The 114,070-nt window shown below is 71.5% G+C and carries 100 protein-coding genes, 1 tRNA gene, 1 pseudogene and 1 riboswitch (2 of these 103 only partly in view); of the genes and pseudogenes, 43 read left to right on the forward strand and 59 right to left on the reverse strand.

The window, feature by feature from the left end:
* Nucleotides 1–1,668: the 5' portion of a phosphoketolase family protein gene (locus IG90_RS0102265; protein ID WP_030576603.1), read on the reverse strand. Its footprint begins 726 nt before the window's first position; the window shows 1,668 of its 2,394 coding nt (coding positions 1–1,668); the start codon lies at nt 1,666–1,668; its stop codon lies beyond the left edge, outside the window.
* A gap of 360 nt (nt 1,669–2,028) precedes the next feature.
* On the opposite strand from IG90_RS0102265, the gene IG90_RS0102270 reads away from it, so the two are divergent.
* Nucleotides 2,029–2,661 (forward strand): DUF305 domain-containing protein, encoded by a 633-nt coding sequence (locus tag IG90_RS0102270; protein ID WP_030576605.1) that lies wholly within the window; start codon nt 2,029–2,031, stop codon nt 2,659–2,661.
* Nucleotides 2,662–2,822: 161 nt separating this feature from the next.
* On the opposite strand, the gene IG90_RS46825 is transcribed toward IG90_RS0102270, so the two are convergent.
* The 8 genes and pseudogenes from IG90_RS46825 to IG90_RS0102305 all read right to left on the reverse strand — a co-directional run bounded on the left by IG90_RS46825 (nt 2,823) and on the right by IG90_RS0102305 (nt 8,588).
* Complete coding sequence (locus tag IG90_RS46825; protein ID WP_324604255.1) at nt 2,823–3,512, reverse strand: sensor histidine kinase; 690 nt, start codon at nt 3,510–3,512, stop codon at nt 2,823–2,825.
* On the reverse strand, nt 3,509–4,534 hold the full coding sequence (locus IG90_RS46830) for a GAF domain-containing protein (protein ID WP_324604256.1): 1,026 nt from the start codon (nt 4,532–4,534) through the stop codon (nt 3,509–3,511). Before IG90_RS46830 ends, IG90_RS46825 begins: the two co-directional genes overlap by 4 nt.
* A gap of 266 nt (nt 4,535–4,800) precedes the next feature.
* Nucleotides 4,801–5,049: a hypothetical protein gene (locus IG90_RS0102280; RefSeq protein WP_030576607.1), complete on the reverse strand. Its 249-nt coding sequence runs from the start codon at nt 5,047–5,049 to the stop codon at nt 4,801–4,803.
* Nucleotides 5,046–5,909, reverse strand: a pseudogene (lgt, locus tag IG90_RS39065) (prolipoprotein diacylglyceryl transferase). Before lgt ends, IG90_RS0102280 begins: the two are co-directional and overlap by 4 nt.
* Nucleotides 5,910–5,928: 19 nt before the next feature.
* Nucleotides 5,929–7,503 carry an apolipoprotein N-acyltransferase gene (gene lnt / locus IG90_RS0102290; protein ID WP_051859923.1) on the reverse strand — a complete coding sequence of 525 codons (1,575 nt, stop codon included), beginning with the start codon at nt 7,501–7,503 and terminating at the stop codon, nt 5,929–5,931.
* A gap of 17 nt (nt 7,504–7,520) precedes the next feature.
* A complete protein-coding gene (locus IG90_RS0102295; protein WP_030576611.1) occupies nt 7,521–7,976 on the reverse strand; it encodes a hypothetical protein in 456 nt (151 codons plus the stop codon).
* A 131-nt stretch (nt 7,977–8,107) separates the two neighbouring features.
* Nucleotides 8,108–8,335: a hypothetical protein gene (locus IG90_RS0102300; RefSeq protein ID WP_233435880.1), complete on the reverse strand. Its 228-nt coding sequence runs from the start codon at nt 8,333–8,335 to the stop codon at nt 8,108–8,110.
* 46 nt (nt 8,336–8,381) lie between these two features.
* Complete coding sequence (locus IG90_RS0102305; protein WP_030576615.1) at nt 8,382–8,588, reverse strand: DUF2933 domain-containing protein; 207 nt, start codon at nt 8,586–8,588, stop codon at nt 8,382–8,384.
* Between the two features lie 478 nt (nt 8,589–9,066).
* On the opposite strand from IG90_RS0102305, the gene IG90_RS0102310 reads away from it, so the two are divergent.
* Nucleotides 9,067–10,266, forward strand: coding sequence for a DegT/DnrJ/EryC1/StrS family aminotransferase (locus IG90_RS0102310; protein ID WP_033893527.1), 1,200 nt, complete (start codon nt 9,067–9,069; stop codon nt 10,264–10,266).
* 168 nt (nt 10,267–10,434) lie between these two features.
* Here IG90_RS0102310 and IG90_RS0102315 read toward each other — a convergent pair whose 3' ends face one another.
* Nucleotides 10,435–11,136 (reverse strand): aggregation-promoting factor C-terminal-like domain-containing protein, encoded by a 702-nt coding sequence (locus IG90_RS0102315; RefSeq protein ID WP_411572607.1) that lies wholly within the window; start codon nt 11,134–11,136, stop codon nt 10,435–10,437.
* A 683-nt stretch (nt 11,137–11,819) separates the two neighbouring features.
* On the opposite strand from IG90_RS0102315, the gene IG90_RS41345 reads away from it, so the two are divergent.
* Nucleotides 11,820–11,978, forward strand: coding sequence for a DUF305 domain-containing protein (locus tag IG90_RS41345; protein ID WP_324604259.1), 159 nt, complete (start codon nt 11,820–11,822; stop codon nt 11,976–11,978).
* A 17-nt stretch (nt 11,979–11,995) separates the two neighbouring features.
* Nucleotides 11,996–12,766: a TVP38/TMEM64 family protein gene (locus IG90_RS0102325; RefSeq protein ID WP_078585155.1), complete on the forward strand. Its 771-nt coding sequence runs from the start codon at nt 11,996–11,998 to the stop codon at nt 12,764–12,766.
* Nucleotides 12,767–13,092: 326 nt separating this feature from the next.
* Here the strand turns inward: IG90_RS0102325 and IG90_RS0102330 are convergent, their stop codons facing one another.
* The 3 genes from IG90_RS0102330 to IG90_RS0102340 all read right to left on the reverse strand — a co-directional run bounded on the left by IG90_RS0102330 (nt 13,093) and on the right by IG90_RS0102340 (nt 14,753).
* A complete protein-coding gene (locus tag IG90_RS0102330; RefSeq protein ID WP_030576626.1) occupies nt 13,093–13,296 on the reverse strand; it encodes a hypothetical protein in 204 nt (67 codons plus the stop codon).
* A 234-nt stretch (nt 13,297–13,530) separates the two neighbouring features.
* Nucleotides 13,531–14,304 (reverse strand): cytochrome c biogenesis CcdA family protein, encoded by a 774-nt coding sequence (locus IG90_RS0102335; protein ID WP_030576629.1) that lies wholly within the window; start codon nt 14,302–14,304, stop codon nt 13,531–13,533.
* Complete coding sequence (locus IG90_RS0102340) at nt 14,301–14,753, reverse strand: TlpA family protein disulfide reductase (RefSeq protein ID WP_233435881.1); 453 nt, start codon at nt 14,751–14,753, stop codon at nt 14,301–14,303. Before IG90_RS0102340 ends, IG90_RS0102335 begins: the two co-directional genes overlap by 4 nt.
* Nucleotides 14,754–15,376: 623 nt before the next feature.
* On the opposite strand from IG90_RS0102340, the gene IG90_RS0102345 reads away from it, so the two are divergent.
* Nucleotides 15,377–17,743 carry a hypothetical protein gene (locus tag IG90_RS0102345; protein ID WP_030576636.1) on the forward strand — a complete coding sequence of 789 codons (2,367 nt, stop codon included), beginning with the start codon at nt 15,377–15,379 and terminating at the stop codon, nt 17,741–17,743.
* Nucleotides 17,744–17,935: 192 nt separating this feature from the next.
* Here the strand turns inward: IG90_RS0102345 and IG90_RS45115 are convergent, their stop codons facing one another.
* Nucleotides 17,936–19,795, reverse strand: a complete 1,860-nt coding sequence (locus IG90_RS45115; protein ID WP_030576639.1) for a PA domain-containing protein — start codon at nt 19,793–19,795, stop codon at nt 17,936–17,938.
* Between the two features lie 272 nt (nt 19,796–20,067).
* Between IG90_RS45115 and IG90_RS0102355 the strand changes: the two genes are divergently transcribed.
* Nucleotides 20,068–20,385 (forward strand): metal-sensitive transcriptional regulator, encoded by a 318-nt coding sequence (locus IG90_RS0102355; RefSeq protein WP_030576641.1) that lies wholly within the window; start codon nt 20,068–20,070, stop codon nt 20,383–20,385.
* Nucleotides 20,386–20,710: 325 nt separating this feature from the next.
* Here IG90_RS0102355 and IG90_RS0102360 read toward each other — a convergent pair whose 3' ends face one another.
* A complete protein-coding gene (locus tag IG90_RS0102360; protein ID WP_030576644.1) occupies nt 20,711–22,993 on the reverse strand; it encodes a heavy metal translocating P-type ATPase in 2,283 nt (760 codons plus the stop codon).
* Nucleotides 22,994–23,105: 112 nt separating this feature from the next.
* A complete protein-coding gene (locus tag IG90_RS0102365) occupies nt 23,106–23,393 on the reverse strand; it encodes a heavy-metal-associated domain-containing protein (RefSeq protein ID WP_030576647.1) in 288 nt (95 codons plus the stop codon).
* 149 nt (nt 23,394–23,542) lie between these two features.
* Nucleotides 23,543–23,697: riboswitch (cobalamin riboswitch) on the forward strand.
* Nucleotides 23,698–23,728: 31 nt separating this feature from the next.
* Between IG90_RS0102365 and IG90_RS0102370 the strand changes: the two genes are divergently transcribed.
* Nucleotides 23,729–23,965 (forward strand): CbtB-domain containing protein, encoded by a 237-nt coding sequence (locus tag IG90_RS0102370; RefSeq protein ID WP_030576658.1) that lies wholly within the window; start codon nt 23,729–23,731, stop codon nt 23,963–23,965.
* An 11-nt stretch (nt 23,966–23,976) separates the two neighbouring features.
* Nucleotides 23,977–24,744: a CbtA family protein gene (locus tag IG90_RS0102375; RefSeq protein WP_063739465.1), complete on the forward strand. Its 768-nt coding sequence runs from the start codon at nt 23,977–23,979 to the stop codon at nt 24,742–24,744.
* A 335-nt stretch (nt 24,745–25,079) separates the two neighbouring features.
* On the opposite strand, the gene pspAB is transcribed toward IG90_RS0102375, so the two are convergent.
* From pspAB to IG90_RS0102395, 4 genes are all read right to left on the reverse strand, one after another.
* A complete protein-coding gene (gene pspAB / locus IG90_RS0102380) occupies nt 25,080–25,658 on the reverse strand; it encodes a PspA-associated protein PspAB (protein ID WP_030576664.1) in 579 nt (192 codons plus the stop codon).
* Between the two features lie 77 nt (nt 25,659–25,735).
* Entirely contained in the window at nt 25,736–26,638 is a 903-nt protein-coding gene (gene htpX / locus IG90_RS0102385) for a zinc metalloprotease HtpX (RefSeq protein ID WP_030576667.1), read from the reverse strand.
* A gap of 5 nt (nt 26,639–26,643) precedes the next feature.
* Nucleotides 26,644–26,922: a PspA-associated protein PspAA gene (pspAA, locus tag IG90_RS0102390; RefSeq protein ID WP_030576670.1), complete on the reverse strand. Its 279-nt coding sequence runs from the start codon at nt 26,920–26,922 to the stop codon at nt 26,644–26,646.
* The gene (locus tag IG90_RS0102395) at nt 26,919–27,695 is read right to left on the reverse strand and encodes a PspA/IM30 family protein (protein ID WP_030576673.1); all 777 of its coding nucleotides are present in this window, start codon (nt 27,693–27,695) and stop codon (nt 26,919–26,921) included. Before IG90_RS0102395 ends, pspAA begins: the two co-directional genes overlap by 4 nt.
* Nucleotides 27,696–28,148: 453 nt before the next feature.
* On the opposite strand from IG90_RS0102395, the gene IG90_RS0102400 reads away from it, so the two are divergent.
* Nucleotides 28,149–28,637 carry a YflT domain-containing protein gene (locus tag IG90_RS0102400; RefSeq protein ID WP_033893531.1) on the forward strand — a complete coding sequence of 163 codons (489 nt, stop codon included), beginning with the start codon at nt 28,149–28,151 and terminating at the stop codon, nt 28,635–28,637.
* 168 nt (nt 28,638–28,805) lie between these two features.
* On the opposite strand, the gene IG90_RS0102405 is transcribed toward IG90_RS0102400, so the two are convergent.
* Entirely contained in the window at nt 28,806–29,186 is a 381-nt protein-coding gene (locus tag IG90_RS0102405; protein ID WP_233435882.1) for an ArsR/SmtB family transcription factor, read from the reverse strand.
* Nucleotides 29,187–29,309: 123 nt separating this feature from the next.
* Here IG90_RS0102405 and merA point away from each other — a divergent pair, with 123 nt between their 5' ends.
* Nucleotides 29,310–30,743 carry a mercury(II) reductase gene (gene merA / locus IG90_RS0102410; RefSeq protein ID WP_030576682.1) on the forward strand — a complete coding sequence of 478 codons (1,434 nt, stop codon included), beginning with the start codon at nt 29,310–29,312 and terminating at the stop codon, nt 30,741–30,743.
* Nucleotides 30,744–30,773: 30 nt separating this feature from the next.
* Here merA and IG90_RS0102415 read toward each other — a convergent pair whose 3' ends face one another.
* Nucleotides 30,774–31,649 carry a universal stress protein gene (locus IG90_RS0102415; protein WP_030576685.1) on the reverse strand — a complete coding sequence of 292 codons (876 nt, stop codon included), beginning with the start codon at nt 31,647–31,649 and terminating at the stop codon, nt 30,774–30,776.
* 403 nt (nt 31,650–32,052) lie between these two features.
* Here IG90_RS0102415 and IG90_RS0102420 point away from each other — a divergent pair, with 403 nt between their 5' ends.
* From IG90_RS0102420 to IG90_RS0102430, 3 genes are all read left to right on the forward strand, one after another.
* Nucleotides 32,053–33,519, forward strand: coding sequence for a glycosyltransferase (locus IG90_RS0102420; RefSeq protein ID WP_030576688.1), 1,467 nt, complete (start codon nt 32,053–32,055; stop codon nt 33,517–33,519).
* Nucleotides 33,520–33,556: 37 nt separating this feature from the next.
* Nucleotides 33,557–34,645, forward strand: a complete 1,089-nt coding sequence (locus IG90_RS0102425; RefSeq protein WP_051859931.1) for a galactose-1-phosphate uridylyltransferase — start codon at nt 33,557–33,559, stop codon at nt 34,643–34,645.
* Nucleotides 34,646–35,079: 434 nt separating this feature from the next.
* Nucleotides 35,080–36,099 carry a hypothetical protein gene (locus IG90_RS0102430; protein ID WP_030576694.1) on the forward strand — a complete coding sequence of 340 codons (1,020 nt, stop codon included), beginning with the start codon at nt 35,080–35,082 and terminating at the stop codon, nt 36,097–36,099.
* 395 nt (nt 36,100–36,494) lie between these two features.
* On the opposite strand, the gene IG90_RS0102435 is transcribed toward IG90_RS0102430, so the two are convergent.
* The 7 genes from IG90_RS0102435 to IG90_RS0102465 all read right to left on the reverse strand — a co-directional run bounded on the left by IG90_RS0102435 (nt 36,495) and on the right by IG90_RS0102465 (nt 45,782).
* The gene (locus tag IG90_RS0102435; protein ID WP_030576698.1) at nt 36,495–36,779 is read right to left on the reverse strand and encodes a hypothetical protein; all 285 of its coding nucleotides are present in this window, start codon (nt 36,777–36,779) and stop codon (nt 36,495–36,497) included.
* Between the two features lie 215 nt (nt 36,780–36,994).
* Nucleotides 36,995–38,143 (reverse strand): lysylphosphatidylglycerol synthase transmembrane domain-containing protein, encoded by a 1,149-nt coding sequence (locus IG90_RS0102440; protein WP_078585167.1) that lies wholly within the window; start codon nt 38,141–38,143, stop codon nt 36,995–36,997.
* A 33-nt stretch (nt 38,144–38,176) separates the two neighbouring features.
* On the reverse strand, nt 38,177–38,797 hold the full coding sequence (locus IG90_RS0102445) for a class I SAM-dependent methyltransferase (protein WP_030576705.1): 621 nt from the start codon (nt 38,795–38,797) through the stop codon (nt 38,177–38,179).
* A 76-nt stretch (nt 38,798–38,873) separates the two neighbouring features.
* Complete coding sequence (locus IG90_RS0102450; RefSeq protein WP_030576708.1) at nt 38,874–39,197, reverse strand: metal-sensitive transcriptional regulator; 324 nt, start codon at nt 39,195–39,197, stop codon at nt 38,874–38,876.
* Nucleotides 39,194–40,858: an MFS transporter gene (locus IG90_RS0102455; RefSeq protein WP_209443538.1), complete on the reverse strand. Its 1,665-nt coding sequence runs from the start codon at nt 40,856–40,858 to the stop codon at nt 39,194–39,196. The genes IG90_RS0102450 and IG90_RS0102455 overlap by 4 nt, the downstream gene beginning before the upstream one ends.
* Complete coding sequence (ftsH, locus tag IG90_RS0102460; RefSeq protein ID WP_078585157.1) at nt 40,855–42,903, reverse strand: ATP-dependent zinc metalloprotease FtsH; 2,049 nt, start codon at nt 42,901–42,903, stop codon at nt 40,855–40,857. Before ftsH ends, IG90_RS0102455 begins: the two co-directional genes overlap by 4 nt.
* 77 nt (nt 42,904–42,980) lie before the next feature.
* Nucleotides 42,981–45,782 carry a heavy metal translocating P-type ATPase gene (locus tag IG90_RS0102465; protein WP_030576717.1) on the reverse strand — a complete coding sequence of 934 codons (2,802 nt, stop codon included), beginning with the start codon at nt 45,780–45,782 and terminating at the stop codon, nt 42,981–42,983.
* A gap of 208 nt (nt 45,783–45,990) precedes the next feature.
* On the opposite strand from IG90_RS0102465, the gene IG90_RS0102470 reads away from it, so the two are divergent.
* The 13 genes from IG90_RS0102470 to IG90_RS45120 all read left to right on the forward strand — a co-directional run bounded on the left by IG90_RS0102470 (nt 45,991) and on the right by IG90_RS45120 (nt 57,481).
* Complete coding sequence (locus IG90_RS0102470) at nt 45,991–46,284, forward strand: SHOCT domain-containing protein (protein ID WP_030576720.1); 294 nt, start codon at nt 45,991–45,993, stop codon at nt 46,282–46,284.
* A 443-nt stretch (nt 46,285–46,727) separates the two neighbouring features.
* Nucleotides 46,728–47,324 carry a hypothetical protein gene (locus IG90_RS0102480; RefSeq protein ID WP_030576728.1) on the forward strand — a complete coding sequence of 199 codons (597 nt, stop codon included), beginning with the start codon at nt 46,728–46,730 and terminating at the stop codon, nt 47,322–47,324.
* Nucleotides 47,321–48,421 (forward strand): cytochrome b, encoded by a 1,101-nt coding sequence (locus tag IG90_RS0102485; protein ID WP_078585158.1) that lies wholly within the window; start codon nt 47,321–47,323, stop codon nt 48,419–48,421. The genes IG90_RS0102480 and IG90_RS0102485 overlap by 4 nt, the downstream gene beginning before the upstream one ends.
* Nucleotides 48,394–48,804 (forward strand): hypothetical protein, encoded by a 411-nt coding sequence (locus tag IG90_RS0102490; protein WP_169779580.1) that lies wholly within the window; start codon nt 48,394–48,396, stop codon nt 48,802–48,804. The genes IG90_RS0102485 and IG90_RS0102490 overlap by 28 nt, the downstream gene beginning before the upstream one ends.
* A 303-nt stretch (nt 48,805–49,107) precedes the next feature.
* Nucleotides 49,108–50,088 (forward strand): YVTN family beta-propeller repeat protein, encoded by a 981-nt coding sequence (locus IG90_RS0102495; RefSeq protein ID WP_209443539.1) that lies wholly within the window; start codon nt 49,108–49,110, stop codon nt 50,086–50,088.
* 221 nt (nt 50,089–50,309) lie between these two features.
* Nucleotides 50,310–52,826: a heavy metal translocating P-type ATPase gene (locus IG90_RS0102500; RefSeq protein WP_030576739.1), complete on the forward strand. Its 2,517-nt coding sequence runs from the start codon at nt 50,310–50,312 to the stop codon at nt 52,824–52,826.
* Nucleotides 52,827–53,125: 299 nt separating this feature from the next.
* The gene (locus tag IG90_RS0102505) at nt 53,126–53,377 is read left to right on the forward strand and encodes a DUF2933 domain-containing protein (protein ID WP_051859932.1); all 252 of its coding nucleotides are present in this window, start codon (nt 53,126–53,128) and stop codon (nt 53,375–53,377) included.
* A gap of 41 nt (nt 53,378–53,418) precedes the next feature.
* A complete protein-coding gene (locus IG90_RS0102510) occupies nt 53,419–53,682 on the forward strand; it encodes a hypothetical protein (protein WP_233435883.1) in 264 nt (87 codons plus the stop codon).
* Nucleotides 53,675–54,376, forward strand: a complete 702-nt coding sequence (locus IG90_RS0102515) for a methyltransferase family protein (RefSeq protein WP_033893537.1) — start codon at nt 53,675–53,677, stop codon at nt 54,374–54,376. The genes IG90_RS0102510 and IG90_RS0102515 overlap by 8 nt, the downstream gene beginning before the upstream one ends.
* A gap of 6 nt (nt 54,377–54,382) precedes the next feature.
* Nucleotides 54,383–54,697, forward strand: a complete 315-nt coding sequence (locus tag IG90_RS0102520) for a hypothetical protein (RefSeq protein WP_030576751.1) — start codon at nt 54,383–54,385, stop codon at nt 54,695–54,697.
* A 24-nt stretch (nt 54,698–54,721) separates the two neighbouring features.
* Nucleotides 54,722–55,408: an ATP-binding cassette domain-containing protein gene (locus IG90_RS0102525; protein ID WP_030576754.1), complete on the forward strand. Its 687-nt coding sequence runs from the start codon at nt 54,722–54,724 to the stop codon at nt 55,406–55,408.
* Nucleotides 55,405–57,009 carry an ABC transporter permease gene (locus tag IG90_RS0102530; protein ID WP_063739466.1) on the forward strand — a complete coding sequence of 535 codons (1,605 nt, stop codon included), beginning with the start codon at nt 55,405–55,407 and terminating at the stop codon, nt 57,007–57,009. Before IG90_RS0102525 ends, IG90_RS0102530 begins: the two co-directional genes overlap by 4 nt.
* Before the next feature lie 238 nt (nt 57,010–57,247).
* The gene (locus IG90_RS45120) at nt 57,248–57,481 is read left to right on the forward strand and encodes a hypothetical protein (RefSeq protein ID WP_209443540.1); all 234 of its coding nucleotides are present in this window, start codon (nt 57,248–57,250) and stop codon (nt 57,479–57,481) included.
* A 142-nt stretch (nt 57,482–57,623) separates the two neighbouring features.
* Here the strand turns inward: IG90_RS45120 and IG90_RS0102540 are convergent, their stop codons facing one another.
* Nucleotides 57,624–57,974, reverse strand: a complete 351-nt coding sequence (locus IG90_RS0102540; protein ID WP_030576761.1) for a DMT family transporter — start codon at nt 57,972–57,974, stop codon at nt 57,624–57,626.
* Between the two features lie 395 nt (nt 57,975–58,369).
* Here IG90_RS0102540 and IG90_RS0102545 point away from each other — a divergent pair, with 395 nt between their 5' ends.
* Nucleotides 58,370–59,995 (forward strand): peptide chain release factor 3, encoded by a 1,626-nt coding sequence (locus tag IG90_RS0102545; RefSeq protein WP_233435884.1) that lies wholly within the window; start codon nt 58,370–58,372, stop codon nt 59,993–59,995.
* A gap of 146 nt (nt 59,996–60,141) precedes the next feature.
* Here the strand turns inward: IG90_RS0102545 and IG90_RS0102550 are convergent, their stop codons facing one another.
* Nucleotides 60,142–60,609 carry a hypothetical protein gene (locus tag IG90_RS0102550; protein WP_157846277.1) on the reverse strand — a complete coding sequence of 156 codons (468 nt, stop codon included), beginning with the start codon at nt 60,607–60,609 and terminating at the stop codon, nt 60,142–60,144.
* Nucleotides 60,610–60,697: 88 nt separating this feature from the next.
* Nucleotides 60,698–61,021, reverse strand: coding sequence for a helix-turn-helix domain-containing protein (locus tag IG90_RS0102555; RefSeq protein ID WP_051859938.1), 324 nt, complete (start codon nt 61,019–61,021; stop codon nt 60,698–60,700).
* A gap of 517 nt (nt 61,022–61,538) precedes the next feature.
* Between IG90_RS0102555 and IG90_RS0102560 the strand changes: the two genes are divergently transcribed.
* The 5 genes from IG90_RS0102560 to IG90_RS0102580 all read left to right on the forward strand — a co-directional run bounded on the left by IG90_RS0102560 (nt 61,539) and on the right by IG90_RS0102580 (nt 66,246).
* Nucleotides 61,539–62,039 carry a hypothetical protein gene (locus tag IG90_RS0102560; protein WP_030576774.1) on the forward strand — a complete coding sequence of 167 codons (501 nt, stop codon included), beginning with the start codon at nt 61,539–61,541 and terminating at the stop codon, nt 62,037–62,039.
* A 190-nt stretch (nt 62,040–62,229) separates the two neighbouring features.
* Nucleotides 62,230–63,075 (forward strand): hypothetical protein, encoded by an 846-nt coding sequence (locus IG90_RS0102565; RefSeq protein ID WP_157846278.1) that lies wholly within the window; start codon nt 62,230–62,232, stop codon nt 63,073–63,075.
* 437 nt (nt 63,076–63,512) lie between these two features.
* Complete coding sequence (locus IG90_RS0102570; protein ID WP_051859940.1) at nt 63,513–64,469, forward strand: hypothetical protein; 957 nt, start codon at nt 63,513–63,515, stop codon at nt 64,467–64,469.
* Nucleotides 64,462–66,027, forward strand: coding sequence for a hypothetical protein (locus tag IG90_RS0102575; protein WP_030576794.1), 1,566 nt, complete (start codon nt 64,462–64,464; stop codon nt 66,025–66,027). The genes IG90_RS0102570 and IG90_RS0102575 overlap by 8 nt, the downstream gene beginning before the upstream one ends.
* Nucleotides 66,028–66,173: 146 nt before the next feature.
* Nucleotides 66,174–66,246: transfer RNA gene (locus IG90_RS0102580), tRNA-Arg, on the forward strand.
* 298 nt (nt 66,247–66,544) lie between these two features.
* Here IG90_RS0102580 and IG90_RS0102585 read toward each other — a convergent pair.
* Nucleotides 66,545–68,224, reverse strand: a complete 1,680-nt coding sequence (locus tag IG90_RS0102585) for a DUF262 domain-containing protein (protein WP_030576797.1) — start codon at nt 68,222–68,224, stop codon at nt 66,545–66,547.
* Between the two features lie 113 nt (nt 68,225–68,337).
* Entirely contained in the window at nt 68,338–69,216 is an 879-nt protein-coding gene (locus IG90_RS0102590; RefSeq protein ID WP_030576800.1) for an aminoglycoside phosphotransferase family protein, read from the reverse strand.
* Nucleotides 69,217–69,352: 136 nt separating this feature from the next.
* On the opposite strand from IG90_RS0102590, the gene IG90_RS0102595 reads away from it, so the two are divergent.
* A complete protein-coding gene (locus IG90_RS0102595; protein WP_030576803.1) occupies nt 69,353–70,204 on the forward strand; it encodes an ATP-grasp domain-containing protein in 852 nt (283 codons plus the stop codon).
* Nucleotides 70,205–70,322: 118 nt separating this feature from the next.
* On the opposite strand, the gene IG90_RS0102600 is transcribed toward IG90_RS0102595, so the two are convergent.
* The 3 genes from IG90_RS0102600 to IG90_RS0102610 form a co-directional block, all read right to left on the reverse strand.
* Entirely contained in the window at nt 70,323–71,225 is a 903-nt protein-coding gene (locus tag IG90_RS0102600; RefSeq protein WP_051859942.1) for a hypothetical protein, read from the reverse strand.
* A 186-nt stretch (nt 71,226–71,411) separates the two neighbouring features.
* Nucleotides 71,412–73,370 carry an MFS transporter gene (locus IG90_RS0102605; RefSeq protein WP_030576808.1) on the reverse strand — a complete coding sequence of 653 codons (1,959 nt, stop codon included), beginning with the start codon at nt 73,368–73,370 and terminating at the stop codon, nt 71,412–71,414.
* Between the two features lie 161 nt (nt 73,371–73,531).
* Nucleotides 73,532–76,078 carry a serine hydrolase gene (locus IG90_RS0102610; RefSeq protein ID WP_030576812.1) on the reverse strand — a complete coding sequence of 849 codons (2,547 nt, stop codon included), beginning with the start codon at nt 76,076–76,078 and terminating at the stop codon, nt 73,532–73,534.
* A gap of 192 nt (nt 76,079–76,270) precedes the next feature.
* Here IG90_RS0102610 and IG90_RS0102615 point away from each other — a divergent pair, with 192 nt between their 5' ends.
* The 3 genes from IG90_RS0102615 (at nt 76,271) to IG90_RS0102625 (ending at nt 78,557) form a co-directional block, all read left to right on the forward strand.
* Complete coding sequence (locus IG90_RS0102615; RefSeq protein ID WP_030576815.1) at nt 76,271–76,990, forward strand: GOLPH3/VPS74 family protein; 720 nt, start codon at nt 76,271–76,273, stop codon at nt 76,988–76,990.
* Between the two features lie 273 nt (nt 76,991–77,263).
* The gene (locus IG90_RS0102620) at nt 77,264–78,121 is read left to right on the forward strand and encodes a helix-turn-helix domain-containing protein (RefSeq protein ID WP_033893538.1); all 858 of its coding nucleotides are present in this window, start codon (nt 77,264–77,266) and stop codon (nt 78,119–78,121) included.
* A 229-nt stretch (nt 78,122–78,350) separates the two neighbouring features.
* Entirely contained in the window at nt 78,351–78,557 is a 207-nt protein-coding gene (locus IG90_RS0102625; RefSeq protein ID WP_030576821.1) for a DUF397 domain-containing protein, read from the forward strand.
* Between the two features lie 154 nt (nt 78,558–78,711).
* Here IG90_RS0102625 and IG90_RS0102630 read toward each other — a convergent pair whose 3' ends face one another.
* Nucleotides 78,712–79,554: a hypothetical protein gene (locus IG90_RS0102630; RefSeq protein WP_030576823.1), complete on the reverse strand. Its 843-nt coding sequence runs from the start codon at nt 79,552–79,554 to the stop codon at nt 78,712–78,714.
* 85 nt (nt 79,555–79,639) lie between these two features.
* Between IG90_RS0102630 and IG90_RS0102635 the strand changes: the two genes are divergently transcribed.
* Nucleotides 79,640–80,422: an SDR family oxidoreductase gene (locus IG90_RS0102635; protein WP_030576826.1), complete on the forward strand. Its 783-nt coding sequence runs from the start codon at nt 79,640–79,642 to the stop codon at nt 80,420–80,422.
* 204 nt (nt 80,423–80,626) lie between these two features.
* Here IG90_RS0102635 and IG90_RS0102640 read toward each other — a convergent pair whose 3' ends face one another.
* The 7 genes from IG90_RS0102640 to IG90_RS0102675 all read right to left on the reverse strand — a co-directional run bounded on the left by IG90_RS0102640 (nt 80,627) and on the right by IG90_RS0102675 (nt 88,284).
* Nucleotides 80,627–81,742, reverse strand: coding sequence for an ADP-ribosylglycohydrolase family protein (locus IG90_RS0102640; RefSeq protein ID WP_030576829.1), 1,116 nt, complete (start codon nt 81,740–81,742; stop codon nt 80,627–80,629).
* Between the two features lie 177 nt (nt 81,743–81,919).
* Entirely contained in the window at nt 81,920–82,357 is a 438-nt protein-coding gene (locus IG90_RS0102645; protein WP_030576832.1) for a type II toxin-antitoxin system VapC family toxin, read from the reverse strand.
* A complete protein-coding gene (locus IG90_RS0102650; RefSeq protein ID WP_030576835.1) occupies nt 82,354–82,623 on the reverse strand; it encodes a ribbon-helix-helix domain-containing protein in 270 nt (89 codons plus the stop codon). Before IG90_RS0102650 ends, IG90_RS0102645 begins: the two co-directional genes overlap by 4 nt.
* Nucleotides 82,624–82,666: 43 nt before the next feature.
* Nucleotides 82,667–85,060, reverse strand: a complete 2,394-nt coding sequence (locus IG90_RS0102655; protein ID WP_030576838.1) for a tetratricopeptide repeat protein — start codon at nt 85,058–85,060, stop codon at nt 82,667–82,669.
* A 61-nt stretch (nt 85,061–85,121) separates the two neighbouring features.
* Nucleotides 85,122–85,283: a hypothetical protein gene (locus IG90_RS44190; protein WP_157846279.1), complete on the reverse strand. Its 162-nt coding sequence runs from the start codon at nt 85,281–85,283 to the stop codon at nt 85,122–85,124.
* 201 nt (nt 85,284–85,484) lie between these two features.
* Nucleotides 85,485–86,867: an MFS transporter gene (locus IG90_RS0102670; protein ID WP_030576841.1), complete on the reverse strand. Its 1,383-nt coding sequence runs from the start codon at nt 86,865–86,867 to the stop codon at nt 85,485–85,487.
* A 31-nt stretch (nt 86,868–86,898) separates the two neighbouring features.
* Complete coding sequence (locus IG90_RS0102675) at nt 86,899–88,284, reverse strand: FAD-binding oxidoreductase (protein ID WP_233435885.1); 1,386 nt, start codon at nt 88,282–88,284, stop codon at nt 86,899–86,901.
* 124 nt (nt 88,285–88,408) lie between these two features.
* Between IG90_RS0102675 and IG90_RS0102680 the strand changes: the two genes are divergently transcribed.
* Both IG90_RS0102680 and IG90_RS0102685 read left to right on the forward strand, forming a co-directional pair.
* Nucleotides 88,409–89,539, forward strand: coding sequence for a helix-turn-helix domain-containing protein (locus tag IG90_RS0102680; protein WP_030576847.1), 1,131 nt, complete (start codon nt 88,409–88,411; stop codon nt 89,537–89,539).
* A 603-nt stretch (nt 89,540–90,142) separates the two neighbouring features.
* A complete protein-coding gene (locus tag IG90_RS0102685) occupies nt 90,143–90,676 on the forward strand; it encodes a GNAT family N-acetyltransferase (RefSeq protein WP_030576850.1) in 534 nt (177 codons plus the stop codon).
* A gap of 430 nt (nt 90,677–91,106) precedes the next feature.
* Here the strand turns inward: IG90_RS0102685 and IG90_RS0102690 are convergent, their stop codons facing one another.
* Both IG90_RS0102690 and IG90_RS0102695 read right to left on the reverse strand, forming a co-directional pair.
* On the reverse strand, nt 91,107–91,928 hold the full coding sequence (locus IG90_RS0102690) for an NPP1 family protein (protein ID WP_030576853.1): 822 nt from the start codon (nt 91,926–91,928) through the stop codon (nt 91,107–91,109).
* Nucleotides 91,929–92,164: 236 nt separating this feature from the next.
* Nucleotides 92,165–92,734: a TetR/AcrR family transcriptional regulator gene (locus IG90_RS0102695; protein ID WP_030576856.1), complete on the reverse strand. Its 570-nt coding sequence runs from the start codon at nt 92,732–92,734 to the stop codon at nt 92,165–92,167.
* 88 nt (nt 92,735–92,822) lie between these two features.
* Here IG90_RS0102695 and IG90_RS0102700 point away from each other — a divergent pair, with 88 nt between their 5' ends.
* Nucleotides 92,823–93,284: a nuclear transport factor 2 family protein gene (locus tag IG90_RS0102700; protein WP_030576859.1), complete on the forward strand. Its 462-nt coding sequence runs from the start codon at nt 92,823–92,825 to the stop codon at nt 93,282–93,284.
* A 14-nt stretch (nt 93,285–93,298) separates the two neighbouring features.
* Here IG90_RS0102700 and IG90_RS0102705 read toward each other — a convergent pair whose 3' ends face one another.
* On the reverse strand, nt 93,299–93,973 hold the full coding sequence (locus IG90_RS0102705) for a class I SAM-dependent DNA methyltransferase (RefSeq protein WP_030576862.1): 675 nt from the start codon (nt 93,971–93,973) through the stop codon (nt 93,299–93,301).
* A gap of 128 nt (nt 93,974–94,101) precedes the next feature.
* Entirely contained in the window at nt 94,102–96,684 is a 2,583-nt protein-coding gene (locus IG90_RS0102710) for a bifunctional FO biosynthesis protein CofGH (protein ID WP_030576865.1), read from the reverse strand.
* 314 nt (nt 96,685–96,998) lie between these two features.
* Between IG90_RS0102710 and IG90_RS0102715 the strand changes: the two genes are divergently transcribed.
* Nucleotides 96,999–97,718: an HAD family hydrolase gene (locus IG90_RS0102715; RefSeq protein WP_030576868.1), complete on the forward strand. Its 720-nt coding sequence runs from the start codon at nt 96,999–97,001 to the stop codon at nt 97,716–97,718.
* Nucleotides 97,719–97,815: 97 nt separating this feature from the next.
* On the opposite strand, the gene IG90_RS0102720 is transcribed toward IG90_RS0102715, so the two are convergent.
* Together IG90_RS0102720 and IG90_RS0102725 are read right to left on the reverse strand one after the other, a co-directional pair.
* Nucleotides 97,816–99,300, reverse strand: a complete 1,485-nt coding sequence (locus IG90_RS0102720; RefSeq protein WP_030576870.1) for a peptidoglycan D,D-transpeptidase FtsI family protein — start codon at nt 99,298–99,300, stop codon at nt 97,816–97,818.
* A gap of 159 nt (nt 99,301–99,459) precedes the next feature.
* A complete protein-coding gene (locus tag IG90_RS0102725) occupies nt 99,460–100,305 on the reverse strand; it encodes an LLM class F420-dependent oxidoreductase (protein ID WP_030576872.1) in 846 nt (281 codons plus the stop codon).
* Between the two features lie 446 nt (nt 100,306–100,751).
* Here IG90_RS0102725 and IG90_RS0102730 point away from each other — a divergent pair, with 446 nt between their 5' ends.
* A complete protein-coding gene (locus IG90_RS0102730; RefSeq protein ID WP_030576874.1) occupies nt 100,752–101,258 on the forward strand; it encodes an SEL1-like repeat protein in 507 nt (168 codons plus the stop codon).
* 82 nt (nt 101,259–101,340) lie between these two features.
* Here the strand turns inward: IG90_RS0102730 and IG90_RS0102735 are convergent, their stop codons facing one another.
* From IG90_RS0102735 to IG90_RS0102760, 6 genes are all read right to left on the reverse strand, one after another.
* Nucleotides 101,341–102,912 carry an APC family permease gene (locus IG90_RS0102735; RefSeq protein WP_030576876.1) on the reverse strand — a complete coding sequence of 524 codons (1,572 nt, stop codon included), beginning with the start codon at nt 102,910–102,912 and terminating at the stop codon, nt 101,341–101,343.
* 227 nt (nt 102,913–103,139) lie between these two features.
* On the reverse strand, nt 103,140–104,615 hold the full coding sequence (locus IG90_RS0102740; protein ID WP_030576878.1) for an aldehyde dehydrogenase family protein: 1,476 nt from the start codon (nt 104,613–104,615) through the stop codon (nt 103,140–103,142).
* A complete protein-coding gene (locus tag IG90_RS0102745; RefSeq protein ID WP_030576880.1) occupies nt 104,612–106,351 on the reverse strand; it encodes an N-acyl-D-amino-acid deacylase family protein in 1,740 nt (579 codons plus the stop codon). The genes IG90_RS0102740 and IG90_RS0102745 overlap by 4 nt, the downstream gene beginning before the upstream one ends.
* Before the next feature lie 206 nt (nt 106,352–106,557).
* Nucleotides 106,558–107,679, reverse strand: coding sequence for an LLM class flavin-dependent oxidoreductase (locus tag IG90_RS0102750; RefSeq protein ID WP_030576882.1), 1,122 nt, complete (start codon nt 107,677–107,679; stop codon nt 106,558–106,560).
* 132 nt (nt 107,680–107,811) lie between these two features.
* Nucleotides 107,812–108,597 (reverse strand): SDR family NAD(P)-dependent oxidoreductase, encoded by a 786-nt coding sequence (locus tag IG90_RS0102755; RefSeq protein ID WP_030576884.1) that lies wholly within the window; start codon nt 108,595–108,597, stop codon nt 107,812–107,814.
* 11 nt (nt 108,598–108,608) lie between these two features.
* Nucleotides 108,609–109,553, reverse strand: a complete 945-nt coding sequence (locus IG90_RS0102760) for a TIGR03619 family F420-dependent LLM class oxidoreductase (RefSeq protein ID WP_030576886.1) — start codon at nt 109,551–109,553, stop codon at nt 108,609–108,611.
* Between the two features lie 582 nt (nt 109,554–110,135).
* On the opposite strand from IG90_RS0102760, the gene IG90_RS0102765 reads away from it, so the two are divergent.
* The gene (locus IG90_RS0102765; protein ID WP_030576890.1) at nt 110,136–111,701 is read left to right on the forward strand and encodes a pectate lyase family protein; all 1,566 of its coding nucleotides are present in this window, start codon (nt 110,136–110,138) and stop codon (nt 111,699–111,701) included.
* 160 nt (nt 111,702–111,861) lie between these two features.
* On the opposite strand, the gene IG90_RS0102770 is transcribed toward IG90_RS0102765, so the two are convergent.
* Both IG90_RS0102770 and IG90_RS0102775 read right to left on the reverse strand, forming a co-directional pair.
* A complete protein-coding gene (locus IG90_RS0102770; RefSeq protein WP_030576893.1) occupies nt 111,862–112,965 on the reverse strand; it encodes a pectinesterase family protein in 1,104 nt (367 codons plus the stop codon).
* Between the two features lie 170 nt (nt 112,966–113,135).
* Nucleotides 113,136–114,070, reverse strand: the 3' portion of a protein-coding gene (locus tag IG90_RS0102775; protein WP_030576896.1) for a pectate lyase family protein. Its footprint extends 406 nt past the window's final position; 935 of the gene's 1,341 nt are visible here — the last part of the coding sequence; the start codon falls outside the window, past its right edge; it ends in the stop codon at nt 113,136–113,138.

Consider the following 114,070-nt stretch of genomic DNA (forward strand, 5'->3'; position numbering starts at 1 on the left):
CTTGTTGAGGATGTGGTCGATGAACCCGGGGTCCTGGTGCGAGAAGCCGTTGTGGTCCTGCCGCCACACGTGCGAGGTGAGCAGGTAGTTCAGGGAGGCGATGGGGCGGCGCCAGGGCAGGCGGCGGGTGGTGCGCAGCCACTTGATGTGCTGGTTGACCATGGAGTCGACGAGGTGGACGAACGCCTCGTAGCAGGAGAACAGCCCGTGCCGGCCGGTGAGCAGATAGCCCTCCAGCCAGCCCTGGCAGGTGTGCTCGGACAGGATCTCCATCACCCGGCCGTGGCGGGACAGATGCTCGTCGGTGACCAGGGTCTGGGCCTGCCACGCCTTGCCGGTCGCATCGTAGAGGGCCTGCAGCCGGTTCGAGGCGGTCTCGTCCGGGCCGACCACGCGGAAGTCACGCCGGCCGGCGGTCGCCTCCATCACCTCCTGAAGCAGATCACCCAGGACGCGCGTGGGCTCATGCAGCGTCGCACCGGGTGTGTCCACCGGGACGGCGTACCGCTCCAGGGGCGGGATGGGCAGATCGCGCAGCAGCAGGCCCCCGTTGGCCCGCGGGGCGGCGCCGAGGCAGCGCTGCCCTTCAGGTACGCAGGCGAGGACCTGCGGCACCGGCCGTCCGCGGTCGTCAAACAACTCCTCGGGCCGGTAGGAGCGCAGCCACGCCTCCAGCAGGCGCAGATGCTCCGGGTTCTCGCGCACCGCGGCCAACGGCACCTGATGGGAGCGCCATGTGCCCTCGACGGGCAGGCCGTCGACCTCGGCGGGGCCCGTCCAGCCCTTCGGCGTGCGCAGCACGATCACCGGCCAGCGCGGCCGCTCGGTGACACCTTCCTCGCGGGCGCTGCGCTGCATCAGTGCGATGCGGTCCAGTGCGGTGTCCAGGGCGGCCGCCATGATGCGGTGGACGGTCATCGGGTCATCGCCACTCACGTGGATCGGCTCGTGGCCCAAGCCCCGCAGCAGGTCGTCCAGTTCGGGCTCGGGGAGCCGGGCCAGCACCGCCGGATTGGCGATCTTGTAGCCGTTCAGGTGCAGGATCGGCAGGACTGCGCCGTCATGGACCGGGTCGAGGAACTTGTTCGAATGCCAGGAGGCGGCCAGCGGCCCCGTCTCGGCCTCACCGTCGCCGATCACACATGCGACCAGCAGATCCGGGCTGTCCAGCGCGGCGCCGTAGGCGTGCGACAGACAGTAGCCGAGCTCGCCGCCCTCGTGGATCGAGCCGGGGGTCTCGGGGGCGACGTGGCTGGGCACTCCGCCCGGGAAGGAGAACTGACTAAACAGCCGCGCCATGCCGTCCGCGTCGCGGCCGACGTCCGGGTAGATCTCGCTGTAACTGCCCTCCAGCCACGAGCCCGCGAGGACGGCGGGCCCGCCGTGGCCAGGGCCCCAGATGCAGATCGCCTCCTGATCGCGCTCCTTGATGACCCGGCTCAGGTGCGTGTAGACGAGGTTCAGCCCTGGTGAGGTGCCCCAGTGGCCGAGCAGCCGCGGTTTGATGTGCTCCGGGCGCAGAGGCTCGGACAGCAGGGGGTTGCCCATCAGGTAGATCTGGCCGACGGCCAGGTAGTTCGCGGCACGCCAGTGCGCGTGAAGGGCCTGCAGCTCCTCATCCGTGGGACCGGCAGAGCCGACGGGCGCGTGTGCCCGGACCTCGCGCATGGGTTCCTCCGAAACACCATCGATGGACGTGCACGTTCCACTCGATCACGCTCCACGGCCGAACAGCCGCACCGTCACCAGCTGGGCCGTCGCCCGGCGTGGCATACCAGGGCCGTACGGAGTAGCGAGCAAGCAGTGGGAAGACCAGGACCGTGCGGCCTCGTGCGAACACACGACCGGCTCGCAGCGTGGAGCCTTCTCGCCCCGGCGAGACCGCGGAAGGACGCGTCCGTCCGAACCCCACCTCTTACGGATCCAGGAAAACGCCTCCGCGGCGCGGCGTCCTTAAGGCACGCCCCCTCGCCGCGTACAGGTATGTCCTGTCCTGATCCGCTTCGATCCCAGGAGTTCCTCCGCACCATGAACACGACCCGTTCCCTGCCCCGCCGAACGGCCCTGGCCGCCGCCGCCACGGTCGCCGCGCTCGTGCTGGCCGCCTGCGGCGGCAACGGCGACACCGGCACAGCCGACACCTCTCCCGGCACCACCACGTCCGCCTCCATCCCGGCAGGCGAGCACAACCAGGCCGACGTGACCTTTGCCCAGGGCATGATCCCGCACCACCGCCAGGCCATCCTCATGGCCAACATGGCCGAGACCCGGGCCTCCTCCAGCGACGTCAAAGCCCTCGCCTCGCAGATCAAAAAGGCGCAGGACCCGGAGATCGAAACCATGTCCGGCTGGCTGAGGGCCTGGGGCGAGAAGGTCCCTCAAGGCATGGACGGAATGGACGGCATGGATCACGGTGATGCCTCGTCCATGCCCGGCATGATGAACAACCAGCAGATGGACGACATGCGAGACGCGTCCGGCAAGGCATTCGACACCATGTTCCTGACCATGATGATCGAGCACCACGAAGGCGCCGTCGAGATGGCCCAGACCGAGAAGACGCAGGGCGCCTACGGCCCTGCCAAGACGCTCGCCGACGACATCATCACCGCCCAGACCGCGGAAATCACCCAGATGCGGAAGATGCTCGACGCGAGCTGATCCCCGCACCCGGACCGCCGTACACCAGCCGAGGGCGGCAACCGGAGCAGCCGCTGCAGCACCGGCACGCGCCCCTGCACGGAACGGCGCCGCCCCGCGGCCCCGCAACCGGATCGCCACCGGGAGCAGGAACCCCGTCCATCGGCGCGCCCGGAAGCCTCTCACTCATCGGCGGCAAGGGGTGCGGTCCATTCCAGGATGGTGCCGGTGGGCTGGTTGGGGGTGAGGGTGCAGGTGCCTGCGAGCTGGGCGGCGCGCTGCTGGAGGTTGGCCAGGACGCTGCGGCTGGTCACGTCCTGGGCGATGCTGCGGCCGTTGTCGGCCACCCGCAGCCGCAGTTCGCTGTCGGTGACCTCTGCGGTGACCTCGACGGCGGTGGCGTGGGCGTGCCGGGCGGCATTGGCCAGGGCCTCGCGCAGCACGGCGAGGAGGTGGTCGGCATGGCCGGCGGGAACGGCGGTGTCCAGCAGTCCGGTCATCCGCAGAGCGGGCGTGCAGCCGAGGCTTGCGGCGGCCCGGTCGGTCTCCGCGAGCAGCTTCGCGCGCAGACCGGCCCCGCCGGGGCTCTCGCGCTCCCGCAGGGCGTAAACGGTGGAGCGGACCATCTTGATGGTGCCGTCGAGGTCGTCCACCACGCCCTGGACCCGGCTCGCCACCTCCGGCCGGTCGGCCAGCCGTGCGAGGACCGCCTGAAGGGACAGGCCATTGGCGAACAGCCGCTGAATGGTCACGTCGTGCAGGTCGCGGGCGATCCGGTCGCGGTCGTTAAGGACGAGGACCTCCTCGGCGTCGTGGCGGCGGTCGGCGATCTCCAGGGCGACGGCGGCCTGGTCGGCGAAGGAGCCGATCATGGCCACAGCCGCGTCGGGGAAGTCCGGGCCACCGGGGCGGTTGGCAACCTGCAGTACCCCACATGCTCGCGGGTGCCCAACGGGATCAGAAACCCGCTCCCCAGGGCCACCCGTGAGGCGCCGCCGTCCTCGGCGCGCGGATCGCTGGACAGGGCCTCGCTGATGATGGTCTCGCCGCAGTGGTAGACCTTCGCCGCCAGGCTCGTGCCCGCCAGGGCCAGGCCCTGCACCTGCTCCGCGCCGATGCCGTCGGCGGCCTCGACCACCAGGCCGCCGCCGTTGACCGGGACCGCCAGGGTGACCAGGTCGGCGCCGGCCAGTTCGCGCACCGTGGCGGTGACCGATCGCAGTACCTCGGCCCCGGCAGCACCCGACAGCAGGGCGCGGGTCAGGTCGCTGCTCGCCGCCAGCCAGTGTTCCCGGCGGCAGGCGTCGTCGTACCGGCGGGCGTTGTCGATCGCCACCCCGGCCGCGGCGGCCAGCGTGCGCAGCACCGCCTCGTCATCGTCGTCGAACTGAGCGCCGCCGCGCTTGTCGGTCAGGTACAGGTTGCCGAAGACCCGCTCGCGCACCCGCACCGGGGCGCCGAGGAAGGTGGTCATCGGCGGATGGCCCCTCGGGAAGCCCACCGAGTCGGGATGCCCGCCCAGGTCCGCCAGCCGCAGCGACTCCGGCTCACGGATCAGCAGCCCCAGAATGCCCCGGCCTTCGGGATAGTGACCAATGACGGTGGTCGTGTCCTCGTCCATGCCGACCGGGATGAACTGCCGGATCCGCCCCTCCTCGCCCAGCACCCCCAGCGCGCCGTACTCGGCGTCGACCAGGGTCACCGCTGACTCGGTGATCCTGCCCAGCACCGCATCCAGGTCCAGGTCGCTGCCGACGGCAAGCACCGCATCCAGCAGCGTGTGTATCTGGTCCCGGGTGGCGCGCACCCGCGCCACCTGCGCCTGCAGGCCATCCAGCTGAAGCTGGGGGGTCGCCGGCGTGTCGTGGGGCCGTTTCGCCGCGCCGTCCGCCATTGCGGGCTCCCTCCGATGGAGCGCACCTGCCCCTCAGCATGCCCCGAACAGCCCTTCCCGGTCACGCACGCGCATGCTAACGGGGCGTGTCAATCGCGCATCCCCCAAGGAACGCCGCCACCGGGAACACGGCCGACCAGTCTCCGTAGGAGGTGGCGTTGACCTGCAGGATCCGTGCCCATTACCGGACATCTTCCTGGGCAGTGGTTACCCTTCTCGTCCACGAACAGCCCGCCGTGGCCCCACAGACGGGCCGCGCCTTCCGGCTATGGCTTGGCGTCCATCACGCCGGCCCGCCAGAGTCCGATGACGGCCGCCACGGCGCCACCTGCCAGGTAGAAGACGGAGTGGCCGCCGGGGAGCACCTCCAGCTCGCTGAACTCCTCGATCCAGTTCAGCACGACGACCACCAGGCTCGCCCAGAACAGGGACCATCCGAAGATCCTGTTCGGCACGGACCGGGTATGCACCCTCCCGATCCTGAGTTTGTTGTGCTTGATGCTGTTGCCGGTCATGTGCTCGCCTTCTCCGCTTCGGGGGCGTCCGCCCCGGTGTCGCTCTGCGCGATGTCCTCCACGCCCGGGCGCCGCCGGGCCGAGATCACCAGGTAGGCGACCGCGCCGGCGAACACCACGACCGAGGTCCAGTCGTTCAGCCGCAGGCCCAGGAACTGGTGCGCCTCGTCGATCCGCAGGTACTCGATCCAGAACCGGCCCGCGGTGTACGCGGCCACGTAGAGCGCGAAGGTCCGCCCGTGGCCCAGGGCGAAGCGCGCGCCCGCCCAGATCACCAGTACCGCGACGCCGACGTCCCACAGGGATTCGTAGAGGAAGGTGGGATGGAACGTGGCCACGTCCGCCTAGCCTTCGGGCCGCTTGCCCGGAGAGATCTCCAGGCCCCACGGGAGGGAGGTGGGGCGGCCGAAGAGCTCCTGGTTGAACCAGTTGCCCCACCGCCCGATGGCCTGCGCGAGGGCGATGCCGGGCGCGACTGCGTCCGCGTACGCGGGGAACGGAACCCCGTGCCGGCGGCACCCGATCCACGCGCCCAGGCCGCCCAGCGCGATGGCGCCCCAGATGCCGAGGCCGCCCTCCCAGATGTACAAGGCCTTGATGGGCTCGCCGCCCTCCCCGAAGTACGCATCCGGGCTGGTGATCACGTGGTAGAGACGGCTGCCGACGAGCCCGAAGGGCACCGCCCAGATGGCGATGTCCGCGATCGTCTCCTTCTTGCCGCCGCGCGCCACCCAGCGGCGCGAGCCGAGCCAGACGGCGACGAAGGCGCCCAGGATGATGCAGAAGGCGTAGGCCCTCAGTGGGACCGGGCCCAGGTACAGGACTCCGGTCGAGGGGCTGGGCAGTGCGGCGAGTTCCATACCTGTCACTATAAGAGATTCAGCTAAGTAGCTTAGTAAATGGTTGGTCATGCTCGGGCATGGGAGCAGGTGCTTGAGCTGCGGCTGTGGTGCGCCGCGAGCGACGCAGCGAGAGCGCCAGGCCGACGATAACGGGTGCCCCCAGCAGTACCTCGGGCCATACGCCGAGCCACTGGGAGAGGGTGAGCCGCGAAGCGAGCGGTACCCGCTCCACCAGGTGGCCGGCACGCCAGGTCCCCAGCCGGTCCATGACCTGTCCGTCCGGGGCGACGATGGCGCTCACCCCGCTCGTCGAGGCGAGGGCGACCGCCCGTCCGTACTCGATCGCGCGGATGCGGGCCATCGCGAGCTGCTGCTCGGACTGCCCGGCCTGGATGCCGCGCTCGTAGGTCGCGTTGTTCGTCTGGACGACGAGGAGGTTGGCGCCCGCCCGCACGGTGTCGCGGACCCGGTCGTCGTACGCGATCTCGTAGCAGATCACGTCACCGAGCCGCACCTTCCCCGCGTCCAGGGGGTCCGTCGAGGTGCCCGGCAGGAGGTCGCGGGGGATGAGCTGGAGCGCGCCGAGGCCGCCGAGGAGTGAGCGGGCCGGGATGTACTCGCCGAAGGGGACGAGCTGGCGCTTGGCGTACCAGGAGGCCGGGCCCTGGCCGGGCAGCCACAGCTGGCCGGCGTTGTAGGCCCGGTCGTCGGGGGCTTCCAGCAGGGCGCCGATGAGGAGCGGGCTGCCCAGTTCCCGGACCGTGTCGGCGACGAGGGAGCCGAGCTCCGGATTGCGTGCCGGATCGCCGTCGAGGGAGTTCTCCGGCCACAGGACGATGTCCGGCCGTGGGACCTCGCCCTGGCGTGCGGCGTCGGCCAGGGCCTTGGTCTCGCGGGCGTGGTTCTGTGCGACGTTGCGCACCCGGGCCTGCTCCTCCAGGGTGCGTTCGCGTTCGACGTTGCCCTGGACGACGGCGACCACGGCGCTCGGCCCGGATGTCCCCGGGGCGGGGAGGGCGAGCGGTGTCGTGATCAGGACGGCCACGCCGAGGCATACGGCCGCGCTGGCCTGCCGACGGCCGCCACGCCACGCCGTCACGCCGTACACCAGCAGCGACCCCAGGAACGCGACGGCGAAGGAGAGGGCTGGGCCGCCGCCGACAGCGGCCCAGCCGGCATAGGGGGCATCCGCCTGCCCGAAGGCCAGCCGGCCCCAGGGGAAGCCGCCGAACGGAGCCCGGCCGCGTACCGCCTCCAGGGCCACCCACCACGCGGCGGTGTACAGCGGCCAGCCGGGCTGGGAGATCAAGCGGGGCAGCGGCATCGCGGCGAGTGCGAAGACCAGGGCCTGGACCGCCGTGAGGGCGAGCCACGGGACCAGACCCAGGTTCGCCAGCCAGACGATCAGCGGGGCGAGGAAGGCAAGGCCGAAGATCCCGCCCGCGGCGAAGGCGGACCGGGCGCGCCGCCCGCGCACCGCAATGATCAGCAGAGCCGGACCGAGCGGGGCAAGGAACCACCATCCGACCGGCGGGAACGAGGCATAGAGGAGCAGCCCACCGGCGGAGGCGGCTGCCCAGGAACGGAGCGTGGCCGCACTGGGGCGGGTCACGCGCGGTGGACCGGACCTCACGAAGGCACTGCGCAGACGTTCGCGGTGCGCAGCCGCCGGACCAGCGCATGGACGAGCAGGGCCACCGACGCCACGGCGAGCACCGGCTGCACCGGCGCGAAGTACGACAGGGCGCCGCTGACACCGATGGCCAGCACCACGAGCTTGTTGCAGATCGGACAGCCGACCGCGAAGGCCGACAGCAGTCCCGCGCCGAGGGCGCGAACGGTACGGGGACGCTCGGGCGGCCCGGCCGCGGGGACGTCGGCCGGGCCGATGCGGACGTACGTGGCCACCAGGAGCCCCTCCAGCACGGAGCTGATCAGCCACACCGGGTAGTTCCACCAGAGCACCGGAGTCATCCGCGTGTAGAAGGGAGTCGGCACCACGCCCGTCGGGACGCCGATGACGAGTGCGGCGATCACTGTGACCGCAGCTGCCACGACCCATCTGCGGGCGGGCCAGGTGCGCATGGAGTTACTCCTCGGGATCGGGCCGCCGACCGGAGGGCCCGGCGAACGGGGGGCGCCTCGAGACGTCTCCGGTCGGCGTCTGGCAGCCATGCTAAGTCACTAATTGAATTAGTAGCAATGAGGGGTTTCGGTCAGCGGTGACGGCGAGGTTCGACGACGCGTCGGCCGTGAGCGAGGCCGCTCATGCGTCGCTGGTAGGAGCGTGTGCCGATCCGTCCGTGCAGCAGCAGGCCGGTGCACCACCGCTCCTCGCCCTCGAGCGCTGCTCGCCTGCCCCTGGCGCGGGCCAGGGGAGGGCGCCGGCTCTGGTGTGTGCTGACCAGGCGGGCGATGTCGTAGTAGATCGCGGCAAGAAGCAAGCCGCCGATCAATATCGCTATCGCGGCCATGGGATCACGACTCAGTTCACAAAGTTTGGCGTGTGTCCTTCTGTGCGGCGCGCAGCCTGGCGACTTCCCCGCGCAGCGCGTCCAGCTCGGAGCGCACCGCGGGCGAGTCGATCGAGCCGCTTCGCCGTGATGAGTGCAGCCCCCCGCGCATCATGAACCACATCATCAGGCCCATGCCGATGGGACAGGCCAGGAGGAGCAGTGGATACAGGAACTGAGGCACGGGGGCCTCCCGGTGGACTGCCGACGCTCATCGAACTCGCTGCATGAACTACTAAGAAGTTTAGATAGTTGGCAAAGCCGGCGCCAGTCCGAGACTCTCGGTCCCCCTGCGTGACGGTCTGGTTACCAGGCGTCTCCCTGGGTGGGGCGGGGCCGGCCGGGTGCGGTGCGGCCGGCGAAGTTGCCGACGGGGCGTTCGCGTGCGGACCGGAGATGTAATACGCTTGCCCGAATCTACTAATACACTTAGTGTCTTCTTTGGTGGCCGACACTCGGTCTCCAGTGGCCGCCTTCCTCCCGCCCGCTGTGCTCTCGCCCTCAAAGGGCGCCACCAGTCACTGCCGGCGAGCTGGTCACCCGGCACGGTTCTCCATGCCTCCGGAAGTTTCGGGTGACCGCGTCACATGGAAGGGGGAGCTGTGCGATCAGGAGAGTCGTCGCATCCGTCGACGTCGGTCGGCAGTGCCCTCGAGGATCTGATGCGCGAGCGGCTCGGCCGTGAATGCGTGTATGTCCCGTCGTGCAGACTGGCGCTGTACCTGGCAATGCGCCACTGGTGCGCTCCCGGCGCACGGGTGTTGATGTCGCCGGTCAACGACGACGTGATCCTGTTCGTCGTGCTGGCGGCGGGGCTGCGCCCCGTTCTCGCGCCGGTGTCCCCGCGGGACGGGAACATCGAGATCCGCGCGGTGCCCGAATCGACCTGGCGCAGCGTGGACGCGGTGCTGACGACCAATCTCTACGGGATGCCGGACGACGCGGTTGAGCTCCGCGCTCGGTGCGACCGCATGGGCATCCCTCTGCTGGAGGACGCGGCGCATGCGATCGGTGCCACGGTGGGGGACCGCCCGGTCGGCACGTTCGGAACGGCTTCGGCTTTCAGTCTGGGCAAGCACGCGGGCGCAACGGGTGGCGGCTTCCTGGCGCTGGAAGATCCAGGGGACCGCAAGGCGTTGGAACATCGGCGTGATGAGCTGCTGGCGGGTCGACAGCTGCATCGGGACCTGGCGGACGCGCTGCGCCCTGTGGCGCGTGCCGCGGTGCAGCGGCTCCATCTGGTCCGGCCCGTGTGGCGGACCATGCGGGCCCTGGGACTGCTGGAACGCGAACACTTCCGTATGGAGCTGCGCGAACGGCACTTGCGGGAGGCGACGGGCGCCAGTCCCGGCCTGGGAGTCTTCGACCGCTGGGTGCGAGTCGATCTGCACGGATACCGCAGAGAACATGGACGCGTTCTGCACCGTGCGCTGCGGCGGCGGATGAGTGGCCTTGACGCGGACCTGGCGCGGCGACGAGAGGGCACGAGACTGCTGGGCGGCACGGTCTGGGCTGCCACGGGTGTGCGGGATGCGGTCGCGGAGGGCGTTGAGGATCGCCACGTGCCACCGTTGTTCCGCGTGCCCCTGATGGTGCGCGACCGGGACAGGCTGGTGGCGCGTCTGGAGCGGTGCGGTGTGGTGACCGGGTATCTGTACGACCCTCCCCTGGACGACTTCGCCGGACCGGAGTTCGTGGAGCCTTCGCCGGCACCTGAAGCGGCCCGCTGGTTCGCGGCACACGCGCTGCCGGTGGACCCTCTTCTGGCGCGGAGGATGATGCGGCTGTTGCAGCGGGAGGCTCCGCAGCCGGCGGATCCGCTGCCCGCCCCGACGTTCCGTGGTCGGGAGCCGCGGGTTTGACCTCCGGCACCAGCTTCCGCTCGGTCTCTGTCAGTCGGCACGGCTGATCCGACGTCTGCGAGACGCCGCTCGCGCCGTGGGCTGCGCAGGAGCCACCCGGTACGGACGCGCGGAGCCCCGGCCGGTTGAGGCCGGGGGCTCGGGGAGTTCATGGAAGGCCGGGCTGGTCTAGTACCAGTTGTTGGCCTGCCAGAACTGCCAGGCGCCGCAGGGGCTGTCGTAGCGGCTGTTCATGTAGTTCAGCCCCCACTTGATCTGGGTGGCCGGGTTGGTCGCCCAGTCGGCGCCGGCGGAGGACATCTTGGAGCCGGGCAGCGCCTGCATGAGACCGTAGGCGTCGGACGTGGGGTTGTCCGCCCGGTAGTTCCAGCTGGACTCGCGCTCCACGATGTCGCTGAAGCACTGCCACTGGTCGGCGGGCACCATCTGACGCGCCATCGCCTGCACCTCTGCGGCGGTGTACGCGCTCTGGACCGGGAAGGAGGAGGAGTCACGCGTTGAGCGGCTGACGGCCTCCTGCTGGGCTTCCTCCCGCTCCTTGGCGAGTTTCTCCGCCTCGGCCTTCTTCTGCGCAGCGTCCTTCTTGGCCGCCGCATCCTTGGCCGCCTGCTTGCGCGCCGCTTCTTCCGCGGACTTCTTCGTCGCGGTGTCCGCCGCGATGGCCTGGGCGTCGGCCTGCTGAGCCAGCGAGCTGCCCTGGACCTGGGCCTGCTGGCCCGCGGGTATGTCCGCGAGGAGGGTCGTGTCGGCCGCGGTCGCATCGAAGTCGTTCGATGACTGGGCGGTGTTGCCCGGGGCAACTCCTACGACGGCGCCGACGGTAGTGACCGCGGTGGCGGAGGCCACTGCGAATCCCCGGATCCGGCTCACACGGTTTCCTTCCGGCATCGCCCGCTCTGGGTCGGGTGACCTCGCGGACGCGGTGGTGCCCCTGACGCCGGCCTCCGTTGCTGACAGGTCGCGGGAGGCGTGGGCCCGTTGCGCAACTCCCTTGCGAGGAGTGCCGCGTGGTGCTTTCGGGCAACATGCGGTGCTCTTTAGTAGTTTAGTAGTTCTGGGTTCTCGTGTTGTCACGGTTACTGCTGTGCCGCATGCGGGGCCTGACGAAGCTCAGACTCTGCCGGACCGGGACGCCGTGAGGCAATCCTGAGTCGCATGGGAAACCTCACATCCCTTTTGCCCCGCCTGGCCATCATCGTGACGCGGGGCAGCGCCGACGACTCCGCGATGCTCGGCCACCGGCAGCGTCGCGAACCACAAGACAGCCATCGCCGGGACATCGCCTCGGGGACGGCCGTCCGCGAAGGGCCGCAGCCTCTCGCGGCGCGCCCCGACCGATGGCCGGGGCGGGAGGTCCTCGGCGGGACAAGGGCGATGGCAGGGCGCCGGGCCGGACGCCGCAGGAATCCGCCGTCAGCGCGACCCTGCCGCCCGGTAAGCCTCCGAGCCCCGCGCCTACGACCAGCCTCCCGAACTCGACCGGCAGCGCGAGGAATTCCGTATCTCCGACGCTGAGCATCCCTGGAAGCGGAGAACCATGACCGCAGGGAGGCCTGGGTGAAAGCGGCGAGCAGCACAACGGTGCGATCGAGATGGCGAAGGACGAGCAGAAGAACGGCCGTAATGTTGTTGCCAAGAAGCTCGCCGACAATGTGGTGAAGAATCAGTCTGCCGAGGTCAAGCAGATGCGGGGCATTCTCGACCGGCTCTGATCCCCTCGGTCACCCCAATGGCGCTCCGGGCCTTCCGAGTGGAGGCCGACAACGGCCGCTATGGCCCCGTCACCGCGTGCCGTGCTCACCTGCACCGGACAAGGAAGATGAAGAAGATGCGGAAGCTGCCGCCGCAAGCTCGCCTCGCGCTGCTCGTCGCGCTGCTCGTGGCTGCTGCCTGTTCCCTATTGGTGTGGAGCCCGGAGCGGCTGCTCTCCCAAGGCTTCACATCCGTGATACCCGGGATCTGGGCCGGACCGGCCTTCGCCGTGGTTTTCGCGCTGAGCACCCTCGCCTTCTTCCCCAAGCCGGTGCTCAACGTTGCCGCCGGGGCCGTTTTCGGTATCCCCGAGGGACTGGCGCTGGCTGTGATCGGGACCACCCTCGGGGCGGTGCTGGCCTTCAGGCTCGGCCGCAGCCTCGGCCGGGAGGCGCTCCAGCCGCTGTTGAAGAGGAAGGTTCTCGCCGCTCTCGACCGCCGACTCACCGATCAGGGCTTCGGTAGCGTGCTGCTGCTCCGCATCGTGCCCGGCGTGCCGTTCCAGGGAGTCAACTTCGCCGCTGCTTTCTCCGGAGTGCGCCCTTGGTCCTTTACGACCGCCACTGCGCTCGGTGTGCTGCCCGGCACCGCCGCGTACGTGATCGCCGGAGCCACGGCCTCGTCCCCCGCCTCGCCGGCCTTTCTTCTCTCGATCGCTGCCATCGTCACCATGATGGTGTTCACCCTCGCCATCGTGCGGCGGGCGCGGCCCAAGGCCACTCCGCCGAACGCTGTCGAGCCGGTGTGACCAGGGGCGGGACAGGTCGGTGGTCCCGTTTGGGGACGCCTGGAAACCGTCTTCGCCCCCCGTGCCGCGGGCGTGGGGTGCCCGACCACCAGCGCAGCGCAGATGGGCGCGTGCGAGGTGATGACGGCTCCGGCATTGGCCCTCTGGCGCGGTCACAGGCCGCCGAGCTTGTTGGGAGCGCCACGCGCCGTCCGCGGAGTCCAGTCAGCGGAGGCCGACGACTCTGGCGGGGCGTGAGCAGTCGGGTCGTGTCATAGAGCACGTCGGCGAACAGCAGTGTGGCGATCAGCATTGCCGCCACGGCTATGAGGCTGTCGGTCCTGGGCTCAGCTCCGGGCCCGGTGGTCGGCGTCCTTCTGTGCGGCGTGCAGCGCGGCGATCTCCCGGCGCAGCTCGTCCACCTGGAGCCGGCCTGCGGCGGAATCGTTTCGGCGCGTCGAGTGCGAGCCTCCGCGCACCATGAACCACATCATCAGGCCCATGCCGAGAGGGCAGGCCAGGAGGAGTAGCGGATACAGCGACTGAGGCACGGTGACCTCCTGGTGGGTGGCGGGTGGATGTCCGGCCCATTGATAGGCAATCTACTAAGTGGGTTAGATATTACGGCATGGGGAGAGCTCGGGGAGAGCGGGTCGCGTGGTGAGGAGTGATGCGTCCTTCGTGCCGCAGGGCCCGCTCACCGTCGCCGTTGACACGCAGCGCGCCGGTGAGCCCGGCGGACGGTGCGGGAGAGCATGCGGGTCAGCGGAGCCGACCGGGTGAGTTCACAGGGGAAGCTGGAAGCCGCTGATGAGCGTCTGGAGCTGGGCGATCAGTCGTCCCCACCAGCCGGTCACCTGCATGACGCCCACCGCCACCAGCAGGACGCCGCCGACGCGCATCACAGCCCGTGCGTGCCGCCGTGCCCAGGTGAACCGCCGCATCGCACCGTCGAACGACGCCGCCGCGAGCAGGAAGGGGATGCCGAGGCCGAGGCTGTAGGTGAAGGAGAGGACGGCCCCGCGTCCCGCGCTCGCGCTGTCGGCCGCCAGGGACAGGACGGCCGCGAGGGTGGGTCCGATGCACGGTGTCCAGCCGATCGCGAAGAGGGCTCCGAGCAGCGGCGCCCCCGCGAGGCCCGCGCCGGGCCGGAAGGAGGGCCGCCAGCTGAACCCGGCCCACGGCAGCTTGTCGAGGAGCCCCGCGAAGACCAGGCCAAGGACGATGGTCAGCGAGCCCAGCACGATGCCGAGCGTGCGCTGCTGCGCCAGCAGCACGGCGCCCGCACCACCGAACAGCGCGCCGTAGCTGGTGAAGACGGCGCCGAAACCGACCACGAAGAGCAGGCACCCGACCAGGACCCGCCAGCGTGCCGCCCGCCCCGCCGCTTCGGCGGCACCCGCGCCGGACATTCCGGCGACGTACGAGAGGTAGCCCGGGACCAGTGGAAGGCAGCAGGGCGAGAAGAAGGACAGCGTGCCGGCGGCGAGGGCCAGGAGGAGGGCGAGGACGAGTGGGCCCACCAGGACCGTTTCGCCGACACCGGCGGCGAGCGTCACTTGGCCGCACCTCCGCCGTTCTTCCCCGCCTTCTCCGCGGCGAGGTCTTTCACCAGCTCGCTCAGCGTCGTGTAGGTGGTCGCGCCGATGACGCGGGCGGCGATACGCCCGTCGCGGCCGATCAACACGGTGCTGGGGACCGCCGACAGCGGGATACGGCCGTTGAAGCCAAGGAGCAGCTTGCCGTCGGGGTCCCGGAAACTGGGATACGTGATGCCGTAGTTCCGCTCGAAGGCCCGCGCCGCCGCGTCGTTGTCGCGCGTGTCGATGCCGACGAACCGCACACCGAGCTCGTACGTCACCTCGGACACCTTCTTCAGCGCGGGCGCCTCGGCCCGGCACGGCGCGCACCACGAGCCCCACACGTTGAGCACGATGACCTTGCCGCGCAGATCGGCAAGGTCCAGCTGGTCATTGTTAATTGTTGCGCCGCTGAGCTTGGGGGTCATGGGGCGTTTGCCTGCCGAGTACCGGGTGAGGGCCTGCCGGGTGTCGGAGCCAGCCGCTTGCCTGGTGTCCGGCGAACCGGATGTCGTACTCGTCCCGCATGCAGCGAGCAGCAGAGCGGCCGCGACCACGCCCGCGGCCTGCCGCCGGGTTCGACAACGTGCCCCTGCCGGGCTGGTGCCGCTGTCCATCGGTGATGTCCTGGGAGCGGACCGCGTGGGGGGTGCCGTTGGGGCCACGGCTGTCTCTCCTTCACCGAGGTACATCCAGAAACTGCTAAGTAGGTTAGGGGTGCTCGTCCGGCTTCCTTCAGCCGGGGTGCCAGGGGTGGCCGAGGCCGTGATCCGCGCGCGCGTGGCGAGCGTGTCGCCGGTCGACGCGTGCTCGGAGAGCGGGTGGCTGGTGTGCGTGGGCGGGGACGAGGCCGCCGGCCACCGTCGACATACGGCCGCACAGAGGGCCCGGCGGCGAGGACGGGTCCGCACGTCCGGTGCGGCGGAAGTAGCTCAGCGGGGTCTGCGCCATCCCCGGGGGCCCTGCCGCACCCGGCACTGCCGCTCGTATATTCGCCACAGCGGATCGCCGAGTGGCTTGATCCCGACGGTAGAGGGCGGGGCAGGTCGCGGTGGTCGGCTATCTGGTGTTCATGGTCTGCTCAGGTCTGGTCGTCGTACTGGCGAATGCCTTGGCGGACTGGCGGGACCGGCCGCTGTGGCCCGGTCCGGGCCACGCGGGAGCGCTGGGCATACGGGCCAGGCTGGCGGGCGACGGGAAGTCCTGGCCGGCCCGGCCGGTCAAGGGTGACCTGTGGGTGCCGGACGGGGACGGTCCGCTCCACTTCGTCGACGGGGTGCACAGTCCGCTCCCCGTGGCCCGTGGCGGGCGGGTGCTGGACACGGTCCCCCTCCGGGGATTCCCTCACGAAGGGCCGCTCGTCGTGCGTCAGGTGACCGTACTCTACGAGCCGCCGGACGGGGCCGCCGTGCTGCGCCTGCGCGTTCCGGAATCGGCGGTGCCGTTTCTGGCGGGCGCGCTCACCGGGCCGGCGGGTCCGGCCGCCGGATCGGCGGCCAGGCCGCCGCACGAGGCGTTCCGCCTCTCCGCGCGGCGGGTGCTGAGAGTGCCCCGTCCGGCCGCGCTGGCGTTGATGGCGGCACTGCTGCTCGGTCTCTTCGGCCTGCACACCTTCGTCCTCGGCCAGTCTGTCACCGCGGAGGTCACCGCCAAGCGCGACGGCGTGTGCTCGGTGCGCTGGCAGGACCCCTGGAACGGCGGCACGCGCACGGCGGGCGTCGACTGTTACGGCGGTGAACGGGCCGGTGATCCGCTGCGGATATCCGCCCGGCCGTGGCCCGTGCGCGGTGAGGCAGCCGACCTCGAGGACTCGCCGTTCATGCTGATGCTCGGCCTGGTGGTGACCGGCACGGGTGGGCTCGTCGGCACCGCGGCCGCCTCGCTCGGTGACGTCGCCCGGCTGCGGGCGCTGCGCCGGTATCTGCGCGACGGCCCGGCGGGCCGGGAGTCGTCCGCCCTTCGGCGGGCCGCCGCCATGGTCCCGTGGTGGAGCGTCGCGGCCGGGGTGCTTGGGCTGGCCGGCGCGGGTGTGCTGCTCTGCGCGTACGGCTTCGGCACGACCGTACGGGCCACGGTCACCGCCACCGAGGAGTACGTCTGCCGGGTCAGCTGGCCGGATCCCTGGGACGGGACCCGGCAGAGCGCCGAGGTCGACTGCGACGACCGTGCGGTCGAGGCCAGTCAGTCCCTGGAGATCACCGCACCCGCCGGGCCGCTGCGCGGCGAGGCCTTCGACCGTGGGATCACTCCATGGGTACTCGGCGGCGGCACAGCGGTCTTCCTGGGCCTCGCGGCGGCGGGCATCGCGTTCCGGGTCCGCGCGGCGGGCGGGCGGTCCGGTGTCCCGTCCCGATCGGGGCCAGGGGCCCGGGATACCGACCGGGACGCGCCGGTGCCCCTGGGCAAGCCGGTCCCGGCACCCGCTGGTGCCGAGGCCCGCACGGAGGACGTACTGGACCGTGCCCATCTCGCCGCCGTCTCCCGCTGGCTCGCCTCACGCCTGAGCGGGTCTGCCGCCGCCCGTCCGGGACCGCGCGAGCCCGACATCCGTAGCACGGGGTGGTGGCGCTCGCCGCGGCTGCGGCGGCAGGCGCTGGCGTCCGGGGTCTCCTGGGGCGCCCTGCTCGTCCTCGCGGTCACGGCGGGTCTCTCGGGCTGGTGGTGGGTGACGGCGCTGCGGCTGTGGGGTTCCGAGACGGCGACCGCGCGGGCCGCCGTGACCCTGCGCTACGACGACGGCTTCCCGCTCTCCCCGTGGCTGGTGCCCGGTGACGCCGAGGTCACCTTCCGTACGGCGGACGGCCGTAAGGTCACCACGGACCTCGCCTATAGGGACGAACCCGCCCCGGGCGAAGGCGATCGGCTCACCGTCGAGTACGCCGTGCAGTCCCCGTCCGCCGTTCGCGTCCCCGGCGATCCGGGACTCGATCGCGGGCTGTGGATCAGTGGCGGGGGCGTGGCGGCCGCGCTGATCCGCGTGGCGTGGTGCGGTGTGTTTACCGCGAGGGTCATGCGCCTCGTGCTGGCGGCCGCCCGTGGCGCCGAGACCAGGACAGCCGGCTATCTGCTGCTGCCCGATCCCGAGGACCCTGCCAAGGCGCCGCCGCAGTTGGTGTTCTTCGCCGAGGGTGAGAACCGCCCCTTCGCCCTGCTGGAAGCCGTCCCGGGCACGGCCCGCTCTCGCCTGGTCGACTGGCTGCCTTTGGAGGGCACGGCCGAACTGCGCTCCGTGCCCGGGGAGTCCGAAACGGTCGTGCCGTGGGTCGGCGGGTGCCCGGTCTGGCCGCTCAGCCCGCTCTTCGATCTTTCGGATCCGGAGGAGGAGCGGGACTTCCGGGAGTACGTGGAGGATCTGGCGCCGCCGTGGATCGCGCTGCCGCGGTCGCAGGGACTCCGTGAGGATGAGGGGACCCCGTGACGGTGAGGGCCCCGTCTGAGGCGCTCATCGTGAGCCGCGCGTAACTGAACGGGTAGCGCCCCCAACAGGCGTCCATACTTCTCTGTTGGGGGCGCTTCACCGTGTCTGGGTGAGCGCACCTAGCCACTCGCGGTAACGGCCGGGACCCCAGCCGTGGCGCTGATGGAGTGTGGGACCCGCGTTCAGACCAGCTCAGTGACCGGTGTACTCGAAGATGTAGAGCCCGAAGTCGCGGTCGGAGGCCGCGACGTACTCCTTCCCGAAGGAGTTGAAGGTCTGCACGCCCCAGAAGTTGTTGCCGCCCTCGTCGATGAAGCGGCCGACCTCCACGAGCTTGTCGTTCTTGATCTTCGTGACCCGGAATCCGCCCGCGTAGTAGGCGAAGTACGCCAGGTCGGGCCGGACGCCGGAGGTCGCCACCTCGTGGACGCTCAGGTCGCCGAAGCCGGAGGCGTACGCGGGGTCCTGGCTCTCCGGGATGGCGTACGTGTCCAGCTCGGTCATTTTGCCGCCCTTGTTGCGGTAGAGGTGGGCGTAGCCCCAGCCGTCGAAGTACGACGAGAAGGTGAGCCGGTCGCCCTTCGTACCGATGTCCACCGGCAGGGTGGCGGGACCGGTGCCGGCGAGGCAGTCCTCGTTGCTGTAGGGCCGGTCGAAGACGGCGAAGCCCTGGCCGCGCGGTGCGACGCCGAACGTCGGCAGGGTGCCCTCGACGCTCATGCCGCTCTGCGCGTCGCAGGCGTCCGAGCCGGTGCGGTTGAAGACGAGCACGGCGTCGTAGCCGCCCGCCGCCTCGACGTTGGCGGCCTTCTCGGTGAAGGTGCAGACGCCTCGTTCCACGACGGCGATGTCCACCGCGGCCGGGTCGCCCGCGGGGACGGCGGGGCTGTCGTTGCAGCCCAGGCCGGCGTATACCGTGTCACCGGTGATGGTCTTGCCCGCCTCCAGCGGGATGCCCTGCCCGGCGGTGACGGCGGTGCCGTCGTCCAGGTTGCGCGCCGACAGCGCGTACGGGCCGAAGTCCTCGTCGGCGCCCATCACATACCGGTTGCCGAGGGTGAACTCCGCCTGGTGGCCGTTGCCTTCCGGCGCCACCTCTCGCCCCGCCGCGGTGCCTTCGGGATCGGGGTCGGTGAAGTCCGTGTCGCCAATGTACTTGAGGTTCTTCGGGTCGGTCGCGTCGAGCGCCACGTAACCCGCGTCCCAGTAGGAGGCCAGCAGGACCTGGCGGCCGCGGATGTTCTTGACGACCATGTCGTGCAGGAAGACCTCGGTCAGGTTCTCCGGGGCGGCCTGCAGGATCTGCGGGAAGGTCTCGTCGAGGTCGTACTCGGCGATGAGCTGCGGCTTGGCCGGATCGGTGATGTCCATGATGTCGACGTCGGTGCCCTCTTCGTTGTCGACGATCACGGCGTACGCCTTGCGGCCCGCGTCCCATGCGAACACGCTGTGGATCTGACGGGCGGTCTCCGTCGTCTCGCCCTCGAGGGTGAAGTCGCCGACGCCCTCGGCGAGCGTCTTCGGCTTGGTGGGGTCGGTGACGTCGTAGATGTTCATGCCGCCGGAGCCGGTCTCGCCGCAGATCTCGTTGTTGCTGACGAGGACGTCACCGCTGAAGGACGGTGTGGACAGGTGCACCGTCTGGATGCCCTCGCCGGGGGCGCTGCCCGCCGGGGCGGGGATGAAGCCGACCTCCTTGGGTTTGCTGGGCTTGCGGATGTCGACCACGTGCACGCCGGTGTTGTCGCAGCCGACGCCGCCCCAGGAGGCGAGGTAGGCGTAGCCCTTGTGGACGCCGACGTCGGCGATCTTTCCCTCGACGACGTTGCTCAGCTTGAGTTTGCTGACCAGGCGGACGTTCTTCTGGGTGGCCGGCAGGTGTCCGTCGCTGCCGCCGTGCTGGTCATGGCCGTGTGTGGCCGCCGCGTTGTCGATGGCGCCGTCGGATGCCGAGACGCCGTCATGTGCCTGTGCGGAACCGGCGAGAGCGGTCGTGGCGAAGAGTATCGCCGCGAGGACGCCCACGCCGGTCCGTCTGTGGGCCTTGCGCATGCTTGACCTCCACTCGTGCGGCCGGGGTTGCCGGCCCATAACGAGGTGATGCCGGCCAACTGACCGGCGTCGCGAAGGTACTTAGTGCAGTGCTCCATCGAAAGGTCTTTAACGAGATCGTATTTTTCCGGGACTTGAGGGAGCACGGCACGCGGTGAAGTCATCGGCCGCGCGAAGAGGGCCCCGTATCCGCAGGTCCGGTGCGACGGATGCGGGGGCACAGTTCACGTCCGCCTTCTGTCCGACTCCGCCAGGTAATACTGTTTCGGGGTATGGACCAGCTGGAACAGGCCGAGGCCGGGCAGGCGTCGCCGGGCTATCACGATGACAAGGACGCCGTCCTCAAGCGGCTCCGCCGCATCGAGGGACAGGTTCGAGGCCTGCAGCGCCTGGTGGAGCAGGACCAGTACTGCATCGACGTCCTCACCCAGGTCGCGGCCACCACCAAGGCCCTCCAGGCGGTGGCGATGCAACTCCTGGAAGACCACCTCGGGCACTGCGTCCAGGACGCCGTTGCCGCCGGGGCGGACGAGACTGGGGACAAGGTCGCGGAGGCTACGCGGGCCATCGCCCGGTTGCTGCGCACCTGAGGCTGGCGGTTCACCCTGAAGTAGCCACACAAGCCGCGCGCACGGGCGGAGGACGCCACACATCCCCCGTTTGCCTCTGTCTGGGCGCGCACTCTCCGGCAAGGGAGATGACGATGTCGGCCCTCCCGCCCCCGCGCGCCGTGCCGTACGCGCACGACTCCGTCAGGTCCGCATCTCCCGGATGGCGGGACACCGACTGGGCGGCCCGAGAGGGGCTTCTGGCACGCTCGGGGACTGAGCCGACGAGCCCGACGGACCGGCTCGACACTGAGGCGCCCGGCCTCATCGGACCGGGCGCCTCAGCCGAAGGGGCAATGCCTTGCAGTCACTTGAAGGACCGCAGCCTCAGGCTGTTGGTGACGACGAAGACCGACGAGAAGGCCATCGCGGCCCCGGCGATCATCGGGTTGAGCATGCCGAGGGCGGCGAGCGGCAGGGCCGCGACGTTGTAGCCGAAGGCCCAGAAGAGGTTGCCCTTGATGGTGGCCAGCGTCTTGCGGGAGAGGCGGATCGCGTCGGCCGCCACCCGGAGGTCGCCCCGGACGAGGGTGAGGTCGCCCGCTTCGATCGCGGCGTCCGTGCCGGTGCCCATGGCCAGGCCGAGGTCGGCGGTGGCGAGGGCGGCAGCGTCGTTGACGCCGTCGCCGACCATCGCGACCGAACGGCCCTCGTTCTGCAGTCGCTTGACCACATCGACCTTGTCCTGGGGCAGGACTTCGGCGATCACCTCGTCGATGCCGACGGCCCGGGCGACCGACTCGGCGACGAGCTGGTTGTCGCCGGTCAGCAGGACGGGCTTCAGGCCCAGTGCGCGCAGCTCGGCCACCGCTTCCGCGCTGGTCTCCTTGATCGCGTCGGCGACGGTGAGGACCCCGCGCGCCTCGCCGTCCCAGGCGACGGCGACCGCCGTACGCCCCTCGGCCTCTGCCGCGACCTTGGCCTCGGCCAGCTCGCGGGGGAGCTCGATGACCCACTCCTTCAGGAGTTTCTCGCGCCCGACGACCACCGCGTGCCCGTCGACGACGCCCTGGACGCCGAGGCCGGCGACATTCTCGAAGTTCTCCGGCACTGGCAGGCTTCCCACCCGATCGGCGGCTCCGGCGGCGATGGCCTGGGCCATCGGGTGCTCCGAGGCGTGCTCCAACGCGCCTGCCAGCCGCAGCAATTCGTCCTTGTCCACGTCCGGCGCGGTGAAGACGTCCTGCAGCTGCATGCGTCCGGTGGTCACCGTGCCGGTCTTGTCCAGGACGATCGTGTCAACGCGGCGGGTGGACTCGAGGACTTCGGGGCCCTTGATGAGGATGCCGAGTTGGGCGCCGCGGCCGGTGCCGACCATGAGGGCGGTCGGCGTGGCCAGACCGAGGGCGCACGGGCAGGCGATGATCAGCACGGCGATGGCGGCCGTGAACGCGGTCACGGTGTCTCCCGTGGCCCCGAACCACACCCCGAAGGTGGCGATCGCGATGAAGATGACCACCGGCACGAAGATCCCGGAGATCCGGTCGGCGAGGCGCTGCACCTCGGCCTTACCGTTCTGCGCGTCCTCGACCAGCCTCGCCATCCGTGCGAGCTGGGTGTCCGCACCGATTCGGGTGGCCTCGACAACCAGCCGGCCCCCGGCGTTCACGGTCGCGCCGGTCACGGCGTCGCCGACCGTCACGTCCACCGGCACCGACTCGCCGGTCAGCATGGAGGCGTCCACCGCCGAGGCGCCCTCGACGACGGTCCCGTCGGTGGCGACCTTCTCCCCGGGCCGTACGACGAAACGGTCACCGACAGCCAACTGTGCGACGGGGATGCGTACTTCCTTGCCCCCGCGCAGGACCGCGACGTCCTTGGCGCCCAGTTCCATGAGCGCTCGCAGTGCCGCACCCGCCTTGCGCTTGGACTTCGCCTCCAGGTAGCGCCCGGCGAGGATGAACGTCGTCACGCCGGCCGCGGCCTCCAGATAGATGGAGGAGGAGCCGTCCCCGCGGGAGATGGTGAACTCGAAGCCGTGCCGCATGCCCGGCATCCCGGCGTGCCCGAAGAACAGCGCCCACACCGACCAGCCGAGCGCGGCGAGCGTGCCGATCGACACCAGCGTGTCCATCGTCGCGGCACCGTGCCGGGCGTTCGTCCAGGCGGCTTTGTGGAAGGTGAAGGCGCCCCAGACCACGACCGGAGCTGCCAGCGTCAACGACAGCCACTGCCAGTTGTCGAACTGCAGCGTCGGCACCATCGCCATCAGGACGACGGGCACGGTGAGCACCAGCGACACGTACAACCGCTGCCGCAGTGACAGGAGCTCACCGTCCGCCGCCGGCGCGGCCTCGCCCTCGGTCTCACCGGCGGTGGCGGACGCGGGCGGAGGCGGCTCCTCGGCGGTGTAGCCGGTTTTCTCCACGGTGGCGATGAGGTCGGTGAGCTCGATGCCGTCCGCGTAGGAGACCTTCGCCTTCTCGGTGGCGTAGTTGACGGTCGCCGTGACGCCGTCCATGCGGTTGAGCTTCTTCTCGATACGGGCCGCGCACGAGGCGCAGGTCATGCCGCCGATGGAGAGCTCGACCGCATGGGCGGGCGCGGGTGCTGTGTCGGGGACTGCCTGCTCGGGAGCCGTGCTGGTCATGTGCGTATCTCCAGGGGGAGGCCAGGACGCACAGCGTCCGTATCAGCGGAGCGATACGTCCCGGCGCGGGGAGGAATTCGCGTGTCCGGGGCCGTCGGCCCCGGCTGAGGCGTCAGGCGCGGCCGACGAGCTCGTAGCCCGCCTCGTCGACGGCCGCGCGGACGGCCTCCTCGTCGAGCGGGGCGGCGGAGGTGACGGTCACCTCGCCGGTCGTGGCGACGGCCTGGACCGCGGTGACGCCGTCCAGCGCGGAGATCTCCTTGGAGACCGCGCCCTCGCAGTGGCCGCAGGTCATGCCGGACACCTTGTAGACGGTGGTGACGCCGACGCCCTGGACGTCGACCGTGGTGCCGGAGCCGCAGGAGCCACAGCAGGAGCTGGTGTTCGTCTCGGTGGTCATGGCTTCTTCCTCGGGGTCTGGATGCGTGGGTCATTTCCGGGAGGGGCGCCGCTTCCCTGCCTCTCCCGGCCGATGGGGACACTATACCCCCTAGGGGTATTCAGCTACCTGTGATGCTGCCCACGCGATCTGTTTGAAACGGGCCCCGATCGCTAATTTACTTAGTAGGCCGTCGCGACCTGCGACGACAACTTCACATCGAGGCGACGGTGAGCAGGAACCCGGTGAGAATCCGGGACGGTCCCGCCACTGTGACCGGGGTTGCACCCGGGAGTCAGACACTGACCCGTCGTCCTCCTGAACGGCGGGGCGTGTGCACCCCGCGAGGAGGTTCCATGAGTGCTTCGGCGGCTCCACAGGCACGGCCGGCCGCCGGCCTGGTCGTCCACCCGCTGCGAGACGGGCTGATCGCTGCCGCGGCGGTGATCCTCGCGCTGGTCGCGCTGGACGCGGTCTTCCTGGACCAGGGCGCGCTGCTGTCGCCGGCGCTGGGCAAGGTCGCGGCATCGGCCAACTACGTCCATGAGTTCGCCCACGACGGTCGGCACCTTCTTGCCGGCCCCTGCCACTGAGAGGGGCACTCGTGACATCACTTCTGTCCCTGCTCGGGCGCGGTGCGCTCGCAGGCGGAGCCGCCGGCGTGGTCAACGGAGGGTTCTCGTGGCTGCTCGCCGAGCCGGTGCTGGACGAGGCGGTGCGACTGGAGGCGGCCCGTGAGGAGGCGAGCGGCGCCGGATCGGCCGCGGCCGAGGTCTTCTCCCGTTCCACGCAGCACGCGGGCCTGCTGGTGGCCGCCGTCCTCACCGGGGCGGCGATCGGGGTCCTCTTCGCCGTCGTGTACGCCGTCCTGCACCGCCGGGATCCGGACGGTGCTCCCTGGCGGAGGTCGCTGACGCTGGCGGGCGCCGGATTCACCGGGGTCTGGCTGCTGCCCTTCCTCCGCTACCCGGCCAATCCGCCGGGCGTGGGCGATCCGGGAACGATCGACACCCGCGTCAACGCGTGGCTCGCCGCCATCGGCATCGGCGTGATCGCCGTCGCCCTGGCCTGGCGTGTCCACGGGTGGCTGGCGGAGCGCCGTCGTTCCGCACCGCAGCGTCAACTGACCGTGACCGCCATCATGCTGGCCGCACTGGCGGCGCTGTTCGCACTGCCGGACAACCCTGACGCTGTCTCCGCCCCCGCCACGCTGGTGTGGGACTTCCGAGTGCTCTCGGCCGCGTCCATGGGCCTGCTCTGGGGCGGGCTGGCTGTGGGCTTCGGGCTGCTCGGCTTCCGGGCGGCCCGCGCCGGGGCAGCGCCGAGTCGTAGGGGTATGGAGCGTTCGGAGCTGGGGCCGTCCGTCGTCTGAAGGCCGATGCCACGCAGGGAAGTTGACACAGGTCGGCCGGTCTGGGCGACCTCGCCACATCCCTGCGAAGCATGACCTCGTGGCCGGGCGGCACGTGTCGATTGCGTGCCGTCCGGCCAGGAGGACGTCCATCTCGGGGTTTCTCGTCAGCCGCCGACTCGGCCGACGATGCAGGCAGCGCAGCACCCAACGTCACGCCGAGTCAACGTGAACACGCTGTCCCGGCGCTGACGGGGCATCAGGTTGGCCTGTCTGATGGCTGATGTCCTGGACCGCGGGTGGCAGGCCACCGGGCCGTTGTGGATGAGACGCCGACCGTTGACTGGGATCGGCAGTCACAGGCCGGGGGCACCCCAGAGGGGAAACCAGCGAGTCAGGTCCTGCTCGATGCGCAGGTCGTCCCTGACGATGACCTTGACCTGCAGTTCGAGCGGGTTGTCGCGCTTCTCACCGTGCAGGGGCGCAAAGGGGTAGAAGGTGCCGCGTTTGTAGAGGTAGACCAGGGCGAGGGGGCGGAGCTCGGCGTCGCGGAAGGCGACGAAGGAGCAGAGCAGCTGGGGACCGAAGCCGTTGTCCTGCAGGGCGGTGTTCACCGCGTGCAGGTCGTTGACGAGGGCGGGCAGGTCGTCCGGGTCGCGGCGGGAGAGCAACCACGAGTAGCCGTAGTCGTCGCGGCTGAACTCCACGGGTATGCCGCTGCGTTCGGGGTCCGCGTCCAGCAGGGCCCGTACGTCCTGTTGGACTTGGGCGAACGCGCCGCCTTCGATGCTGGCGAAGCAGACCGAGCCCGCTCCGGTCGGGGTGAATCCGATGGCCGCCTGAAGGGTGATCGCCGCCGAGGGCAGGCCGAACAGCTGGTCGAGGTCGGGCTTGACCGGCTTGCTCCGCCCGAACAGGACATCCAGGAAACCCACGGCCGCTCAGCTCCTTCCTGCCGGTCCCGGTTCAGACACTGCACGCCAGGCGGGGCCGGGACGGCAGTGGGCGGCGGTCATGTCGTCTCGCCCAGCTCTGCGGAGATCTCCGCGAGTGCCTCCAGGCGGCGTTCCAGGCTGGGGTGGGTGGAGAACATGTTGGCCACCGGAGTGCCGGGCCCCAGGGCGGGGGTGAAGAAGAAGGCATTGAACGCCTGGGCGGTGCGCAGATCCTGGGTGGGGATACGGGCGACGTCGCCGGTGACCTTGGTGAGCGCCGAGGCCAGGGCGGAGGGCTTCGCGGTGAGCATGGCTCCGGCACGGTCGGCGGCCAGTTCGCGGTAGCGCGACAGCGCCCGGATCAGCAGGAAGCTGATCGCGTAGACCAGGGCGGAGACCGCCATGACGATCGCGAGCAGGGCGGCGGTGTTCTGGTCGCGGTTGCGGCCGCCGAACAGCTGGGAGTAGAAGGCGAAGCGGACGATGAGCCCGGCGATCACGCCCAGGAACGAGGCGATGGTGATCACCGCGACATCGCGGTGCGCGACATGGGAGAGCTCGTGGGCGAGGACACCTTCGAGTTCCTCGGGCTCCAGGCGCCGCATCAGTCCGGTGGTGACGCAGACCACGGCGTGATCGGCGTTGCGGCCGGTGGCAAACGCGTTGGGCAGGTCCATCTGGGAGATGGCCACCCGGGGCTTGGGCATGTCCGCGGCGGCGCACAGCCGGTCGATGACCCCGTGCAGCTGAGGCGCCTCCTCCCGGGTGACGAGGCGGCCGTGCATGGCGTACAGGGCGATCCGGTCGGAGTACCAGTACTGCGCGCCGAGCAGGGCGGCGGCGATGACGACCACCAGGACCACGGACTTGAGCAGCACGATCAGCGCGGCGATGAACGCCACGTACACCAGCCCGAGCAGGAACATCGTGACCGCCATGCGGGCGGTCAGCTGCCGGTCGGGTTCAAAGCGGCTGCGCATCGTCATCACCCCGGGATCAGGCCCTCGTCGGAGAGCAGTTCGCGCACCTGTGTGAGGCTGGTGTCCGCATCGGGCAGTACCAGGTCTGAGGGTGTGATCGTCTCGTCCGGCAGTGGTGTGCCGAGGCTGCGCACGGCGTCGAGCAGGGCCGACAGGGCGGCGGTGAACGCGGTCTCGTCGCCCGCGTCGGCGGCCGACTGCAGCGCCGCGTCCAGCTCGTTGAGCCGGTCGATGTGCGTGTCGGCGATCTCGTACTGGCCCTCGCCGAGAATCCGCATGATCATGACGTCTCCTCCTGGTCCGGCGGTGCCTGCCTGGGCCCGCCGCCCTCCACGGCCGGCGGGGTGGAAGACGCCGGGAGCTGGGCCTTCATCCGGGCCAGTTCCTGGTCCACGTCGCTGCCCGCGGTGACGCGCTCGAGTTCGGCCTCGATGTCGTCACGGCCGGCCGGCAGGGTGGCGTCCTCCAGCGCGCCGGAGGCGAGCAGTTCGTCCAGCGCACCGGCGCGCGCCTGCAGTTGCTCGGTCTTGTCCTGGGCCCGCTGCATGGCCAGACCGACATCACCCATCTCCTCACCGATGCCGGTGACGGCCTCGGTGATACGGGTCTGCGCCTCGGCCGCGGTGTAGGTGGCCTTGATGGTCTCCTTGCGGGTACGGAACGCATCCACCTTCGCCTGCAGGCGCTGCGAGGCGAGGGTGAGCTTCTCCTCCTGGTCCTGCAGCGACTCCTGCTGGGTCTGCAGGTCGGTGACCTGCGAGGCCACGGCGGTGCGCCGGGTCAGGGCTTCGCGGGCGAGGTCCTCGCGTCCGGCGGCGAGCGCCTGCTGGGCCTGTCCCTCCAGCTTGCCGCCGGACTGCTGCAGCTGGCTGATCTGCAGGTCGACGCGTTTGCGGCTGGTGGCCACATCGGCCACGCCGCGCCGCACCTTCTGCAGCATCTCCTGCTGCTGGGCGTAGGAGTAGTCCAGGACCTCGCGCGGGTCCTCGGCCTTGTCCAGCGCCTTGTTCGCCTTGATCCGGAACAGGGCGGCGATGCGGTGAGCGATGCTGCTCATAACGGCCGCCTCCTCTCAGTGGGGTGAGGAATCAGCCGGGCCATGCATGCCATGTCGGCGGACACCTTCAAGGCTCCGGCCCGGTGATCTGGGCCGCAACCTCGGCCCTGGCGTACCCGGCCCTTCCCTGCGGGCCAGTGACGGCACGCTCGGCCTGGGACCATCCTCGCCCCGCGATACCCAGCGGGGGTAGGGACCAGCGGCCCACACCCGGGGGCCACTCGGGCCCTGTGCCGGTCCGCGCCCGCGGAGCAGGCTCGACGAAGCGACGGGTACCGCGGGGCAGAGTCCGAGGCTCGGCGACCAGCCGCCCGCCCGGGCCCGCGTTCCGCGGCCATCCTCGACATCGCCAGCCCTGCTCTTCCGTTCCACGTGGCGCTCGCCCACCGCGGTGTCCGCTGGCACTGGACGTGGCGCGGGCGCAGGCTGCTCTATGACGAAGGGAGTCCTTCGATGACCCAGCACCCGCCTACCGCAGAGGTCGACCGTCCGCTCGTCGGCTCGTACCCGACCTACTCCGGCGCCCAGCGCGCGGTCGATTTTCTGTCCGACAGTAAGTTCCCGGTGGAACGTACCGCGATTATCGGTACGGACCTGCGCATGGTCGAGACCGTGCTCGGCCGGCTCACCCGCGGCCGGGCCGCCCTGGCAGGGGCGGGCACCGGCGCCTGGTTCGGGCTGCTGATCGGGCTGCTGCTGTCGGTGTTCGCCGCCGGCAACCACCACGTCCTGGTCCTGATGCTGAGCGGGCTGGCCTACGGCGCCGTGTTCGGCGCGGTCTTCGGCTTCGCCGGTCATGCCCTCAGCCGCGGCCACCGCGACTTCTCTTCCCGCAGCCAGATCGTGGCCGCCCGCTACGACGTGGTCGCCGACGCCGAGGTTGCCGACGAGGCCAAGAACCTGCTGATCAAACTCGGCTGGCGCGAAGACGGGGTGCATTGAGCAGCGCACATCGATCAACACTGAGAATGATCTTGGGGTCCGGTCAGGGCGCACCCAGGAGCGGCCGCTCCCGACGCCTGCGCAGCGACCGCAGACCGGTACGGGTCAGTGATCGGCCTGGCGCGGGGGCCGGGCGGGGGGTGGCGGGAAGGGGCAGGTCCTTGTGGGTCAGTCTCGGTCGGCCGACGCGATGCGGGTGCAGCAGGCCAGCGCGGCGGCGTTGTCGGCGGCCAGGGACCGGGCGAACATGACCAGGTCGGCCACGCGCGGGTCGCCGACGGAGTAGCGCAGCTTCTTGCCGTCCCGGCGGGCGATCACGTAGCCGCAGTCGACGAGGCAGGACAGGTGCACCGACACGCGCGGCTGGGAGATCCCGGCATGCTCCACGCAGTCGGCGGAGGTGCGCTCGCCGCCGAGGACGAACTCCAGCAGTCTCAAGCGGGTGGGGTCGCCCAGGGCGCGGAAGAACTTCGCCACCGTGTCGCTGTGCGAGCAGCCGGCGGTCTCAGCCTCCGGGAGGCCGGGCGTCGGGCCAGGCACCGGATTCACAGGCAGTCCTCTCCTCATTCACCTATTCGCCTACCCGCATAGTATCGTGGCACTGTTATTCGGGAAAGCGCATAGAAGTGTTGGTCCGGCTCCCGGCCGGCCGCGATGGGAGGCGAGGCAGCCGTGAGAAGTGCGAAGGCCGGGTACGACCTGGCGGTCGTCGGTTCGGGCGGGGCGGCGTTCGCCGCCGCGATCGCAGCCCGCACCAAGGGCGCGAGCGTGGTGATGGTCGAGCGCGGCACTACCGGCGGCACGTGCGTGAACACGGGCTGCGTGCCGTCCAAGGCGCTGCTGGCCGCGGCCGGGGCCCGCCATGTCGCCCTCGCGCAGCCGTTCCCCGGCATCCGTACCGAGGCCGGGCCGGTGGACTTCCCCGCCCTGATCGGCGGCAAGACCGCTCTGGTGGAAGAGATGCGGGCGGACAAGTACGTGCACCTGGCGGCCGAGTACGGCTGGGAGATCGTGCGCGGCACCGCATCCTTCACCGGGAACACCGACGGCCCGGCCCTGCACGTCGATCCCGACGACGGCGGCGCCGTGACGATCGAGGCCGCGCACTACCTGGTCGCTACCGGCTCGGCGCCGTGGGCGCCGCCGATCGACGGGCTGGAGCAGGCCGGCTACCTCACCTCCGCCACGGCCATGGAACTCGATCACCTGCCGGAGTCGCTGATCGTGGTGGGCGGCAACTACATCGGCCTGGAGCAGGGCCAGCTCTTCGCCCGCCTCGGGGTCAAGGTCAGCGTCGTCGAGGCGCTGGACCGGCTCGCCCCGTTCGAAGAACCCGAGATCGGTGCCGTCATCGAGGACGTCTTCCGGGACGAGGGCATCGGCGTGCACACCGCGGCCACCATCACCGCCGTGCGCCGCGACAACGACGGCTACGTTCTCACCGCGGCCCGGGGCGGCGAGATGCTCCAGCTGCGCGCCGAGCAGCTGCTGGTGGCCACCGGCCGCCGCCCGGTCACCGACGGCCTTGGCCTGGAGACGGTCGGGGTGAAGACCGGGGAGCGGGCCGAGATCGTCGTGGACAAGCACCTGCGCACCCACAACCCCAGGGTCTGGGCGGCCGGGGATGTCACCGGGCACCCGCAGTTCGTCTACGTCGCCGGCGCCCACGGCACGCTGGCCGCCGACAACGCCCTGGACGGGGCGGAGCGCGCGCTGGACTACCACCACCTGCCCCGCGTCACCTTCACGACCCCGGCCATCGCCGCCGCGGGACTCACCGACGCCCAGGCCGTCGCCCAGGGCTACGCGTGCGACTGCCGCGTCCTGCCGCTCCAGTACGTGCCCCGCGCCCTGGTCAACCGCGACACACGCGGCCTGATCAAGCTCGTCGCCGAAGCCGGTACAGGCCGCCTGCTCGGCGCGCACGTCATCGCCGACGGCGCGGGCGATGTGATCGCCACCGCCGTCTACGCGCTGGCCAACCAGATGACCGTGCAGCAGATGGCCGACCTGTGGTGCCCCTACCTGACCATGGCCGAGGGCCTGAAGCTGGCCGCCCGGACCTACACCCGCGACGTGGCCAAGCTGTCCTGCTGCGCCTCCTGATCACCACGAGAAGTAAGGGCATTCACTGGATCAGTCGTGAGCGATGACAGCGACCGGGCACAGTGCGTGGTGGATGGCGGCGTGGGCCACCGGGCCGATGCCCGGTGCCAGGGCGGGGCGGTCCCGCCGACGGCCCACGACCAGGAGCGCGGATCCGTGCGCCACGTGCGCCACGGCCCGTGCAGGGCTGTCGAACAGGACTTCATCGATGACCCGCACCCCGGGAAACCTCTCCTGCCACGGGCGCAGGACCGCGCACAGTTCCTGTCCCGCCGCACGCGCGACGGCTTCGGCGGCCTCGGGGCTCGCATACCACAACGCGGAGGCCGGGACCGGCAGACTCCTGCAGTGGACGGCACGCAGTACGGTGCCGCGCAGGGCAGCGGCACCGAAGGCGAACTCAAGCACCTCCTCGCACCGTCGGCGCAGGTCCAGTCCCACGACCACACTGGCGGCCTCGGCGCAGGGTGCCTCCTCGTCGCGCTGCTCGCCGGCGCGGACCAGGACGACGGGCCGATCGGCTCGTGCCACCACATGCAGACCGATGTCGCCGAGGAAGAATCCCCTGACCGGGCCGATGCCTCGCGAGCCGAGCACCAGCATCTCGCCGGCTGCCCCGGCAGTGAGCAGCGCGGCGGTGGCTTCCTCCGGGACCAGGTCCGTGGTGACGGGCAGGCCCGGGTGGAGCTCGCGCAGTTCGCTCTGCGTGTCGCGCAGGAGAAGCTGCGCCCAGTGGCTCTGCGTGTCCTGCGGGACCGGGATGTCCGCCGCCGTGGGCGGGGGCGGGGCCCACGCGTGGACCAGGCGCAGCGACAGCCCGCGCCGCACCGCCTCGTCTGCCGCCCACCGCGCAGCGGACCCACTCTCCGGGGAACCGTCCAGGCCCGCGGTGACGACTGGTTCCATGGCCGCTACCTCCGCCGCACACGGCATGGGGCCTGGGAGACTTTCAGCCCCGCCCCTGGCCTCTTCAGCCTCGGCCTGAGGCCGCAGGGCCCGCGCGGGACGTGGGTCCTGGCCGGCGTCCGTAACGTTCCTGCGGACCAGCATCCGCCGTCCGAGGTGTTGTCGCATCCCGGCCGGCGCGTCCTGCAGTCCGGCAGGCTCCAGATGCCGTCCGGCGGGCGGCAGCAGGCCGGGCAGGCACCGGACGCCCCCGAGCAGGCACCTGCGGCCGTCGCGTGCGAGGACCGGCCCGGGATGCACCCCGCCCAGCTGGGCGGAAGGATGGGAACCGTCGCCGCCTCGGCTGTGCCTGCACCGCCGAGGCGGTGTGGCTGCCCGCCGCATGATGCACGAGGAGTCGAGCATGCTGCAGACCGTGGATGTCGGCCGCCAGCGGCTGGACGCCTACCGGGCGTGCTGCGGGGATGCGGAGATCGATGAGGTGCGGGCACTGGCCGTGCCGCTGGAGGGGGCGCGGGTGCTGCAGGTCAATGCCACCTCCTACGGTGGCGGGGTGGCGGAGATCCTGCGCTCCCAGGTGCCGCTGATGCGGGATCTGGGGCTGGTCGCCGACTGGAAGACCATCACCGGCTCACCGGAGTTCTTCACCGTCACCAAAGCCATCCACAACGGTCTGCAGGGAGACCCGCGGGGCGTGGAGGAGGCCGCATGGCGGGTGTACGAGAAGATCTCCGCCGAGTTCTCGGCCCAGCTGGAGGAGTCCTACGACGTGGTCGTGGTGCACGATCCGCAGCCGCTGGCGCTGCCGCATCTGCGGGGCCGGGGCGACGCCACGTGGATGTGGCGCTGTCACATCGACAGCTCCCAGCCGAATCCGGCGGTGTGGGCCAGGCTGCGGCCGCTGCTGGCCGACTACGACGCGGCGGTCTTCACCCTGGGCGCGTTCGCGCCGCCGGACCTGCCCACCGGCCGGGTGGAGATCATCCCGCCCGCAATCGACCCGCTGAGCCCGAAGAACATGGACCTGGAGGCGGGCTTCGCGGCCCGGGTGCTGGGCTGGATCGGCGTGGACACCACCCGGCCGCTGCTCACCCAGGTGTCGCGGTTCGACCCGTGGAAGGACCCCCTCGGCGTGATCGCCGCCTACCGGCTGGTCAAGCGGCAGACGTCTGATCTCCAGCTGGCCCTGGTCGGGGCAATGGCGCTGGACGACCCCGAGGGCTGGCAGGTGTACCGGCAGATCAGCGAGGCCGTGGCCGACGACCCGGACATCTACCTGCTCACCAACCTCACCGGGATCGGAAACATCGAGGTCAACGCCTTCCAGCGGCACGCCGACGTGGTGATCCAGAAATCGCTGCGGGAGGGCTTCGGGCTGGTGGTCTCCGAAGCCGTCTGGAAGGGCACGCCGGTGGTCGCCGGGCGGGCCGGCGGCATCCCCCTTCAGCTGCCCGACGGCGCCGGCGGACACCTGGTCGCCTCGGTGGAGGAATGCGCCGAGGCAGTGCTCGCCCTGCTCGCCGACCCGGCAAAAGCACGCCGGATGGCCGCCGCCGGGCGGGAGGTGGTACGCCGCCGCTTCCTGCTGCCCCGCCTGATCGCGGACGAACTACGGCTCATCGCCAGCCTCCTCGACACCCCTGAACCTGCCACCCGCGTGCTCCCCTCCGTGGGCGTGGCCGGAGAGGACCGCGACCCCGTCTGCGGCATGCGCGTCAACGCCGATGCCGCCTACCACACCCGCCACGACGGGACGCTGTTCCGGTTCTGCTCGGCCTCCTGCCAGCGCCAGTTCGCCCTCTCCCCGCAGCTCTACCTGCGTGCCGTCTTCGGGACGCTCGGGAGGAGCCAGGCGCGCCGGGACGGCTGACACACGCACAGCGGGACGAGAGCGAAAGAGGCCGGTGATGTCCGAGCTGCGGCGGGACCCGTTCACCCGGACCTGGGTCGTCATCGCCCCTGGCCGCAGCTCGCGCCCCCGCCAGATACCCGCCGCGGCGCCCACCCCACCCGCTGCGCGGGCGCGCTGCCCGTTCTGCCCCGGCCACGAGCAGGAGACGCCCGAGGAACTGTGGCGCCTGCCCGCCCCCGATGCCACTTGGGCCGTACGAGTGGTGCGCAACCGCTACCCCCTCCTGACTCCGCGTGCGCAGACCACCGCCCATCGTGCAGGGGTCCGCCCCGGCGAAGGCCTGTTCATCCGCGCGGACGGCGTCGGCAGCCACGAGGTCGTCATCGAGTCCCCGCACCATGACTGGGACCTGCCCGACGGCGACGATACGGCGGTGGCCAACGTGCTGCGGGCCTACCGCGCCCGCTGCGCGGCACTGCGCGCGAAACGCCCAGGCCTGGTGCTGCCGTTCCGCAACCACGGCGCCGCCGCCGGCAGCTCCCTGCCCCACCCGCATTCCCAGATCATGGCCACGCCGATCGTGCCGCTGCGCCATCGGCACCTGTTCGACGTCGCCCGCGCCCACTACGACGACACCGGCCGCTGCCTGTACACCGACGTCCGCGACGCCGAACTCGCCGACGGCGCCCGGATCATCGCCGCCAGTGAACACGCCGTCGTGCTCGCCCCTTTCGCCCCGCGCGCCCCGTACGAGACCTGGCTGATGCCCCGCGTCCACCACGCCTCCTTCGCCGACACCCCGGACGCGGTCCTGGCCGGCACCGCCGCGCTGCTACGGCGGCTGCTCGCCGCACTGCGCCACCTGCTCGGCGACATCGCGTACAACTACCTGCTGCTCAGCGCCCCCAACGGCGAAGAAGGCACCGACTACTTCCTGTGGCACCTGCAGCTGCTGCCCCACCTGACCGAGACCGCCGGCTTCGAACTGGGCAGCGGCATGGCGGTCATCACCGTGCCGCCCGAGCAGGCCGCCGCCGACCTGCGCAACGCCCTGGCGCAGCTTTCCTCGGGCAGCCGCAGCCCCGGTCACGGGGCGGCGGTCCAGAAGAGAACTGAGGGACCTGGCCAGGCAGCGGTGCGCTGATGTCCCGTCCCGCTTCACGTTCCTTCCCGGACACACCGCTGACCAGGCCGGCCAGCGGGCCGGGGAGGTCCAACACCCGTTGTAGCGCAGCGTGATCGGTTCACCTAGCATCGTCTGACATGAGCGGGGAGGGAGAACCTGCTGTGTGGGCCGATGGCCGGCGGCCGTCGGGCTCCTCTGCAGATGGGAAATGGGGTGGGCGTGGGCGGCCGTTCGTACGTACGCACGGCGCTGGGCTGGCCCGTACCGCCGTGCCGTCTGCGGCCTGCGACCGCCGGAGCCGTCGTGTGACGGGGCGTGCCTCGGCTGTCCGGATCCCATCCCAGGTGCCGTGCCCAGCGGGCCGTTGCCGTGGGCCCGTCCTCGAGCGGTAGCCCCTGGGATGCGCCGAACGTCCTGACCACCACCGCGCCTGACCACCGGATGGAACCCTCATGAGTTTCACTCTCTTCCGTGAGCCGGATTATCCCTACGAGGAACTGGTGGACCTGGCCACCGGGCAGTACCGCGACACCGAGGAACTGTCCGCGATCACCGCCGCGATCGCGCGGCCGGGAGAGTGTCTGTGGCTCTCCGAGCCCGCCGCCACGGTCTTCCATCTGCGGCGCAGGGGTCGGGGCAAGAGGACGTTCTGGGCCCTGGACCAGTGGGACGCTCTTGAGGCCGAAGCGTGGATCCGCAAGAAGCTGTCCGAGACGGTCCTGGAGCGGCTGAACAGGCCGGGGCGGTGCAGGACATACGCCCTCGCGCCCGGGATCGAGGAAGGTGACCTGGACGCGCTGGAGGAGCTGGACCGGATCTGGCTGTCGGGGATGCGCGGCAAGCCAGAGTGGTGGTTCCAACTGGCAGGCGTGGACGGCCCGGCCGGGATCGACGCCTGCATACGGGACCGGATGGCCGTCGTCAAGGCCGAGCTGGCCCGGCTGAAGGCGCTGCGCGCCCGGCACCTGGAAGGAAGCTACGGCGACGGTGAGGACGCCGTCGCGTGCACCGCCGCCGCCCTCGGCTGTGATCTGCGCGAGGCCCGCGAGGCCCTGGCAGCCGGCGAGAAATACCGCAAGTGGATCCGCGACGGCGCGGCCCATGCCCGGAAGACGATCCCGGTCCACAGACCCGCCGCACCGACCGGCCTGTCCGACGACCGGGCGGCGATGCTGATGACGGCGGCATGCGATGGCGAATCCGTCGTGCCCGACCGCGCCCACCCGCAGCCCCTGCCGCCCGAGCTGGCTCCCTGGTACGTCTACACCGAGGAACTCGGGCACTGCATCGCCGTCGCGGTCGCGGGGATGTACAAGCCGGAGGGGGATCCATGGCAGTACATGACCGTGGCCCCGGTCAGCATGGTGCTGCGCGTCGAATGGACCAGGCAGGACCTGATCATCGTGGCCCCCGTGCCGTACAGAACCGACATCGGCTGCGTCATCTTCGATGACGCCGAGTGCGAGTTCTGAGACCGGGCCTGACAGCCCCTGGTCTCTGGCTCAGCGGAATTGGGACAACGGTTTCCGCGCATAGCCACCCTTCGTAGGTGCTCACGCGCGTACGGTGATCATCCGTACCTCGGTGGGCACTTTCCGAGGTTCGCCCACACAGGACAAGCGCAGGCGAGCGACAAAACGCCCTGGGACGCCGAGCCCTGGCGGACGCAGTACGCGACAACATCCCCGTGACGAACGGCGAACCAGACAAGTTCAACCGGGACAACGACAAAACGCCAAGGGAAGGGACGGGACAGCTGACCTTGGCGCGGAGCTGCGGCTGCCGCGCACGTACGGCGCGGGCGGTCCCGCCGAGTGCCGGGCACTGGTCCGGGGACGAGACGGCGATCGCGGGTGGACAACCTGGTCTACCGATCCAGGTACTCCTTGGCGAGGGCGCGGACCCGGGCGGTCTTCGCCCGCAGCTGCCGACGCTCGCGGTACCAGCGCAGGCGGGCTCGCGGCCGCCGCCACGAGGGGCGGCGCAGCCGCCAGTCCGCCTCGGCGATCCGGGCACAGGCGTCCTCGATCACGAGCAGCATGACGTCCGGCAGCCGAAGCGCCACATCGACGGGGACAGTGCGTCCGGCGGACGCCAGGGACAGCGTCCCGGCGGGTGGCTGGACACTGCGTTGCTTGCGGATTGCTCGCATGACGGCCTCCGGGGGTCTCGCCGGCGAAGCGGGGTGCGTGCGGCCAGGGACTTCAGACTGGCGCAGGATCGGGCGGGCGGCGTAGAGGCCGACCGGCCCTGGTGGGGACCATCCGCCCCTGAGGGAATCGGCCCGTCCCCTGGCTGGGGTCGGTTCGCAGCCGGTGCGGGGCGCGTCGCCAACTGCCCGTCGGGACTGGCGGACTTACCCACCGGTCAGTGCGGGGTGTCCGGGTCTTGGTCCGGCCCGCCCGTGCGGTCCGGTGCGGGCCGTCGGGCGCGGAAGGTCAGTGCGATCCAGGTGGCCCAGCCGATCGGCTGCAGCACCCAGTAACTGGCGATCCGGTACAGCAGGGTGGCGGCGATGGCCTGGTCCGGGCGCAGGCCGTAGACGGTGAGGAGGGTCGCCAGGCTCGCCTCGACGATGCCGATGCTGCCCGGGGTCAGACGCAGACTGCCCGGGATCTGGGTGAGTGCGTACGCGAGCAGCAGGCCGCGCCAGGGTATGCCGATGCCCAGCGCCCATATGGCGGCGGCCAGGCATGCGATGTCGAACGCCCAGTTGAGCAGAGCGAGGCCGAACGGCCGCAGCCAGGGCCTCAATCCGGGCTGCACGCTGCGGGCCTGGGCGACCAGGCGCATGAGCGCGTCCTCGATCTGCCGGACGCGCCGGTAGCGCTCGCCCGCCCGCGTCCACGCCCGCCCGGCCGCAGCGCGGAAACCCGGGAGGCGGAAGAGTGCCAGGGCGACCAGGCCGACGCTCAGCGCCAGGCCCGCCACGCCCAGGGCGGGGCGCAGCACCGCGCCGCCGGGGCCGCCCAGGCCCGCGGTGAGCGCCCCGGCCACCAGCAGGATGAACAGGCTGAGTGCCGACAGGGTCCCGGCGACCACCAGTACCGCCGCCGCGAGGACTTGGCCCACGTGGCGTCGGCGCAGCTGCCGGTAGAGCCAGGCGGCGGAGAAGGCCGCGCCGCCGGGCAGCGCCCCGGCCACGGCGTTCGCGGCCACGGCCAGCGCCGTCATGCTCTTCAGGCTCAGACGCGCCCCGCCGGCGTGCAGCAGCCAGCGCTGCACCGCGGCGAAGCACACGAGGGACGCCGCCTCGGCGGCCAGCGCGACCGTGAGCTTGGGCGGGCTCACCTGGGTGAGGAGCTGGGCCGCTCCGGCCAGTTCATGGCTGTGGTTGGTGGCGAGCAGGAGCGCGGCCGCCAGGAGGACGGCGGCGCCCAGCCACCACGCCCAGCCGGGGCGTGTGGGTGAGCGTGCCTGCGCGGCCGTCGGCGGCCGTCTGGGAAGGCGGTGCGGTGATCGGCCGTGCCGGCGGCCGAGGCGGGCCCGCGACTCGGCGGGATGGCTGCGGGGCATGACCGTCTCCGGGACGCCGTCGGGATGCATCGCTCAGGTTTGCCGGGGCCGGTAGGCGGCGGCGCCGATCAGGTAGTGGCCGGCGCGCCAGGTCCGGTGGTGGCCGTCGACCACGAGGCCGCGCCGGTCGAGTTCGGTGAGGAAGTCGGTGGGGGTGAACCGGTCGTCGCGGGGGTGGTCGAACAGCAGGCGGTAGGTGCGGGTGGCCAGGGCGAGCGCGGTGACCTCGTCGAAGTAGAAGGTCCCGCCGGGGCGCAGGACGCGGGCGATCTCGTCGAGGGCCGAGCGCCAGTCGGGGATGTGGTGGATGATCGCGAAGTCGAAGACCGCGTCGTAGGTGTGGTCCTCGGCGCCCAGCGCCGCGCGCAGGTCGGTGGCGCTGCCGGTGGCCAGCCGGACGCGGTCGGCGAGCGGCGCCAGGCGGCGGCGTGCCCGGGCGGTCATCGCCGGGTCGAGGTCGACGGCGTCGACGTGGGCCGCTCCCATGTCGCGCAGGAGCAGCTGGGTGCCGTAGCCGGGGCCGCAGCCGATCTCCAGGACATGGGCGCCGGGCGGCAGCGGGCCGCCCAGGCGCCGCAGCGCGGGCACCTCGTAGAAGCGCTGCAGCCAGCGCCGGGGCGGGGAGTTGACCAGGACGGTCTCCATCCGGTTCATCAGCACGGCTCTTCCTCCTTCGTGGGCGCGCGGCGGATCGCACCGGCGTGCTCGGCGCGGCTGGTCGGCCCGCGGTTCACAGCCGCAGGGCGCGGCGCATTGCGACGGTGATCTCCTCGAACTTGGCGTCTGCGGCGGCGGGTTCCGTCTTGGCCGCGTCCAGTACGCAGTGCCGTACGTGGTCGTCGAGCAGGCCGAGGGCGACCTCGTGCAGGGCGTGGGTGACGGCGCTGATCTGGGTGAGGACGTCGATGCAGTACCGGTCGTCGTCGACCATGCGGGTGATCCCGCGTACCTGTCCCTCCACCCGGTGCAGGCGGGCGAGGTGGTCGGTCTTGTGGCCGTGGTACCCGGGCGGTGCCGGGTGCTGGGCGTGGTCGCTGCCGGTGGTGGCGGTCATCGCCGCTCAACTCCCTCCTGTCGCTGGGCGGCCGGGGCCGCCGCGCGATCGTCATGCGGTGTTCGTGTGGTGCGCAGGGTGGTGATGGCCAGGATGGCCGCGGCGGCGGCGATGGCCGCGTTGATCAGCAGGCCGTCGGCGATCCCGTCGGTGAAGGTGGTGCCGGTGGGGCGGGTGCGGGTCAGGTCGCCGGGCCACTGGGCGGCGACGATGGCGCCCATGACGGCGATGCCGAGGGACAGTCCGATCATGCGGAAGGCGTTGAGGGTGGCGCTGGCGATGCCGGTGTGGCGATCCGGGATGTGTTCGAGGGTGGCGGTGGTGATGGCTGTGGTGGACAGCCCGATGCCCAGGCCCGTCACCAGCAGTCCCGGTTGCAGCTGGCCGGCTCCCCAGCCAGGGCTGATGCCGGCCAGCAGCACGAGTCCGGCGGCGGTGAGCGCCATGCCCGCGCCGATGAGGGTGCGGGCGCCGAGGCGGGGGACCAGCCAGCCCGCCGCGGGCGCGACGACCGCGCCGAGCAGGGTCAGTGGCAGCAGGGCCAGGCCGGCTTGCAGGGCGGTGTCCCCGGCGGCGAGCTGCAGGTAGAGGGAGAGGAAGAAGAACACGCTGCACATGACGGCGAGGCTGGCCATGCCCAGCAGGTTTCCGGGCAGGAAGCCCGGCCGGCGCAGCAGGGACAGCTCCAGCAGCGGTGCCGCGGCCCGGCGCTCGATGCGGATGAAGAGCGCGAGGGCGGCCACGGCGGTGGCGAGCAGGGCCCACAGCGTCGCCGAGGCCGCGCCGTAGGCGTTGGCCTGCGTCAGCGCGTAGATCAGGGCCGTGAGGCCGACGGCCGAGGCGAGTCCGCCGGCGAAGTCGATTCGCCCGGGGCGGGGCACGGGCGGCGGGGCGGGCAGGGTGCGGCGGGCGACGGCCCAGACGGCGACACCGAGCGGGGCGTTGATCCAGAAGATGGACCGCCAGCCGAGGCCGCTGGTCAGCAGGGCGCCCACCAGCGGGCCGCCGGCCAGGGCGGCGGCGCCGACACCGGACCACACCCCCAGGGCCAGTGGGCGGGAGCGGCCGGGGAACGAGGTGAGCAGCAGGGCGAGGGAGGCCGGACCCATCAGCGCCGCCCCGGCGCCCTGGGCGGCGCGCAGCCCGATCAGCGCGCCGCCGTCCGGCGACAGCCCGGCGGTCAGTGAGGAGACGGTGAACACCGCCAGCCCGGCCAGGAAGACGGGCCGGGAGCCGAACCGGTCGGCGAGCATGCCGCCCCACAGGGTGAGCACCGCGAAGGTGAGGGTGTAGAGGTTGATCACCCACTCCAGCCCGGCCAGCCCCAGCCCGAGCTCGCGCCCGAGCGGCGGCAGCGCGACGACGACCGCGGTGTCGTCGATCAGCACCAGGAACCATGCCACGGAGACGACCGCCAGCACCCACCCTCGCCGGGTCGGGCCCGGTGAACCGGCGGTCGCGGGTTCCCCGTTGGGTCCGGCGGTCTGCCAGGGGAAGGCCGAGGTCTGTTCCGCGTCACGGGGAAGTCCGGTGGGGCTGCCTTCTCGCCAGGAACGGCCTCCCCCGCTCCCGTGCGGGGATCGGACGTCCCGGTGCGTCAGAAACGACATCGCCTGGCGGACCTTGGTGAAGAGCGCGGCACCGCGCCGGGTGGTGCTCATCGCGGGTCCCTGGGCTTCGTCGCCGTCCGGCCGGTCACGCCGCGAGGTGCGCCGTCTGATCCGGTCGCGGGCTGCTCTGGCGCGGCTGCGGGGCCGCTGTGGTGGGTGGCGGGCTGTTTGGTGACGGTGACGCGGCGGGGCGCCACCGTCGTGCCGGGGGTGTGCTCGGTGGGGGGCTGGGTGCCCAGCAGGCGGTAGACGGCGGTGCCGTCGACGGTCTCCTGCTCCAGCAACAGCTCGACCAGGCCCTGCAGCTCGTCGCGGTGGGCTTCCAGCAACGTGGTGGCGCTGTCTTCGGCGTCGCGGAGCAGGCGGGCGACCTCGGTGTCGATGGCGGCCTGGGTGGCCTCGGCGAAGGGCCGGCTGGAGAGGGCGGAGCCGCCGCTGCCGAGGAAGACCGAGCCGCCCTGGGGGTATCCGACCGGGCCGAGCGAGGTGGACAGGCCGAACTCGCGGACCATTTTGGTGGCCAGTTCGGTGGCCCCGGCCAGGTCGTTGGCGGCGCCGGTGGAGCCCTGGCCGAGTGCGACGAGTTCGGCCGCGCGCCCGCCGAGGCGGACGGCGAGCGTCTGGGTGAGGTAGTCCTCGCCGTACAGGTGGCGCTCGATCAAGGGCAGTTGCTCGGTGACGCCGAGGGTCTGGCCTGCGGGCAGGATGGTGACCTTGGCGACCGGGTCCGCGCTGGGGCTGAGCGCGGCGACCAGGGCGTGGCCGGACTCGTGGACGGCGACCGCGTGCTTCTCGGCGGGCAGCAGGACGTTGGAGCCCTCGCGGCGGCCGAGCAGGATCCGGTCGCGGGCTTGTGCGAAGTCGTCGGCGGTCAGGACGTCCCGGCCGTCGCGTACGGCGACGATGGCGGCCTCGTTGGCCAGGTTGGCCAGGTCGGCGCCGGAGAAGCCCGGCGTGCCGCGGGCCACCACGTCCAGGTCGACGCCGGCATCGAGGCGCTTGCTGTGGCAGTGCACGGTGAGGATGGCGGCCCGTTCGGCGAGGGTGGGCAGCGGGACGGTGACCTGCCGGTCGAAGCGGCCCGGGCGCAGCAGGGCGGGGTCGAGGACCTCGGGCCGGTTGGTGGCGGCGAGCACCACGATGCCCTCGGCTCCTTCGAAGCCGTCCATCTCCGACAGGAGTTGGTTGAGGGTCTGTTCGCGTTCGTCGTTGGACACCACCGCTCCGGCGCCCCTGCGCCCGCCCAGGGCGTCGATCTCGTCGACGAAGACGATCGCGGGGGCGCGTTTGCGGGCCTCGGCGAACAGGTCCCGTACTCGGGCGGCGCCGACACCGACGTACATCTCGACGAAGCTGGAGCCGGCCACCGACAGGAACGGCACGTCCGCCTCCCCGGCGACCGCGCGGGCGAGCAGGGTCTTGCCGGTGCCGGGCGGACCGACCATGAGCACGCCCCGCGGTGCGGTGGCGCCGGCCTTGTGGTAGCGCTCGGGCCGGCGCAGGAAGTCGACCACCTCGGCGATCTCCGCCTTGGCGCCCTCGTAGCCCGCGACATCGGCGAAGCCGGTCTTGGGGCGTTCGGCGTCGAACACCTTGGCCTTGGACTTGCCGACGCCGCCGAGGGCGCCGTGCATCTGGGCCATGGCGCCCTTCGACATCCGGTACCAGAGCCAGCCGATGATCAGGAACGGGGCGAGGATCAGCGTCCAGGACAGGAACTGGGAGCCGAAGGACGGCGTGGGCGAGGACGCGGTGATCGTCACCTTCTTGTCCTGCAGCCGGTCCAGCAGCTGCTCCCCGGCGAGGTCGACGGGGATGGTGACCGTGTAGCGGTGGCCGTTGGTGAGGGTTCCGCCTGCCTTCCCGTCGGTCTTGAGGGTGACCGTCTTGACCTTGCCCGTGTCGACCTGCTGGACGAACTGTGAGTAGTTCAGGTCCATCTTCTCCGGGCCCTGCACGTTGGGCAGGGTGGCCCACAGCAGGACGGCGGCCAGGGCGGCGATCGGCCACAGCCAGTGCCGCCAGCGAGGGGGAGGCGGCGGCGCCGTGGGCGTGGGCCGGTCGCCCTCCGGGGGCGGGGTTGCCTGCTTGGTCATGGCTGCCTTCCCATCCTTGTGGGCCGCTGCGGCGCCCGGCCCGGCGCGCCCCCGAGAGGCCGGGCACCGTCGTCGGCTCAGGGCGTGTCGCCGTGGTGGGCGTGGACGATGTAGCGGTGCGGGTCGGCGCGGAAGGTCGCGGCGCACTGGGCGGAGCAGAAGTAGTACGTCACGTCGTGCACCGTCTCGCTGTCGGCGGCGGCTTCCGGGCTGATGGGCATCCTGCATACCGGGTCGGTGACGGTGGCGGCCGCCTCGTGGTGCTGGTGGTGGTTGTGGCGCCGGATGCTCATGTCGTCCTCCGGTGTCGTGACGGAGTGTGCGGTCGTGGCGGGTTCGGGTTGCGGTTGCTGCTCGGCCGGGACCTCCACCCGCGGCTCGACCGCGGCCGGGGCGGCGGCGGGCAGCGGGGCGGGGTGGTGGCGGCGCAGCCGGTTGGCGTTGGTGACCACCGACAGCGAGGACAGGGCCATGGCGGCGGCGGCCAGGATCGGGCTGAGCCGGATGCCCAGCCACGGGTAGAGGACACCGGCCGCGATCGGGATGCCGGTGGCGTTGTAGGCGAGGGCGAAGAACAGGTTCTGCCGGATGTTGCGCATGGTCGCGCGCGACAGCCGGATCGCGGTGACGACCCCGGCCAGGGAGCCGGAGATGAGGGTGATGTCGGAGGCCTCGATGGCCACGTCGGTGCCGGTGCCGATCGCGAAGCCCACGTCGGCCTGGGCAAGCGCGGGGGCGTCGTTGATGCCGTCGCCGACCATGCCGACCCGGCGGCCCTCGCCCTGCAGTCGGCGGATCGCGTCGGCCTTGTGCTCCGGCAGCACCTCCGCCAGCGCCCGCTCCACTCCGACCTGCGCGGCGATGGCGGCGGCGGTGCGCCGGTTGTCGCCGGTGAGCATGACGACGTCCACGCCGAGCCCGCGCAGGGCGGTGATGGCGGCGGCGGAGTCCTCCTTGACGGTGTCCGCGACGCCCAGGACCCCGGCAGGAGCACCGTCCACGGCAGCGAGGACAGGTGTCTTGCCCTGGGCGGACAACTCGGTCGCGAGTGGGGTGAGGGCGGCGGTGTCGATCCCTGCGTCGGACAGCAGGCGGGCGGCGCCGACCAGGACCGCGTGCCCGTCCACGGTGGCTTGCACGCCCTTGCCGGTGACCGAGTCGAAGCCGCCCACCGGGGGCACCTCAAGGCCCCGCTCCCGGGCGCCGGCGACGAGGGCGGCGGCCAGCGGATGCTCGCTGTCGCGCTCGGCCCCGGCCACCAGGGCCAGCAGCCCCGACTCGTCGATCCCGGCCAAGGGCCGTACGTCGGTGAGCACCGGCTTGCCCGCGGTGATGGTGCCGGTCTTGTCCAGGACCACGGTGTCCAGCTTGTGGGCGGTCTCCAGCGCCTCGGCCGAGCGGATCAGGATGCCCGCCTGGGCTCCCTTGCCGGTGGCGACCATGATGGACATCGGGGTGGCCAGGCCCAGCGCGCACGGGCAGGCGATGATCAGTACGGCGACCGCCGAGACCAGGGCCAGGGTCAGCGCGGGGGCCGGGCCGACGGTGAACCAGACGGCGAAAGTGACCACCGCGAGCGCGATGACGGCCGGTACGAAGTACGCCGACGTGGCGTCCGCCAGGCGCTGGATGGGGGCCTTGGAGGCCTGGGCCTGCTGCACCAGCCGGATGATCTGGGCGAGCACCGTGTCCGCGCCGACCTTGGCCGCCCGCACCCGCAGCGATCCCGTGCCGTTGACGGTGGCGCCGATCACGGTGTCCCCGGTCCGCTTGGTCACCGGCATCGGCTCCCCGGTCACCATGGACTCGTCCACCGCGGAGGCTCCGGACAGCACGCTCGCGTCGACCGGGATCTTCTCGCCGGGCCGGATGACCACCTCGTCACCGACGACGACGTCCTCCACCGGGATCTCACTCTCGGCTCCGCCGCGTATCACCCGGGCCGTGCGGGCCTGCAGGCCCAGCAGGGCGCGGATCGCCTCGCCGGTGCCGGCCTTGGCCTTCGCCTCCAGCAGCCGGCCGAGCAGGATCAGGGTGAGGATCACCCCGACCGCCTCGAAGTACACCTCGCGTACGTCCTCGGGCAGCACGCCGGGGGCGAGGGTGACCAGCAGGCTGTAGCCGTAGGCTGCCACCGTGCCCAGCGTGATCAGGGAGTTCATGTCCGCGGCCCGGTGGGCCAGGGTCAGCCAGCCGGTGCGGTGGATCGGCCAGCCGGTGTAGAACATCACCGGCGTGATCAGCGCCAGCTGCAGCCAGTCGTTGAGCAGGATGCCCGGCACCCAGTCGGCACCGAAGAGTTCGTGTGCCATCACCGCGAAGAGCACCGGCAGCGTCAGCACCGTGCCGAAGGCCACCCGCCGGGTCAGGTCCGCGATCTCCGCGCGCCGCTCTTCGGCCTGCGCCGCCTCCTCCTCGGCCGCGGCCGCCTCACTCGGCCCCGCGGCCGCGGGCGGCCCCTCCCCCGTGGCGGTCGGTTCCCCGTCCGTTTCCGCGCCGCCTGCTGTCGGCTCGACGACCAGCGTGCCGTGGATCATGTTCATCCCGCACGCGAAGCCGAACGAGCCCGCCTGCCGCGGCACGAGGCGGACGGTGGTGCGCTCGAAGGCCGGCAGCGCCGCGCTGGTCGCCAGCTCCGGGAAGACCACCCGCGAGGTGCAATCCCCCGACTCCTGACGGTCGAACGCCAGCTCCAGCGGCACGCCCTGCCGCACCCGGATCACGTCGGGGCTGTAGCCGCCCCGCACCGTCACCTCCACCCGCTGCACCCCGTCCTCGACGCGGGCCGTGCGCGCACGGCGCGGGCCGAAGAAGAACCAGCCCAGCGCGCCGATCACCGCGGCGGAGACGGGGACGACGACGAGATCGGCCACATCCATGACGGACTCCTTCGGGCCGGGAAGCGGTGTATGTCATCCACCCTCACCCCGGGTACCCCCACCATGTAGGGGTCATCCGTCCCGGTGAGTAGGGCCGAGTGGCCCCGTGCGCCCGCCCACTGCTACGAAGGAGATTGGTAGTACCCCGCTACCGCTGCGGGGAGACGGAGTCCTTCCATTCCGCCCTGCATCGAGAGAAGGGATCACCGTGATGTTCTGGTACAACGACCACGACATCAGCGGCTGGGGCTGGTTCGGCATGTCCCTCGGCATGGTTGTCTTCTGGGGCCTGCTCATCACCGCCTTCGTGCTGCTCTTCCGCGCCCTGAACCGGCCGCCCGAGCACACCGGCACCTCCACCCCGCCGTCTGCACCGCCGGCATCCGCCACCCCGGAGCAGCTGCTCGCCGAGCGGTTCGCCCGCGGCGAGATCGACGAGGAGGAGTACCGGCACCGCCTGGAGGTGCTGCGCACCGGCGGGCCCACCCTGACCAAGCAGTGACCAGAGCCCGCCGAGGGCGGAACCAGGTCACCTCAAAGGGGAGGAACTGTCATGCGAACGATTACGCGAATCGGCGTCGTCCTCGCGGCTCTGGCCGCAGTGGCCCTCGCACCGGCGACCGCGAGGGCCGACACTCCCGCGGATCCGGGTTCCGGGTTTGGTCAGCACGTGCGGCAGTGCGCGCAGGCCATGGGATTCTCCGGAACCCACAACCCCGGCAGGCACCAGGGCCACGCCGGCTGGGACGGCATGCCCTGCGCCGGCTGAGCAGGAACCTGCGGTACAGGTGTGAGGGCGCCCGGGTCCGCACGGACCCGAGCGGCGCCTCCTCATCGCGGCTCCCTGTACGCCGATCTGCCGCTTTCCGGTGTGCCGCCATGGGATGAGGCGGTTCGGGGGTCGCCCTGGCAGCACTCTGGGTGTCACAGCGAACGGAGACTGTGATGCACACATCGCTTCATGGGAACACGGCGCAGCCCAGGCGCCTCGACAGCGTTCCGAGACGCGGCGGCGTCGTGGCCGCAGCGGCGGCCCTGCTGCTCATCGGGCTGCTCTCCGGCTCCGCCCGGGCCGACGAGGAGGAGAGCGACGAGGCGTCGGTGCTGGCCGAGCAGGCCATCTCGCTGATCGCCAACGACGCCGGCGACGCACGGGTCGCCGAACGCATCGAGGACGCCCTCATGGCCCCGGAGAAGGAGGGCGTCGACCTGGTTCCGGTCCGTCAGGCCCTCGACGTCGTCGAGCGGCCGGGCCGCACCGAGGCGGCCGACGAGCAGGCCCGCACGCTGCTGCTGGACGCCCTCGGCGGCAAGCTGCCCTCGGCCCCGGAGGCAGGGGCGTTCGCCACCGGAACCGAGACCGGCACCAGTGAGATCCTCGGCGAGTTCCGGCCCGCCCGCGGTGTCTCGGACGACGGTGACGCCGTCCTGCTCGGCCTGGCCGGCGCGGCCGTCGTCGGCGGGCTGTGGCTGTCCCATCGCTGGCGTCCCCCGCACACCATCCGACAACTCGAGCACCGCGATGCGGGGGAGGAATCATGACCGCCGACCGGCACGCGCCGGGACACGGCGCCGCCGGGGCCACCCCCACTGTGCGTGGGGCACCTCCCCGGCCCGGCGGATTCCGCCGCGCCGTCGACGCGGTCGACGAACGGATGGGCATCAAGGCGCTGGCATACCCGGTGCCCGAGCACGCCAACAACCTCACCTGGAGCCTGGGCGGACTGACCGCGGTCTCGTTCGTGATCCTGCTGGTCACCGGCATCTACATCGCGCAGTTCTACTCACCCATGCCGGAGAACGCCAACCAGTCCGTCCGCGATCTGGTCACCGACGTCTGGCTGGGCGGCTTCGCTCGCGGCCTGCACTACTGGGCCGCCCAGACGATGTTCGTCCTGGCGCTGCTGCACCTGCTGCGGGTGTTCTTCCACGCCTCGTTCAAGAAGCCCCGCGAGGGCAACTGGATCCTCGGCGTCGCGATGTTCCTGCTCACCTTCCTGGCCATCTTCACCGGCACGGTCATCAAGTGGGACCAGGAGGGATACGAGGCGCTCATCCACAACCTGGACGTCGCCGAACTGCTCGGCGGCGCGGGCATCTGGTTCACCTCCGACCTCACCGACCAGGTGCCGCTGCTGCTGCGCCTCTACACCGCCCACGCGGTGATCATCCCCGGGCTGATCCTGCTGCTCTTCGTCTGGCACGCGCTGCTGGTCAAGCGCCACAAGATCTCGCCCCACCCGGAGATCCCGGCTCCGGAGAAGGAGACGCCCGAGCCGTTCACCGCCCACCTGAAGCGGGTCGCAGCCTTCGGCCTGGTGCTGCTCGGCGTGCTCTCCGCGCTGGCCGTCCTCATTCCACCGGTGATCGGGCCGACCCCGGTGGAGGGGATCGAAGTCACCCGGCCGCTGTGGATGTTCTGGTGGTTCTTCCCGATGGAGGAGTGGTTCGGGGTCGCCTCGATCGCCTTCGTCATCGCCGGGGTCTTCGGGCTGCTGTTCCTGGTGCCGTTCCTCGACCGCGGACCGAAGCGCCGGTGGCGGGAGCGGAAGGCGGCCACCGCCACGGCCGTCGTCGTGCTCCTCGCGCTGGCCGCGATCACCGTGAACGTGTGGGTCAACAACCCCAGGGGGCACTGATGTACGCCGCCGACCCACGGCGCGCCCGGCGCTGGTTCTGGACGTTGCTCGCCATCGCGGTGCTCGCGATGGGCGCCCTGTATCAGGGCATGCGCGCGGCTCCCGGTCCCGGTCCCGGCACCGGCCTCCTCGTGGCGTTCAGCGCCCTCGTCCTGGTCGCGTCCAGCGCCCAGGCCGCCCGGATCCTGACCGCACTCAACGGCCCGCCCCGCTTCCCGCGCCGGTGGCGGCCCGGCCGCGGAGGTCCGCTCCCGGGGGCGAAAGCAGACCTGAGCCAGGGCACACCCCGTTCGTCACCCGCTGCCGGGACGCCGACCGAAACTGCAGATGCCCCGGTCTCGGCACCGACCGCCTGTCGCCAGATGCGCCGGGGTCGCCGATAGGGACCTCCGGCCTACTACTAAGGCCCTTAGTCCTATATGGAGTGGCCGCCGACAGGGCCAGCGTGGGACCGAGCACGCCGTGGCAGGTCGAGTCTCTGGCCGCCCACCGGGTGGCCGGGCTTGCTGATGGCGAGATGGGAGAAGGACGACGTGGGTCAGCGGTCATGGAAGGTGAAGGCTGGAGCAGTCGGTTCAGCGATGTTGCTGGCGACACTCGCCGCATGTTCCTCGCCGGGAAACGAGGATTCCCGCCCCGCCGCCAGGGCGTCGGAATCGGCCTCCGGCCCGCGGGGCACAGTGTGGGTGGCTGTCGAGGGCGGCAACGCCCTGACGGCCATCGACGCGGCAACGAGCACCGTGGTCACCACCGTGAGCGGCATCACCGAGCCGCACAACGTGCAGGTGGCCCTCGACGGCAAGCACGTGTACGCGGTCAGCGGTGACACCGACACCGTGGCCGCGCTCGACACGACCACCTACCGGCTCACGGCGACCGGCCCGACCGGATCCGCTCCGGCCCACGTGATCGTGACGCCGGACGGCGCGAAGAGCTACGTCACCAACTACGGCGACGGCACGGTGTCGGTCTACCGGGCAGGCGATCTGAAGCCCACGAAGGTCGTCAGGGTCGGTGGCGGCCCGCACGGCGCACGTCCGGCTCCCGACGGCAGCGCCCTGGTCGTGGCCAACATGAAGGCCGAAACGGTCGACATCATCGACACCCGGACCGACACCAAGACCGCCACCGTCCCGGTGGGCGGCCCGCCGGTCCAGGTGGCGATCTCTCCGGACGGCCGGTACGCCTTCGCCACCGTCTCCCAGCCGGCCGGGGTCGTGAAGATCAGCCTGGAGTCGCGCAGGATCGAGGCGCGAACCTCTGTGTCCGCCGCCCCTGCGCAGGCCTACCTCACGCCCGACGGGCGAACGCTGCTGTCGGCCGACCAGGGCAGCGAGGACCGGCCCGGCAGCTCGGTGTCCCTCATCGACACCGCGAGCATGACGGTGACCGGCCGCCTGGCCACCGGATCCGGCCCGCACGGCCTGGTCGTCGACCCCACCGGCCGGCGGGCCTGGGCGACCAACCTCTACGACGGCACCGTGTCCGTCCTCGACCTGACCGCACGGCGGACCGTCGCCACCGTGAAGGTGGGCGAGGAGCCGAACGGAGTCAGCTTCGCCACCCGCCCACCGGCCGCGGCCGCCGCCCGAATGAAGGTGGTGCTCCCCTCGGCCTCAGCCCACCCGTCCGGCACCGGCATGCCCGACGACATGCCCGGCATGTAGTGACGGACGGACCGCCCTCTTCCGGACCGCCTCGGCCGTCCGGACGCGGCGTACCGCGGTCACACCCGCCGACCGCCCCCGCTTTCGGCGGCCGCAGTGGTGCGCACCCTGTCGCCGCGTACGCACGGCCACCCTGCACAGGCGTACTAAAACCATTATTTTGTAGGCGAGGGCTGCGGTCGATGCTCCACACGCACCCGCCATCCGAAGGAGGAGCGTCCATGCAGCATCACGTGGATCACCCGATGGGCCACCGCAAGGACCGCAGCACCGCGGTGCTCGAACTGGGCGGGCTTCGCTGGGCGTCCCAGCAGAACGTCGCCGCCGCCGTGCTGGGGCGCCGACCGGGGGTGCTGGAGGTCGAGGTCAACCCGGTGTCGGAGACAGCGACCGTGGTCTTCGACCCGAACCTCACCTCGCTGGCGGAGCTGCGCAGTTGGGTGGAGGAGTGCGGCTACCACTGCGCGGGCCAGTCCGTTCCGGCCCACCTGTGCGACCCGATGGCCGAGCCGGATCCGCCCCACGCCGCCACCGCGGCCGGACACGTCGGCCACGAGGGACATACGGCACTCGCCGAGCCGCCAACTCGGGTCGCCCACGAGGAACATGCCGCCCATGCCGGGCACGAGATGCACGCCGCACCGGAGGCGATGCCGTCCCCGCACGAGGTGATGGGCCACGGCGGACACGAGGGCATGTCGATGGCCCAGATGGTGGCGGACATGCGCAACCGCTTCCTCGTCGCCGTCCTCTTCTCCATTCCCATCGTCATCTGGTCGCCCATCGGCGAAGACGTCTTCGGACTGGACGTCCCGGTCCCGTTCGGGCTGCGCGAGGACGTGTGGGCACTGCTGCTGAGCCTGCCTGTGATCTTCTACTCGTGCACGATCTTCTTCGACGGCGCGCTACGGGCCCTGCGCGCCCGCACCCTGGACATGATGGTGCTGGTCGCGGTCGCCGTCGGCTCGGGATGGACGTACTCGCTGATCGTCACGCTCACCGGGGGCGGCGACGTCTTCTACGAGGCGGCCACCGTGCTGGCCTCCTTCGTGCTGCTGGGCCACTGGTTTGAGATGCGCGCGAGGGGCGGCGCCAACGACGCCATCCGCACCCTCCTCGACCTCGCCCCGCCCAAGGCGCTCGTCATCCGCGACGGCGAGCCGGTCGAAGTGCCCACCGCCGACGTCGTGGTGGGTGACCTGCTGCTGGTCCGGCCCGGCGCGAAGATCGCGGTGGACGGCGTGGTGGAGGAGGGTGAGAGCGACGTCGACGAGTCGATGGTCACCGGTGAGAGCCTGCCCGTACACAAAGCTCCGGGCTCGCAGGTCGTCGGCGCGACCATCAACGCCAACGGCACCCTGCGCGTCCGGGCCACCAAGGTCGGCGCCGACACCGCCCTGGCCCAGATCGTCCAACTCGTCCAGCAGGCCCAGAACTCCAAGGCCCCTGGGCAGCGGCTGGCCGACCGGGCCGCGTTCTGGCTGGTCTTCGTCGCCCTGCTCGGCGGGGCCGCGACGCTGGCAGTGTGGCTGCTGGCCACCGACCGCTCGCTGGGCACCGCGATGCTGTTCGCCATCACGGTCGTGGTCGTCACCTGTCCCGATGCCCTGGGCCTGGCCACCCCCACCGCGATCATGGTCGGCACCGGGCTGGGCGCCCAGCGGGGCGTGCTGTTCAAGAACGCCGTCGGCCTGGAGGCCTCCGCCCGGATCCAGGTCGTCGTCATGGACAAGACCGGCACCCTGACCAAGGGCGAACCCGAGGTGACTGACGTGGTCACCGCCGACGGCATGGCGGAGAACGAGCTGCTGCGTCTGGTCGCCGCGGTGGAGCGGGAGTCCGAGCACCCGCTGGCCGAGGCCGTCGTCCGGTACGCCGGTGGGCAGGGTGTGGACGGGGTGCGCGCCGAAGGTTTCGAGAACGTCCCGGGGCATGGCGCGATCGCCGATGCCGACGGGCACCGCGTGGTGGTCGGCAACCACCGTCTGGCCGAACGCGAAGAGATCGATCTGGGTGAACTGGCCCAGCGCCGCAAGGAGTTGGCCACCACCGGCCGCACCGTCGTCATCGCCGCCGTCGACGGACGCGCCGCCGGTCTGATCGCCATCGCCGACGCACCCCGGGAGACCTCCGCACAGGCCGTGGCCGAACTGCACGCGCTCGGCGTCGAGGTGGTCATGCTCACCGGCGACAACCAGGCCACCGCCGAACGCATCGCCGAGCAGCTAGGCATCGACACCGTGATCGCCGAAGTCCTCCCCGGCGACAAGGCGGCCAAGGTCGCCGAACTGCAGGCGGGCGGTCGCAAGGTCGCCATGGTCGGCGACGGCGTCAACGACGCCCCGGCGCTGGCCCAGGCCGACCTCGGCATCGCCATCGGCGCCGGCACCGACGTCGCCATCGAGACCGCCGACCTGGTGCTGATGCGCTCCGATCCCCTGGACGTGCCCACCGCCCTGCGCATCGGCCGCGGCACCCTGCGCAAGATGCGGCAGAACCTCGCCTGGGCCATCGGCTACAACTCCATCGCCCTGCCCATCGCCGCCGGCGTCTTCGAACCCGCCGTCGGCCTGGTCCTGCGCCCGGAGATCGCCGCCGTGTCCATGTCCGGCTCCAGCATCATCGTCGCCGTCAACGCGCTCGCCCTGAAACGGCTGCGACTGCCCGCAGCGTCGTCTTCGTCCGCCGAAGCCGAGCCGCGTACACCCGTGGCGCCGAGAACCGTCCACGGCGCCTGAGCAGCCGACAACGCCTCCCCGCTGTCCGCCGCCCACTCGATGGGAGTTCCCCGGTGAAGACCCTACGAGCGCTCGGCTGATCCGCTGGCGCCACCGTGCTGGGCCTCCAGGCGCCAGGCCTGCCCGGGGCCCGGCCGGGGACCGGGCCTAACGGCCCTGGACGACAGGGACCCTCGGCCCGATACAGGCCCGCCCGGCCCCTGCCCGCGGAGTACGCAGGGGAGCAGCATCAACAGTATCCACAGATACCCGGTGGAGGTATATCAACCATCCACTAACGGACACCGAAGGAGGGCGTCATGCAACACAAGAACTACGCCCCGTACGCGATCGCCGCGGCCATCCTCGTCGTAGGACTCGTCGCCCTGGGGGCGCCCCTGAGCACCCTGCTGCTCCTGGCCGTCTTCGCCGCCTGCCCGCTGATGATGATGTTCATGATGCGCGGCATGCACGGAGGCGGCGGCCACGACCAGCACAGCGGCCACGAAGGCCACCAGCACGACGACCGCCCCACCGACAACAGCCAGGACCGGCTGCACAAGCACCTGTGACCGGCCTCACCGCCGGTCCCGGGTGAAGGAGGTGGTGAGGCGTGGTCACCACGCTGATCGGCGCGCTGCTGTTCGTACTGGTGCTGGCCGGCCTGGCCCACGACACGGTGCGGCTGCTCGCCCTCACCGCCCGGCACCGGCCGTCACTGGCCCGGCTGGGCGGCCGCCGGGCCGTGGCCGTCGCCGCCGAGCGGCAGCTCGCCCACCGGCTGCTGACCGGCCAGATCGACGCCGCTACCTACCGCCGCCGGATGGCCGGCCTCGCCCACCGCACGCCACACCCTGAGGGAGTTCGTCATGGCTGACGCCGCCTACGGCCTGTGGCCACTGGTGATCCTCAACACCATCCTGTTCATCGTCTTCGCCGCCAGCCTGTTCCATCCCAAGACCAGGCGGGACTGGCGGGCCATGGGCGCCTATTCGGCGTTCCTGGTCGCGCTGTTCACCGAGATGTACGGCACCCCGCTGACCATCTACCTGCTCGGCAGCTGGCTCGGTTCCCGCTTCCCGCTGCTGAAGGACACCCACGCGGGCGGGCACCTGTGGAACGACCTGATCAGCTGGCAGGGCGACCCGCACCTGAGCCCCTTCCACCTGGCCTCTTACGTCGGCATCGGCGTCGGCTTCTGGCTCATCGCCGCGGCCTGGAAGGTCCTGCACGAAGCCGCCCAGCACAACCGCCTGGCCACCACCGGCCCGTACACCTGGGTGCGCCACCCCCAGTACGACGGCTTCCTCCTCATCATGATCGGCTTCCTGCTGCAGTGGCCGACCATCCCCACCGTGATCGTGTTCCCGGTCCTGGTGGTGGTCTACGTCCGCCTGGCCCGCAGCGAGGAACGCGAGGTCGCCAAGGAGTTCGGCGACGACTGGGCCGCCTACGCCGCCCACACGCCCGCCTTCTGGCCCCGCTTCCGCCGCCCCGACCAGCCGCACCGCCGCCCCACGGGAACGGCCGCCCGCAAGCCCGGCGCCCGCCCGCCGGCGGCCCGGAGGTGAACCGTCATGGAAACCCTGGCCTGGACACTGGTCGCGGCACAGATCCTCACCACCGCCGCCTGCGCCGCCCACCTCACGCGGCGCCACCGGCACGACCCCACCGGGCTCCCGCGCACGATTCACCGCACGGCCCCGGTCCTGCTCCTCACCGGCGCGCTGCCCCTCGCGGCCATCCTCCCCATCGACGCACCCGCCCTGCTCTGGGGCCTGTGGGGCGTCGGTTCCACCGCTGCCGCTCTGGTCTACGCCGCCGCGGACACGAACCGCGACCTCCCCCGCGCGCAGACAGCAGCCCGGTCACGCGGCACGACATCCGCATGAGGCACGAGGACGGAGGCGAGCGGCATGAGCGCCGAGACGGTCCCGGGCAAGGACTCCGCAACGGCCGAAGCCCTTGACGGCCCGCTCCTGGAGGCCCACGGGATCGAGAAGGCCTACCCACGCGGAATGTGGCCCCTGCGCCACCGCGTCCAGGTCCTGCGCGGCGCCGACCTCACCCTGACCCCGGGCGAGGTGGTCGGCCTGGTCGGCGAGAACGGCTCCGGCAAGAGCACCCTGATGAAGATCCTCGTCGGCGCGCTGGCCGCGGACGCCGGCACCGTGGCGTACGCCGGACGGCTCGGCTACTGCCCGCAGGAGCCCGTCGTCTACGAACGGCTCACCTGCGACGACCACTTCGAACTCTTCGGCCGCGCCTACGCCATGACGGACGAGGCCGCCCGGCACTCCCGCAGCGCCCTGTACGCGGCCCTCGGCTTCGAGCGCTACGCCACCACCCGCGCCGACCAGCTGTCCGGCGGCACCCTGTCCAAGCTCAACCTCGCCCTGGCGCTGCTGGCCGACCCGGAGGTGCTGCTGCTCGACGAGCCGTACGCGGGCTTCGACTTCGACACCTATCTGCGCTTCTGGGACCTGGTCGCCCAGCGCCGCACAGCGGGCCGCTCGGTGCTGATCATCAGTCACTTCGTCACCGACGAGCACCGCTTCGACCGCATCCTGCAGCTGCGCGACGGCGGGACGGTGCCGAAATGACCCCGATGACCGCCGCCGCACGAGGAACCGGCCCACTGCTGGTACGCCGCTTCCTGACCGACTACGCCCGCAACCGGGTCAACCTGCTGATGCTCGTCCTGGTACCGGGGGTGTTCGTGGGGGCGGCCTCCGGGTCCATCGCCAAGCTCGGCGAACTGCTCAGCGGCACCGCCGCGCCCGGCGCGCAGGTGCAGACCGCCACCGCCGGCTGGGCGGCCGGGTTCATCGCGGCCATCGCCATGTACTTCCAGATCCGCGCCGCCCGCGCCGCCGACCGCCGACTGATACTGGCCGGGCTGCCCGCACGCCGGCTGGCCACCGCCCGGGCCGCCACCGGCCTGGCCCTCGCCGTGATGGCATCCGCCGCGGCGGTGCTCACCCTCGCGGCCGGCACCGGCATCACCCACCCCGGTCAGGTGATCGCCGGCACGTTCATGTTCGCGGTCATCTACCTGGCCATCGGCGCACTGCTCGGCGCCCTGGTCGCCGGTCCCGTGAACGGCATCGTGCTGATCTTCTTCGTGTGGATCCTCGACGTCATGTTCGGCCCGGTCTTCGGCTCCGCAACCCGCCCCGCCGGCCGGGTGTTCCCCACACACTTCGTCACGCTATGGATGACCGACCTGCCCTCACACCACGCCGGCCGGGTCGGCGACCTCGGCTGGGCACTGGTCTGGACGCTCGGCGCCACGATCCTCGCCTGGACGGTCGTGACCAGGACCTCCCGCACCGCCCGCGCGCCCCGGCACGGCCGACCGGGCACCGTCACCGCCCAACTGCGTGCCGCCCTGCAGGCGGGCCTGCTGGACTGGGGCCGCAACCGGGTGCTGTGGGTCCTGCTTGCCGCCGTCCCCACAGTGTTCATCGTGCTCGCCACGGCCCTCGCCCCCGGTAGCAAGACCCGGATGACGGTGGACGAGAACGGCCGCCAGGTGAGCACAGTGGTTGACCTGTCCTTCGGCGCCGGCATCCATCCCGCCTTCATGGCCCCGATCGCCATCTCCTCGCTCGCCGTGCTCGTCGGCATGTTCCTCACCCTGGACTCCCGCGCCGCCGACCGGCGCCTGGTGCTGGCGGGGCAACGGCCCGGCCCGTTGCTGGCCGCGCGCCTCGCCCTGATCGCGATCGCCGCCCTGCTCATCGTCGGCGTGTCCCTGGCGGTCACCGCCGCCGTTGCCGACATCCGCCAGTGGGGCAGCTACATCGCGGCCAACACGCTCCTCGCCCTCACCTACGCCCTGCTCGGCGTGATCCTCGCGCCGCTGTTCGGGCGGATCGCCGGGGTCCTGGTCGCCTTCATGGTGCCGTTCCTCGACCTCGGCATCTACCAGGACCCCATGCTCTACTCGATGCCACCCGCCTGGGCCCACTACCTGCCCGGCTACGGCGGCTTCCGCGTCCTCACCGACGCCGTCCTCACCGGGAACTTCGACCAGACCGGCCCCCTGCTGATCGCCTTCGCCTGGCTCGCGGGCATCACCGCGGCCGCCACCGTGGTGTTCCGCCGCGGCATGCACACCACCCGGCGCACAGCTCATTCACGTCGTCAGCCGACCACTGCGCCCCTGAGGACTACCAAGCACCTCGGGCGCGTCGCCTGACCGACTCTGCGTGTACGCCTCTCCCGGCGGGATGGTGCATGCTGCCGTCGCGGGCGGACTCGAAGGGACGGACATCCATGCTGCCTGTGGGTTGGGACACGCTCCGGATGTTCTTGCACGTGCTGGCCGCCACCGTGTGGGTCGGCGGCCAGTTGACGTTGGCGGCGCTCGTACCCGTACTGCGGCGCCTCGGCTCGGACGTGACGCGTGCGGCCGCTCGCCGGTTCAGCCAGGTGGCGTGGTCGCCGTTCTGGTGGCCACCGGCGCGTGGAACGTCATCGCCGAGCGGGACGAGATCACCGGACGGTACGAGGTGACGCTCACCGTCAAGATCGCCGCTGTCGCGGTCTCCGGCCTGACCGCGTGGCTGCACGCACGCGCCCGCACCGCGACCGGCCTCGCCGTCTTCGGTGCCCTGACCGCGCTCAGCGCCCTCGCCGCGCTGTTCCTGGGCGTGATGCTCGCCGGCTGACGCCGCGATCGTCCTCTGGCTACCGGGTAACCGGTCGTCCGTGCGGCTTCAAGTTCGCGCGGTATGCCGGCAGTGTGCACTGTCGTGGGCGATGCCTGCGCAACGGCCGGCACTTCGCCCGGCTGCGGCCCGGACCCGCTGGTCAGGGCTGCGGTGGGCGGTCCGCGGGCTCACGGGCGGAGCCGGACAGCTGCAGACCGATGACCCCGACGATCACTAAGGTGATCGAGAGGATCTTGAGGGTGGAGACCAGGTCGCCGAGGAAGGCCATGCCGTAGATCGCCGTGCCCGACGCACCGATGCCGGTCCACACCGCGTACGCGGGGCCGACGTCCAGTTTCTTCAGCGAGAGCGTCAGCAGACCGAAGCTGGCCAGCGCGAAAACGCAGAACCCGACGGTCGGCCAGAGCCGGGTGAAGCCGTCGGACAGCTTGAGGCTCACCGCGAAGCCGGTCTCGAACAGTCCGGCGACGGTGACCAGCAGCCACGCCATGGCCATGTGCGAGCACCTCCACGCCTCGGGTTGGCAGGTCCGGCGACCCGCCGCGCCGACCGGGTTCATCGTCTCGGCACGAGTATGCGCTGGACGACCGCGGTTGTCGGCGACCCCGGGGCCCAGTCACACTCGCGTCGTTCCCAGCTGACGAGCAGCCGCCACGAGGAGAAATTGACGCCGGAGGCGGCACCGCGCGGGCCGGACGTTTGGAGCAACTGCCCGGCGAGGGAACGCCGCTGCCGGAGACTGACGAGCGGATACGCGGAACTGGTGGCATGGCGTGCGAACCGGGTCGAGGCCGATGCACGGTACGAAGACTTGTGCCGGGGGCAGACGTCGGCGGAGGATGTCGTCCGTTCTCCGCACGGCCACCTCACCTGGCTCATGACGCGGTGGCGGGTGTGGAGGCGGTGTGTGTGGTCCCGGACGGCAGAGGGGCGGCGGCCCATGAGGCGGCGCGGCGGCGCACCTTTGCGCTGATCAGTCATCCCGACGCGGGCAAGTCCACGCTCACCGAGGCGCTCGCGCTGCACGCCCACGCCATCACCAGGGCGGGTGCGGTGCACGGCAAGGCCGGGCGGCGCCGGGTGGCCTCGGACTGGATGGAGATGGAGAAGGCCCGTGGCATCTCGGTCACCTCGGCCGTGCTGCAGTTCGCGCACGGCGGGTGCGTGCTCAACCTGCTGGACACCCCCGGTCACGCGGATTTCTCCGAGGACACCTACCGCGTCCTGGCGGCGGTGGACTGCGCGGTGATGCTCATCGACGCGGCCAAGGGCCTGGAGGAACGGACCCGCAAGCTCTTCGACGTCTGCCGCCACCGCGGCATCCCCGTGATCACGTTCGTCAACAAGTGGGACCGGCCCGGGCGCGAGGCCCTGGAGCTGCTGGACGAGATCGAGCGCGAGTTCCGCCTCAGGCCCACACCGGTCACCTGGCCGGTCGGGAGAGCCGGGTGTCTGCGCGGGCTGATCGACGTGCGCGCCCCGGAGCGGATGCTGCGCTACACCCGCACCCCCGGAGGCGTCCACGAGGCCGTCGAGGAGGCGATACCGGCAGGGCGGATGGCGGCCGCGGAGGGCACGGACTGGGAACGAGCGGTGGAGGAGCTGGAGTTGCTGCGGGCCGCCGGCGCCATACACGACAAGGAGGCGTTCATGGCGGGCCGGACCACGCCGGTGTTCTTCGGCGCGGCCGTCTCCAACATCGGCGTGCGGCTGCTGCTGGACGCCGTCGTCGACCTCGCCCCGCCGCCCGGGCCGCGGGAGCTGGCGGGCGGCGGCACCCGCCCCGTCGACGCGCCGTTCGCGGGGCTGGTGTTCAAGGTGCAGGCGAACATGAACCGCTGGCACCGCGACCGGATCGCCTTCATACGGGTGTGCTCCGGCATCTTCGAGCGCGGCATGACCGTCACACGGGCCGCGACGGGAAGGCCGTTCGCCACCAAGTACGCGCACAGCGTCTTCGGCCAGGACCGCTCCACCGTCGACATTGCCTATCCGGGCGACGTGGTCGGCCTGGTCAACGCGGGCGCCCTGCGGGTGGGCGACACCCTCTACGCGGACCAGGCCGCCCTCTTCCCGCCGATGCCCACCTTCGCGCCCGAGCACTTCGCCGTCGCCCGGCCGGTCGACCTCTCCCGCTCCAAGCAGTTCCGGCGCGGCATCGCCCAGTTGGATGAGGAGGGTGTGGTGCAGGTGCTGGTCTCCGATCTGCGCGGGGACCATGCCCCGGTCCTGGCTGCGGTCGGCCTGATGCAGTTCGAGGTCGTCGCGGCAAGGATGGCCGGCGAGTTCTCCGCCGCGGTCAGGCTGGAGACGCTGCCGTACCGCCTCGCGCGGGCCACCGACCCGGCCGGTGCCGAGGTGCTGGGCCGCTCCCGGATCAGGGGCGAGGCACTCACCCGGGTCCGCGACGAGGCCCGGCTCGCTCTCTTCCGCGACCGCTGGCAGGCCGACTCCTTCCAGCGCGAGTTCCCCGACGCCCGCCTCGACCACCTCATCGCCGCTCACGACTGACTGTTCAGTGGCGCGGAGACGTTCATTCCCGGTCTGGGACGACGGGCAGGCGGATGCCGCAGATCCGGCTGCGGCGCAGCCGCTCCGGGCCCGCCGGATTCTCTTGCCGTGCTCCGGGCGCCGGGCCGCGACGGCCCGGGGCGGGCTCAGCCGAGTGTGATCCATCCGTCCGGGATCCAGCCCTCCGCGTAGCCCTGGAGGAAGAGGTCGAGGTCGGCGATCGCCAGGTGCGTCACCTGTGCAGCGGCGTCGCCGTGCGGAAGCCACATCAGTTGCGCCCCGTCCGCCGGGGCGTGGAGGTCATCCGGCGCGGGGGCATGCGCGGTGAACAGGCGGCGTTCTGCCCGCTGTTGTGCCGCGTTGCCCGGCGCAACAGCGGGGATCCGGCCGGTGACCTTGCCGAAACGGAGCGCACCGGCAGGGGCCATCGCACCAGCGAGGCGGTCGGCCGCCTGCCGGTACGGTTCGCCCGCCCGGCGCCGGGCGGCGGGCAGGGCTGGCGGCCGGCCGCCAGCCGGCATGCCGGGACGGACCAGCGCGATGCGGTGGGCGGGGTCGAAGCAGGCCAGCAGGACGTCGCAGTCACCGCACCCGGGCGGTGCATACATGCACATGACGTGAGCGTAGGGGCGGGCACGGTGTCGCGCGCGTCCAGGCGGGCAGGCGGGGGACGGGCCACCCTTTCAGGCGGCACAGGCGCCGTCAGTCGGCGGAGACGGAATGGGGCAGCGCGGCAAGGCCGGGCCAGATCTGGAAGCCCAGGGCGGCCTCCAGGCGGGCGAGGGTGCCGAGGTCGGGCAGCACCCTGCCGTTGACGACCCGGCTGATGGTGGAGTGCGTGATTCCCGTGACCTCGGCCAGCGTCCGCAGGCTCTGCCCGGTGGAGGCGAGGGCGCGTTCGATGTTGCGGGCGAGGGCCTGGCCGTAGTGGGCGCTGACAGGGGCGTCGGGGGCGAGAGCGGCGTGCGGCCAGATGCCTGAAGCGACGTAGTCGCGAGGCACCTTGTCGTTACTGCTCCGGGGCATACATGGATCATCCCACGCACCCATGTGCCGCCGGTCCTCGCTGCCGGACGCCGGGGCGCCCACTCTCATCGAGCGGTGCATACATACACCACATACACCATTCGCGACAGCATGGCACTCACCCGCACCGACGCATCACCTCCGTCGCACCTTTGAGCGGCCACCGGGCGCCGCCAAGCCCCCGCGCCGGGCCGCGGATGAGGGGATGACCCCGGCCCCTTTCTGCCTTGCGGGGTCATTTCACTCCTGTGCGCCCCCTCCCGTTCTGCACGCAGGTCACTGACGCTGGGTAACTGAGGTCTCGGAAAGAAAGCGCAGGCCAAGGAGTGTGGGATGTGCGGGGTATCACTGAATGCCGATGACTGAGTTCCTCCTTTCGGATTCCGTTCGAATTCATCCCCCTCTTTTCTCTGCGGCTGTGGCGGGGGTATTTCAGGAGAAGCCCTACCGGGCTGAGGTGTTGCTGGATACGCTCATTGCGGATTCCGGATCTGGGAATTGAGGGGAGGTTTCTTTCGTGCAGTCACGTGGAGCGCGGGCCGTCCTGACCGAACTGAGGTCGCTGGCGTCCGATGACCAGGAGCGGCTTGCTGCGGCGAAGGACCGCCTCGCCCGGGCCCAGGAGGAGATGGCGGCGGCGCAGAGCGGGTTCGACTCCGCTAGCACGCGGGCGGAGGTGTCCCAGCGGGTGACACACGGCGCCGAAGAACTGCTGCCCGACGCCGCGCAGATGCCCGATGACGTGCCGGAACCACCCTCCGCCCCGGATGCTGAGCAAGCCCCGGACTCGGGCCGGACGCGGCCGACGCTCGCCCAGGAGATCCTCGCCTTCGTGCGCGGCCAGGAGCGCGGCGTGCAGAGGTGGGAGATCGCGGCGCACCTGAGCGCCGTACGCCCGGACATCAAGCTCAGCGGGCTGGGCCCGGAACTGACCGAACTGGTACGGACGGGAGCACTGGCCAGGGTCGTACGCGGTGTGTACGGAATCCCGCCGGGCGCCGAGGGCGGTGATACATAGCGGACGCCATATCCAACACAGCACGTTAGAGGTACACGCGCAAGTGCCGCCGAGGCCTAGTTCGGCGGCACTGGGGCGCGCAGTTTTCTGGGCTCACGCACGCATCGCCGTCATTCTATGCGCCTTTCGGCGTGCGCGCGAGAGCCCGGAGAAAATTCGGCCCGCCCTTGGGCCGGGAAATGGGCTCACCGTGTCTATCTTTTCGCATCCGAATTCCAGTACGCCCTGGCACGCGGGCAGGGGGGCACCCGGCCGGCAGGACGGGCAGCCGGACGCGGGCGCCGCGCCACCGCGCCGGACGCTGCCCAGCGGCCGCTCCAGTCCTGCCCAGCAGATCAACATCATTCTCGGGCTCGCCTTCCTGACCGAGCACACAGACGACGTGCAGCGCAGCCGGCTCGCGCAGCACGCCGGAAACAGCCCCGCCACCGTCGGCGACTGCATGAGCTTCCTGTCGGACGTGGGGCTGGTGCGGGCCGCGCGCGGCCGGTACGCGGTCACCGACCACGGGCGGGCGTTCGCCCAGCTGTGGCCCAAGGACTCCGCCCGGGCGCGGCTGGTGCTGCGCCCTCTGCTCCAAGCGCACTGGTCCGGCGAAGCGGCAACCCGACTGCTGGCCGACGGCCCCCTGCCGCAGGAGCAGTTGGCGAAGCGGCTGCGCGCGGGCCTGCCTGGGGTGCCGCTGCGCGGCATGTACCTGGTGGAGTGGCTCGTGATCGGCCTGGTTCTGGTCCGCGACGAACAACTGCGCATCCACCTCGCGCCCCCCGACGGCGTGCCGCCCGCGGCCGCTCCCGGCTCCGGGCCAGGCAAGGACACGACGCAGGAAGCGAAGGCGGAGCCACCAGTGCCACCGCAGCCGGACGAGCGCCAACAGGAGCGGGAGCCGGGTGAGGATCTGGCCGAAGGCGCCGCGGGCACCGCCCTGCTCGGGCTGACCCGACAGGAAGTGCAGGCCCTGCCCGACGCCCGGTACGCGGCCTTCCTCGAAGGCGTCCTGCTCAGCCTGCGCGGCGCCCTCGCACCACCCTCCTGACAGCCGGCGCCACCCGGCAACAGCGGTGCGCCGTCCCGGCGTTGGCCGGGACGGCGCACCCGGGGGTGGCGGCTGGTGTCCGCGTATGGCTTCTGGACCCGCACGCGGAGGGTTCAATCCCCTCGCCATCCACCCCGCACCGGCCAGCATGACATCCGGCAGCCGAAGGGAACCAGCGCCCATGCCCAACACCCCGCTGCGCCCAGCACGCTGAGCGAACGTCAGGGCGGACACCGAACGGACGAGCCGTTCACTACTTCGGCGCCCTCGCGTTGCGGGCGCTCGCAACCCTCCCCACCGTGGTGCATGTTCGCACCGCTCGTGTGGAGGTGGAAGCATGCCCGACATCCCAGACCCGCCCGCCCCGCCGCCGGCTGGGCCCGCCCCGCCGCCGGCTGGGCCCGGCCCGATGGCCGCACCGACGGCGAGCGTCGGTCATGGCAGGTGAGATCACCCTCACGGCCGCCATCAGCCAGGTCCTGACGGCCTGGCAGGACCTGGCCGCCCGAGGCGAGATGTCCAGGCAGACCCTCGGCCGGTTCGGCCAACTCCTCAACCGTTTCGAGGGGTTCGCCACCGTGCGCGGCGCCCCGCTGCTCTGCGACCTCGATACGGCCCTGGCCACACAGTTCGTCGACGCGCACGGCCGCACCCGCCACGGGCACATCGCACCGGCCTCGCTGTCCACCCGGCACCTGCGCCGCAGCGTGCTGCGGATGTGCTTCACCACCGCCCGCCGGCTCGGCCTGACGGACACCGACCCCACCCGGGACATCGACCTGCCGGCGCGCACCGTCGGCGAGACCCGCCCCCTGGACGAGGCCGAGACGGTCGAACTGCGCCTGGCAGCGGAGTTCACCGACCGCCCCACCCGCCACGCCGCCGCCGCGGCATTGGCCCTGGCGGGCGGCTTCAGCGGCGAGATCGGCCACATCACCCCCTCAGACCTCGACCTCACCACGGCCCGGGTGTGGATACACGGCTCGACCAAGACCCGACCCCGCTGGTGCCCGCTCGACGCCTGGGGCCTCCAGGTCCTGGCCGCCCGCACCCACCACATCCAGGCCACCGCACCACCCGGCCAGGACCTCCGCCGCCTGCGGCTGGCCGTGTCGTCCCGCAACGGCACCGACGAACAGATCCAGGCCCGCGTCTGCGTCGCCCTGCGCGACCTGATCAACCGCATCGGCCTCGGCGCCGACCCGGCCGTCCGCCCCGCCTCCATCACCGCGTACGCGGGCTGGGAGACCTTCACCCGCACCCACCGCATCGAAGCCGCCGCCCGCCACCTCGGCATGACCTCCCTCGACAGCACTGCCACCCTCATCGGCCACGACTGGCAGCACACCACCGACCCGGACACCGCACCGAACGGAGACATCCCCGATGCCTGACGACCTCTTCGGCGACCGCGTACCGCGCACCCAGCGCAAGAAGACCGCCCGCCGCGCCTGCGAATCCGACCTGCGCACCACCTCCCGCCGCGTCAAGGACGTAGCACGCTTCGAAGACCTCTACCGCCTCGCCGCCATCCTCGAACACGAGCCCGGACCGCGCCGCGGCCGACCGCCCGAGTACCCGCCCTACGTCTACGTCCTCTTCCTCGCACTACGCGGGATCCACGGCTCCGCCCGCTACTGCGCCGGCGACCTGCAGGACACGACCGTCTGGAAGAAGATCCGCAAAGGCGTCGCTCACCACCTGGGCAAGGACGAGGCCAAGCGCCTGCCCAGGACCGGCCCTTCCCGCCACCAGTGGCAGCACGCCCAGCGCAAACTCCTCGTCCCCCGCCTGGAAGAACTCAACGCCACCTTCAGCGACCTCGCCCTCGCCCAGGCCCTGCGCCAGGGCCTGCTGCCCGGCGACGAGCGGCGCTGCTGGAGCGGCCCGCAGCGCCACCAGCTCATCGCCGGCGACGGCACCGTCGCCAAATCCCCCACCCTGTCCACCCAGCCCTACAGCGTCGATACGACCACCGGCGAGATCCGCCGCCACCGCGTCGACCCCGCCTCCTCCTGGCAGAAGGAAGGCGGCGCCGACCGCACCGGCACCACCCCGGACCGGACACCCGCGAACGAGGCCCCCGACCCGAACACGGAGGACAACGAGAACGACGGAGCGATGGTGCTGGGCACCAAGTTCGTGGTCTTCTCCACCCGCCACCGCGGCTACTTCCGCCGCGTCTTCCTCAACTACGCCCACGTCCCCCACCATCAAGAAGGCGGCGAAGCCGCCGTCGCCCTCGACCTGGCCTGCACCATCCTGGACGCCGCCGACGGCTGCATGGGCGTCCTCTACGACGGCGCCTTCCGCGGCATGCACCGCGACGTCATCGCCCGCCGCGGCCGCCTGCTGATCAACAAACAGCACAAAGGCACCAAGCCCCGCTACATCCGCACCCTCAGCTACGGCCGCTGCCGCCACGAACTGTGGTCCTCAGGCGGCCGCGTCCACGAACGCGCCTACCTCGACAACGGCACCAGCACCCTCATCCCCCTGCCCGTCCGTAAACTCGAACGCCGCGCCAGCACCCACACCCACCGCTGGTACCACCTGCTCACCGTCCTCTGCCCCCGCGGCCCCCACGAACACCGCGAACCCGTCGGCGTCACCACCACCCCCGGCGAACGCGACGAAGGACAAAGCGACACCGAAACAGGCTTCCACCGCGCCGAGCACCTCCTGCAGATCCCCGACAACACCGCCGTCCACCAAACCCTCTACGGCGGCCGCGAAGACACCGAAGCCGGCTTCTCCCAGTTCGACCGCTCCCTATGGAACCGCCGCATGATCGCCTTCGGCGCCGAAGCCCAGAGCCTCGTCGTCCTCGGCTTCCTCCTCGCCCAGAACGCCACCAGCGCCGCCCGCTACAAAGAAGACCCCACCTACACCGACGCAGACACAGAGACCACCGGCCCCAGTGACGACAGCGACAAGCCCCGCCGGTCATGAACCCAGCTGAGGCATCAGCCCCAGCCCACCACCCCACCCCGATCCGCTACCCTGTCAGGGACCGCCACCCAGTGGCGGTCCCCACCCTTGTCGAGACGCGGCGAATAGTCACTGAGAGTATTCAGCCACGTTTTCCGCAAGGCCCGGCCTTCGTAGCTCAGGGGATAGAGCACCGCTCTCCTAAAGCGGGTGTCGCAGGTTCGAATCCTGCCGGGGGCACAACGCGTTACCGCGCTGGCCTGGGGTTCATCCCCCAGGGAGGGCTCCTATTCGGCCTCGGACTCCTCGTCCGGGGCCGTTTGCGTGAGCCAGCGCACCGTCAGACCCGTAGGGGTTGCGTGCGACGCCCGCCGCCTTCGCCGCGTCGATGACCGCGGCGTGCCGCTTTCCGATGCCATGGTGGGCTTCGATGTGCGCCAGGGCCTCGGCCCACCGCCCCTCGGTGGTGAGGAAACGGAGCCCGGCTTCGGCTCCGGACCGGTCGCGGTACCGATCTGGATCTGCCACCTCCAGTTGCCTACAGGTGCAGGTCCCACTCGTCGCCCAGCAGCCCCACGAGTCGCAGCTGCCGCTTCTGCAGCAGCTCCGGCGCCCACGTCTCGCACTGAAGAACCTGGCTGGTCAGAGCGAACGTGGATACGCCGTGCCTGCCGGTGAAGTACTTGGTCTTCTTCTCCGTGAAGTCGTAGTTCTGGGCGTAGGCGTTCTTCGTCCGGTTCAGCAGAACGAGGTTGCCCAACCGGTGCGTCCACTGCCCACGCTGCTCCTCCGTGAAATCCCGCAGCCACCGCGCCCCCGGTTTCGGGTTCTGCGGCAACACGTGCTCGACGGTGATCACCGCGTGGTCGTACGAGACGCCGGGCTTTCCGGCCAGCATCTCGTCCAGGCGGAGCAGGATGTACTTACGGGTCCTGGTGACGAGGTAGATGTCGCCCTCCAGGCGTGCGAGCGTCTCGGTCTTCTCCTCGTCCGTCAAGGCGAAGGACGGAGCGTCCAGGCCCTTGCCCGCGTCGAGCTCCCGCAGGAGGTCTGCGTAGCGCGTGACGCGGGGAGTGGTGTAGACGCGGCGGATGAACATGCTGGCCGCCAGACGCTCCAGCGCGCCGAAGAAGCTGTCGAGCCAGGCCGAATCGTGACCGTGGTTGCGCAGTGCCCACAGAGCCGCGGGCCGCCAGTCGTTGTTGTCGATCTGCTGGAGGCGCTTGAACCAGGCGTTGACCTGCTCGGCCCCTGAGGCCGCCGTGTAGCGGGCATCGCGGATCTGCACGTAGGCGTCCGCGTACGGCACCACGACCTCCGTGACGAACGCCTCGGCCTTGCCCGGCAGATAGCGGCTGAGCACCTGCTCGGGGAACTCCTTGAGCAGCTCCCTCTCCGCCCGCTTCATGGCGAACACCATGCGCAGGTGGAGGAACAGGTCGGCGAAGTCGTCCCGGCCCAAGGCCTCCTCGGCGTCCTCCCACTTGCGGGCGCACTGCTCCGAGGCGACCTCGTCCAGAGCCCCGATGATGCGTGACTTGAAGATGTCCGTGGGCGACAGGTCCATGCCCCGGGAGTTCATCACGCTGAAGATGCGGTGCGCGCTGTCCAGGTCGGGGGTGCTGACGACGACCAGGAAGGTGCGCTCGCCCAGCATCTGCACGAGGTCCAGGCGGCGCACCTCGGACCATTCGGCGAGTATCGCGTGCAGTGCGGCCGCGTTGCGCAGGACGGCCTTCTGCGCGTCCGTCGGGAGAGCCTCCTCCTTCAGACCCCGTAGGGCCTCGGTGGCTTCCCTTGTCTGGATGTACTGGTGGAAGAAGGTGGCGTCGCGCCGGCGCAGGGTGAGCCTGGGCTTCGGAGCACGCCGCCGGACCTTGTCGCCGGGCTCCGTGACGAGCCTGTCGAGGTCGTTGCGCAGGTCGGCGTCTTCCGTCAGGTCTCGCAGGAGGGCCAGCAGGATGGTCAGGGTGGTCAGGCGCTGTTGCCCGTCGATGACCTCGGCAGGTGCGTCGCCCTTGGCCTTGACCAGGACGATCGAACCGAGGAAGTACGGTTCGTCCGCTCCCCTCTCCAGCGACTCCTCCAAGTCGGTGAGCAGCTGGACGGCCTGCTCGACATCCCAGGCGTACGGCCGTTGGTAGTCCGGGATGCTGAAGTCGTAGTCACTGCTGAACACCTTGTGCAGGGACACTTCCTGCGCCTCTAGCTGCTGCATGTCCCCATGATGGGGCAGCGGTTGACGCCACGTCCCGGTAGTGCCGTGAACTCGACCCCGGCCTCCTGCACCACGCCCGGGGCGTGCCGAAGAAGATCACCGGTGTCCCCCTCTCACCTCTTGGCCGCCCCCGCCCCCTCCGCGAGGATCTCGTCGATCACGTGCGCCGCGATCCGGGCCATCGCCGGGTTCACGTCCCGGTAGTGGGCGAGCTCCATCAACGCGATGGTCAGCGCCCAGCCCCGCCCCCTCGCCCAGGTGGCGTCGTCGGCCGCGACCGCTGTACGGAACGTCTCCCTGGCCCCGGCGGTCAGCAGGTACCAGGCCGCGATCAGGTCTACGGAGGGGTCGGCCAGGCCGGTGCGGCCGAAGTCGATGACCGCGGTGAGGCGACCGTCCGCGACCAGGACGTTGCCCGGCTGGAGGTCCCCGTGCGCCCAGACCGGCCGGTCCGTGAAGGGTGGGGCCGTCAGGGCCTCGTTCCAGGCAGCGGTGGTGCTCCCCGGGTCGAGGACCCCGTCCAGGGTCGCGAGCGCGTCGCGGGTCGCCTTGTCGCGGGTGGCCAGCGGTTCGCTGCGGTAGGCGGGCGGGGCGCCCGCCGGGTCGATCCGGCGCAGCGCCAGCACGAACTCCGCCAGGTCCGCCGCGAGCAGGTCGGAGGCCGAAGAGCCGTCGCCGGGGCCCGGGTTCGTACCGTCCAGCCAGGTGCAGACCGACCAGGGCCGGGGAAATCCGGTGCCCGGAACGCCCTGCGCGAGCGGAACCGGTACGGGGAAGGGCAGCCGCGAGGCCAGCAGCGGCAGCCAGCGGTGCTCCGTCGCCACATCAGCCGCACTGCCCTCGGTACGGGGCAGCCGTACGGCCTTGTCGGCACCCAGGCGGTAGATCGCGTTCGCGGTTCCGCTCGCGTCGACCGCCTCCACGGGGAGGTCCGCCCACTGCGGGAACTGGGCGGCGATCAGGCCGCGTACGAGCGACGGTTCAATGATCATGCGGCGATCGAACCAGGCAGCCCCGGCCCGCACAACACAGCCCTCAGCCCCGCCTTCCCGTGATCCCGTCGGCCCGCCTCGCCGTGTCGGGAAAACCGGTGGGGCGCGGTGCACCCGTACGGAAGGATCTGCGGCCATGACCTGCCCCCCGCGCATCCTCGTCCTCCCGCCCCGGCTCACCGCCTCCGCCCGGGCGTTACGTACCACCGCACTGCGGCGCGGGCTGCGGATCGTGGAGGCGACGCCCTCCGCCGTACCGGAAGGACTGGGAAGGCCGGGGTGGGCGGGGACGCAGGAGTGGGCGGGCAGGACGGAGTGGACCGGGAGTGCCGGGAGCGGCGGGAGCACCGGGGGTGAAGGGCATGCCGTGCATCTGCACGCCGGGCCCTCCTTCGCCGACGTCGTGGCCCCCGCACTCGGCATCGCCCTCCTGGAGGCCCCCGCCGACTGGCTCGCGCGGCTCCCCCGGGCGCTCACCCGGCGGGAGATCCGGGCGATGCCCATCGGCGAGGCGTACCGGCTGCGGCGTCCCGCCTTCGTCAAGTCGCCCAACGACAAGAGCATTTCGGCGCTCGTGTACGCCGACGGGTCCCGGCTGCCCGGGCCGGATGCCGTCGACCCGGCGACCGTGGTGCTGGTGAGCGACGTGATGACGTTCGCCGTCGAGTACCGGCTCCATCTGCTCGACGGGGCCGTCCACACGGCCGGGCAGTACGCCGAGGCCGGCCGGCTCCGGCTCGGGCCGCCGGACAGGGAGGCGCTCGCCTTCGGGCGGGAGGTCCTCGCGGGCGCCGGGGAGACCCTGCCCTCCGCGATCGTCGTCGACGTCGGCCGGGACGGCGAGGGCCGATGGGCCGTGATCGAAGCCAACGCGGCCTGGGCAAGCGGATGTTACTCGGCCGACCCGGACCGGGCCCTGGACACGGTCCTCCGCGCCGCCGGACCCGCCACGGACCTGTCGCCGCACGACCGCGCCTTCGTGCGGTAGGCCGACGGGCTGCCGGCCGGCCCGCACAGGCGCACGGAGCGGCTCAGGGCCTGTCGGGTGACCTCTGATCGGGCGGCCAGGCCCTGGCACGCACGCTTCCGGCGTTGCCGACAGGCTTTCAGTGGCAGGTGGCTCTCATCTGGGCCGCCGCGTGGTGCGCGCCGACCCGCCGCGCGTCGCCCCAGTCCCGGCCCCGGTCGATGAGCTGGACGGCGAAGACGTCTCCCTTGACCGGGTAGCTGCCCACCGGGACCGCGCTCCCCCGGTGTTCCGTCTGGAGCACCGCGAAACCGGTGTACGCGGAGTCCGCCTCGTCCGGGTCGGAGAGCACCCGGTAGACCGTGGGGTCCCCGGCGGTGTCGCGGGGGCGGCCGCCCCCGGGGACGAAGACGGTCACCGCGCACTCGCTGAACCCCCGGCCCGGCCGCCAGGACCAGGTGGCCGTGGAGCCCTGGTCCTCCGTCGGGCTGCCCGACATCGGAACCGAGCTGAACCGGCCGTCGCACCCGCCACCGCCGAAACCGCCGGATCCGACCGTGTACCAGCCGGCGTCCCCGCTCTCGAAACGGCCGTGCTCCTTGTACGTTCCGTCCGCGCAGCCTGGGCCCGCCCACTGCGTGAAGCGGCGGCCGTCCCCCGGGGAAGCCGGGGGGCCCGGGGAAGCGGACGGGACGGGCGGAGTACCGGGCGGAGCATCAGGCGCGCCGGGCACATCCGTGTCCGCGCCCGTTCCCGGGCCGATCCTCGTGGGGGCCGCGCCGCCGATCCGGTCGGGCAGCGCGCCCGCCCGGCCCGCCGCGTCCGTACGGCTGCTGCCGCCGCCCACGCTCCCGCCGCCCGATGCCAGCAGCGAGGCGACCGTGACCAGGCTTCCGGCCGCCACCACGACGCCCGCCGCGAGCAGGGCCCGGCGTCGGCGGGGCAACGTGGAGAGGCGGCCCGTCAGCGTCTCGCGCACGACCCAGGAACCGGCCGCGTCGGGCACCCTGGACGTCCCCGCGCCGCAACCGGGGCAGACCATTCCGGGCAGCGGAGCTCGTCGCCCGCCGCCGCAGTGTTGGCACGTCATGGCAGGACACCTTGCCAGGGCGCCGCCCGCAGAGGGAGATCCCGCACACGATGGCCCGTACACGGGACGCGGCGGGACGCCTGCGGGATCCTCTGGGACGCTGGGCCGACGAGCCCATCGGGGGGCAGCCGTCCCGGCTCAGCTCAGTTCTTCGGGGCAGGGCGTGCCCGGCTGGAACTGGTAGGGGGCTGCGAGCCGGTACACACCCGGTCGCGGCGCGAGCAGTTCGGTCCACTCGTCGCCGTACGGGCCCTCCTCGACCTTGTTCAGGCAGCCGTGGGTGTTGAGGTAGGTCTTCGGCGCGGTCTCGTCCTCCTCCGACCGCTCCTTCGACTCCTCGGTCTCCTGCGGGCGCTCCACGCTCTCGCCGTCCTCGTCGACGAGGGCGAGCCAGCGCGAGTAGGGCACCCGGATCAGCACGCGCCCCGCCGACTTCACGGTGATCGTCAGATCCCCCGCGCCCGCCCGCTCCACCGTCGCCGGCGGGTCGGCGAGGGGCACCGGGTCCAGGACCCGGAAGAGCTTCCAGTTCTCGTCGCCCCAGATCTCGCGGAGATACGGCTGCCCCTGCTCGACCAGCTCCGCCTCCTGGACGGCCCCGGAGGAGTCCGGCCGGTCCTTGGGCAGCACCACGTAGTGCACGGCCCAGCGGTCCAGCCACTCCCGGTAGTTCACCGGGTCCAGCGTGTCGTCGTAGAAGAGCGGGTTGCGCTCCATGTCAGCCTGGCGGTTCCAGCCCCGGGCCAGGTTGACGTACGGGGCGAGGGCGGAGGCCTCGCGGTGGCTGCTCGCGGGCACGACCTCGACCCGGCCGCGTTCGGCCTCCACCTGCTGGAGCTGGTTGACGAGCGGGGCCAGTTCACGGTTCCAGGACGCGGCGGGCGCGGTGCGGACGATGTCGTCTACGCTCTTGAAGCCGATCCAGAAGTTGAGCCCGGTGAACGCGATGACCAGGGCGTACCAGCGGCGGCTGCGCGGCACCGCGAAGGGCAGGGCGGCGAGCAGCGTGACTCCGGCGAACAGCATCGCCATGCGGGTGATGTTCGACCCGATCTGCGAGTCGACGACGTACGTGAGCAGCGTGCCGAGCCCGTAGACGGCGGCGGCGGTGCGGACCGTGCTCCAGTCGCGCGGTACCAGGACGTACACGAGGACCGCGAAGAGGAACGGCAGCGACAGCGTCCCGAGCGACATCGGCTGCGTACCGGAGAACGGGAACAGCCAGGCGGACAGCCCCACCACGGCGACCGGGGCGAGCCCGATCGCGTACGCCCCGGGGCGTCGTTTGTGGAGGAACAGCGCCGCCGCGACGACGCCCAGGAAGAGTCCGGCGACCGGGCTGGACGCGGTCGCGAGCGCGGCGAGCGGGGCGGCGACGGCGGCCTTGGCCCACCGCTTGTACCGCCACCGGTAGGGCCAGCAGAACACCGCGGCGACCGCGCCGACGGCGAACATCATGCCGAGCCCGAACGTCACCCGGCCGGACAGCGCGTTGCACAGGAACGCGAAGACCCCGGCGAGCGAGCAGGCCAGCGGATTGCGGACGGCCGGAACCCGTACGAGGATCAGCGCGGTCAGCGCGGAGGAGACCGTGCCGACGATCATCATCGTCGTACGGACGCCGAGCACCGACATCAGGTAGGGCGAGACCACGCTGTACGAGACGGGGTGCATGCCCCCGTACCAGGCCAGGTTGTACGCGGTACCGGGGTGCCGGCCCACGAACTCGGCCCACGCGTCCTGCGCGGCGATGTCGCCGCCGGTGTTGGCGAAGAAGAAGAACCAGAGGAGATGGAGGACCGCGGCGGCCGCCGTCGCGATGGTGACGGGGTGCCTCAGCAGCCGTCGGGCCTGGGTGTGCGCCGAGGGCGGCTCGGGGGTCGTGGATCCCTCGGTGGCTCCTGCGGCGGTTCCTGCGGTGGGCTCGGGAGACCCGGGAGAGTCGAGGGAACCAGCCGATTCAGCCGAATCGGAAGATTCAGGAGATTCGGGGGAATCCGGGACACGGGGGGACGGCACGCGAGCGTGCAGGGCGTCGCCCCCGCCCCCGGTGCTCTCGTCCGCCTCGCGGCCGGGCTTCGGCTCCGCGGTGGTCACTACGGCTCTCCCCGTCCTCCGCCGGCCCCGTACCTCCTCAAGGACGCGTCCCGGCGTCCCTGAGTTGTCCGGGGACGCTAACACGTACCCCCGGCACGTATCCCTGTCATAAGCGGGGGAGGGCGGGGCGGCGCCGCCCCGCCCTCCCCCGCTCCGGTGTCTCAGCCGATCCTGGCCAGCTTGTCGCCGAAGGCCGGCTCGGTCAGATCACTCTGCAGCACCACCGGCGCCGTGACCTTTCCGGGGCCGGTGCCCACGGTCACCACGCCGACCTCGCTCCCGGCCTTCGCGGCGTGGTCGATGCCCGTGCCGTTGTCCGTGACCTTGAGCTCGACCTCCAGGCCGGACCAGCCGACCGCCTTGAGGTTCTCGGTGGCGACCACCGGGGTCTGCCCGCCGAACCCGTTGTCCACGTACCCGACGACATCGCCCTTCTTCACCACCGTCGCCGAGGTGGCGGCCTCCTGCGCGTCCTTGATCAGCTTCAGGCTGTTCTGGAGCGACAGCTCCAGGCTGTCGTAGACCCGGCCGGTACCGGCCTGCTGGCCCATGACCGCTCCGTAGATCCACAGCAACTTGCCGTCGACCTTGGTGTTCGCGGACCAGAGGAGGTTGCCGCCCGCCGGGGTGGAGGAGCCGGTCTTGATGCCGCTCACGCCCGGCTGCAGCAGGAGGTTGTTGTTGTTGTAGATCTTGCCGTCTATGCCCTCGATCTCGATCTCGGGCATGTCCACGATCCCCCGGAAGACCTCGTTGCGCATGACCGCCTGCGCCAGCTTCAGCTGGTCGGTGGCGGTGGAGACGGTGGTCTTCTCCAGGCCGCTCGGGTCCGTGTACGTCGACCCGGTCATCCCGAGGTCCTTGGCCGCCTCGTTCATCTTGTCGATGAAGGCGTCCTCGGTGTCCGCGTCCCAGCGGGCGAGCAGCCGCGCCGCGTTGTTCCCCGAGGGGATCATCAGCAGCTGGAGCATCTGCCGCTGGGTGAGCTCCTGCCCCTTGGTCAGCGGGGCCGTCGACTCGTCGGGGCGCTGGGACTCGTCCTCGGCCTGCTGGTCGACGACGATCGTCTCGCCCTCCTCGTCACCCTTGAGGGGGTGCTCCTTGAGGATCACGTAGGCGGTCATGACCTTCGCGACGCTCGCGATCGGGGCCGGCTTCTGCGCGCCCTCCGAACCGAGCGACCCGACGCCGTCCACCATCACGGCCGACTGCCCCTGGCCCGGCCAGGACAGCTTCGCCGCCCCTCCCTCGAAGGTGTACGTCGGCTTCGCCGTGAGTTCCAGCGAGGGCTCCGGCAGCGGGCGCATCACCTGCACGATCGCAAAGACGATCAGCAGGAGGAGCACCAGCGGGGTCCAGATCTTGACCCGTCGGACGGCGGTCCGGACCGGGGTCTCCGGGGGCGGCGGAGTGTTCGTCAGCTCGGCGAGCAGGTCGAGCGGCGGCCTCGGCGGCAACGGCTGCTGCCGGGTCCGCTCGGCCGCCGCCCAGGAGGGGGTGGCGGGTGCCGGGGAGGCGGGCGAGCCGGTCTCCGGGGTGCGCACGGGCGCCTCGGGTCCGGCACCGGGTCCCGCCTCGGGCTCCGGCTTGCGCGGCGCGGGGGCGGGCCGTACGTCGTCGGAGCGCAGCGGCACGAACGTGCTCGTGCGCTCCACCTCGCTCTCGGGCTTGCCCTTGTCCTCCGGCTTGCTCCCTGGCTTGCCTTCGGGCTCGCTCTCGCGCGGCGGGAGCTTCAGCGCGGTCGTCGCCTGGTCGACCCGCTCGGCCGGCTTGACCGCCTTGAAGACGGCGGTGGGCTGATCGGTTCCTCGCAGGCCGGAGGCGTCGTCGGCGTCCGGCTCGGCGTCGGCGTCCGGCTTCGGCTTGCCGTCCGCCTCGGGCTCCGGCTCGGCGTCGGCGTCCGGCTTCGGCTTGCCGTCCGGCTCGGCGTCGGACTTCGACACCGCGCCCGCCTCCGCGTCGGACTTCGACACCGCGTCCGGCTCCGCGTCGGCCTCCGGCCGGCCGGCCGCCTCCGGCTCGGGCTCCGGTTCCGCCGTCGCCGAGGGCTCGTCCTTGCCGTCGGTCTCGGGCTCCGCATCGGAGCCCGCACCCGAATCGGCGTCGGCTTCGCGCTTTTTGTCCGCCGTCGGCTCGTCCTCGGCCGCGGCATCGACCCAGGCGGCCACCGCGGCCCGCAGTCGGCCGTCCCCGGCCTTGGGCTGGAGCTCGTCCGCCGGCCCCTCCGCGTCCGCGTCCGGGCCCGTACGGTCCTCGGCGCCTCCTGTGCCCTCCGAAGGCTCCACAGCCTCCGCAGAGGCCGTGGAGGCCGTGGAGGCCGTGGAGGTCGTGGAGGTCGTGGAGGCCGTGGAGGCCGCCACAGCCGCGCTCTCCGGCTCGGACGGGGTCTCGGGCTCCGGCTCGGACACAGTCCCGGACTCGGACTCGGACCCGGACCCGGACCCGGACCCGGACCCGGACGAAGCCTCCGGCTCGGCCTCCGGCTCGGACTCACCCTCCGACTCCGGCTCCGGCTCGCGCCGGGCGGCGTCCTCCGGAAGCCGGGGACGGAACACGGCGGTCGCCGTATCGGACATGGCTCCCGCTCCCGCGTCCGCGTCCGTGTCCGCGCCAGGGTCACGGAACACGGCGAAGCGCGGGTCGCGTTCCTCCGCAGCCGTCCCCGACGACTTCCGCTGCTCCGTTTTGTCGGGGGACTCGCCCGCCACCGATGCCTCCTCATGCGCTGCGGGGCCACCCCGCGCTGTCCGAACCATCTACCAGTGTCCTGTGTGAACCCCTGGCCGAGCTGCTAGACGAGAACGACATACCTACTGGTTCCCGCACAAAGCAGTCAGGCGCTCTCGACAGATGATTGTGAGAGGGGTCACCCTGTCAGACATCCACGCGGGGAGGCATGGATGGGCAGGAGCCGCAGAACAATCCCGGAGGAGCTTCTGTTGCTCGCTCTGGACCCGACCACGGGTACCACAGCGCAGCCGCAGTCGCTCGACCTCGGCCTGGCCGGGGCACAGCTAGTGGAGCTGGCTCTGGCAGGACGGATAGCCCCTGACGGGGATCGTATCGCCGTGGTGATGCCACGGCCGACAGGAGATCCGACTCTGGACTCCGCACTGGAACTGCTGCGCCGTCGTGGCAGCCCGGTTCGGGCGGTCCACTGGATCGGCGGGCCCCGCCTGGGGCTGCGCCAGATCTATCTCGCCCATCTGGAGCGGTGCGGCATGGTTCATGCCGTGGCGGGCCAGATGTGCGGAGTGCTGCCGACGACTCGCTACCAGGCGACGGAGACGGCGATCAGCCGGGACATCAGGAACCGGCTGGACAGCGCGATCCGCACCGGCGTACCGCCGGACCCGCGGACCGCGGCGCTCGCCGCACTGGCCCACGCGGTCGGACTCGGCAAGCATCTGTACCCCGGGAACGAGGGGCGCTCATCGCGCTCCCGGCTCCGGGACCTGATCAGGCACGACCCGATGGGCGGTCTCGTGGCGCACGCCGTGATGGACGTCCAGAACGGTGTGGCCGTCCAGCCACGCCGTACGCAGCAGGCAGCGGGCGTTCCGTTGCAGCCGCAAGCACAGGTCCGTCGCGGCAGCATGGCGCACACCGCCGCGAGCTGACCGTCCGGACCGGGAAACACCGGAACAGGGAACAACAGCACACCGCCGTACCGTCGTCAGTCATCACAGGACCCGGTCCGGGAGCCGCACCACGCACGGGGCAGCCGGTAGTCACCATCACCGGCTGCCCCGTGCGCTTGTGCGCCGTCCCGCGCACCGGTGCGTACGCCCCCGCGGCCTGCGTGTGGCCGTTTCCCAGCGCGGCCGGGGCAAGGGGTGGCAATCTGCTGAGCAGTAGATACGCACAGCTACATAGCCGGAGGTGCCGTTTCCGTGCCGTCCAACGTCAATCCCACTGTCAGGCGACGCAGGTTGGGCCAGGAACTGCGCCGCCTGCGCGAGCTCAGAGGCATGACGGCCGAAGAGGTGGCGGAGCGGCTGCTGGTCTCGCAGTCGAAGATCAGCCGTCTGGAGAACGGCCGCCGCTCCATCAGCCAGCGCGATGTGCGCGACCTCTGCGGGGTGTACGAGGTCGAGGACGTCCGCATCGTCGACTCGCTCATGCAGATGGCCAAGGACTCGCGCCAGCAGGGCTGGTGGCACGCCTTCGGCGACATCCCGTACAGCGTCTACATCGGTCTGGAGACCGACGCGGAGTCGCTGCGCGTGTACGAGCCGCAGATGATTCCCGGCCTGCTCCAGACCCGGGCGTACGCCGAGGCCCTGATCAGCGGCGCGCTGCCGGAGGCCCCTCCGTCGGACATCGAGAAGCGGGTCAACGTACGGTCGCGGCGGCAGGACCGGGTCAACGCGCCGGAGAATCCGCTGCGGCTGTGGGCGGTGATCGACGAGTCGGCGCTGCGCCGGCGGGTCGGCGACAAGCAGGTGATGATCGACCAGCTGGAACACCTCGTCGAGCAGTCGCACCTGCCGCACGTCACCGTGCAGGTGCTGCCGTTCGACATGGGCGCACACCCGGGCATCAACGGCCAGTACGCGATCCTGGAGTTCCCGGACGCCGCGGACTCCAGCGTCGTCTACATCGAGGGCGTCACGAGCGATCTCTACCTGGAGAAGGCGAACGACGTGCAGCGCTACAGCGTGATGTACGAGCACCTGCGTGCGCAGGCGCTGAACGTGGAGCAGACCCGGGAGTTCATCGCCAAGATCGCCAAGTCGTACACGGGCTGACACGCCGTATACGAGCCATCCGGGAGTGCTCGGGAGCACCCGGAGCGCTCGGGAGGATTGGGCGGCGGAATCGTACACCGCCGCCTACTCCCGCAGGAAGGCTTACCAGGGGAAGACCATCCGGTCGAGTGAACGGCCATCTCATGAACAGGGCTTGGCGGGTAGCGTCGATCACGCCAATCGGAATCAGGTTGGTGCGACTCACCCAACTCTCTGAACCGGAGTGAACATGGCAATTCTTCAGGGTGCTACGGACAAGTGGACGAAGTCGTCGTACTCCGGGGGCAACGGCGCGTGCGTCGAGGTCAAGTCCCCGGTCGCTCTGTCCATCGCCGTACGTGACTCGAAGGCCCCCGAGGGCCCCTCGCTCACCTTCGTCCCCGGCGCGTGGAACGCGTTCGTGCGCGATGTCGCCACGGGCACGGTAGACGCCTGATCACGCGCCACCGATCACGCGTCACCGCACCAAGGCACCACCAGCATCACAGCACCACCAGCACCACCTGATGGAGCCCTCTCGACCGGTCCGCCGTCCTGGCCGAGGGGGCTCGGCACGATCCGACACCGTCGTGCGGCGGCACCGCGGACGGTCAGCGCAACCGGTCGACGTACCGGTCCGTCCCCGGCACGGTCGGCACGAACGGGGCGACCAGCTCGACCCGCCCCAGACCGGTCTCCGCGACCGCCGCGTCCAGGCCGGCGAAGTGCCCCTCCCAGCAGGTCCGCGGGTCCTCCTGCAGGAACCACAGCAGCGTCAGCCGGGTGTCGACCCCCTCGACCTCCTTCACGTACGTCATCCGGTCGCCGGGCAGGGGCGTCGGCCGGAACACCGTGACCATGGCCACGGGCGACCCCTCCAGCCGCTTCGGGAGATGGCGCGAACGCAGCCATTCCAGCAGCTCCGCCCGCTGTTCGGGCCCCTCGGCGTCGGCGACCTGGAGGACGAGGCCGGCGTACGGGTGGTCGAGGGCGTGGAAGTCCCGGGGGCCGGCGGCTCCGTCGCGGTAGACGGTGGCCTCGTGGTCCTGGAAGGCCGTGAAGACGTGGGTCCGGTCCCGGTAGACCCGGCCGTCCCGGTTCAGCCGCTTGTTGATCGCGACGGTCCACTTCATGTGGTCGTCGTAGCGCCCCTCGGTCACCCAGTACGTCGACAGGTAGCAGCCCGCGCCGACCGGCTGGGCCACCGCCGACTTCTCCGGATACCGCAGCTCCTGGAGGTCCTTGGTGGCCACCCAGCGCCGCCCGGCGAACATCCACGGCATCGCCGTCGCACCCGCGTAGTAGTGGTCGTCCTCGTACCAGCGGTTGTACGCGTACTCATGGCCCGGATGCGGTTCGACCATGGTGATCAGGGCGTGCCCCGGCCGGACCCCGTACGGCCCGGTCGCCGCCAGCTCGGCATACCTCTCGCTCCGTGTCCCGTCATCGCCCACCGTCTCTCCCTTCCCCTTCCATCGGTTCGCATCTGCCCCTACTCTGACGTTCCGTCAGATGAACTTCCAGGGCCGGGAGGCGCCGATGTCGCTCGCGGGGAAGACCGTCATCGTGTCGGGCGTCGGGCCGGGGCTCGGACACCGGGTCGCGGAGACCGTGGTCCGGGACGGCGGGCGCGCGGTGCTCGGGGCGCGTACGGCGGCGAACCTGGCCGAGTCGGCGGCGGAGATCGACCCGGAGGGCCGGCACACGGCCCATCTGTCGACCGACATCACGGACGAGGCGCAGTGCGAGGCGCTGGCCGCGCTGGCGGTGGAGCGGTTCGGGGGGATCGACGCGGTGGTCCATGTGGCCGCCTGGGACAGCTACTTCGGCGGACTCCAGGACGCGGACTTCGCCACGTGGCAGTCGGTCATCGACGTGAACCTCCTGGGAACGCTGCGGATGACCCGGGCCTGCCTGCCCGCGCTCAAGGAGCGGGGCGGATCGGTGGTGGTGATCGGCACGCAGTCCGCGGTGGCCGCCCCCTCCCAGGTGCGGCAGGCGGCGTACGCGGCGTCCAAGGGGGCGCTCACCTCGGCGATGTACTCCCTGGCGCGGGAACTGGGCCCGGACCGGATCCGGGTCAACACGGTGCTGCCGGGCTGGATGTGGGGACCGCCGGTGCAGGCGTACGTCCGGTTCGCCGCGGCCTCCGAAGGCGTACCGGAGTCCGAGGTGCTGGCCCGGCTCACCGAGCGGATGGCGCTGCCGGAGCTGGCCACGGACGGGGACGTGGCGGAGGCCGTCGCCTTCCTGGCCTCCGACCGGGCCCGGGCGATCACCGGCCAGTCACTGCTGGTCAACGCGGGCGAACTGATGCGCTGACCCGCCCCTGCCACGAGAAACCCCGCGAAGAACCCGACGAGACGCCTCCGCGACCCGCTCCGCACGGCTCTCGCCGTGATCCCCGCCCAGGACGGAGGCCCGGCCCCCGCCCCTCGGCCGCGCGGGTAGGCGGCCCCCGCCACCCTGCCACGCGGGCAGCCGGCCCGCCGCCGCTCAGCCGTGCGGGCAGCCGGCCCGCCGCCCTCAGCCGCGCGGGTAGCGGGCCAGCCAGCCCGGGGCGACGGCCGTCGGGCTGTGCAGGGCGGGGCCCTGGGTCATCTCCATCGCGAAGTCGTCGGCCAGTTCGAGGAGCGTGGACCGTCCCTCCAGCTCCGCGAGCCAGGCCGGCGGCAGCGCGGTCTCGCCGTGCAGCGCCCCGAGCAGCGCCCCGCAGACCGACCCGGTGGCCCGGGAGGGGCCGCTGTGGTTCACCGCGAGCCGCAGCCCGTGCCGGACGTCCTCGCTGACCAGCGCGCAGTACACGGCGCCGGCGAGGACCTCCTCGGCGGCGTCGCTCGCCCCCAGCGCCTCGATCAACGCCGGGCCCGGGATGCCCTGCCGCACGGAGCCGAGGGCCTGCCGCAGGGCCTCGGTCACCGGCTCGTGGCCGGGGCGCTCGGCGAGCAGGGCCAGCGTGTGCTGCACGGCCCCGTCCAGGCCCTCGCCGCGCGCGAGACCGTGCACGAGTACGGCGAAGGCTCCGGCGGCCAGCTGGGCGGCGGGGTGGCCGTGGGACTGGGCCGCGCACTCGACGGCCAGTTGGAGCACGAGCCCCGGTTCCCAGCCCACCAGGAGCCCGAACGGCGCGGACCGGGTGAGCGCGCCCGCGTCCCGGGCGCCGGGGTTCTTCGGCCGGTCGAGCGTGCCCATGACGGTGTCGCCGAAGCCGCCCAGGCATTCCCGGGCGGGGTCGCGGCGGGCGTAGAGCCACTCCTCGGCGGCCAGCCAGCCGTTGTCCTCGCGCCGTTCGTCGGGCCCCCAGTCGTGCTGGGTGGCGGCCCAGCGCAGATGCGCCCGGTGCACATCGGTGGGCGGGTGCCAGGCTCCGGTGTCGCGGCGGACCTGGGCGCGGATCAGTCCGTCGACGGTGAACAGGGTGAGCTGGGTGAGGGCGGTGACCGCACCGCGTCTGCCGTGCGCGACGACGTAGTCGGTGACCCCTTCGACCCCGTGGGCGGCGCGGATCTCCTCCAGCACGAGCCCGCTGACCCCGGCCCCGAGCGCGTCCCCGACAGCCCCGCCGAGCAGGGCCCCGCGGACCCGGCTGCGGAAGTCCTGCTGCTCGGCCCGGCCCCAGACCGCCGTGGTCCCTGTGCTCACCCCGCCCCCTCCCCCGTCACCACGTGCTCGACCGCGCGGGCCTCTGCGGGCGACCGCGCAAGCACTGTAATCGAACGGGAACGGGCGGTAGAGGGGGCGACCTGGGTACGTACGGGTATGTCGACGGACGTCCTTGAGGTCGTTTTTGACCGGCGGGTGTCAGCGGCCGGGGGTGGCTCAGAAATCGTCCGGCAGGATCCGGAAGTGCGCGTAGCGGCCTGCAAGCGGCCGCAGCGCACGGAAGTCCCGGATGTCCCGGGTCAGCACAGCGTCCGTGTCGTACTCGGCCGCGAGGGCGACATTGACGGCGTCCACCAGATCGAGGTTCAGCGTCGCGTAGCGGGCCCGCACGGCGAGTGCGGTGTCGAGGATCTCCGCCGTAGGAGGCGCGAATACGAGCCGCACCTCCCTGACCTGCTTGCTGATCGAGCGAAGGATGTGGTCGGCGACCCGGCGGCCTCCCCGGACCGACGCCACGTGATGGACCTCGGTGAGCACCAGGGGGCTCGCGACCAACAGGCCGCACTGGTCGACGACCTTGCGCGCGGCGAGGTGGGCCGGGTCCGAGTTGTTGTAGAGGGCAAGCAGCCCGGATGTGTCAGCGACTACGATCACGCCGCGCGCCCCGGGCCACGCGACTCTCCGCTGCCGAACGCCTCGTTCACCGCCTCGCGCACGTCTTCGCGCGTGATGGGCCCGCCCAGGTCGAAGGTCTCGTCATCGGTGACGAAAGGCTCGTCCCACACGCGCCGGGCGAGGGCGATCCGATGGATGCCCTCCCTGATCAACTCCGCCTCGGACACGCCTAGGCGTTTCGCAGCTTCCTTGATCAGGTTGAGATCCTCGTCGTCCGCGTACACATTCGTCCGCTTCAGCACCATGCATAGATGGTACAGGACCTGTACCAGGTGTGCAGCTTCTTCGTCACGCCGCCCGCAGCCGCTCCCGCTGCGCCCGGGCCCAGGCGTACCCCGGGTCCAGTTCCAGCGCCCGGTCGAGGTCCGCGAGCGCCTCCGCGACCCGGCCCAGGGCCTCCAGCGCGAGGGCCCTGCTGCCGTGCGCCCAGGCGTAGTCGGGGTCCAGGGCGAGGACCCGGCCGTAGCAGGCGACGGCCTCCTCGTGCCGGCCCGTCGCCCGGTACACCTCGCCCCGCTCCCCCTCGGTCCCGGCAAGGCCGGGGGACAGTTCCTCGGCCCGGTCCAGGTCGGCGAGGGCACCCACCGGGTCGCCGAGCGCTGTGCGGACCCGGGCCCTGCGGACCAGCGCCCACGCGTACTCCGGCCACAGGGCGATCGCCCGGTCGAAGTCGTCGAGCGCTTCCTCGTGCCGGCCCAGCACATGGCGGACCAGGCCCCGGCTGCCCAGCGGCACGGCGTCGGACGGGTCCAGGGCGTGCGCCCGGTCCAGGACGGTCAGGGCCTCCTCCAAGCGGCCCATCCGCCGGTAGGTCTCGCCCCGCTCCCGCACCGCCCAGGCCCAGGCGGGCGCGATCTCCTCGGCCCGGTCCAGGTCGGCGAGGGCCTCCTCGTAGCGGCCGAGCGACCGCAGGATCACCGCCCGGCCCTGGTGGGCGCGTTCGCTGCGCGGGTCCACGGCGATCGCCCGCCCGTGGTCGGACAGCGCGGCGTCGAGTTCCCCGGCGCGGAAGCGGTCCCAGGCGCGCACCACGAGGGCCGCCGCCCGGTCCGTGTCGGTCAGCTCGGCGCGGGTCAGCAGGAGCCCGAGGGCGGCGGTGGGGCGGGGGCCGTGGTCGGTTATGGCGGCGAGCAGGTCCCGGCCCCAGTCGCGGAGTACGGCGTTGTCGGCGTCCTCGCCCGCCTCCGCGAGGGTCCGGGCCCAGTGCCGGGCGCGGGACGGCCGCTGATCGCACAGCGCGATCCCGGCGCGCAGGGCCTCGGGCAGCGCGGTGCGGGGGCGGGCGCAGAGCCGGTGGTAGAGCACGTCCAGGGCCGCCCGGCGCCACGGCTGGGAGGCCCAGAGGCGTTCCGGGTCGAGGCCCTCGGCCGCCGCGTCCCGGCGGGCCGCGAAGGCCTCGGCCAGCCGGTCGTGCGCCGCCTTCCACCGCTGCGGCGATCCGGTCCGCTGGAGGCGGAGCATCGGGGCCCGGACGACGGCGTGGTAGCGGGAGCGTCCGGTGTACGGCTCGGCGACGAAAGGCAGTTCGTGCAGCCAGTCGTAGAGCCCGGGGACGACGTGCGACCCGTGCGGTACGGCCACGGCCACCAGGTCCTCGTCGAACCGGCGGGGCAGCGCGCAGGCGAGTGCGGCCGCCCGGCGGACCGGGTCGCTCTCCCCGGCCAGGAAGCGCTCGACGGCGGTGGCGTTCGCCTCACCGGCCGCGCCCGGGTTGGCGGCGAGCGTCGACACCAGGACCGGCAGCCCACCGGAGAGCCGCAGCACCTCCCGTACGACGGTCTCCGCCACCACACCTCGCCCGGTGAGGAGTTGGCGCGACCCTTCCTCCGTGAACGGTCCCAGCGGTACGTCGGCGACCAGGCGGCCCCGGTCGCCCCAGTGCACCGGGTCGAGGCGGCGCTGACCGGCCAGGGTCAGGACGAGGTTGGCGGGCAGTTCGCCGTACCGCCCGGGGGTCAGCAGGTCCGCCAGCCACCGGTCCAGCTGGGGTGCGGTGCGCTCGTAGGTGTCCAGGAACAGGGCGACCCAGGGCACGGCGTCCGCGACCCGGTCGATCTCGGCGACGAACACCGGCGTGAGGACCCGTATCGGTTCCGCCAGCAGCCGGGCCTCCTCCGCCTGCCGGGCCCGGCCCCCGAACACCGCCCGCAGCCCGCCCGCGCCCCGCGCCACGACCGCCGGGTCGATGCCCCCGGCCAGCGCACCCACGACCGGTATCGCCCCGGCCGCGATCAGCCCGGCCTGCGCGGCGGCGAGCGCCCCGGGCGAAGGCCCGCCGGCCGAGGTCTCGTTGTCGGCCGCGAGCCGGCCGGCCGCGTCGTGGAGGGCACGCCGGTACGTGGCGAGCAGCCGGTCCAGCACCTTGAGCGGGTGCCCCTGCTCGGCGAACTGCTCGGCGATGGCGCCGAGTACGTCCGGCACGGAGTCGGCGCTCTCGTCGACCGAAGCGGTGAGCGCCCCGAACTCCCCTGCCACCTCCCGCCATTCCCGTACGAGCGAGGTCTTGCCGACCCCGGCGTTGCCCCGCACATGGAAGACGAACCGGTGCCGGGGGTCCTCGGGCGGCAGGGCGAAGTTCGCTCGGAACAGGCCGAGTTCGGCCTCGCGCCCGACGAAGGCGGCACGGCGTTGCCCTTCGACGATCTGCTGGAGGGAGAGGCGGCGGGGGCTGGACGGCGGCATGGGCCCCAGTCTGTCAGCGGGCCCGGCCGTCCGGGAGTCGCACGCGTGCGGCCTGCCGCACCTACCGGGCGCGCGTGACGCGGATCACAGTATTCACTGCGATGAACTCGGCCGCCCAACGTGGCCTCTTCAGGCGTAGTCGCAGTTCGCCATCCCGGATGGCCACGCCATGCGGAAGATCATCCACCAGGGTCTGATCGACGAGCACCACGTCGTCGTACACCCCGGTGGTCCTCGACGGCGGCAAGGTGCTCTTCCCGGATTCCGCGGAGCGGCTCGATCTCCAGCTCCTCGACTCCCGGACGTTCGACTCCCGGACCGTGCTCCTGCGCTACGGCCACTGACCTGCTCCGGACTCCCCTGATCCGACGGGCCGGACCGGACGCAGGAGAACGCCAACGGTCCGCCTGCCGGCCCGGGACGGTCATGCGCCGAGGCCCTGGCTGAACCTCCGGGCCGGCGTGAAGGCGGTCAGGGCGGTGATCAGTGGGAAGAGCGCCACCACGCCCAGGGCGGTGGAGAGCGGCATCGAGTTCGCCAGCGCGCCCGCGGTGGCGCTGCCGACGCCGCCGCCGACGAAGAACGTGAGGTTGAGCAGCCCCATCGCACCGCCACGCCGGCCAGGTTCGATATGCCCCGACATCAGGGCGGTGGTGAAGACCTGGGTGACGGAGAAGGCGGAGAAGCCGAGCGAGGCGCCGAGGATCAGCAGCACCCCCGAACCGGTCAGCGCCCCGGCTAACGCCACGGCGAAGGCGAGGGAGACCGCACCCAGGAGCCGGTTGCCGTGGTCGCCCGCGGTGAGCCGGCCGGCCAGCCGGGAGAGCACCGCACCGGCGACCGCGCCGGGCAGCAGCCAGAGGCCGACGGACAGGACGCTCCAGCCGTGGTCGCGGACGAGGAGTTGCGGCACGGCGTACAGCGCGGCGAACAGGCCGCCGTACACACCGACACCGATGACGGCGACCTTCAGGAAGACGCGGTCGGTGACGAGCGCGCGCGGCACGAAGGAGGTCTCGCTACCGCGGATGCGCCAGGTGAGCCCGGCGGCCGACAGGAGCAGTACGGCGGCGGTGGCGGTCACCAGCGGGGTGGTCAGCGCGAGCGCGGAGGACTGGATCAGCACGAGGAACGACATGGCGGTGAGCGTCAGCAGGGCGGCTCCCGGCAGGTCCATGGCCCTGGACCTGCCGGAGTCGTTCCGCCCGGGCACTCGTGTGGACGCTCCAGCCAGGCACAGCGGTACGACGAGCAGGGAGAGCGCGGGCAGGACGAGGGCGACGCGCCAGGTCACCCACTCGGTGAGGATCCCGCCCGCCAGGGTGGCGCCGGCCGAGAAGGCCGCCATCGTGGCACCGAACCCGGCAAAGGCGCGGGCACGCCGGTCGGGCGGTACGGCTGCGGCGAGGGCCATGGCGCAGGCCGCCATCGCACCGGAACCGGCGGCCTGCACGAAGCGCCCCGCCACCAGAACGCCGAGGCCGGGCGCGACGAGGCAGACGACGGCGCCGGCCGCGAGCACCAGGGAGCCGAGCAGCAGCGCGGCCCGCACCCCTCGGGTGTCGGCGAGGCGGCCGAACAGCGCCGTGCCGACGCCGAGGGCGAGGGCGTGGGCGGTCAGCACCCAGGCGGTGGCGGTGGGCGAGGTGTTCAGGGAGGACGCCACGTCGGGCAGGGCGACCCCGGCGGCGGTCACACCGAACACGACCGGGCCGAACAGGGCCCCGTAACGCAGCCCGAACGAGGGTGACTTCGGGGAGAAGACGCTTATACCGGCCGCAGCCGAGGCGGCCTCGTGGGTGGTCATGATGGACTCCGAGGATTGACGGCCGACGCGTTCAGGGGCGGGGCGCGATGGGGTGGCCGAGCCGGAAGAGGTTGCCGGGGTCGACCGCGGCCTTCACCCGGGCCAGCCGGTTCAGGGTCTCCGGGCCGAAGCACTCCCCCGCCGGTCCGGCGGTGTCCGCCCCGGCGAGGAAGTTCAGATAGCGGAGTCCCGTACTCCACGGCTCCATCGGCCCCAGGACCACATCCGGCGAACCGGGTGGAGAGAGAGTGGACAGCGTGTACGCGCCCTCGCGGACGCCGACCGCGTTGGGCACCTCGGCGGGCCGGGAGAGCGCGCCGCCCAGATGACGCACCTCCACCATCAGATCGCCGCAGGACGAACCGGCCCCGGCCACCTCCAGCAGCGCCTCGGTGGCACCCACCTCCAACTCCTTCAACACGATGTTGCGTTCGTGGTACGGGAGCGGACGCGTCGGGTCCTGATGGATGTCGGCGACCGCCGCGTACGGCATCTCGGCGACCGAGTCCGCCGACGGCGTACCGCACGCGCGCAGCGGGCGGACGAGCCGCTCCCCCTCCTCGGCGGGGCCGGTGAAGGCGATCCGCACATGCACGGCGAACGTCCCCCGGAGGAACCGCGGCACGTCCGCCACGTCCGGCAGCCGCAGCAGCGACACGGAGGAGGTCATCTCCTCGGGCACGGTCGCGGTCCACCGCCGCCAGGTGTGCAGGACCTGCGCCGCCTCTTCGCCGGGGAAATGGATCCCCCCACCGTAGAGTCGGCGCACCGGCATCAGGCCGAACCAGAGCCGGGTGACGATTCCGAAGTTCCCCTTGCCTCCGCGCAGCGCCCAGAAGAGTTCCGGGTGCCGGTCGCGGGTGACCTGCCGGATGCTCCCGTCGGCGGTGACGACCTCGATACGGGTCACATGGTCTGCCGCGAACCCGAACTGCCGCCCCAGCGGCCCGAGTCCGCCGCCCAGGGTGTAGCCCACTACGCCGACCAGCGGGGACGACCCGTTGAGGGGAGCGAGCCCGTGTGGCGCGGCGGCGGAGATCACCTGGTGCCACTGGGCCCCGGCCTCCACGTATGCCGTACGGGTGAAGGGGTCGACGGCGACCGCGTTCATCCGGCGGGTGGAGACGAGGACCCCGCCGGGCGGGGGCGCGGCTATGCCGTGGCCGGTCGCCTGGACGGCGACGGGGAGCCGCTCCTGGGCGGCGAAGGACACCGCGGCGGACACGTCCTCGGCCGACAGGGCGGCGACGACCACGTCGGGCCGGTGCTGCGCGATGCGGTTGAAGCCCGCGAGTTCCCGTGCGTACCCCGGGTCCTCAGGGGTGAGGGCCTCACCCCTGAGCCGGGAGAGAAGCCCGTCCAGGGCTTTCCCGGCGACGCCTGCATGTTCAGGTGGTCCAGTTAGCGGTCCGGCCACGATCACGTCCTTCCTCTCGTGCCGAGCGACGGTGGATGAGGAGGAGTGTTCTTGTCCGGGAAGCCTTCTCCCATCCCCTACTTGAGGGGTTGGAGCGGCCGGACCAACCTGGCACATTCATGGGATGACCGGTTCGAAACTCTCCCGTACGTCGGTCGGCCGGGCGGAACTGCTCTCCCGGTCCATGAAGGCCACCGACGCACTCGGCATGTTCGCCGAGGCCTCGACCCGCCTGCGACGTCTCATGCCGTACGACGCGGCGGTGTGGCGCGTCACCGACCCGGTGACCGGCATGATGACCGCGCCCATCCGCGCGGAGAACCTGGACGAGGGTGGCTGCGCGGTCTACTGGGAGTCGGAACTGTTCACCGAGAACGTCAACTCGTTCCGCGATCTGGCGCGGGCGCCCATGCCGGTCGCCGGGCTCCGTCAGACCACCGGCGACCTGCCCGCACGCAGCACCCTCTACGAGACATTCATGCGCCCGCGCGGATTCCACGACGAACTACGGGCGGTCCTGCGCGTCGACGGCCGCCCGCAGGGGCACATCAGCCTGTTCCGGACCGAGGGACGCGCGGCCTTCGACACCGCCGAGACCCGGCTGATCGCCTCCGTCATCACCCCGCTCGCCAGGCGCCTGCGCTCGTTCGCGGAGCCCGCACCGCAGCCACTGCCGGACGCCCCGCACGGCCCGGGGCTCCTCCTCTTCGACGCGAAAGGCGCACTGCTGTCGGTCAACGACGACGCCCTGGCCTACCTCGACACCCTCCCCGAAGGCCCCGCCGTCCCCTCGCCCCAAGGCATCCGCGTGCCGTCCTGGATCCAGGCGACCGCGATGAAGGCCCGCGCGGTGGCCCAGGAGCGGGACCGTGGCCGGTCCCGCGCCCGCGTACGGAACCGTGCGGGCCGCTGGCTGGTCTGCCACGCCTCCTGCCTGCGGGAGACCGGCGGCGGGCTCGGCGCATCCGCCGTGGTGATCGAGCCTGCGAAGACCTCGGAGATCGTCCCCCTGATCGTGGACGCGTACGAACTCACCGACCGGGAGACCGAGGTCACCCAGTACATCGCCCGCGGCCTCCCCACCGGCGAGATCGCTGCGCAGTTGCACCTCTCCCCGCACACGGTCCGGGACCACATCAAGGCGGTCTTCGAGAAGGTGGGGGTCGGCAGCCGGGGCGAGTTGGTGGGCAAGCTGTTCACGGAGTACTACGCCCCGCCGGCCGAGGAGAACACGACCCGGGTCCGTACCGACTGACGACGGGCATGCCCACGCCCGTCACCGGTCACCTGCGTCCGGGATCCGCTGCCCCCCGGCTGTGCGCGACGACCAGCACTTCCCGCAGGGACAGGTGCAGGGCTTCCCTTCGGCGGACCTCCAGGGGAGGAGGCGGAGCTGCGAGGTGTCGTTCATGTCGTTGCGTTCCTCAGCGCGAAGAGGTGCCTCTGACGGGCGGCGATCACCGTTCGTGTCCCCATCGTCACGGCCGCCGCCCTACGCTCGACAGAGGCACGCAATTGCCTGCCAACAGGACGACGGCGAGGGGTCGGGGATGCGGGGATGACCGAAGTTGCCTACATGGAAGGCAATCAGTGCTCCGAGTTGCCGGAAGATCCGGAAGACGTCACGCGCGCCCGACTGAGCGCTGCCCCCAGCGCCGTACACCGCAGGGCCCGCGCCTCCGTCCTCACCGGCCGGCGGCGCAGGCCTCGTGTCTACCCAACCGACCCCTGAGCCTGCCTTCCGCCTTCCGCCTTCAGCTGTCACGCGGGGCCATTCAGCCGCGTGCCGTTCGGCGTAAGGATCAACGCGTCCACCGGGCACGGCCGAACACGCACGGCGCATGAGATGGTTGCTGATATGACAATTGGCGTGCCGGGCAGCGAGGTTGCACTTGAGACGAGCCGCCTGCTGCTCCGACCTTGGCGGGTGGCCGAGGCTGTCGTCCAGCGTGAGCTGTGGACCGAACGTGATCCACGAGTGCCTCCGCATCGCCGCATCGACGCGGATGGACACCCCACGGTCGAGGAGCTTGAGAGTTCGATCCGCACCGACGAGCTGTGGTCGACCGGTTTGCTGGCGGTCGAGCGGAAGGCCACTCGTGACGTCATCGGCTACTGCGGGCTTGTAGACAGCGGGCGAGGATCGGCAGGGGAACCGGAACTGGCATTCGAGCTGCTACGCCGAGTCTGGTGTCAGGGATATGCGACCGAGGCCGCGTCGGCGGTTCTGGAATGGGCGACAGTGTCCGGGTACGGACGTCTGTGGGCCACGGTCTGGGACTGGAACACCGCTTCTCGCCGGGTGCTGGCCAAGGTCGGGTTCACCGAGACCGAGCGCAGGGAAGTGGACGCGGTGTACGGGACCACGCTGTTCACCACGAAACAGCTCTGAGGTACCCGATGTCCGGCCTTGCGGAAGGCTCCGTTGCCGGGAAGAACAAGCTGAGTACGGGCGCTCGTGATCTCGCCCCGGCCGCCGCCTGGCGCGGCGCGCATGACCCCGGAAGCGACCGCGGCAGACACGTCATCCACCGCCGGCTCACGCGGGTTCCACGGCCCTCGGTGAGGATGCGGACCCCGCCACACTCGGCGTCGAGCCATGCGAATCCGGTGAGTCCGGTGAGTCCGGTGAGTCCGGTGAGTCCGGTGAGTCCGGCAAGGACTACGCCCCCGCTACGACGTGAACCGGCTGACCGAAGCCACCTCCGCGTCCACGTCCTCAAGCGGATCAGGGTCTCGCGGAGCGTCCCACCGACGCGCCTTTCCCCTGGCGTGGCGGACCTCGCCGCCCGGAGCGCGGGCCCCGGGCGGCACGGGAACCTTCAGGCCCAGGGGTCGAAGGGGATTCCGGCGGGCTTGGAGTTGTTGAGCAGGTTGCGGAAGCGGTCGTCCTTGTCCGTGACCTTGATGGTCGCTGACCCGAAGTCGGCGTTCATGAGCCTGTCGCGCAACTCCGTGCTGGGGAAGCCGTTCCAGTCGACGATCGGCGGGTAGCGCCAGTTGCCGTAGTGGTTCTCCGGCGGCTCGTCGTTGCCGTTGGCGAGGCGGAAGAAGTGCGTGCTCGGGCCGTCCTTGTGGTAGACGGCCTTGGGGTGCGAACCGTCGAACCGCACCTGCGAGCGCGGGTAGGTCCTGACGGTGCTGTGCTGCGTCGTCGAGACGTAATCCACCTGGTTGGAGCCTTGGTTGACCCAGGAGATCACATGCTCGAAGTCGTGGCGGTGCCCGCCGAGTCCGCTGCCGTGGACGGCCTGGTCCTTCTCGAAGTAGCTCGCGTAGACGATGCCGCACCAGCCGTTGTTGCACTTCGAGCGGGCGTACGTCTGGGAGTTGTCCAGGTCCCACTGGTCCCGGCAACTGCCGTTGATCGCGCCGCTCGTCTTGAGGCCGGGTGCGAGGGTGCCGTCCGGGCCGATGGCGGGGGTGGCGTAGCAGCCGTCGCCGTCGTAGTCGAAGGCCGGTGAGAACGCCTGCTCGTAACCGCCCGCGTTCTGGGGGAGGTTCCGCGGCGGGTCGGCGTGGGCGGTGGAAGCGGGGATCAGGACGAGCAGGGCCGCGGCGGCGAGGACGGCGGCGGCGCGGGAGGTGCGGCCCCGGGCGGCCGGGGACGCGGTGCGGGCGGCCGGAGAAGGCGGAGTGCGCATGCTGGCTGGTTCTCCTCGCGGGACTGGCGGCCGAGGCGGCTGCTCGCCTCGGCGCGGGGCGCCTTTCGCAGTCTGGAGGAAGAACCCCACGATTGTCCGTACACCGTCACTACTTGTCTTGACGTCGCGGCGACATCACGCCCGACGGCGGCGCGCGCCCGGATGGTCCGGCTCGGGCCGCGTACGCCCCGGCGGTCCTGCTCTCGGCCGCCTGCACCCAGGCGGAGGGCTCGCGGTCACGGCTTGTCGAGCAGCCTCGCCACGGCTTCGCGCGCGTGGCGGGCCGGGGCCGCTTCACCGCTGACACCGGCCGCCACGATGGCCCCTTCGGCGAGCAGGAAGACCGGCTCGACGGCCGTCGGCGCCCCCGCCGCACGGACCCACGCCGCGAGCTGATCGTGGAACGCCTGCTTGTGCGCACGGACTTCGGCCAGGACGGGGCCGGACGAGGCGCCGAGTTCACCATGGGCGTTGATCCAGGCGCAGCCGCGGAAGCCCGGTTCCTCGAACCACGCGGCGAGCCAGTCGAAGACCGCGAGCACACGTTCGCGAGGATCCTCGATCCGCTCCACGCGGGCGGCCAGGTCTCCCCTCCACCGCCGGTCGCGCCGCCGGAGCACCGCCACCACCAGGTCTTCCTTCGCCGCGAAGAACCGATAGATGCGCTTCAGCGGGAGACCGGACGCCTCCCGGACCGCGTCCATCCCGACCGCCCGGATGCCTCGCCCATAGAAGAGCCGCTCCGCCGCGTCGAGCAACACCTCACGGTCCAGGCGGTTCTGCTCCTCGGCGATCGGGGCCGGCATCGGGGACTCCTTGACGTTGAGAACGATCGTTCCCTACCTTAGACCCTCCCAGACGGAGAACGCTCGTTCTCGACACGAGGAGGCCACCGTGCAGGAAGACCGCCCGCCCTACCCGCCGTTCACTCACGAGACGGCCCGGCAGAAGGTCCAGGCAGCCGAGGACGCGTGGAACACCCGTGATCCCCGGCGGGTGGCCCTCGCCTACACGCCGGACTCCGTCTGGCGGAACCGGGACCTGTTCGTCGAAGGCCGCGAGGAGATCGTCGCCTTTCTGACCCTCAAGTGGGAACGCGAGCTGGACTACGCACTGCGCAAGAGCCTGTGGGCATTCCACGAGAACAGCATCGCCGTCCGCTTCCAGTACGAATGGCGCGACGCGGACGACCAGTGGTGGCGCAGTTACGGCAACGAGCTGTGGGAGTTCGACGAGCGCGGCCTGATGCGGCGGCGCGAGGCGAGCATCAACGATGTCGTCATCGCCGAGGCCGACCGGCGCATCCACGGCCCCCGGCCCGCCGACGAACACGGGGCCGACATCCCACTCCGTTAGCCCTGTCAGCCCCGTCAGCCCTGTTGGAGGGGGTCAGAGGCCGCCGGCTTGTGGGCCAGGAAGCTCGCCACCGGCCGCTTCGCCCCCTCGTCGGGCGCCTGCACCACCCGCCCCGTGACGACGAACCCCGCCTGCTCCAGCAGTCCGGCGATCCGGTCCGCGGGCAGCCGGTAGCTGTCGAAGGGGGCGGGGTCGCCGCCGTAGCCGTACGTCAGGCGCTGGTGTCCGCCCTCGCCGACCCGGGTGACGAGCAGCAGGTGCCCGCCGGGTGCCAGCGTCCGGTGGAACTCGGCGAACGCGCCGGGCAACGACTCCGGCGGCAGGTGGTGCGTGGAGTAGTACGCCAGGATGCCGCCGAGTTCGCCGTCACCCGACGCCAGCGCGGACATCGAGCCGACGTCGAAGCGCAGGTCCGGATGGGCCGCGCGGGCCAGTTCGACCATCCTCGGCGACAGGTCGGCCCCGAAGGCGGAAACGCCCAGCCCGGACAGGTACGCGGTCACCTTCCCCGGTCCGCAGCCCACATCGGCCGTCGGCCCGAGGTCCGCCGACGTGACGAGCTCGGCGAACGCGGCCAGCACGGCGCGCGACAGCGGGTCCAGCTCGGCGGGGTCCTTGACGGACCGGGCGTAGTCGGCGGCGACGGCGTCGTACGACTGCCGGATCGCGTCCAGGTGCGGGGGTTGCATCACGCCAACGCTATAACCCACCTGCAGGAAAGCCATGGGCTGCAGAGCGGTGCGATACAGGGCGGTTCGGGGTGGTTCGGGGCTTTACGGGGAGCTGCCCCCTGCCCCGTACCGCCCCTCCCCCGCCCTCAGCCGGGCAGCACCGGCAGCAGTTCCGGCAGGTGGCCGTCCGAGGCCGTGGCCGCCGCGACCCGCTCGGCCGGGACCTCCCCGTACAGCGTCGTACGCGGGCGGGACGGGCGGCCCGCCAGCTCGGCGATGGCCTCCAGGCCCTGGATGGAGCGGTACGAGCCGTAACTCGACCCCGCCATCCGGGAGATGGTCTCCTCCATCAGCGTGCCGCCCAGGTCGTTCGCGCCCGAGCGGAGCATCTCCGCCGCCCCCTCCGTGCCGAGCTTCACCCAGCTCGTCTGGATGTTGGTGATGTGCGGGTGCAGCAGCAGCCTCGCCATCGCGGTGACGGCCCGGTTGTCGCGGTCCGTCGGGCCCGGACGGGCGATGCCGGCCAGGTAGACCGGGGCGTTGGTGTGGATGAAGGGGAGCGTCACGAACTCCGTCAGGCCGCCGGTCTCCTGCTGGAGCCGGGACAGGGTGCGGAAGTGGCCCAGCCAGTGGCGGGGTTGGTCCACATGCCCGTACATCATCGTCGAGGACGAGCGCAGGCCCACCTCGTGCGCCGTCCTGATGACCTCCAGCCAGGTGGCCGTGGGCAGCTTGCCCTTGGTCAGGACCCAGCGGACCTCGTCGTCCAGGATCTCCGCCGCCGTACCGGGGATCGAGTCGAGCCCCGCCTCCTTGGCCGCCGTCAGCCAGTCGCGGATCGACATCCCGGTGCGGGTCGCCCCGTTGACGACCTCCATCGGCGAGAAGGCGTGCACGTGCATGCCGGGAACGCGTTCCTTCACCGCACGCGCGATGTCGAAGTACGCCGTGCCGGGGAGGTCCGGGTGGATGCCGCCCTGCATGCAGACCTCGACCGCGCCGACGTCCCACGCCTGCGCCGCCCGGTCCGCGACCTGGTCCAGCGAGAGGGTGTACGCGTCGGCGTCGGTACGGCGCTGGGCGAAGGCGCAGAAGCGGCAGCCGGTGTAGCAGACGTTGGTGAAGTTGATGTTCCGCGTGACGATGTACGTGACGTCGTCGCCGACCACGTCCCGGCGCAGCGTGTCCGCGATCCGGCACAGTTCGTCCAGCGCCGGGCCGTCCGCGTGGAGCAGGGCGAGGGCCTGGTCGTCGGTGAGCTTCGTCGGGTCGTCGGCGGCCCGGCTCAGCGCCTGGCGTACGTCGGCGTCGATGCGGGACGGGACCATGCCGGGGGCCGCCGCCTCTCGGAGCGCCTCCCAGTCCCCGTACACCTCGTCGAAGTCGTCGCGACGGTCGCCGGTGCGGCCCTCGGTGTCGATGGTGGCGTGCAGGTCGGTGCGGCCGGAGGAGGTGAACCCCTCGTCCGGCTCCTGCCAGGGCAGGCCGACGGGGAGTGCGTCCTCGCGGGCCAGGCCCGTCTCCGGGTCGGCCAGGGCGCGGACGTGCGGGAGGAGGCGAGGGTCGAGCCACGGCTCGCCGCGCTGGATGAACTCCGGGTAGATGGTGAGGCGTTCGCGAAGCGTGAAGCCCGATTCGGCCGTTCGCTCCGCCAGTTCCTCGATGTGCGGCCAGGGGCGCTCGGGGTTGACGTGGTCAGGCGTGAGAGGCGAGACCCCGCCCCAGTCGTCGATGCCCGCGCCGATGAGGAGCGCGTACTCGGCGTCCACCAGATTCGGCGGGGCCTGGATGCGGGCTGAGGGGCCGAGGATGTGCCGGGCCACCGCGATGGCGGCGGCCAGCTCCTCCAGCTCCGCGTCGGGCATCCCGCGCATCGCCGTGTCCGGCTTGGCACGGAAGTTCTGCACGATGACTTCCTGGATGCCGTGGTAGGCGCGGGCCGTCTTCCGCAGCTCGAAGAGGGAGTCGGCGCGCTCCTCGTACGACTCGCCGATCCCGATCAGGATGCCCGTGGTGAAGGGCACGTTGGAGCGGCCCGCGTCCTCAAGGACGCGCAGTCGTACGGCCGGCTCCTTGTCCGGGGAGCCGTGGTGCGGGCCGCCCGGCTCGGACCACAGGCGCCTCGCCGTCGTCTCCAGCATCATCCCCATCGAGGGGGCCACGGGCTTGAGGCGCTGGAGGTCGGTCCAGGTCAGCACGCCCGGGTTGAGGTGGGGCAGCAGGCCCGTCTCCTCCAGGACCCGGATCGCCATCGCCCGTACGTACGCGAGCGTGTCGTCGTACCCCTCCGCCTCCAGCCACTCCCGCGCCTCGGGCCAGCGGTCCTCGGGGCGGTCGCCGAGGGTGAACAGCGCTTCCTTGCAGCCCATCGCCGCGCCCTCGCGGGCGATGGCCAGCACCTCGTCCGGGGAGAGGAACATGCCGTGGCCGGCTCGGCGGAGCTTGCCGGGGACGGTGACGAAGGTGCAGTAGTGGCACTTGTCACGGCAGAGGCGGGTGAGCGGGATGAAGACCTTGCGCGAGTACGTGATCACGCCCGGCCGGCCCGCCGCCTCCAGACCCGCGTCCCGGACCCGGGCGGCGGAGGCGGCGAGGTCCCTCAGATCGTCGCCGCGCGCCTGGAGCAGGACGGCGGCCTCGGTGACATCGAGGGCGACACCGTCACGGGCACGTCTGAGCGCGCGCCGCATGGCGTTGGAGGTGGGGCGTCCGCTCTGAGGATCGGTCATGAACCGAGCATACGAGCGAGGCGCGTGCGCCGGACCAGGGCCTCGGGCCAGGATTCGCAGGTTGTGGGGTAGCCGTGGTCACTCGTGCGGGCCGACTCACCTGGATGAGAGCCCTTCGACGGTGTCCCCACGCCTAAGGGCTGTCCAGCAATTCCCGGCGGGCGCACGACGACAGCTACGGCACCTCGCCGCGTTGTCGGAACATCCCCATACATCCAGTATGCGGATGCCCCTCCGCCTTGCGATGCACCGCATCTGACGCCGCGCGCTGATCCACCGGGAACTGCGGGACAGCCCTTAGTGTCGGAACGGTGATGGAAACGATCGTCCTCGACATCGGCGAAACCCTCGTACGCGACGACCGGCACTGGGCGTCCTGGGCCAACTGGCTCGGCGTACCACCGCACACACTCAGTGCGCTGGTGGGTGCGGCCGTCGCCCAGGGCCGCGAGGCCACGGACGCGCTGCGGGTCCTGCGGCCCGACATGGACGTCGAGGAGGCCTGTCGCGCGCGGGCCGCCGCCGGGCGCGGAGAACACCTCGACGAGTCGGATCTCTACCAGGACGTCCGGCCCGCGCTGGGCGAGCTGCGGGCCGCGGGCATCCGGGTCGTGGTGGCGGGGAACGGCACGGTACGGGCCGGGGAGCTGCTGCGGGCGCTGGACCTGCCCGCCGACCTGGTGGTCACCTCGGACGAGTGGGGCGTACGGAAACCGGACCCGGGGTTCTTCGCGCGGGTGGCCGAGGTGGCGGGAGCGGCCCCGGCGGCGACGCTGTACGTCGGCGACCACCCGGCCGACGACCTGTTCCCGGCCTCGGCGGCGGGGATGCGGACGGCGCATCTGCGGCGAGGTCCGTACGGGCACTGGTGGGCGGACCACCCGGACGTGGTGGAGACGGCGGACTTCCGCATCGACGCGCTGACGGATCTGGTGGGGCTGGCGGGGTCCGCCGCCTCGGACGGGTCGCCGGACGCGTCCGAGAACGAGGAGGCGAAGGTGGTGCGGCGGGGCGGGCTGAAATCGGTGCGCTGAGGTCACGGCGGGCGCGCGGCGCTTCCCGCCCGTCCGCCGCTCGATGACGGAACCGTCCACCGGAGCGTGGGTTCCGTCATCGAGGGCCGGGCATTCCTCAGTCCCCCAGCACCGCCTGCATCACGCTCTTCGCGATCGGGGCGCCCAGCCGGCCGCCCGAGATGTCGGAGCGGGAGATGTCCATGTCCGTCGGGTCGATGAACACGGCGACCGCGACCGAGCGGCCGTCGTCCTTCTTGCCGTAGCTGACGAACCAGCCGTACGGGACCTCGTCCCGCACGTTCACACCGCGCTGGGCGGTGCCCGTCTTGCCGCCGACCGTGACACCGTCGATCAGGGCGCGCTGGGCGCTGCCCTCCTTCGCGGTGTGCTCCATCATCTCCTGGACCTTCTTCGCCGTCTCCGGCGAGACGGCCTGGCTCATCTCCGCCGGCTCGTTCTTCTCCAACGTGGAGAGGTCCGGGCCGCGCAGCTCGTCGACGATGTAGGGCTGCATCAGCTTGCCGTCGTTCGCGAGGGCCGCCGTGACCATCGCCATCTGCATCGGGGTGCTGGTGAGGCTGCCCTGGCCCATGCCGGTGAGGGCCGTGCCGGGCTTGTCGAGCTTCGGCGGGTAGAGGCTCTTCGTGGCGAGCAGGTCGCCGAACTCCTCGGCGTAGACGTCCTCGTTGAAGCCGAACTTCTCCGCCGTCTCCCGCATCCGGTCCTCGCCCAGCTCGGCCGCCGCGTCGAGGAAGACGTTGTTGCAGGAGTACTGCATGGCGGTCTTCATCGACGCCTTGCCGCAGACCGCGTCACCCGCCTCGCTGCCGATCTTGTTCGTGGAGAGCGGCAGCGGGTAGGGCGAGACCGCGTCCGTCCGGGCGTCCACGTCGGTGACCACGCCGTGCTCCAGCGCCGCCGCGGCCGTGAGGATCTTGAAGGTGGAGCCGGGCGGGTACGTCTCGCGCAGCGGGCGGTTGGCCAGCGGCTTGGCCTTCTTCTTCTCCAGCGCCGTGAAGCGGTCGCTCTCCTTGAACGAGATCCCGGCGAAGACCTCGGGGTTGTACGAGGGCGTGGAGACCAGGGCCAGCACCTTGCCGGTGCGCGGGTCCAGGGCCACCACCGCACCCCGGGCGCCCAGGTCGGTCAGCCCCTTGTAGCCGGCCTTCTGCGCCTTGGCGTCGATCGTGGTGATCACGTCGCCGCCGCGCCTGGGCTGGCCGGTCAGGACGTCCTTGGCGTGCCGGAAGGCGAAGCGGTCGTCCTGGCCGCTGAGGACGCTGTCGTAGGTCCGCTCCAGCAGCGAGGTGCCCCGGGACTGGGAGGCGTACCCGGTGACGGGCGCGTACATCGCACCGTCCTTGTTGGTCCGGAGGAAGGCGTAGTCCCGGCTCTCGGTCTCCTTCGACCCGGTGATCGCCTTGCCGCCGACGATGATGTCGCCGCGCGGGGTGGAGAACCGTTCGAACCGCACCCGGGCGTTGTTCTCGTGCTGGGCCAGCTCCTGGCGGTCGACGTGCTGGAGCCAGTTCGCCCGCAGCAGCAGGGCGAGCACCAGCAGCCCGCAGAAGATGGCTATGTGCCGCAACGGCCTGTTCATTCCACTCCCCACCCGGGCGGGCTCCGGTCCGCGCGGCGAGGTGCCTGCCGACCGGGCCCGCGTATGCGATCCCCGGTGAGTAAGGATGCCCTGTGGGCGTGCCCGGTTGCACCGGCGGGCCCGGGGAGCCGCTTCTCACGGGGCCCGGGGCGGGTCTCCTCAGAGGTACGCGGCGTACCCGTCCAGCGTCCGCAGGACCTCCGCTTCGTCCGCCGGCGGCAGCTGGAGCACGACCTCCTCGATGCCCAGCTCCGCGTAGTGGGCGAGCTTCCCGGGGCTGGGCAGGACCGCGTACGGCACCACGTGGAGGTCCTTCGGGTCGCGCCCGGCCTCCTCCCAGGCCGCCCGCAGCTTCGGCAGGGACTCGGTGAGTCCCCCGCCGCCGATGGGCAGCCAGCCGTCCGCGTACTCCGCGATGTGCGCGAACAGCTTCGGGCCCGCCCCGCCGCCGATCAGGGTGCGCGGGCCGTTGACCGGGCCGCGGGGGCGCTGGGCCGGCTTGGGATGCGCCTCGCTCGCCTGTACGGAGCCGAACTCACCCTCGTAACCGGTCGGTTCGTCCGCCCACAGGGCCCGCATCAGGGCCATCCGGTCCCGCCCCAGGTCCCGGCGCGTCGACCACTCCACCCCGTGGTCGGCCGCCTCCTCGACGTTCCAGCCGTAGCCGATGCCGAGGGTGAACCGGCCGCCGGAGAGGTGGTCCAGGGTGGCCGCCTGCTTGGCCAGGCCGATCGGGTCGTGCTGGGCGACCAGGGTGATGCCGGTGCCCAGGGTGAGGCGCTCGGTGACGGCGGCGGCCTGGCCGAGGGCGACGAAGGGGTCCAGCGTGCGGCCGTACTCGCGGGGCAGTTCACCGCCCATCGGGTACGGCGTGCGGCGGCTCACCGGGATGTGCGTGTGCTCGGGCAGATACAGCCCGCCGAACCCTCGCTGCTCCAGCTCGCGGGCGAGCCTGACCGGGGTCACCGTCTCGTCGGTGAGGAAGATCGTTGTGGCGATCCGCATCGAGAACACCTCCGTCGTCCGTCAGCGCGTCATGCGCGCGAAGGGCCAAGGTATGCCGTACGACAACGAAATCCGAGACCGTCGACCCGCGGCCGTATCCGTACGCGTATCAGGGAGCCCGCGCTCGAAGCTCCGCCTCGGCGGACGCGGACACGGTCGAGGTGTGGAACGGGCCCTGGCCCCCGGACGACCGGATCGCCCTCGTGGAGTGGGACAACGCGCTGGTGGCCGCCGTACGGAGCGGAGTCCGGGTCACCGGCTCCCCGGTGCCCGTGGCGACGGGAGGCGGCGGGCGCGTCCGCCGACCGCACCGTGCGCCTGGTCACCGGTCCGAGGGCCCTGCCGGCCACCCGCTGCCCGCCTCGGGCGCGGAGGCCGGTACACCGGACCGGGACGGGGGAAGGGACGATGCAGGCGTAACGGGAGCCGGACGGAGAGGAACTGCGATGGGACCGGGTTCGGGATCGGGACCGGGGCCGGGGCCGGGGCTGCGGCCGGGGCTGGGGTATTTCCTCTTGCCGGCGGGCGGCGCACTGAGCCTGACCGGGGTCGTCACCGGTAACGGCACGCTGATCAGCCTGAGCTGGATCATGTGGGTGCTCGGGATCCTGCTGCTGTTCCGGAACCGTTCCCGCCGCGCCGTCGATCCGCGGGAGCTCGCGGCGGCGGCCGTCGCCGGGGACGCCCGGGCGGTACGGAAGCTGCGCGCGCTCGCCCTGACCGCGCGGGCCGAAGGGCGCCCCGACACGGCCGAGCGGCTGCTGCGGCAGGCGGTGAAGGCCGGCGACGTGGAGTCGATGTGGGAGCTGGGCCGGCTGGTCGAGCAGCGCGAGGGCCTGGCGGCGGCGGAGCCGTGGTTCCGGATGGCGGCGGAGGGCGGGCACGCGGTGGCCAAGCGGCTGTTCCGGCCGGGTGGCGCGCTGCACCCGGACGGTGCGGGCCCGACGCCGTGACTCGTACAGCCCCGGAATCAGGGTGAACGCGCTGGGCTGCTGGCGGCCGTAGCCCCCGGGTCTCCGTACGGCCCGGCGGGGCTCAGTCCTCGACCACGAGGGCCGGGGTCTCCTTCGTCAGGATCTCGCCCCGGAAGAACGCCGGGCTGCGGCGCTCCATCGCGACCATCAGCACCACACCGAGGAGCAGCAGCCCCACCCCGATGACGAACACCGAGCCGACACCGAGGACCGAGGAGCCGGAGCCGTACGCCGGGTCCCACATGTCGTAGAGGGTCTTGGCGAAGACGGCGGCGAGCAGGATGCCGCCGACGAGCGGGAAGAGGCCCTTGAAGACCAGGTCCCGGGCGGAGCGGGTCAGTTCGGCGCGGAAGTACCAGGCGCAGGCGAAGGCGGTCAGCGCGTAGTAGAAGCAGATCATGAGGCCGAGCGCGTAGATGGTGTCGACCAGGACGTGCTCGCTGACCAGGGTCATCACGGTGTAGAAGACGCCGGTGCCGATGCCCGCGGTGACCGTGGCCCGGCCGGGCGTCCTGAAGCGGGGGTGGACCTTGGCGTACGAGGCCGGCATCGCCTCGTACGCGGACATCGCGAGCACCGTGCGGGCGACCGGGATGAACGTGGTCTGGAGGCTGGCGGCGGCCGAGGCGAGGACCGCGAGGAAGAGCAGGACGCCGAGGCCGGGGCCCATCACCGGTCCGGCGAGGGCGGCGAAGACGTTGTCGGAGGTGTCCGGGTTGGCGAGGCCGAGCCCCAGGGTGCCGGAACCGACGGCCATCTGCGCGGCGATGCCGGTGGCGAGGTAGGAGCCGACCAGCACGACCATCGCGATGAGGGCCGCGCGGCCGGGGGTCTTCTCGCTGCCGGTGGTCTCCTCGTTGGCGGTCAGACAGGCGTCCCAGCCCCAGAACATGAAGATCGACAGGGAGAGGCCTGCGGTGAAGGCGGCGAAGGACTGGACGGCGAAGGGGTTCAGCCAGGACCAGGAGAAGTCGAGCGAGGACGCGAAGTCCGGGCCGCCGCTGCCGGCCTTGCTCAGGGCCATCGTCACGAACAGGGCGAGGACGACCAGCTGGAGCCCGACCAGGGCGTACTGGATGCCCTTGGTGGCGGTCATGCCCCGGTAGCTGATGGCGGTGGCGACGGCGATGAGGACCAGGCAGGTGACGATGTGGACAGGCTTGCTGTCGTCCAGGGCGGCGATCGCGTCGCTGCCGGTGATCTCCCCGGCCAGCAGCCAGAAGTACGAGGTGGCGACACCCGCCAGGTTGGACAGCACGATGATCGTCGCGATGACCAGGCCCCAGCCGCACATCCAGCCGACGCGCGGGCCGAACGCCTTCACGGCCCAGGTGAAGGAGGTGCCGCAGTCGGGCATCACCTTGTTCAGCTCGCGGTAGGCGAAGGCCACGAGCAGCATCGGCAGGAACCCGGCCAGGAAGACGGCGGGCATCTGCACGCCGACCTCTCCGGCGGTGGAGCCGAGGGTGGAGGTCAGGCAGTAGACGGGGGCGACGGTGGAGACGCCGATGACGGCACTGCCCATGAGGCCGACGGAGTTCCCGCCGAGCCCCTTGCCGCGTACACCGCCGTCGGCCGGGGCGCTTCCCCGTGCCGTGTCTCCGGCCCGTGGCCGCGCGTCCAGCTGAGTCATGAGGAGGACGCTATGCGCTGCGATATCCACATCCGGAGCGTGAGACTCCCATGTCTCACCCTTGGATATGACAGCCAACTCCCGATGAACACTGCATTAATTCAAGGTCAACTCGACGTCTAGCCTTGTAATGCATGACGCTCAGCCGAGCGCGACAGCGTACGGTAATCGCAGCACTGTCCGTTTTGTGGCGGTTCAAAATTTTCCCGCGCCCCATGGAAGCGACCTCAGCCGGGCCAGACGATCGCCTGCGTCTCGCTGTAGGCGTGCAGCGCGTACGAGCCCACGTCCCGGCCCACCCCGCTCTTCTTGAACCCGCCGAACGGGGCCTCCATGTTCCGCCCGACCGTGTTGACGCCGACCCCGCCCGCGCGCAGCCGTCGGGCGGTCCGGAAGGCGCGGGCCACGTCGCCGGACCACACGTAGTCGATGAGGCCGTAGTCGCTGTCGTTGGCCAGCGCGACGGCCTCCTCCTCGTCGTCGAAGGGGACGACCACGACGACCGGGCCGAAGATCTCCTCGCGGACGACCCGCATGTCGGGGGTGCAGTCGGCGAGCAGGGTCGGGGCCACGTAGAAGCCCCGGTCCAGGTGGCCGGGCCGGACGCCGCCCGTGACGACCCGCGCCCCCTCCTTCCGGCCCAGCTCCACGTACGCCTCGACGCGGTCGCGATGGGCGGCGGAGATGACCGGGCCGACCACGGTGGCCCGGTCGGACGGGTCACCGACGGCGAGACGGTTCGCGTACGCGGCCAGCGCGGCGATCAGCGCGTCCTGGCGGGACCGGTGGACCAGGACGCGGGTCGGAGCCGTACAGATCTGACCGCTGTAGAAGGAGAACGTCGTGCCGATCCCCGCGACCGCGGAGCCCAGATCCGCGTCCTCCATGACCAGCGCGGCGCCTTTGCCGCCCAGCTCCATCAACTGCCGCTTCATGCCGCGCCCGCACACCTCCGCGATGCGCTGCCCGACGGCGGTGGAGCCGGTGAAGCTGACCATGTCGACGTCCGGGGAGTCGACCGCGGCCTCACCCGCCTCCGCGCCCGACCCGGTCACGACGTTCACGACGCCCGGCGGAACGCCCGCCTCCGCGAGGGCGGCGGCCATCCGGTAGACGGAGAGCGGGTCCTGCGGGGCGGGCTTCACCAGGACCGTGTTGCCCATCGCGAGCGCGGGCGCGATCTTGCCCGCCGGGTTGGCCCAGGGGTTGTTGTACGAGGTGATGCAGGTGACCACGCCGACCGGCTGGCGGACGGCCAGCGCCCCGAAGACCCCGGCCCGCCCCATCGGACCGGCCTCGTTGATCTGGGGTGCGACGGCCTCCTCGACGGGCTCCAGCGCGCCCTTCGCATACCGCCGGAAGCGCGCGACGCCCACGCCCACCTGCATGCCCCGGGCGGTGGAGGCGGTGGCTCCGCTCTCCGCGCGGGCGATGTCGGCGTGAGCGGGGAAGTCGCGCTGGACGAGGTCGGCGGCCCGGTCGAGAATCGCCGCGCGCTCCTCCGGGCGGGTGCGCGACCAGGGCCCGAAGGCATCCCTGGCGGCCGCGGCGGCCTCGTACACCTGGGCTCGGCTCGCCTCGGGGGCGAGGCCGACGACCTCTTCGGTGGCGGGGTCGATCACCTCGTAGTGGCCGTCGGCGGGTTCGGTCCACGCGCCGCCGATGAAGAGCTTGCCGAGGCCTTCCGGCCCGGTGGGGTTCACGCCGTACTCACCGTCCGGGTGTCGCGGCCCGAGCGCAGCACCGTCCCCGGCACCACCCCGGTCACCTTGTCGTCGCGCAGGGTCTCGACGCCGTTGACGCGCACGGAGACGATCCCGACGGCCCTGGAGTCCAGGCGCGGGCTGTCCCCGGGCAGGTCGTGGACGAGGGTGGCCGGTCCGGCGTCGATCCGCTCGGGGTCGAACAGGACGAGATCGGCGTGGAAGCCCTCCTCGATCCGGCCCCGCTCGCGCAGCCCGAAGAGCCGGGCCGGGTCGTCGGTGAGCATCTTGACGGCGGCGGTCAGGGGTACGAGCTTGCGCCCGCGCAGACAGTCGCCGAGGAAGCGGGTGGTGTACGGGGCCCCGCACATCCGGTCCAGGTGCGCGCCGGCGTCGGAGCCGCCGAGCATGACGTCCTCGTGCTCCCAGGTGCGCTGCCGCAGCGCCCAGGAGTCCGGGTCGTTGTCGGTGGGCATCGGCCACAGCACCGTACGCAGGTCGTCGGCGGCGCAGATCTCGACCAGGCAGTGGAAGGGGTCCTGGCCGCGCTCGGCCGCGATGTCGTTGACGACGCGCCCGCTGAGACCCGCGTTGGCGGCGCTGTAGGTGTCGCCGATGACGTACCGGCCGAAGTTCGCGAGCCGGCGGAAGACCCCGGCCTCCTTGCTGTCGGCGCGGCGCAGCATCTCGGCTCGGGTGCCGGCGTCCCGGAGCCGTTCGATGCGCTCGGGGACGGGGAGGGCGAGGATCCCGCCCCAGCCGGGGATGAGGTTGAGGGCGCAGAAGGTGCCGAGCGACATGTTCATGGGCGTCAGGATCGGCATGGTCAGGGCCACGATCCGGCCGCCCGCGCGGCGGGCGCGTTCGCTGGGGACCAGCTGGCGCGGCACGCGTTCGGGGACGGCGGCGTCGATGGTGAGGACGTTCCAGTTGAGCGGGCGTCCGGCGGCGGCGGTCATGTCGACGAAGAGGTCGATCTCCTCGTCGGAGAACTGGTCCAGGCACCCGGCGACGATCGCCTCCAACTGCGTCCCCTCGTGCTCACCGACCGCCCGGGAGAGGGCGAGCAGTTCCTCGGGCCGGGCGTGCCGGGAGGCGACGGGCTCGCCGTCTCCGTCGGCGTGGGTGGAGGACTGGGTGGTGGATAGCCCCCAGGCCCCGGCGTCCATCGCGTCGTGGAACAGTGCGAGCATGGCGTCCATCTGCGCGGGGGTGGGACGGCCCCCGACCGCGTCCGCGCCCATCACATGGCGGCGCAGGGCGCAGTGCCCGACCATGAACCCGGCGTTGACGGCGATGCGCCCTTCGAGGGCGTCGAGGTACTCGCGGAAGGTGGACCAGGTCCAGTCGACGCCTTCCTCCAGGGCTGCGAGCGCCATGCCTTCGACCCGCGACATCATCCGGCGGGTGTAGTCGGCGTCCTCGGGCCGGTCGGGGTGCAGGGGCGCGAGGGTGAACCCGCAGTTGCCGCCGACGACGGTGGTGACGCCGTGGTTCATGGAGGGGGTGGCGTAGGGGTCCCAGAAGAGCTGGGCGTCGTAGTGGGTGTGCGGGTCGACGAACCCGGGGGCGAGGACGAGCCCGTCGGCGTCCTCGCTGGTGACGGCCTCTTCGGTGATCGTCCCCGGCTCGGCGATGACGGCGGTCCTGCCGTCCCGGATGCCGACGTCGGCGGTGCGGGCGGGGCCGCCGGTGCCGTCCACGACGGTCGCGCGGCGGATGAGGTGGTCGAGCATGACGGTTCCCTTCTCGGGGTTCCTTCTCCGGCTCGGTGGGACAGCCGGGGTGCGCACGCTTTCGGCCGCGGTACGCACCCCGGCTCATCAGGGCGACGGTCCGGGAAGACGCCGCCCGGCTTATCCAGCCCCGCCGGCAATTGAGGCGCGCATTTCAGCCCCGCCGGCGATTGAGGCGCGGGGTCCGGGGCGGAGCCCCGTGCGGGTCAGCCCGCGGCCCGGAACCGCGAGGTCCGATGCACGGGATCCGTGTCGATCTGCGGAATCACGTGCTCCCCGATCAGCCGAATCGTGTTCATCGTGTCCTCGGGGCTGATCCCGATCGGCAGCCCGAAGCTCAACTGGTCCGCCCCCGCACGGTCCCACCGCCGGCACTGCTCCAGCACCTCGTCCGGGTCCCCGCAGATCATCAGCTCCTCCGCGATGAGCAGCTCGACGATCTCCTCGGTGTACTCCGGCAGCAGCTGCGGCCACTCCGGGATCCCCTCCGGCCGGGGGAACGTGTCGTGGTAGCGGAACAGCAGCGACTGGAGGTAGTTCAGCCCGCCGCCCACCGCGATCTCCACCGCCTTGGCGTGCGTCTCGGCGCAGATCGCGGTGGACGTCACCATCACGTTGTCGTTGACGAACGCCCCCACCGGCTCCGCGTCCTTGACCGCGTTCTTGTAGGACTCGACGACCCACTCCATGTCGGAGACCTTCTGCACGCTGAAGCCCAGCACGCCGAGCCCTTTCCTGCCCGCCATGGCGTACGAGGACGGCGACCCGGCCGCGTACCACATGGCCGGGTGGGACTTCCCGTACGGCTTCGGAAGGATCTTGCGCGGCGGCAGCGACCAGTGCTTGCCCTGGAAGCCGACGTACTCGTCCTGGAGCCACATCTTGGGGAACTCGGCGATCGTCTCCTCCCACAGCTCCTTCGTGTGGTTCATGTCGGTGATGCCCGGCATGAACCCGAGGATCTCGTGGCTGCCCGCCCCCCGCCCGGTGCCGAACTCGAAGCGTCCCTCCGAGAGGTGGTCGAGCATCGCGACCTTCTCGGCGACCTTCACCGGGTGGTTCACCGGCGCGAGCGGGTTGAAGATGCCGGAGCCGAGGTGGATGCGCTCGGTGGCGTGCGCGAGGTAGCCGAGGTACACGTCGTTGGCGGAGAGGTGCGAGTACTCCTCCAGGAAGTGGTGCTCGGAGGCCCAGGCGTACTTGAAGCCGGACTTGTCCGCCTGGATGACGTACTCGGTCTCCTCGATCAGCGCCTTGTGCTCTGCCTCGGGGTCCACCTTGGCACGCGCGGCGGGCACGTACCCCTGGACAAAGAGCCCGAATTCCACGGAGGTTCACCGTCCTCAAGTTCTCCTGAGTTTTCTGACGTACCGTCAGATTGTGATGCGACCGACTGTTCCACCGCCACCGCGACCCGTCAATACCTGACGCCTCGTCAGATGGGGGTGCTCGCGGGCGGGTCAGAACGGGCTCACCCCGGCCAGCCACCCCCCGTCGATGACGAACGGCTGCCCGGTGATGTACGAGGAGTCGCCCGAGGTCAGGAACAGGACCAGCGCGGCGACCTCCTCGGGCCGGCCGATCCGCCCCAGCGGTACGAGCTTGCGGTAGTACTGGTCCAGGGCGGCGCTCGACGCCGTCAGGTCGGCGTCCGTGTCCAGCAGGGCCGGGTTGCTCATGGCGGTGTCGACGGCCCCCGGACAGACGGCGTTGACCCGGATGCCCTTGCCCGCCAGCTCCATGGCGGCGACCTTGGTGAGCCCCAGCACCGCGTGCTTGGTCGCGGCGTACGCGCCGACCAGCGGCATGCCGGTCAGACCGGTGTACGAGGACGTGTTGACGATCGTCCCGCCGCCCGCGGCCTCGATCTCCGGCGCGACGGCCCGGATCCCGAGAAAGGCGCCCGTCAGATTGACCTGGACCACCTGCTGGAACTCCTCCAGCGGGGTGTTGACCAGCTCGTTGAAGCGCAGGATGCCCGCGTTGTTGACGAGCCCGTCGATCTTCCCGAAGGCGTCCTTGGCGACGGCGACGGCGGCGGCCCACTGCTCCTCGCTGCCGACGTCCAGCCGGACGAACTGGGCGACGCCCTCGCCCAACTCCGCTGCCAGAGCCTCCCCTTGCTCGACCAGCACATCGGCGACGACGACCCGCGCACCCTCGGCCGCGAAGAGCCGCGCCTCCTGCTCGCCCTGCCCGCGCGCCGCCCCGGTGACGAGGACGACCCGCCCGTCCAGCTTGCCCATGACGCTCTCCCCTACCTGTCGAGATGAGGGGCCACGTCCGCACCGAACGCAGCCATCTGATCGGTCAGTTCGTCCACGCTCCGGCTGCGGAAGCGCACCTGGATCTGGTGCACGCCGATCGCCGCGTACTCCCGCAGCGACTCCGCGAGCGCCTCGGGCTTCCCTTTGAGCGTCCGCCGCCCGACGGACCACCCGGGCTCACCGACGTACAGCGGCTCGGTGATCGCACCGATGACGATCGGCGCTTCGATTCCCGCCTCCTCCCGCAGGGCGTGCACCCGGGCGATCTGCGCGGGCAGCCGGTCCCGGGAATCGCCCTGCGGCAGCCACCCGTCCCCGCGCACGGCAGCCCGGCGCGTGGCGGCGGGCGAGGAGCCGCCCACCCAGACCGGCACCCGCTCCTGGGCGGGCCGGGGCAACTGCCCCAGCCCGCCGAAGGAGAACCGCTCCCCCGCGAACTCCGGGTACTCCTCGGGCCCGAGCGCCGCCCGCAGAGCGTCGATCGACTCGTCCAGCACGCCCCCGCGCCCGTCGAAGTCCGCCCCGACCGCCTCGAACTCCTCCCGTACGTGCCCGGCCCCGACGCCCAGGATCAGCCGGCCGCCGCTGAGGTGGTCGAGAGTGGCGTACTGCTTGGCGGTGACGAGCGGATGGCGCAGCCCGACGACGGCGACATGACTCATCAGGAGGACGCGGCCCGTGACCCCGGCGAGGTACGAGAGCGTGGCGACGGGGTCGTACCAGACGGTGCTCATGCCGTCCGCGAGCCGTAGCGGGATGGCGACATGGTCACAGCCGGCGATGTAGGCGAAACCGCCGTGGTCGGCGGCACGGGCGACGCCGACGAGATCGGCGGGGGTCGCCGTCGCCTCCCAGGGTTCCGCGTAGATGACGCTCTGCGACTGGACCGGCAGCTGCATCCCGTACGACAGCGGCCCGCTGGGCAGTATCGGCACGGCGGCCTCCTTCCCCTGTGCCCCAGGGCGATCCCGCCCCGGGTGACGGCCGCCATCGTCGTACCTGACGGGCCATCAGACAAGAGGGGCGGGCGCACCCCCGGATCCACCGGCCCGGCATCACCGCACCCGCGCCGCCCCGGCGGGCGAGCGGCGACCCGGACCCCTCCGGCGGCGGGCCGGAACAAGGAGTGGAAGCGCTTCCACCCGGTCACCCCGGTCGGCAGTCCCCGAAGGTGTGCGCGTCCACCCTCCTCCCCCGGCAGCTCGCGCCGCGCCCGGCGCACCGCACGCCGAGATCACTCCCGCCTCACCTCCAGATCGACCCAATTCTCCGACCTACGAACGGCTTTGGCGATCGCGAGAGCGCCGCACGGCGCGTGAATCCGACCGCCGCGCGCACCTTGCCAGAGCCGCAGACCCCCCTCTATCTTCACTGAACAGGAGAAAGGAAAGCGCTTTCTAGCCCCGCGCAAAATCTCCCGGACGAAGGATCGAGACGAGACCCATGGAAGCGCTCTCACTTGACATGCACCTGACGTTCATGACGTCACCCACCCCCGAAGACGCAGGGAGAAGAACATGAGGCAACCCGTCACACGGCGGCTGCAGGCAGCACTGGCCACCCTGGCCCTCGCGGTCGCGGCCGGCGGCATCGTCCTGTCGGCGCCCGAGGCGTCGGCGGCGGCCGGCAGCGCCACGGGCTACGCCACCCAGAACGGCGGAACCACCGGCGGCGCCGGCGGACGGACCGTGCGGGCCACCACCGGCACCGCGATCCACACGGCCCTGTGCGGCCGCGCCGCGGACAGCACCCCGATCGTCATCGAGGTCGAAGGCACCATCAACCACGGCAACACCAGCAAGGTGTCCGGCGGCAGCTGCAACACGGCCGACGGCGTGATCGAGCTGAAGCAGATCAGCAACGTCACGATCGTGGGCGTCGGCGGTGGCGCCGTCTTCGACCAGATCGGCATCCACATACGCGAGTCCAGCAACATCATCATCCAGAACGTGACCGTCCGGAACGTCAGGAAGTCGGGGTCCCCCACCTCCAACGGCGGGGACGCCATCGGCATGGAATCCGGGGTCCGCAACGTCTGGGTCGATCACACGACGCTGGAGGCGTCGGGCGGCGAGTCCGAAGGGTACGACGGACTCTTCGACATGAAGGCCGACACCCGGTACGTGACCCTCTCCTACAGCATCCTGCGCAACTCGGGGCGCGGCGGCCTGGTGGGGTCCAGCGAGAGCGACGTCTCCAACGGGTTCGTCACCTACCACCACAACCTGTACGAGAACATCGACTCCCGCGCGCCCCTGCTGCGCGGCGGGATCGCCCACATGTACAACAACCACTACGTGCGGCTCAACTCGTCCGGCATCAACTCCCGCGCCAACGCCCGCGCCAAGGTGGAGAACAACTACTTCGAGGACTCCAAGGACGTCCTGGGCACCTTCTACACCGACGCCGCCGGCTACTGGCAGGTCAGCGGCAACACGCTGGACAACGTGACCTGGTCGAGCCCCGGCAGTGACAACAACCCCGCCGGGCCCGACATGAAGTCCACCACCACCGTCAGCATCCCCTACGCCTACGCCCCCGACGCGGCCGGCTGTGTGCCGGACGTCGTGAGCCGGACGGCGGGCGCCGGCAAGGGACTGAAGGTCTCGGACGGCAACTGCGCGACCGAGCCCACACCCGGCCCCACCGAGCCCACACCGGACCCCACCGACCCGACCCCCGGCCCCACCGACCCCACACCGCCGAGCGGGACCAACCTCAGCATCGGCGCCGGGTCCGACGGATCGAGCAAGGCGTCCGGGACCAGCTTCGGCAACCTGCGGGACGGTGACCTGAACACCTACTGGTCGCCCGCCGGTTCGACCGGTCACGCCTCGATCAAGTGGGACAGCCCCACCGCCGTGTCCTCGGTCGTCATCCGGGAGGCGGCGGGATCCGCGGGCTCCATCAGGGCCTGGCGGCTCCTCGACGCCGACACCGGAGCCGTCCTGGCCTCCGGCGACGGGGCGGGGTCGGCGGGGGCCGTCTCCTTCCCCCGCACCACGCTGCGCAAGATCACCTTCGAGATCGTCGGCTCGACCGGCACCCCGAGGATCGCCGAGTACGAGACCTACGCCTCCTAGGACCGCTCGTCGCACAGGAGTCGGTCGTCGCCCGGCGGCCGGCCGTACGACGGCCGGCTCCGGCGACCAGCTCCCCGCGCACCGGCCAGGGCCCGCACTCCCCGCTCGACGGGGGTGCGGGCCCTGCCCGGTGTGGAGCGCCCGACGGCGGCGCGCCGGATCATCCGAGCGGCCGCCAGTCGCCCAGCCAGCGGGCCGGGGTGTGCGCACGGGCCTCGGATGCGCTGAGCTGGGGCCGGTTCGCCGGGACGGTGATCCGGGCGCCGGGGCCGGTGTTGCGGTGTTCGGCGAAGCGCTGGTCCTGCCACGGGTGGCCGGCGGACATGGTGGCGTACGGCGCGGACGCGTCGATGCCCGCGCCGAGGTGGCTCTCGCGGACGGTGAGCATCGGGCGCGCGGTGAGGTCGGAGGACGGCACCCAGGGGCGCGCCAGCTTGTAGTACCCGTCGGGGGCCGTGCTGGTCACGCGGGAGCGCAGGACCAGGTAGCCGTGCGGGTTGGCCCCGGCGGTGCTGGGCGCGAAGACGAAGCCGTGGGGCGCGGCCGCCAGGTCGGGGCGGGTGAGGGTGCGGAAGTGGCAGCGGTCGTAGACGGCGGATGCGCGGCCGAAGACGAAGTCCACGTCACCCTCCATGTAGCAGTCGCGGTAGTACTGCCGGGCGAACACGGCGAGGGAGGGCGAGTCGGCGTACAGCGTGTCCTGGTGGCCGAGGAACCGGCAGCCGTGGAACGCCGACCGGTCGCCCTGGACCTTGATCGCCACCGCCTGGGTGCCGGTGTACTCCGGGTTGTCGGAGCGCAGCCAGTCGTTGGCGAAGGTCAGGTCGCGGGCGGTGAAACCCGCGGCCTTGACCGTGACCGACGCCGATCCGCTGGTGCCCAGGGTTCCGGAGCCGTCGGGCTTGGGCGTGCCCGCCGCGTTGCCGTACACCAGGACCGTGTCGCGGGCGTCGGGGCTCGCGCCGATCAGGGTGAGGTCGCGGTGTTCGGCGCCGACGACGAGCGTGGCCCGGTGGACGCCGGCGGCGATCACGACGGTGCGGCCGGTTCCGGTGGCCGCGTCGACGGCGGACTGTACGTCGGTGTGGTCACCGCGGCCGTGCGCGTCGACGTACAGCGTGCGGGGGTCCCGCCGCCGAGCCGGTGAGCCGTAGCGGCCGAAGGGGCGGGGGTCCGCGGCCCGGGCGCGGGCGGCCGGTGCGCCGAGGGCGAGCGTGGCGCCCGCGCCGGCGATCAGGGACAGGGCGGTGCGTCGGGTGGGCATGGCGGTACTCCTCGGGTGAGAGGCGAAAGGCCGGAGCGGCGCTCTCCGGGGTGCTGGAGAGCATGCGGTGCCGCTCCGGCCGGTTCAGGGGGACGCGGGTACGGAGAGTGCGCTGTGGGGTGCGGGCTGCTCCGGGACCGGGCGCGGACCGGTTCCGGAGTACGCGCCGGTCACCGCCGGCCGGACGCCCTGCCCGCCCCGGCCTTCAGGCCGACCAGCACGGGGACGGCCCGGGGGTGGTGGACCGTCGTGCGCAGTCCGGGGGTCCAGCCGGCTCCCTCGGTGAGCTGCTCGCCGGGGACGCCGGCGTTGTGCACGGCGATCAGATCGGTCCTGCGTCCGTTGACGTAGTTGTTCTCCGCGGTGAGCGGGGCCTCCGACCACTTCTTCAGGACAGTGGCCCGGTCCACGCCGCCGGCGAGGGTGAACGCGTTGTGCTCGGCGACCAGGCGGGACTCCGCGCCGATGCCGTACGTGTATCCGTAGGAGCCGGCCCGGGTGGCGACGAAGTGGTTGTTGTACGAGTCGACCTGGCCGAAGCGGACGCGGGGCGCGCGCTCCTTGACGTCCTTGAACAGGTTGTGGTGGAGCGTCACGCGGAGCTTGCCGCGGTCGGTCGCGCCGGCGCCGTCGCTGTTGCCGATGAGCATGGTCTTGTCGTGGTCCTTGAGGACGTTCCACGACACGGTGACCAGGTCGGCGCCGCGCACGATGTCGAAGAGCCCGTCGTGCTGCTGGTACACCTGGCCGAAGTAGTGGGGCTGCCCGGAGTCGGGGCGGTCGCCGTCACTGAAGGTGTTGTGGTCGACCCAGACGTGCCGGGAGCCGTACACGACGAGGTTGTCGTACTCCGAGTTCCAGGCGCCCGCGCTGCCGTCCGTGGGGTCCCACTGGGGGAAGCAGTCGTAGGTGTCCTCGAAGGAGATGTTGCGGACGATGACGTTGGAGACGTCCCTGACCTGGAGACTGGCGCCGATGATCTCGGGGTTCTCGCCGACCCCGATCAGGGTGGTGTTGGACGGGACCCGGACGTTGACGGCGGCCTGCTGGAGTTTCGCGGAGGCCGCCCGGGCGTCCTCCAGCGGGCCCTCGGGTGTCCGGCCGG

This window comes from Streptomyces anulatus (genome assembly GCF_000721175.1).
GTDB lineage: Bacteria > Actinomycetota > Actinomycetes > Streptomycetales > Streptomycetaceae > Streptomyces > Streptomyces anulatus_C.

Excerpts from the sequence above, each read along its gene's own strand:
- IG90_RS0102270 (WP_030576605.1), top strand. The coding sequence starts at position 2,029 with ATGAACACGACCCGTTCCCTGCCCCGCCGAACGGCCCTGGCCGCCGCC.
- IG90_RS46825 (WP_324604255.1), bottom strand. The coding sequence starts at position 3,512 with ATGATCGGCTCCTTCGCCGACCAGGCCGCCGTCGCCCTGGAGATCGCC.
- IG90_RS46830 (WP_324604256.1), bottom strand. The coding sequence starts at position 4,534 with ATGGCGGACGGCGCGGCGAAACGGCCCCACGACACGCCGGCGACCCCC.
- IG90_RS0102280 (WP_030576607.1), bottom strand. The coding sequence starts at position 5,049 with ATGACCGGCAACAGCATCAAGCACAACAAACTCAGGATCGGGAGGGTG.
- IG90_RS0102295 (WP_030576611.1), bottom strand. The coding sequence starts at position 7,976 with ATGCGCACCTGGCCCGCCCGCAGATGGGTCGTGGCAGCTGCGGTCACA.
- IG90_RS0102310 (WP_033893527.1), top strand. The coding sequence starts at position 9,067 with ATGCGCGAGCGGCTCGGCCGTGAATGCGTGTATGTCCCGTCGTGCAGA.
- IG90_RS0102325 (WP_078585155.1), top strand. The coding sequence starts at position 11,996 with ATGGCGCTCCGGGCCTTCCGAGTGGAGGCCGACAACGGCCGCTATGGC.
- IG90_RS0102340 (WP_233435881.1), bottom strand. The coding sequence starts at position 14,753 with ATGACCCCCAAGCTCAGCGGCGCAACAATTAACAATGACCAGCTGGAC.
- IG90_RS45115 (WP_030576639.1), bottom strand. The coding sequence starts at position 19,795 with ATGCGCAAGGCCCACAGACGGACCGGCGTGGGCGTCCTCGCGGCGATA.
- IG90_RS0102355 (WP_030576641.1), top strand. The coding sequence starts at position 20,068 with ATGGACCAGCTGGAACAGGCCGAGGCCGGGCAGGCGTCGCCGGGCTAT.
- IG90_RS0102360 (WP_030576644.1), bottom strand. The coding sequence starts at position 22,993 with ATGACCAGCACGGCTCCCGAGCAGGCAGTCCCCGACACAGCACCCGCG.
- IG90_RS0102365 (WP_030576647.1), bottom strand. The coding sequence starts at position 23,393 with ATGACCACCGAGACGAACACCAGCTCCTGCTGTGGCTCCTGCGGCTCC.
- IG90_RS0102370 (WP_030576658.1), top strand. The coding sequence starts at position 23,729 with ATGAGTGCTTCGGCGGCTCCACAGGCACGGCCGGCCGCCGGCCTGGTC.
- htpX (WP_030576667.1), bottom strand. The coding sequence starts at position 26,638 with ATGCGCAGCCGCTTTGAACCCGACCGGCAGCTGACCGCCCGCATGGCG.
- pspAA (WP_030576670.1), bottom strand. The coding sequence starts at position 26,922 with ATGATCATGCGGATTCTCGGCGAGGGCCAGTACGAGATCGCCGACACG.
- IG90_RS0102395 (WP_030576673.1), bottom strand. The coding sequence starts at position 27,695 with ATGAGCAGCATCGCTCACCGCATCGCCGCCCTGTTCCGGATCAAGGCG.
- IG90_RS0102400 (WP_033893531.1), top strand. The coding sequence starts at position 28,149 with ATGACCCAGCACCCGCCTACCGCAGAGGTCGACCGTCCGCTCGTCGGC.
- IG90_RS0102415 (WP_030576685.1), bottom strand. The coding sequence starts at position 31,649 with ATGGAACCAGTCGTCACCGCGGGCCTGGACGGTTCCCCGGAGAGTGGG.
- IG90_RS0102420 (WP_030576688.1), top strand. The coding sequence starts at position 32,053 with ATGCTGCAGACCGTGGATGTCGGCCGCCAGCGGCTGGACGCCTACCGG.
- IG90_RS0102425 (WP_051859931.1), top strand. The coding sequence starts at position 33,557 with ATGTCCGAGCTGCGGCGGGACCCGTTCACCCGGACCTGGGTCGTCATC.
- IG90_RS0102430 (WP_030576694.1), top strand. The coding sequence starts at position 35,080 with ATGAGTTTCACTCTCTTCCGTGAGCCGGATTATCCCTACGAGGAACTG.
- IG90_RS0102435 (WP_030576698.1), bottom strand. The coding sequence starts at position 36,779 with ATGCGAGCAATCCGCAAGCAACGCAGTGTCCAGCCACCCGCCGGGACG.
- IG90_RS0102440 (WP_078585167.1), bottom strand. The coding sequence starts at position 38,143 with ATGCCCCGCAGCCATCCCGCCGAGTCGCGGGCCCGCCTCGGCCGCCGG.
- IG90_RS0102445 (WP_030576705.1), bottom strand. The coding sequence starts at position 38,797 with ATGAACCGGATGGAGACCGTCCTGGTCAACTCCCCGCCCCGGCGCTGG.
- IG90_RS0102450 (WP_030576708.1), bottom strand. The coding sequence starts at position 39,197 with ATGACCGCCACCACCGGCAGCGACCACGCCCAGCACCCGGCACCGCCC.
- IG90_RS0102455 (WP_209443538.1), bottom strand. The coding sequence starts at position 40,858 with ATGAGCACCACCCGGCGCGGTGCCGCGCTCTTCACCAAGGTCCGCCAG.
- ftsH (WP_078585157.1), bottom strand. The coding sequence starts at position 42,903 with ATGACCAAGCAGGCAACCCCGCCCCCGGAGGGCGACCGGCCCACGCCC.
- IG90_RS0102465 (WP_030576717.1), bottom strand. The coding sequence starts at position 45,782 with ATGGATGTGGCCGATCTCGTCGTCGTCCCCGTCTCCGCCGCGGTGATC.
- IG90_RS0102480 (WP_030576728.1), top strand. The coding sequence starts at position 46,728 with ATGCACACATCGCTTCATGGGAACACGGCGCAGCCCAGGCGCCTCGAC.
- IG90_RS0102485 (WP_078585158.1), top strand. The coding sequence starts at position 47,321 with ATGACCGCCGACCGGCACGCGCCGGGACACGGCGCCGCCGGGGCCACC.
- IG90_RS0102500 (WP_030576739.1), top strand. The coding sequence starts at position 50,310 with ATGCAGCATCACGTGGATCACCCGATGGGCCACCGCAAGGACCGCAGC.
- IG90_RS0102505 (WP_051859932.1), top strand. The coding sequence starts at position 53,126 with ATGCAACACAAGAACTACGCCCCGTACGCGATCGCCGCGGCCATCCTC.
- IG90_RS0102515 (WP_033893537.1), top strand. The coding sequence starts at position 53,675 with ATGGCTGACGCCGCCTACGGCCTGTGGCCACTGGTGATCCTCAACACC.
- IG90_RS0102520 (WP_030576751.1), top strand. The coding sequence starts at position 54,383 with ATGGAAACCCTGGCCTGGACACTGGTCGCGGCACAGATCCTCACCACC.
- IG90_RS0102525 (WP_030576754.1), top strand. The coding sequence starts at position 54,722 with ATGAGCGCCGAGACGGTCCCGGGCAAGGACTCCGCAACGGCCGAAGCC.
- IG90_RS0102530 (WP_063739466.1), top strand. The coding sequence starts at position 55,405 with ATGACCCCGATGACCGCCGCCGCACGAGGAACCGGCCCACTGCTGGTA.
- IG90_RS0102540 (WP_030576761.1), bottom strand. The coding sequence starts at position 57,974 with ATGGCGTGGCTGCTGGTCACCGTCGCCGGACTGTTCGAGACCGGCTTC.
- IG90_RS0102550 (WP_157846277.1), bottom strand. The coding sequence starts at position 60,609 with ATGTGCATGTATGCACCGCCCGGGTGCGGTGACTGCGACGTCCTGCTG.
- IG90_RS0102555 (WP_051859938.1), bottom strand. The coding sequence starts at position 61,021 with ATGCCCCGGAGCAGTAACGACAAGGTGCCTCGCGACTACGTCGCTTCA.
- IG90_RS0102570 (WP_051859940.1), top strand. The coding sequence starts at position 63,513 with ATGGCAGGTGAGATCACCCTCACGGCCGCCATCAGCCAGGTCCTGACG.
- IG90_RS0102575 (WP_030576794.1), top strand. The coding sequence starts at position 64,462 with ATGCCTGACGACCTCTTCGGCGACCGCGTACCGCGCACCCAGCGCAAG.
- IG90_RS0102585 (WP_030576797.1), bottom strand. The coding sequence starts at position 68,224 with ATGCAGCAGCTAGAGGCGCAGGAAGTGTCCCTGCACAAGGTGTTCAGC.
- IG90_RS0102590 (WP_030576800.1), bottom strand. The coding sequence starts at position 69,216 with ATGATCATTGAACCGTCGCTCGTACGCGGCCTGATCGCCGCCCAGTTC.
- IG90_RS0102595 (WP_030576803.1), top strand. The coding sequence starts at position 69,353 with ATGACCTGCCCCCCGCGCATCCTCGTCCTCCCGCCCCGGCTCACCGCC.
- IG90_RS0102600 (WP_051859942.1), bottom strand. The coding sequence starts at position 71,225 with ATGGTCTGCCCCGGTTGCGGCGCGGGGACGTCCAGGGTGCCCGACGCG.
- IG90_RS0102615 (WP_030576815.1), top strand. The coding sequence starts at position 76,271 with ATGGGCAGGAGCCGCAGAACAATCCCGGAGGAGCTTCTGTTGCTCGCT.
- IG90_RS0102625 (WP_030576821.1), top strand. The coding sequence starts at position 78,351 with ATGGCAATTCTTCAGGGTGCTACGGACAAGTGGACGAAGTCGTCGTAC.
- IG90_RS0102635 (WP_030576826.1), top strand. The coding sequence starts at position 79,640 with ATGTCGCTCGCGGGGAAGACCGTCATCGTGTCGGGCGTCGGGCCGGGG.
- IG90_RS0102650 (WP_030576835.1), bottom strand. The coding sequence starts at position 82,623 with ATGGTGCTGAAGCGGACGAATGTGTACGCGGACGACGAGGATCTCAAC.
- IG90_RS0102655 (WP_030576838.1), bottom strand. The coding sequence starts at position 85,060 with ATGCCGCCGTCCAGCCCCCGCCGCCTCTCCCTCCAGCAGATCGTCGAA.
- IG90_RS0102670 (WP_030576841.1), bottom strand. The coding sequence starts at position 86,867 with ATGACCACCCACGAGGCCGCCTCGGCTGCGGCCGGTATAAGCGTCTTC.
- IG90_RS0102680 (WP_030576847.1), top strand. The coding sequence starts at position 88,409 with ATGACCGGTTCGAAACTCTCCCGTACGTCGGTCGGCCGGGCGGAACTG.
- IG90_RS0102685 (WP_030576850.1), top strand. The coding sequence starts at position 90,143 with ATGACAATTGGCGTGCCGGGCAGCGAGGTTGCACTTGAGACGAGCCGC.
- IG90_RS0102690 (WP_030576853.1), bottom strand. The coding sequence starts at position 91,928 with ATGCGCACTCCGCCTTCTCCGGCCGCCCGCACCGCGTCCCCGGCCGCC.
- IG90_RS0102695 (WP_030576856.1), bottom strand. The coding sequence starts at position 92,734 with ATGCCGGCCCCGATCGCCGAGGAGCAGAACCGCCTGGACCGTGAGGTG.
- IG90_RS0102705 (WP_030576862.1), bottom strand. The coding sequence starts at position 93,973 with ATGCAACCCCCGCACCTGGACGCGATCCGGCAGTCGTACGACGCCGTC.
- IG90_RS0102710 (WP_030576865.1), bottom strand. The coding sequence starts at position 96,684 with ATGACCGATCCTCAGAGCGGACGCCCCACCTCCAACGCCATGCGGCGC.
- IG90_RS0102715 (WP_030576868.1), top strand. The coding sequence starts at position 96,999 with ATGGAAACGATCGTCCTCGACATCGGCGAAACCCTCGTACGCGACGAC.
- IG90_RS0102720 (WP_030576870.1), bottom strand. The coding sequence starts at position 99,300 with ATGAACAGGCCGTTGCGGCACATAGCCATCTTCTGCGGGCTGCTGGTG.
- IG90_RS0102725 (WP_030576872.1), bottom strand. The coding sequence starts at position 100,305 with ATGCGGATCGCCACAACGATCTTCCTCACCGACGAGACGGTGACCCCG.
- IG90_RS0102730 (WP_030576874.1), top strand. The coding sequence starts at position 100,752 with ATGGGACCGGGTTCGGGATCGGGACCGGGGCCGGGGCCGGGGCTGCGG.
- IG90_RS0102735 (WP_030576876.1), bottom strand. The coding sequence starts at position 102,912 with ATGACTCAGCTGGACGCGCGGCCACGGGCCGGAGACACGGCACGGGGA.
- IG90_RS0102745 (WP_030576880.1), bottom strand. The coding sequence starts at position 106,351 with ATGCTCGACCACCTCATCCGCCGCGCGACCGTCGTGGACGGCACCGGC.
- IG90_RS0102755 (WP_030576884.1), bottom strand. The coding sequence starts at position 108,597 with ATGGGCAAGCTGGACGGGCGGGTCGTCCTCGTCACCGGGGCGGCGCGC.
- IG90_RS0102765 (WP_030576890.1), top strand. The coding sequence starts at position 110,136 with ATGAGGCAACCCGTCACACGGCGGCTGCAGGCAGCACTGGCCACCCTG.
- IG90_RS0102770 (WP_030576893.1), bottom strand. The coding sequence starts at position 112,965 with ATGCCCACCCGACGCACCGCCCTGTCCCTGATCGCCGGCGCGGGCGCC.